The organism is Streptomyces sp. NBC_00076 (assembly GCF_045041235.1).
GTDB lineage: Bacteria > Actinomycetota > Actinomycetes > Streptomycetales > Streptomycetaceae > Streptomyces.
Genome location: NZ_CP108242.1, coordinates 6,902,501 through 7,016,869 on the forward strand (window position 1 = coordinate 6,902,501; position 114,369 = coordinate 7,016,869).

The following is a 114,369-nucleotide window of genomic DNA, read 5'->3' on the forward strand; positions in this document are numbered from 1 at the left end:
ACCCCTGGCAGAACTACGACCCCTGGGCCCCCGTGACCGGCCCGCTCCAGCAGAGCGGTGCCGCTGTCGCCAATAGGGACCAGCGGCGCAAGCGGGTCAGGAAGGTGCTCGTCGGGGCCGCCGTCCTGCTCGCTGTCGTGTCCGGAGGTGTGGGGGGCGTAGTAGGGACGTATCTGGAGCGCAACGGTGGGATCGGGGAGGTGGAGTTGCCGCAGGCCGCCGCCGAGCCCGCCGGGCGGGCTCCGGACAGCGTGGCCGGGATCGCCGCGCGGGCCCTGCCGGGTGTGGTGACGCTGCATGTGAAGGGCTCCACGGAGCAGGGCACCGGTACCGGGTTCGTGCTCGACGCCCGCGGCTACATCCTCACCAACAACCACGTCGTGGAGCCCGCCGGGTCCGACGGCGAGATATCCGTGACCTTCAACAGCGGGGACACCGCCGAGGCCACCGTCGTCGGCCGGGACAGCGGCTACGACCTCGCCGTCGTCAGGGTCCGAGGGGTCAGCGGTCTCAAGCCGGTGCCCCTGGGCAACTCCGACAACGTCCAGGTCGGCGACCCGGTCGTCGCCATCGGCGCCCCGTTCGACCTGGAGGGCACGGTCACCTCCGGCATCATCAGCGCGAAGGAACGGCCCATCACCGCGGGCGGTGAAGGCGGCAAGGGGAGCGACGTGTCCTACGTGGACGCCCTGCAGACCGACGCGCCGATAAACCCCGGCAACTCCGGCGGCCCCCTCCTCGACGCCCGGGCCCGTGTCATCGGCATCAACTCCGCCATCCGCTCCGCCGACAGCGGCTCCGTCCCCGACGGCGGCCAGTCCGGCTCCATCGGCATCGGTTTCGCCATACCGGTCAACCAGGGCAAGCGCGTCGCCGAGGAGCTGATCAACACCGGCCGGGCGACCCATCCGGTCATCGGAGTCACCCTCGACATGGACTACACCGGCGACGGCGCCCGCGTCGACACCAGGAGCGCCGACGGCGGCCCCGCGGTCACCGTCGGCGGCCCCGGTGCCCGGGCCGGGATCAAGGCCGGCGACGTCATCACCGAGGTCGACGGCCGGCGCGTCCACTCCGGCGAGGAGCTCATCGTCAAGACCCGCGCCCACCGGCCGGGCGACCGGTTGGAACTCACCCTGGAGCGCGCCGGCGAGGAGAGGACCCTGTCGCTGGTTCTCGGATCCTCCGCCGATTGACAGAAACCACACAGATGACGGGTCCAGGCACCGCCCCGCAAGGCAAACAACCCGGAAAACCGCCCATCCGGTCGCAGTCGGAACCCCCGGGACAGTACCGGTCGTACAGGATCGCCGGGTACCGTGGACCCGGCCCGGACCACGGAAGACCCGCACTGACCACCGAGGGCCGAGGACCGAGGACATCGCAAGGAGCTTCAGGTGTTCAATGACATAGGACCGCTCGAGGTGGTGACGCTCGTTGTCCTCGCCGTGCTCGTCTTCGGTCCGGACAAGCTCCCGAAGGTCATCCAGGACGTCATGCGGACCGTGCGCAAGATCCGGGAGTTCTCGGAGAGCGCCAAGGAGGACATCCGCAGCGAACTGGGCCCGGAGTTCAAGGACTTCGACTTCGAGGACCTCAACCCCAAGACGTTCATCCGCAAGCAGCTGGACAACGACGATCTGGGGCTCAAGGAGATCCGCAACGGCTTCGACCTGAAGAAGGAGATGGCCGAGGTCACGGACGCGGTCCACGGCCGCGAGTCGGACTCCTCCTCGTCCGGGTCGTCCTCGCCCGAAATCTCCGGTGGCACCGTCGACATGACGAAGAAGCCCGAGAAGCCGGACGACCGCCCGCCCTTCGACGCGGACGCCACCTGAGCCCCAGCGGCCTCCCGCGTGGCCGTACGTGACGCGTTTCATACTCCGTCCTGCCGCTGTACGGCCTGATCGCGCCCTCTGAACGCCCCCCGCGCCGGGTGCTTTCCCGGCTGCTCGGAGCGGGGTGGCTATGCTGCCGAGTTGTTGTGCGGGCCGTACGCGAACCAGCAACGCCGCCCGAAGGGGGGCGGGTCGTTCGGTCCGACGAGAACGAGGAGGCGTCCGGGCACATGGAGACGACGAGTCGGGCAGTCGCGCAGACGCCGGATGCGGAGGGCGGACAACCGGCCCCCTCCGCCCGGCGTACGGTCGACGGCTACCTGCTGGCGCCTTTCCCGTGGTACGGCCTCGACGAGGCCTTCACGGGGCAGCGCTGGCTGATGCAGGTCGGAACGGCGGCCGACGGGGCCGTCGAGCACGGGTCGATCGGACACGGCGACGAGCCCTCGGTACGGAACGAGGCGTCGGAGGACAAGGACAGGTTCGCGGTGGTGGTGACCGTCGCGGCGAATCCCTCCCGGAAGAGCGCCGACGGCACCGGGCTTCTGGAGGCCACGTCGGTGTCCTCGGCGGCCTGGCTCGCGGGGGTGGGCCTGCTGTCCTTCACCTGGCCCGGGCACATGGACCACACGCTGCGGGACGACTGGCTGGAGCAGCAGACCGAGACGGCGTGGGCGCTGGCCGACGACCTGGACGGCTCGGACTGGTCGACGCTGTCCCTGCCGGTGGACGGAGTGCCCACCCCCTTCCACTACCGGGAGTCCGAGTTCGGCTGGGTTCTGGCCGGGCCGACCCAGGAGGGCGTGCACGTCGGCGCCTACGGGAGAGGCATGAGCGCGTACGGTCTCGGCTTCGCCGTGGTCAAGGACATCAACACCTACGCATGACGTGTGATGCATGAAGCATGACGTGCCACGCGTGACACGCGAGGCATGACAAAGGGGCGCCGTCGGTATGCGGCGCCCCTTCGACGTCGGTCGTCTAGAACTTGTTCCGGGGAGTGATCCCCAGCGACAGTCCCGAAAGGCCGCGCTGGCGGCCCCCCAGCTTCCCCGCGATCGCGCGCAGCGCGGAGCCCGCCGGCGAGTCCGGGTCGGTCAGGACCACGGGCTTGCCCTCGTCGCCGCCCTCGCGGAGGCGGACGTCGATGGGGATGGAGCCGAGGACCGGGACGGTGGCTCCGGTCGTGCGGGTCAGGCCGTCCGCGACCGACTGGCCGCCACCGGTGCCGAAGACGTCGACCATCTCGTCGCAGTGCGGGCACGGCAGGCCGGACATGTTCTCGACCACGCCGACGATCTTCTGGTGGGTCTGCACGGCGATGGAACCCGCCCGCTCGGCCACCTCGGCCGCCGCCTGCTGGGGCGTCGTCACGACCAGGATCTCGGCGTTCGGGACCAGCTGGGCCACGGAGATCGCGATGTCGCCGGTGCCCGGCGGCAGGTCGAGCAGGAGGACGTCCAGGTCGCCCCAGTACACGTCCGACAGGAACTGCTGGAGGGCGCGGTGGAGCATCGGGCCGCGCCAGACGACCGGGGCGTTGCCCGGGGTGAACATGCCGATCGAGATGACCTTCACGCCGTTCGCGGACGGCGGCATGATCATGTTCTCGACCTGGGTGGGAGTGCCGTCGGCGCCCAGCATGCGCGGCACGGAGTGGCCGTAGATGTCGGCGTCGACCACGCCCACCTTCAGGCCGTCCGCGGCCATCGCCGCCGCCAGGTTCACAGTGACCGACGACTTGCCGACGCCGCCCTTGCCGGAGGCGACCGCGTACACGCGCGTGAGTGAGCTGGGCTTGGCGAACGGGACCTCGCGCTCGGTCTGGCCGCCGCGCAGGGCAGTCGCCAGCTCCTTGCGCTGCTCGTCGCTCATCACGTCCAGCGTGACGTCGACCCGGGTGACGCCCTCGAGCGCGGCGACCGCGTCCGTCACCCGCTGTGTGATCGTCTCGCGCATCGGGCAGCCGGAGACCGTCAGGTACACGGTGACCGCGACCGCTCCGTCCGCACCGATGTCCACCGACTTGACCATCCCGAGTTCGGTGATGGGTCGGTTGATCTCGGGGTCGTTCACCGTCGCCAGTGCTTCACGCACCGCGTCTTCCGTAGCCATACGACGATGGTACGGCGCCGCACACCGGCCCCGGAAAGCCCGTCAGCGGTCGTCTGCGTCACGTCCCCGCGGCGGTTCTGCCGGAACTGCGTGGAATGCGCTGTGCTGCTGGGGGTGGTGGCCGTCGCGCCGTGCCTCCAGCTCCTTCACCATGTCCTGCAGCTCGGAGCGGATCCAGTCCCGGGTCGCGACCTCCCCCAGACCGATACGCAGGCTGGCGATCTCCCGGGTCAGGTACTCGGTGTCCGCGATGGACCGCTCGTTCTGCGCACGGTCCTGTTCGAGGTTGACCCGGTCGCGGTCGTCCTGCCGGTTCTGCGCGAGCAGGATCAGGGGGGCCGCGTAGGAGGCCTGGAGCGACAGCATCAGGGTGAGGAAGATGAACGGGTAGTTGTCGAAGCGCAGGTCCCGGGGCGCGAAGATGTTCCACAGCACCCACGCGATGATGACGACCGTCATCCAGACGATGAACCGTCCGGTGCCCAGGAAGCGCGCGATGCGCTCCGAGAGCCGTCCGAAGGCCTCCGGGTCCCACTCGGGCAGGAACCGGCGCCGGGGCTGCCGCGGCTGGTCCAGGCGGGGCGTACGGGGGCGTGTGGAGGCGGTGGCACCCGTCGGTGTGCGCTCACGGGTGCCGGAGTCGCGCTCAGGAGTCATGCGGGGCCACCTCCTCGTCCTTGTCGTCGTCCGCTTCGTCGTCCGCCTCGGCCTCCGCGGCCGCGGCCTCGTCCTCGTCGAGGTGGAACTCGGTCTCCCGCCAGTCCTCCGGCAGCATGTGGTCCAGGACGTCGTCCACGGTCACCGCGCCCAGCAGCGACCCGGCCTCGTCCACGACGGGCGCCGCGACCATGTCGTACGTCGCGAAGAATCCAGCGACGAGGGGCAGCGCCGCGTCCGGGTCGAGGGGCTGCAGGTCGTCGTCGATGATCGAGCTGACCAGGGTGTACGGCGGGTCGCGCAGCAGCCGCTGGAAGTGGACCGTGCCCAGGTACTTGCCGGTCGGGGTCTCGTCGGGCGGCCGGCAGACGTAGACCTGCGCGGCGAGGGCGGGGGAGAGGTCGGCGTTGCGGACCCGGGCGAGCGCGTCGGCGACGGTGGCGTCGGGCCGCAGCACGATCGGCTCGGTCGTCATCAGCCCGCCCGCGGTGTGCTCCTCGTACGACATCAGGCGTCGCATGTCGGCCGCGTCGGCGGGCTTCATCAGGCTCAGCAGCCGTTCCTGGTCGTTCGTCGGCAGCTCGGCGAGCAGGTCGGCCGCGTCGTCCGGGTCCATGGCCTCCAGGACGTCCGCGGCACGGTCCTCCTTCAGCTTGCCGAGGATCTCGATCTGGTCGTCCTCCGGGAGCTCCTCGAGTACGTCGGCGAGGCGGTCGTCGTCAAGAGCGGCGGCGACCTCAACGCGCCGCTTGGGGGACAGATGGTGCAGCACGTTGGCGAGGTCGGCCGGGCGCAGCTGCTCGAAGGTGGCCAGGAGGCTCTCGGCGCCCTGTCCGTGCTCCTCCAGGGCGAAGCCGGTGACGGCGGACCACTCGACCGTGAGCGCCTCGCCCTTGCGCCGGAAGGCGCCGCCCTTGCCGCCCTTGCGGACGAACACCCGGTCGATCTCCCAGTCCCGGCGGGCCGGAAGCTGCTGCACCGACACGTCAAGGACGGTGACCTCCTGGCCGGTCTCGACGAGCGTGACGCGCCGGTCGAGGAGTTCCCCGAGCACCAGCCGCTCGGTGGGCCGCTGCTCGAAGCGGCGGACGTTGACCACGCCGGTGGTGATGACCTGGCCGGACACGATGCCGGTGACTCTCGTGATGGGCAGGAAGATACGGCGGCGCGTGGCGAGTTCGACGACCAGTCCGAGCAGACGCGGCGGACGGCGTCCGACGCGCAGCATGACGACGAGGTCGCGCACGCGGCCGACCTGGTCGCCGGTCGGGTCGAAGACGGCGACGCCGGCGAGGTGCGAGACGAAGATCCGGGGGGCGCCCGCTGCCATGGCTGTGCTTCCTTTTCGTGCGGGGTTCGTGAGAAGTCGGGTCCTGGGTCGCCTGGTGGGTCCGTTATCCGAATTGCCCGCTCGGGTGGGCTTCAGGCTAGCCCGTCCGTATCGGATACGCCCTGGTGAGCGGTGCGGACGATCCGGCTCAACCGGGGCCGCCGAGCCCCGGTACGCTGCCGTACGCCGCTGAAGGACCTTTGTCAGAAAGGCAGCCCCACCTGTGACTGCGATTCCCCGGCGCCGTACCCCCAGGGCCGCACTGGTGGGCGCCGTGTGCGCCCTGGCCGCGACGGGGACGGTCCTGACGGGATGCGGCGAGGACCCGGACGAGGGCACCAACGGGGTCGGCAAGCTGTCCGCCGCCCAGATCCAGGCCCGGTCCCGTTCCGCCGCCGAGTCCGCCGACACCGTGCGTCTGGCCGGCAACGTGGTCGCCGGCGGCCGTACGTACAAGCTCGACATGCGTCTGAAGGCGGACGGCGCCTCCGGGGCGGTGACCGCGGAGGGGACGACCTTCCAGCTGCTGCGGGTGGGCGAGGAGCTCTTCCTGAAGGCGGACGCGGCCTTCTGGACCGGTGCGGACGGCAAGAGCGAGGGTTCCGGCGCGGACACGGCGGCGGGTGACAAGCTCGACGGCAAGTACGTGAAGGTGCCCCAGGGCGACCCCTCGTACAAGAAGTTCAGCGGCTTCACGGACATGGACGTCCTCCTCGACGGTCTGCTGACCCTGCACGGCACGCTGGAGACGGACGGCCGCCATGAGCAGGCGGGCCTGCGCACCGTCCGTGTCACCGGTGACGACGGCTCCGGCGGCACCCTGGACGTCTCCCTGGAGGGGAAGCCCTACCCCTTGCGCCTGGTCCGTGCGGGAGGCGCGGGCACCCTGACCTTCTCGGCCTGGGGCAAGGACTTCGCTCTGGCCGAACCGGAGGAGGACGAAACGGTGGACTACGGCAAGCAGTTGCCGACGTCGTAGGCCCTTCGCTACTTCCGTTTGCGTTTCTTCACGAGCAGCCGCGGCAGACCGGCCGGCATCGGGCTGCGGGTGGTCGCCGGTGTCGGCAGCGGAGCCGCGGCCAGGTCACCGTCGGGCAGCGGTGCCCTCGCGCCGGTCGGCTCCAGGCGCAGCACCCGGCACTCGCGGGCCCAGCGCTCCGTCATCGCCTCACCGTCGGGCGCGTTCAGTCGCTTGCCCTTGAGTTCGGCGACCGTCGCCTCCCACTCGGGGGACCCGGGCGCCAACTCCGCGACCTTCGCCGTCCAGGAGACCAGCCGGCCACCCTTGTCCTTGCTGCGGACCGTGACCTCGGCGTCGGCCCCGTCGGCCAGCCCCGGCAGGGGCTGCTCACCGGGCCCGTCGCCGACCAGACAGGCCGCGCCCTCGTGCCACACGTGCCACAGGGCACGGGCCGGGGAACCGGGACCCTGGGCCCAGATGAGGCCGGACTTCTTCGTGGCCTCCTCGACGAGGGCCCTCTCGAGCAGCTCGGTAGTCATGCGCCCACCCTAACCAGGTGCCCTCACAGCCAGCCGTTGCGCTTCAACGTGCGGTGGATGACCAGACAGAGGGCCACCGTGACGGACATGATCACCGGGTAGCCGTACTTCCAGTGCGTCTCCGGCATGTAGTCGAAGTTCATCCCGTACACCCCGCACACCATCGTCGGTACGGCGATGATCGCGGCCCACGAGGTGATCTTCCGCATGTCCTCGTTCTGCGCGACGGAGGCCTGCGCGAGGTTGGCCTGGAGGATCGAGTTGAGCAGTTCGTCGAAGCCGATGACCTGCTCCTGGACACGGGCGAGGTGGTCGGCGACGTCCCGGAAGTACTTCTGGATGTCCGGGTCGATCAGCCGCATCGGCCGCTCGCTGAGCAGCTGCATGGGCCGCAGCAGCGGCGACACCGCCCGCTTGAACTCCAGGACCTCACGCTTGAGTTGGTAGATCCGCGCCGAGTCCACACCCCGTGAGACCCCGCCGCGCCGGCCCGGCGAGAAGACCTCGGTCTCCACCTCGTCGATGTCGTCCTGCACCGCGTCGGCGACCGCGATGTAGCCGTCGACGACGTGGTCGGCGATCGAGTGCAGCACCGCCGAGGGGCCCTTGGCGAGCAGCTCGGGGTCGTCCTGGAGGCGGTGGCGCAGTGCCCGCAGCGAACCCTGGCCGCCGTGCCGGACGGTGATGAAGAAGTCCCGTCCGGTGAAGCACATGACCTCGCCGGTCTCGACGACCTCGCTGTTGGCGGTGAGCCGGTCGTGCTCGACGTAGTGGATGGTCTTGAAGACGGTGAAGAGGGAGTCGTCGTAGCGCTCCAGCTTGGGCCGCTGGTGGGCCTGGACGGCGTCCTCCACGGCCAGCGGGTGCAGTCCGAACTCCCTGGCGATACCGGCGAATTCGGCCTCGGTCGGCTCGTGCAGTCCGATCCACACGAAGCCGCCGTCGCGGCGCACCACGCGCATCGCCTCGTGCGGGGTCAGCGGCTTGTCCTGCTGGACACGGGCGCCGTCGCGGTAGACGGCGCAGTCGACGACGGCGGAGGGCGTCGAGGGGTCGCGGGTGGTGTCGTAGAGGCCGGTGTCCTTGCGCAGGGAGATGCGGGACGGGCGGACCACGGCACGCAGGTCGCGGATCATCGACATGGCTGGCTCCTTCGTGACAACGGCAACGAAAGGCCGCCGGCGACGGGTGGAACAACCCGGAATGGGGACGTCCTGAGACGAGGCCTCCCCGCCCTTCGAAGCGGGGGAAGGATGTTTGGCACGTCCACAAAGCGGGGAGCACCGCACCGTCGCGGTGGCGAGCTTCGCTACTGATACAGGTACTGATTCAGGCAGGCAGATCAGACAGATCAGGTAAAACGAAACGAAGCGCTCTTCCGCGGTGCAGTGAGTGCGAGAGGTGGCAGTCAGCCAGAGCCGGAGCAGCTACATCAGCGGCGGGAAGAGCGGGTGCTACTGCACGGTCGACTTCGGTCCATTGCAGCCCCACCTCCTCCGGCCGGTCCCTCGTAAGGGAGTCTCGTCGGCGTCGGGGCTTGACCGCGACGCTTCAGCGTGCTGCCCCGAACCACCGGGCAAGAGTAGCAGTCGACCGAACTGTCAAGGCGCTGCTTTGCCCGGTACTGACGAGTTCTATGCTCGCCGCATGGCTGATGTTCTTCCTCTGGTCGAGGCCCGGTTGCGCACCGCGCTCGGCACACCGGACGCCCGCGCGGCGGTCACCTTCCTCGGCACGGACCGCATCGAGGTGCTGCGTTTCCAGGACACCGGCCAGGAGGGCGGGGTGGTCCGTTACGCCACGCTCGGCATGTCCGCGCACCCCATGACCGACCCCACGGCGGCGCTCGCCGATCCGGTCAAGGGCCCGCGCGCCGAGCTGATCCTGTCGGTCCGTTCCGGTCTCGCCGACATCGACAAGGTGCTCCGTCCGCTCGCCGTTCTCGCCGCGTCCCCGCAGGTCGAGGGCCTGATCGTGGCTCCCGGCGCCTCCCTCGACGTCGGCGGTCCGCTGTGGCCCGACGCCCCGTTCACCTCGGTACTGGTCGCCGAGCCCGGCGGTCTGGTGGAGGACCTGGAGCTCGATGAGCCCCTTGACCCCGTACGGTTCCTGCCGCTGCTCCCGATGACCCCGAACGAGGCCGCCTGGAAGCGCGTGCACGGCGCCCAGGCGCTCCAGGAGCGCTGGCTGACGAACGGGACGGACCTCCGGGACCCGTCCCGTAAGTCCGTCCCGCTGGCGTGACCCTCCAGGTGAGGAAGGTCACCAACCGGTGGCCGAAAAATGTCAGTTGACGAAGACGGCGACACCGTCCTCGGCAGCCTGCCGCGGCTCCAGCTCCTCAGCCTCGTGATTGAGCGCCTCCCGGCGTACGACCACCACGAGCGCACCCAGAAGGGCCGTCACCGCCGCGACCACGAACGGGATGTGGATGTCGGTCCACTCCTCGATCTTCGGCGCGAAGTAGGGCGCGGCGGCCGCCGCGAACCAGCGCACGAAGTTGTAGCCCGCGCTGGCCACGGGGCGCGGCGCGTCCGAGACGCCCAGGGCCAGCTCCGTGTACACCGTGTTGTTCACGCCGATGAAGGCACCGGACAGGATCGTGCAGACGACGGCCGCGGTGTGGCTGCCGTACCCGAGGACGAGCACGTCGGCCGCGAGCAGCACCAGCGAGCCGCCGAGCACCCGCAGCGAGCCGAACCGCTCCTGCAGACGCGGCGCCACGATCACCGAGAAGACGGCGAGCAGCACACCCCAGGCGAAGAACACGGCCCCCGACTTGTACGGGGTCATGTCGAGCACGAACGGTGTGAAGGCCAGCACGGTGAAGAACGTGTAGTTGTAGAAGAACGCCGAGCCCGCGGCCGAGGCGAGGCCGCCGTGGCCGAGCGCCTTGATCGGGTCCAGCAGCGAGGTCTTCCTGGCCGGCTTCGGCTGTTCCTTCAGGAACACGGTGATGCACAGGAAGCCGATGGCCATCAGGAACGCGGTGCCGAAGAAGGGGTAGCGCCAGCTGGCGTCACCGAGCAGCGCGCCCAGCAGGGGCCCGCACGCCATGCCGAGGCCGAGGGCGGACTCGTACAGCAGGATCGCGGCCGCGCTCCCGCCGGCCGCGGCGCCGACGATGACCGCGAGGGCGGTCGAGACGAACAACGCGTTGCCCAGGCCCCAGCCGGCCCGGAAGCCGACGAGTTCGTCGACCGAGCCCGAGGTGCCCGCGAGGCCCGCGAAGACCACGACCAGGGTGAGACCGAGCAGCAGGGTCTTCTTGCCGCCGATCCGGCTGGAGACGAAGCCGGTGACCAGCATCGCGATCGCGGTGATGAGGAAGTAGGAGGTGAAGAGCAGGGAGACCTGGCTGGCGGTGGCGTTCAGGCCCGAGGCGATGGACGGCAGGATCGGGTCGACGAGTCCGATGCCCATGAAGGCGACGACGGACGCGCCGGCGGTGGCCCACACCGCCTTGGGCTGGCGCAGGATGCTGCCGGCTCCCGCGTCGAAAGGATCCTGGCTTGCGGGGTCCTGGCGTGCTCCCATCGTGTGCTCCCATCCCGAGTGGTGATAGTTGGTATATGCACACAGTAGGTTAGGGCGGCTAATTAATGCAAGCTGCACATAGTTTTTCCTGGTGCTTCCGCTCGGACGGGTGATCGTCCCTTGACGTGGCGGGTCGGGGGTAGGACCGTGGGGCGCTATGAGGGGCGAACCCAGTTGCCCGAAGTGTGGTGGCCGGGTCAGGGCTCCCGGACTCTTCGCCGATACCTGGCAGTGCGATGCGCACGGCGCCGTGCATCCGGTGCAGCCCGTGATCCCGCCCAGCGTCGAGGCCCTCGGAGTAGTGGTGCACCGCACCAAGGTGCCGGTGTGGATGCCTTGGCCGCTGCCGGTCGGCTGGCTGTTCACGGGCGTGGCCGCTGCGGGCGACGACCGCAGCGGCGGCCGGGCCACGGCGGTGGCCTGTTCGGGGCCCGGACCGCTCGGCGGCATGGGCGAGCTGATCCTGGTGGCCGAGGAACTCGGCGTCGGCCTCGGCGCGCGGTACGCGGGCATCGACGGCCCGGACCCGGGTCCGTACATGAGCGTGGAGAAGCCGCCCCAGGCCAAGGTGCTGGCCGCCGGCCGGCCGACCCCGCTCTGGCATGTCGCCGGCGCCCCGGACGACCGCGCCGTCTTCGCGGGCGAGGCGCTGGGACTGTGGGTGTGGGCGGTGGTGTGGCCCGAGCAGTCCGGACTGCTGATGTACGACGAGTTGGTGCTGACGGATCTGCGGGACGCGGGGGCGGAGGTGGAGTTGGTGCCGTGCGGCGCGTTGTCGCCGCGCTTGCTCAAGCCGTAGCGCTCCGCCGGGTGGGGCGGCTCGAGGGCGAGGCGGGGTGCATGCGGGCCGCGGGCGTCTGCGGGTCGTCGGGGCCCGGTCGCGCCCACGCGGCAGGGCCGCATGGGGTTGCGACCCCGCGCCCCTGGGTGGATGCAGGTGTAGGGGGTGCTCCTGGAGTGCGGGTGTGACAGGGGAGCTGGAAAATCTGGTTATCCTTGAGCGTCCCCGTCAGTCCAGTCCGGTCCGTTCAGGCCGCCCCGTCATCGTCTGGAGTCCGCGTCGTGCGCGTCGATCTGCACACCCACTCCACCGCTTCCGACGGTACGGACAGCCCGGCCGAGCTGGTGCGCAACGCCGCCGCGGCCGGTCTGGACGTCGTCGCCCTGACCGATCACGACACCACCCGTGGCCACGCCGAGGCGAGGGCCGCGTTGCCGGAGGGGCTCACGCTGGTCGCCGGCGCAGAGCTGTCCTGCCGTATCGACGGCGTCTCCATGCACATGCTGGCCTACCTCTTCGACCCCGAGGAGCCGGCGCTGCTCGCCGAGCGGGAGCTGGTGCGTGACGACCGGGTGCCGCGGGCGCGGGGGATGGTCGCCAAGCTCAACGAGCTGGGTGTGCCCGTCACTTGGGAGCAGGTCGCGCGGATCGCGGGCGACGGCTCGGTGGGGCGGCCGCATGTCGCGACCGCGCTGGTCGAGCTCGGCGTCGTGCCCACCGTGAGCGACGCGTTCACCGAGCAGTGGCTGGCCGACGGCGGCCGAGCCCACGTGGCGAAGCACGAGACCGACCCCTTCGAGTCGATCCGGTTGGTCAAGGACGCGGGCGGGGTCACCGTGTTCGCGCATCCGGCCGCCGCCAAGCGGGGCCGTACGGTGCCGGACTCCGCGATCGCCGAGATGGCCGCGGCCGGCCTGGACGGCATCGAGGTCGACCATATGGACCATGACGTGGACGCGCGGACGCGACTGCGGGGGCTGGCCAAGGAATTGGGCTTGCTGGTGACGGGCTCCTCCGACTACCACGGCAGCCGCAAGACCGTCTCGCTCGGCGAGTACACGACCGACCCCGAGGTGTACGGGGAGATCACGCGGCGGGCGACGGGCGCGTTCCCGGTGCCGGGGACCGGCGGGGTCTGAGGCTCACCTCCCTCACGTCCACGTCCCTTCACCGCTCTGCAAGGCCCTCATGTTCGACGTCGCCGTCTTCGGCTCCCTCTTCCTGACCCTCTTCGTCATCATGGATCCCCCCGGGATCACCCCGATCTTCCTCGCGCTGACCGCCGGCCGCCCGGCCAAGGTGCAGAAGCGGATGGCCTTCCAGGCCGTCTGTGTGGCCGGTGGTGTGATCACCGTCTTCGGGCTCCTCGGACACCAGATCCTCGACTACCTGCATGTCTCCGTGCCCGCACTGATGATCGCGGGCGGGTTGCTGCTCCTGCTGATCGCGCTGGACCTGCTCACCGGCAAGACGGACGAGCCGAAGCAGACCAAGGACGTCAACGTGGCGCTCGTACCGCTGGGCATGCCACTGCTGGCCGGTCCGGGTGCGATCGTGTCCGTCATCCTGGCGGTCCAGAAGACCGACGGTGCCGTGTCGCAGGTGTCGGTGTGGTCGGCGATCCTCGCCATCCATGTCGTCCTGTGGGTGGTGATGCGGTACTCGCTGCTGATCATCCGGGTCATCAAGGACGGCGGTGTGGTCCTGGTGACGCGCCTTGCGGGCATGATGCTCTCCGCGATCGCCGTACAGCAGATCATCAACGGGGTCACTCAGGTGGTCCGGGCGAGTTAGGAGATCCGGCCGAGCCCGGTGACTGCACCGGGTCTGTGGACACGCGCAGAGCCCCCGTCGGCGTCGGTGCCGAACGGGGGCTCTGAAACTGTAGAGGGACCCGGGATTATGAGGCCGAGGTGTCGGCCGGGCGGATCCACAGCCGCTGCCCGATCGAGGCAGCCTGCTGAACGATACGGTTGACGGAGGCGGCGTCTACGACGGTGCTGTCCACGGGCGTTCCGTCGACATCGTCGAGTCGCATGATTTCGAAGCGCAAGGGCTTCTCCCTTCGTCTGGTCATCCTCCTGAGGAGAACTACTAGGCGGACGGAACAAGAGGCATCGGTGCTCCTGCTTCCGTAGTAGCCAACGCGATGCGTGTTACAAACATTCCCTACGCTAAAGAAATTTTTCGAACGGCTAATTACTGACCGGTAAGCGGTGTGGAAGGGGCCGGTGGGAGACTGACCGGGACCAGTTGTGTTCGCAGCGTGACCGCCGGAACAATGGTGCCGATGAACGACGACCTCGGGGCCCTCAGTGCCCGCATCGACCGCACCAACGAGCTGCTCCAGCGCATGCTCGCCGAGGTGGCGAAGACGCCCTCGACGCACGCCATCTTCGTCGACGCGGGTTACCTGTACGCGGCCGCGGGACGACTCGTGGCCGGTACGGAGGACCGCCGCTCCTTCGACCTCGACACCGAGGGGCTGATCGAGGCGCTCATCGACCGGGCCCGCACGATCTTCGCGGACAGCCGGCTGCTGCGGGTCTACTGGTACGACGGCGCGAGACGCCGCATCCACACGGCGGAGCAACAGTCCATCGCCGAACTCCCGGACGTCAAGGTCCGACTGGGCAACCTGAACGCGAACAACCAGCAGAAGGGCGTCGACTCGCTCATCCGCTCCGACCTGGAGTCCCTCGCCCGGCACCGCGCCATCAGCGACGCCGCGCTGCTCGGCGGCGACGAGGACCTGGTCTCGGCGGTGGAGGCGGCGCAGGGGTACGGCGCCCGTGTGCACCTCTGGGGCATCGAGGCACCCGAGGGCCGCAACCAGGCCGAGCCGCTGCTCTGGGAGGTCGACAGCCAGCGCACCTTCGACCTCGACTTCTTCAAACCGTACGTGTCCCGGCGCGTGGCCCCCGCCTACGAGGCGGCGGCGTCCCGTCCAACCCGCGAGGACGTCCGTTTCGTGGGCGCGCAGATCGCGGCGAAGTGGCTGGCCGCGCGGGGGCGCGAGTCACTCGTCGGGCTGCTGCCCGGCCACCCCTATCTCCCCGGGTCGGTGGACCAGGAACTCCTGGTGGAGGCGGAAGGGCTGCTCCAGTACTCGCTGCGCGGCCAGGCGGACCTGCGCCGGTCCCTGCGGGACGGCTTCTGGGAGCATCTGCAGACGTTGTATTAGCCGGGCGTCGTACCAGCCGGACTCTGTGCTGGGGTGCCGTCCCAGAAGTCGGCGAGGGCCCGTGCGGTCGGCTGGGGCTGGTCCGCGTTCGGGGAGTGCTCGGCGCCGGGGACGACCGTCCGGCGCGCCCGCAGTCGTACGGCCATGTCGTCGAGGAGCGTCACGGGCCAGGTGTCGTCGGCGGCGCCCGACAGCACGTGGAACGGCAGCGGGACGGCGGCGAGTTCGGTGACCCGGTCCGGCTCGGTACACAACTGGCGTCCCGTGGCGAGGAGTTGGGCGCGCTTGGTGCCCAACCAGCGGCGGCGCAACTGGTCCTGGTCACCGATGCCGACGGCGGGCCCGCCGACCTCCTCCGGCGGCCCCATCGCCTGGATGGCCCCCCACACCTCGGCCATGTCCATCACGGCGAGCGCGTCCCGCAGCAGCTTCACGCGCTGCTGCTGGGAGTCGGAGATCTGCGCCGGGCCGGAGGACATGAGGGTGAGCGAGCGGAAGGGGGAGTGGTCGAGCAGTACGGCCGCCCGGGCGATCTGCCCGCCGAGGGAGTGCCCCAGCAGATGCACGGGCGTCCCGACGGCCTCGGCCTGCGCGAGCACGTCCCGCGCCAGCCGTTCCCGCGCGTAGGCGGACTCGTCGTCCTCGGGGCCGTCCGACTCGAACTGTCCCCGGCCGTCCACGGCCACGATCCGGTACCCGCGCGCCGTGAGCGGCTCGTGCAGCAGCGTGAAGTCCTCCTTGCTGCCGGTGAACCCGGGCAGCATCAGCACGGTCCCCTTCGCCTCGTCGCCGGCCACCGGGCTGTCCACGACGGCGAATTCACCGCGTGCGGTGCGCAGAGGGTAGGCGCGGGCGCCGGAGGGCGGGGTGAAGGAGACGCGACGGCTCACGGGGGGAGGCTATCGGGTGGGTCTCCTGCCGACCGGGGCGGGAGTCGGGGCACGCAGGTCGCCGGTGGGCCGGGGCGGGAAACGCCGACGGCCCGGTTCACATGGCGTGAACCGGGCCGTCGAGCGCGGGATCAGCTCTCCGCGGGCTCCGTGGCTTCCGCGGCCTTACGGGGCCGCCGTACCCTCGGCGTGGCCTCGGCGGACTGGGCCGGGATGTCGGCGGACGCGGCGGGCTCCGCGGCAGCCGTGGCCTTGCGGGCCCGGCGCGCCTTGGGCTTCGCCTCGGCACCTTCCGCCGTGTCCACGGCAGCCTCGGCCGACGCCGCGGTCTTGCGCGTACGACGCGGCTTGGCCTCCGTGCCCTCGGCGCTGTCCACGGCCGCTTCCGCGGCTGCGGCGGTCTTGCGGGTGCGGCGCGGCTTGGTCTCCGCGGCGTCCGCAGTGTCCGTGCCCACGGTGGGCTCGGCTGCCTTACGGGTACGGCGGCGGGGTGCCGCTTCCGTGCCCTCGGCGGTGTCCACGGCCGTCTCCGCGGCTGCGGCGGTCTTGCGGGTGCGGCGCGGCTTGGTCTCCGCGGCGTCCGCAGTGTCCGTGCTCACGGTGGGCTCGGCTGCCTTACGGGTACGGCGGCGGGGTGCCGCTTCCGTGCCCTCGGCGGTGTCCACGGCCGCTTCCGCGGCTGCGGCGGTCTTGCGGGTACGGCGCGGCTTGGTCTCCGTGCCCTCGGCCGTGTCCACGGCGGCCTCGGCCGACGCCGCGGTCTTGCGTGTACGGCGCGGCTTGGCCTCGGTGGGCTCCGGCTCCTGGGCCGTCTGAGCCGGGATCTCGGCGGTGACGGCCGCTACGGGCTCGGCGGCCTTGCGGGTACGACGACGCGGCTTGGCCTCCGTGGCCTCGACGGTGTCGAGGGCCGCCTCGGCGGGAGCCGCGGTGGCTGCGGCGGTCTTGCGGGTACGACGGCGGGGCTTGGTCTCCGCGACCTCCACAGCGTCAGCAGCCGCTTCAGCGCTGCCTTCCGCGGCCTCGGCCACAGCCTCAGTCGTCGTCTTGCGGGTACGACGCCGGGGCTGGGCGGCGGGAGCCTCGGGCTCCGACACCGTCGTCGCCTCGGACACCCGCACCGCGTCCGTGACGGCCTCCGGGCTCACCGGCGCGGCCGGCTCGGTTGCCGCCGCCGCCGTCGTCGGCTCGGCCGATGTGAGCGCCGTCTCCGCGGACTTGCGAGTACGGCGGCGACGCGACTTCGCCGGGGCCTCAACGGAATCCGGGGCAACCGTGCCCTCGGCCGTCGCGACGGCCGACTCCGCGCTCGCCTCGGGCGCAAGCGCCTCGACGGCCGTGGCCGCCGGTACGGCATCGCCCTGAGCGCCGTTACGGGTCCGACGGCGACGACGCGGGGTACGCGTCGTCGCGGACGTGTCCTCCGCGGGAACGGTCGTTGCGGAGGAGACCGCCGTGGCACTCTCCTCCGGCGCGATCGCCTGAGCCGCCCCGGAGGACGCCGTGGCGTCCAGCGGCGTACCACTGCGGGTACGGCGGCGGCGACGCGGTGTACGGGCCGAGCGCTCGCTGTCGGCGGACCGGGACTCGTCCCGGTCGCTCCGCTCACTCCGGCCACCTCGGCCGCCCTGGCCACTGCGGCCGCCCTGGCCACCGCGACCGTTCCGGTCGCCGCGACCGCGCGGACCGCGCCCGCCCGGCTCGCCCAGGTCCTCGAGCTCCTCCGCGTCGAGCCCGGCACGCGTCCGCTCGGTGCGCGGCAGGACGCCCTTCGTGCCCGCGGGAATGCCGAGTTCCTCGTAGAAGTGCGGGGAGGTGGAGTACGTCTCCGGCGGGTCGCTGAAGTTGAGCTCCAGCGCCTTGTTGATGAGCTGCCAGCGCGGGATGTCGTCCCAGTCGACGAGCGTGACCGCGATGCCCTTGGCGCCCGCGCGGCCGGTACGGCCGATGCGGTGCAAGTAGGTCTTCTCGTCCTCGGGGGACTGGTAGTTGATGACGTGGGTGACGCCCTCGACGTCGATGCCGCGGGCGGCGACGTCGGTGCAGACGAGCACGTCGACCTTGCCGTTGCGGAAGGCGCGCAAGGCCTGCTCGCGGGCGCCCTGGCCGAGGTCGCCGTGGACCGCGCCGGACGCGAAGCCGCGCTGCTGGAGCTGGTCGGCGAGGTCGGCCGCCGTGCGCTTGGTACGGCAGAACACCATGACCAGGCCGCGGCCCTCGGCTTGGAGGATGCGCGAGACCATCTCGGGCTTGTCCATGTTGTGCGCGCGGTACACGTGCTGCTTGGTGTTCGCGACGGTCCTGCCCGCGTCGTCCGGCGACGTGGCGTTGATGTGCGTGGGCTGCGACATGTACCGGCGGGCGAGGCCGATGACCGCGCCCGGCATGGTCGCCGAGAACAGCATGGTCTGGCGCTTGACCGGAAGCATGTTGATGATCTTCTCGACGTCGGGCAGGAAGCCCAGGTCGAGCATCTCGTCGGCCTCGTCGAGGACGAGGGACTTGATGTGCTTGAGGTTGAGCTTCTTCTGGCCCGCGAGGTCCAGCAGGCGGCCCGGAGTGCCGACGACGACGTCGATGCCCTTCTTGAGGGCCTCCACCTGGGGCTCGTAGGCCCGGCCGCCGTAGATCGCGAGAACCCGCACGTTGCGCACCTTGCCCGCGGTCAGCAGGTCGTTGGTGACCTGCGTGCACAGCTCGCGGGTGGGGACGACCACGAGCGCCTGCGGTGCGTCGGTGAGGGCCTCGGGCTGGGCGCGCCCGGCCTCCACGTCGGCGGGGACGGTGACGCGCTCGAGGAGCGGGAGGCCGAAGCCCAGCGTCTTGCCGGTGCCGGTCTTGGCCTGGCCGATGACGTCCGTGCCGGAGAGGGCGACGGGGAGGGTCATCTCCTGGATGGGGAAGGGGGTGATGATGCCGACGGCTTCGAGGGCCTCGGCGGTCTCGGGAAGAATCCCGAGCTCCCGGAAGGTCGTAGTCAGGGTGCTGCCTCTTCTGTGTGGGCGGTGCGAGGCGAGCTCGGGGGTCGTCCAAGACCGTGCTGGGGACGTCGACTGCCTTACGGGCAAGCCGTATGGCACGGGACCACTGCCGACGCTCTAGCGCTCGTACCGCTGAGGGTCCCCCTCCGGATTCCGTACGCATCGCGCCGTACGGACGAGGAGGGCTGTCGGGTCGGAGCCGATCGGGCCACCGACCGGGCATCCTCATGCGTGCAGCCCGTCAAGATACGTCAGAGACCTCAGCGGGCGCATTACCACCATACCCCGGAATCGCGCACATGCGATGGCCGATTTGGTCACGTAGTCGTCGTCACACTGATTGACCAGGGACTTCCGTCGTGCGACGGGCCAGCTATTGTGCGCTACATGACGACGCCTGACAACACCTCCGACGCAACCGCAGACGTTTCCCCCGAGGTCACCGGAGTCGCTGCCCAGGACTGGTCCCGGGCCTGCGTGGACCCGCAATACCGCGCGGCGGTCGTGGACCTGCTCGGCGCTCTCGCATACGGGGAACTGGCGGCCTTCGAGCGGCTCGCGGAGGACGCCAAGCTGGCGCCGACGCTGGCGGACAAGGCGGAGCTCGCGAAGATGGCGTCCGCCGAGTTCCACCACTACGAGAAGCTGCGCGACCGGCTCACGGAGATCGGTGAGGAGCCGACCCTGGCGATGGAGCCGTTCGTCGCCGCGCTCGACGGCTTCCACAAGCAGACGGCACCGTCCGACTGGCTGGAGGGTCTGGTCAAGGCGTACGTCGGCGACTCGATCGCCAGCGACTTCTACCGCGAGGTCGCCGCTCGCCTCGACGCGGACAGCCGGGAACTCGTCCTCGCCGTCCTCGACGACACCGGTCACGCCGGCTTCGCCGTGGAGAAGGTGCGCGCCGCGATCGACGCGGAGCCGCGCGTCGGGGGACGACTCGCGCTGTGGGCGCGGCGGCTGATGGGCGAGGCGCTGTCGCAGTCCCAGCGCGTGGTGGCCGACCGGGACGCCCTGTCGACGATGCTCGTGGGCGGGGTCGCGGACGGTTTCGACCTCGCCGAGGTGGGCCGGATGTTCTCCCGCATCACCGAGGCCCACACCAAGCGGATGGCGGCGCTGGGGCTGGCGGCCTAGGTTCCGTCCCTGCCCCGGCTGTTCCCGGGGCCTGTCCCGTGGCGCGCTGTGGGGTGCCGGGATCGGAAAGGACGCCGCGATCGGCGACGGGTCAGGCGGTCGCCGATCGGCGGCGGAGTCTTCCCGCGGGGCGCAGCAGCAGCGAGAGCGAAGCCGCGGAGACGACCGCCGCGCCGGCCAGGGGCAGCAGAACGCCTCCGGCGTCCAGCGCGCTGTGGGTGACGAAGGCGCCGAACAGGGCTCCGGCGACACCGGTCGCGAGGACCAGGGAGCGGGTCGGCAGGCGATGGGACAGGCGGTGGATCGCCGCCCCCGCCAGCAGCAGACCGAGCAGAGCGGAGCCGAGCGCTTCCAACATCATCATGGGGTCCCTCCCACACGCCGCACTGCGCGTCACGTTCGTAGCCCGTCATACCCGTGACCTGCGGAATGCAATCCTCCTCTGTGTGCTGCTTGTGCTCCATATGTGGAGGAAAAAAATTCGGGAGGGGCCCGGCGACACATGGTCGCCGGGCCCCTCCCGTCGCGCGGGACGCGCGAATGTCTCGCGCGTGACTACAGCGCGCCGAATCCCACCTTGCGGGGGGCCGGTTCGCCGAGTTCGACGTAGGCGAGACGGTCGGCCGGCACGAGGACCTTGCGGCCGTGCTCGTCCACGAGGCTCAGCAGCTGAGACTTGCCCGCCAGCGCCTCGGCCACCGCTCGCTCGACGTCCTCGGCACTCTGACCGCTCTCCAGAACGATCTCGCGGGGTGCGTGCTGCACGCCGATCTTGACCTCCACGGCTATGTCCCTCCGACGGTCAGTGAAGTGCGCGACCTTCCGCGCCGTACCAGCACACATTAGCCCGGCGGGAGGACGTGCATGCTCCGCCCTAGAACGCCAGGAGCGAACATCGGGCGGGAACAAACACGCCGCACGCGCGCGTGCGACTCAGTGGTGGTCGATGCCGTGCAGCGGGAAGCCCGCGATGCCCCGCCAGGCCAGGGACGTCAGCAGCTGGACCGCCTGGTCGCGTGGGACGCTGCGGTCGCTGTGCAGCCAGGAACGGGCCACCACCTGGGCGAGACCGCCCAGACCCGACGCCAGCAGCATCGACTCCGCGCGCGACAGGCCGGTGTCCTCCGCGATGACCTCGCAGATCGCCTCGGCGCACTCGTTCGTGACCTTGTCGACGCGCTCACGCACCGCGGGCTCGTTCGTCAGGTCCGACTCGAAGACCAGGCGGAAGGCGCCGCCGTCGTCCTCGACGTACGCGAAGTAGGCGTCCATGGTCGCCCGGACGCGCTGCTTGTTGTCGCTCGTCGACGCGAGCGCGTTCCGGACGGACTGGATCAGGGACTCGCAGTGCTGGTCCAGCAGCGCGAGGTAGAGGTCGAGCTTGCCCGGGAAGTGCTGGTAGAGCACCGGCTTGCTGACGCCGGCGCGCTCGGCGATGTCGTCCATCGCGGCGGAGTGGTAGCCCTGCGCCACGAAAACCTCCTGGGCGGCGCCCAGCAGTTGGTTCCGTCGGGCACGGCGCGGCAGGCGCGTGCCTCGCGGGCGTGCTGCCTCTGTCTGCTCGATGGCTGTCACGCCGCCTCCCAATGTCGTCCACTTGCGGTGTGCGCCGCGCGGCCATCGTACTTTTCGGTAACCCTGGTGTGCGCGGTGCGAGCGCAGAATTTCACGGACCGGACGGTGGCGATAGCCGGGCAGAAGGTTTCAAGACGTGATTTACCGGGCAACAGGGCGCACCACTCCTGTTCAGCGGCGAGCCATCCCAGGCATTATCGGTAGTCGTCCTCGTCGAGGGAGACGACCCGGGCCTGTTCGATGAGGTCGGCCTCGTCGCCGCGGGCCGGGTCCACACCTGTCAGTGGGTCGTCCCGGTCGGGCACCACGGCCTTGTGCTGTTCGGCCGCGTCGCCTTCTGGGGCCTCGACGTCGATTTCCTCGTCGTTCTCGATACCCTCGGCCGCGAACGTCTCGGGGTCGGTGGGGTCGACGGTCATGGGGGGCTCCCTTCCTAGAACGTCCCTGATGTACACAGGGGGCTACATGCGGGTGCCCTGCGTACGAGGGTAGGAGACACACGATCTGTACGCCATTGATCCGGTGGTGGTCCGAGCGCTTGTCTGTGAACATGTCATCTTGTGACGGCGAACACACGAATCACTGCGTGATCGTCTCGTAACATTGCCGCATGTCTTCGACCGAGCTGCCGTTCGTGCCGCCCGCCAATGTGCTCCCCAAGGTGGCGCCCGTCCGGGTCGCGGAAGGTGAACGCCTGAGGTCGGTCGGGCTGCCCGGGATCACGCTGTCGATCCGGTCGAGACCGCCGGCGCGTGCGGGTCTGCCGCCCGCCCTGTGCGTCCACGGACTGGGCGGTTCCTCGCAGAACTGGTCCGCGTTGATGGAGCAGGTGCAGGCCACCGTCGACAGCGAGGCCGTCGATCTGCCGGGCTTCGGCGACTCCCCGCCGCCGGACGACGGTGACTACTCGATCAGCGGGCACGCGCGCGCGGTCATCCGCTACCTCGACGCGTCCGGGCGCGGCCCCGTGCACCTCTTCGGGAACTCGCTCGGCGGCGCGGTCTGCACGCGTGTGGCCGCGGTGCGTCCCGATCTCGTCCGCACGCTCACGCTCGTCTCGCCGGCGCTGCCGGAGATCCGCGTCCAGCGCACCGCCGTGCCGACGGGACTGCTCGCGGTGCCCGGCGTGGCCGGACTCTTCACCAGGTTCACCAAGGAGTGGACGGCCGAGCAGCGGGTCCGCGGGGTCACGGCCCTGTGCTACGGCGACCCCGGACGGGTGACGCCCGAGGGCTTCCGGTACGCGGTGGAGGAGATGGAGCGGCGGCTGCGGCTGCCGTACTTCTGGGACGCGATGACGCGCTCCGCGCGCGGGCTGGTGAACGCGTACACCCTGGGCGGCCAGCACGCGCTGTGGCGCCAGGCGGAACGTGTCCTCGCCCCGACGCTCCTCGTCTACGGTGGCCGGGACCAACTCGTGGGCTTCCGCATGGCCCAGAAAGCGGCCCGCGCGTTCCGCGACTCCCGCCTGCTCACCCTGCCCGAGGCGGGGCACGTGGCGATGATGGAGTACCCCGAAACGGTGGCGGGCGCGTTCCGTGACCTCCTCACGGACGCGGAGGCCGCCGGGGGAAGGACGGGTGCCCCCGACGGGGTCGCCGGGATGTCGAGCACTACTGGCGCGGGGAGCTGAGGCGCGGCGTGGGACGCCACAGTCGACGTGGACCTGCCCCCGAGAGTGCCCCCAGGCGCGACAGCGGTGACAGCGACATCAACAACGACAACGACAACAGCGACAGCGACAGGGGTGTGACGGGCGGCCGGGACCGGACGTCGAACCGGACGCCCGCTCGCGGGATGCCGCGTCTTCCCGACGGGACGCCCGCGCACGGTGTTCCCAGGCTTGCGGACGGCACCCCGGCCCGAGGTGTGCCCCAGGTGCGTGGTGGACATCCCGAGCAGCGGGAAACCGGCGGTGGCTGGGGCGGGTCGAGCGGGCGGGCCGGTGTCGGGCAGGGCGGGCCCGGGCCGGTGATACCGCGTCAGCGTCCGGCACCACGGACGGGGCCGGGCCCGCGGACAGGGCCGGGCCCGCGTCAGGACTACCTCGACGCCTTCGAGGCGGACGACGACGTCTTCGTCCCCCGTGCGGCCGCCTCCGGGCCTCGCACGGGCTCCGCGCCCTCGTCCCGGACCGCCGTGCACGCCTCCGACCCCTACGGCTCGGTCACCGCGTGGCCGGACGAGGCGGCCGTCGACGCGGGCGAGGACGACGACGCGCCGCCGACGGGCGAGCCCACCACGGTCAAGGGGACCAAGGGGCGGACGTTCACCGGCATCGCGGCCGCCGCCGTCACGACCGTGCTGGCCATCGTGGTGGCCGGCCAGGTCGCGGACGGGCGGGGCAGTGGTGACCTGCGGGACCAGGCCGCCACCGATCAGGCACGGGACGCCCGCGGCTCGGACTCGCAGGACGGCGTGACGCCGTCGCCCGAGGCGACGCCGCTGACGTACGAGCAGAAGATGGGCAGGACGTACGCGCTCGGCGCCACCCTCAAGGCCTCGGGGAAGTTCGACGCGATCCCCGGGGTCGACAAGGCGCCCGGCAAGGGGCAGAAGTACACCTACCGAGTGGATGTGGAGCAGGGACTCGGACTCGACGGCGAACTGTTCGCCGAAGCCGTCCAGAAGACGCTCAACGACGGCCGGAGCTGGGCCCACAACGGCTCCCGTACCTTCGAGCGGGTCTACTCCGGCAAGACCGACTTCGTGATCACGCTCGCCAGCCCCGGCACGACCGCCGAGTGGTGTGCCAAGTCCGGCCTGGACACCACCGAGGACAACGTGTCGTGCGACTCGGCCGCCACCGAGCGCGTGATGATCAACGCGTATCGATGGGCACAGGGATCAACGACATACGGTGATCGGATCCATCCGTACCGGCAGATGTTGATCAACCATGAGGTCGGTCACCGGCTCGGCTACGGCCACGTCAGCTGCGACAAGGACGGGGAGCTCGCGCCGGTCATGCAACAGCAGACCAAGTTCCTCGACCACGACGGAATCCACTGCAAGGCCAATCCCTGGCCGTTTCCGGGGAGTTGACAGGCGCCGCTGACGTCACGTTGACATGCGCAGAAAAGTCATACATATTGCTGCGCATGTCGTTCCGTCACGCCTCCTCCCGCGCAGCCATCGAGCTTGCGCTGATCGGTGTGACCCCCCTGTGCGTGGCCGACATTCTCTGTCGCTGACGTCCGCCCCAGGCGTGCGCGTCGCGAACTCTCTTCCCTCCCGTGGCTCGGCCACGGTTTTTCCGACGACCTGACGCCGGGGCAGACGTCTGTGCACTTCTGTCTCACTCCTCGTCAATCCGTCTCGTGATCCGAGACTCATCCTCGAGAGGTCGTCTCCGATGCGTCCACCGTCCCTTACAGCGCGCCGTGTGGCCGCGGCATCCGTAGGCCTGGTTCTGGCAGCGGGCGCCGCGGCCTGCGGGCCCGAGGACAACGATGCCAAGGCGTCCGCCGGCGACTCCACGCCCCACAAGGGCGGCACACTCACGGTCCTGAACTCCGCCCCGCAGCAGGACTTCGATCCGGCCCGCCTGTACACCTCCGGCGGCGGAAACGTCCCCTCCCTGGTGTTCCGTACGCTCACCACCCGCAACCGCGAGAACGGCGCGGCCGGCACCGAGGTCGTCCCGGACCTCGCCACCGACACCGGGCGCCCCAACAAGGACGCGACCGTCTGGACGTACACCTTGAAGAAGGGGCTGAAGTACGAGGACGGCACCGCGATCACCTCGGCCGACATCAAGTACGGCATCGAGCGCTCCTTCGCCCCCGAGCTCTCCGGCGGCGCCCCCTACCTGAGGGACTGGCTGGTCGGCGCGGCCGGCTACCAGGGCCCTTACAAGGACAAAAAGGGGCTCTCGGCGATCGAGACGCCGGACGAGCGGACCATCGTCTTCCATCTGAACAAGCCCGAGGGCGAGTTCCCGTACCTGGCCACGCAGACGCAGACGACGCCCGTCCCGAAGAGCAAGGACACGGGAACGAAGTACGAGGAACACCCGGTCTCGTCCGGCCCGTACAAGGTCGTCACGAACGAGAACGACGGCGAGCACCTCGTCCTGGCGCGCAACACGAACTGGTCCGCCTCGACGGACGCCGAGCGCAAGGCGTACCCGGACAAGATCGACGTACGGTCCGGGCTGGACTCGTCCGTGATCAACCAGCGGCTGTCGGCGTCCCAGGGGGCGGACGCGGCCGCGGTCACCACGGACACCAACCTGGGCCCGGCCGAACTCGCGAAGGTGACCGGTGACAAGAAGCTGGCCGCACGCGTCGGCACCGGCCACTTCGGTTACACGAACTACCTCGCGTTCAACCCGAACGTGAAGCCGTTCGACAACCCCAAGGTGCGGCAGGCGATCTCGTACGCCATCGACCGCTCGTCCGTGATCAACGCTGCCGGTGGTTCCGCGCTCGCCGAGCCCGCCACCACCTTCCTGCCGGACCAGAAGTCCTTCGGGTACACGCCCTACGACGTGTTCCCGGCGGGTGAGACCGGCAACGCGGCGAAGGCCAAGGAGCTGCTGAAGGAGGCCGGTCACGCGAACGGGCTCACCATCACCCTGGCCCACTCCAACAGCAAGGACTTCGAGACCAGCCCCGAGATCGCGACCGCGGTCCAGGACGCGCTGAAGAAGGCCGGCATCACCGTCAAGCTCCAGGGTCTGGAGGACAACGACTACTCCGACAAGATCCACAACGTGAAGACCGAGCCGGGCTTCTTCCTCGCCCACTGGGGTGCCGACTGGCCCTCGGGCGGTCCCTTCCTCGCCCCGATCTTCGACGGTCGGCAGATCGTCAGGGACGGCGCGAACTTCAACACGGGCTTCCTCGACGACAAGTCGGTCAATGCCGAGATTGACGCGATCAACAAGTTGACTGATCTTGACGCTGCCGCCAAGAGGTGGGGAGCACTGGACAAGAAGATCGGCGAGCAGGCGTTGACCGTGCCGCTGTTCCACCCCGTCTACAAGCGGCTGTACGGGGAGGACATCAGGAACGTCGTGATCAGCGACTGGACCGGTGTTCTGGACATCTCGCAGGTCGCGGTCAAGTAACGCCATGAGTGAGGCACTTGTCGCCTCCCAGGCCCCCGGGACGGACATCGTCGTCCCGGGGGCCTCCGGGGCTCGTCAGTTCTGGCGGCGGCTGCGCGCGCAGCGAGCCGCCCTCGTCGCGGCGGTCGTCGTCGCGCTGCTCGTCCTGGTCGCTCTCGCCGCGCCGCTGCTCACGGCGATCGAGGGCCAGGACCCGACCACTTATCACCCGTCATTGGTGGATTCGGCGCGCGGCGGCGTGCCTGTCGGATCCCTCGGCGGCGTCAGCGGCGACCACTGGCTCGGCGTCGAGCCGCAGACCGGACGCGACCTGTTCGCGCGGCTGGTGTACGGCGCGCGGGTCTCCCTTGGGGTCGCGCTGGCGGCGACCCTGGTACAGGTCGCCATCGGTGTCGCGGTGGGCGTCGCGGCCGCGCTCGGCAACCGATGGATTGATCAACTGTTGAGCCGGGTCGCCGACATCATCGTCGCCATGCCACTGGTGATCATGGCGTTGGCGCTGCTGGCCATCGTGCCCAGCAGCTTCCCTAGGCCGGTGCTGGTCTCACTCATCATCGGCTTTGTCGCCTGGGGCACCATCGCCAAGATCACACGCGCCCAGACACTCAGCCTCAAGCAACTCGACTACGTCGCCGCCGCACGGCTCAGCGGCTGGGGCACCGTCAGGATCGCCCGCCGGGAGTTGCTGCCCGGCCTGGCCGGGCCTGTCATCACCTATGCCGCGCTCATGGTGCCGGCCAACATCTCCATCGAGGCCGCCCTGTCCTTCCTCGGCGTCGGCGTGCGGCCGCCCACTCCGTCCTGGGGGCAGATGCTCACCTCGGCCAACGTCTGGTACCAGGCGGCCCCGCAGTACCTGCTGCTGCCCGCGGGCGCCCTGTTCGTGACCGTGCTCGCGCTCACCGTCCTCGGTGACGGTGTCCGCACCGCCCTCGACCCGCGCGCGGCCTCGCGCCTGCGCGTCGGCACCGGTCGCAGGCGGGAGGCGAAGGCATGAACGGCTTCACCGGTTTCGTCCTGCGCCGTGGCGTCGGCGCCATGGCCACCCTCCTCGCGATCTCGGTGATCGTCTACGTGGTCTTCTACGCCACCCCTGGCAACGTCGCCCAGATCACCTGCGGTCCACGCTGTTCGCCGGAGCAGGTGCACCAGGTCGCCCAGCAGCTCAAGCTCGACGATCCGCTCTACCTGCGCTACTGGCACTTCCTGGAGGGCGTCTTCGTCGGTCAGGACTACTCGACCGGCACGTCCGTCGGGCACTGTTCGGCGCCCTGCCTGGGGCTCTCGTACCAGAGCGATCAGCAGGTCACCCGGATCATCCTCGGGAAGCTGCCGGTCAGCCTGTCACTGGTGTTCGGGGCGATGGCGCTCTGGCTGCTGCTGGGCGTGGGCACCGGCGTGCTCTCCGCCTGGCGGCGCGGCCGGTTCACCGAGCGGGCCCTGACCGGTGTCACCCTCGCCGGTGTCGCGACGCCCCCCTTCGTCATCGGCCTGGTCCTGATGATCGTGGTCTGCGGACAACTGGGGCTGCTGCCTTTCCCGGAGTACGTCCCCTTCTCCGACGACCCGGAGCAGTGGGCGTGGAACCTGCTGCTGCCGTGGCTCACCCTCGCCCTTGGTGAGGCGGCCTACTTCGCCAGGCTGACCCGGGCGTCGATGCTCGAGACGCTCAGCGAGGACCACATCCGCACCTTCCGGTCCTACGGCGTCGGCGAGCGCTCGATCGTCGGCCGACACGCGCTGCGGGGCGCCCTGGCGCCGATCATCGCGCTGAACGCCAACGACTTCGGCTCCGCGGTCGGGGGCGCCGTTCTCATCGAGACCCTCTTCGGCCTGCCCGGTATCGGACAGGAACTGGTCCATGCCGTCAACGTGGTCGACCTGCCGGTGGTCGTCGGCATGGTCCTGGTCATCGGCTTCTTCGTGGTCGTCGCCAACGCCGTCGCGGACGTGCTGTACGCGGTGGCCGACCGACGGGTGGTACTGACGTGAGCGACTCCCAGAAGGCTCCTTCCCGCAACCTCGTCGACGTACGGGACCTGTCCGTCGAGTTCGGCGAGCTGCGTGCCGTCGACGGGCTCTCCTTCCGGCTGGAGCGGGGCGCCGCCCTCGCCCTGGTCGGCGAGTCCGGCTCCGGCAAGTCCACGGTCGCCTCGGCCCTGCTGGGCCTGCACCGCGGCACCGGCGCGCGCGTCGGCGGCTCGGTCACGGTCGCCGGTGTCGACGTACGACAGGCGTCGGACGACGCGTTGCGGCAGCTGCGGGGCGCGAAGGCCGCGATGGTCTTCCAGGACCCGCTGTCGTCCCTCGACCCGTACTACGCGATCGGGGACCAGATCGCCGAGGTGTACCGCGTGCACACGCGGGCGTCGCGCCGGGCGGCACGCGCGCGTGCGGTGGAGGTACTGGACCGGGTGGGAATCCCGGACGCACCGAGGCGGTCACGTTCCCGTCCGCACGAGTTCAGCGGCGGCATGCGACAGCGTGCCCTCATCGCGATGGCGCTGGCCTGCGAACCCGAACTGCTGATCGCCGACGAGCCGACGACCGCGCTCGACGTCACCGTCCAGGCCCAGATCCTCGACCTGCTGCACACGCTGCGCGAGGAGACCGGCATGGGGTTGCTGCTCGTCACGCACGACGTGGGTGTCGCCGCCGAGAGCGTCGACGAGGTCCTCGTCATGCGGCACGGGAGGGTTGTCGAGCACGGGCCTGTCGCAGCAGTGCTGAGGGCGCCCGCGCAGCCGTACACCCGCGAGCTGCTGGACGCGGTCCCGCGCGTGGACGCGCCCCGCGCACCCTCCCGGGCGTCCGACGAGGTCGTTCTGGAGGCGACCGGTCTGCGGCGCGAATTCGGGCGCGGGAAGCGGGCGTTCGCGGCCGTGGACGATGTGTCGGTGACGATCCGACGCGGCGAGACCCTCGGCATCGTGGGCGAGAGCGGCAGCGGCAAGACGACCCTGGGCCGGATGCTCGTCGGGCTCCTGGAGCCGACGGCGGGGGAGGTGCGATACGAGGGACACGCGCGCGTGGGAGTGCGTCCCGCCGTGCAGATGGTCTTCCAGGACCCGGTCTCCTCCCTCAACCCGCGCCGCAGTGTGGGCGAGTCGATCGCCGACCCGTTGCGGGCGCGCGGAGCGGGGGGCCTCCCGCTCGGGCGAAGCCGAGAGCGGGGGAAGGACGAGGGGCGCATCCGGGGGCGTGTGGCGGAACTGCTGGAGCGCGTGGGGCTCGAAGCCGCGCACTACGACCGCTACCCGCACGAGTTCAGCGGCGGACAGCGCCAGCGCGTGGGCATCGCGCGGGCGCTCGCGGCCGACCCGCGCGTCATCGTCTGCGACGAGCCCGTGTCCGCGCTGGACGTCACCACCCAGGCCCAGGTGGTCGCCCTGCTCGGCGAGTTGCAGCGGGAACTCGGACTCGCCCTCGTGTTCGTCGCGCACGACCTCGCCGTCGTGCGTCAGGTCAGCGACCGGGTCGCGGTGATGCGCCGCGGGCGGCTCGTCGAGTCCGGCCCGTCCGACGAGGTGTACGACAACCCGCAGGACCCGTACACCAAGCAACTCCTGGCCGCCGTGCCCGCACTCGACCCGGAGGTCGCGGCACGGCGCAGGGCGACCCGGCACGAGCCGGCGGTGACGACCGAACGTCTGTGACGACCGAACGTCTGTGGCGACCGAGCGTCTGTGATGACCGAGCGTCTGTGACGACTGCCCACCTGTGACGATACGTGCGCGAATGATCTCTTAGCGCGATCGAACGCCACCCGCACGGGAAAGTTACGACCGTTCACCCCTTTTGGTGGCGCGACGGACAACCGTCCGTCGCGCCACCGCCTTGTCCGCATACGTTCGTCCCGCTGCGAGCCGCCGGGCCAACGGCGGCTCTCCATACGGGAGATCGGGGGTGCGCTCGTGCGCATCGGACTGCTTACGGAGGGTGGCTATCCGTATGTGAGCGGTGACGCCAGGCTCTGGTGCGACCGGCTCGTGCGCGGGCTTGAGCAGCACGAGTTCGACATCTACGCGCTCAGTCGCAGCGAACGCCAGGAGGACGAGGGCTGGGTCCCGCTGCCGCCGCAGGTCAGCAGGGTGCGTACGGCACCGCTGTGGACCGCGGAGGACGACGGGGTGGTGTACGGACGGCGTGCACGCCGGCGGTTCGCCGAGTGTTACGGCGAGTTGGCGGCCTCGTTGTGTCACGGGGGAAGGTCAGACGCTTCCGGGGGGCCGTCCACCTCAGAGGCGGACCGTTTCGCCAGCGCGCTGTACGGGCTCGCCGAACTTGCCCGCGACGAAGGCGGGCTGGTGGGGGCGCTCCGTTCCGAGGTCGCCGTGCGTGCCCTCGAACGCGCCTGTCGTGCGCCCGGCGCGCCTCGCGCGGCGCGCCAGGCGCGCGTACCCGAACTGCTCGCCGTCGCCGGGCATCTGGAGCGTGCCCTGCGCCCCCTTTCGCTCGACTGGTACGAGGACGAAGGGCTCGGCTCCGTCGACCTGTGCCACGCCGCGTCCGGCGGCCCCGCGGTCCTGCCCGGGCTGCTCGCGCGCCACTTCACCGGTGTGCCCCTGCTGGTGACCGAGTACGGCGTGCGGCTGCGCACCCACTACCTGACCGCGACGGAGGCCGCACCCGCCGTGCGGGTCCTGCTCACCGCCTTCCACGGCAGGCTCGCCGCCGAGGCCTACGGGCGGGCTGCGATCGTCACGCCCGGTAACGCGCACGCCCGTCGCTGGCAGGAGCGCTGCGGCGCGGACCACGACAAGCTCCGCACGGTCTACCCGGGCATGGACGCCTCGGACTTCACGGAGGTCGGAGAGGCGCCGGAGTGCGCCGACCCCGACACCCTCGTCTGGGTGGGCCGGGTGGAACCGGCCAAGGACCTGGTGTCCTTGCTGCACGCCTTCGCCGATATCCGCAAGGGGGAGCCCAAGACCCGGCTGCGCATCGTCGGCGCCCCCGTGGGCCCCGAGGGCGCCGCCTACCTCGGGCACTGCAAGGCGCTGGCCGCGCAGCTCTTCCCGGACGAGGCCGACGGGCCGCACGCAGTCGGCGACAACCCGGTGTCCTTCGAGGAGCGAGGCGGCCCTGACCTGCCGACCCTCGCCGACGTGTACGCCGCGGGCTCCGTGGCCGTCCTGTCCAGTGTGGTCGAGGGTTTCCCCATCAGCCTGATCGAGGCCATGTTCTGCGGCCGCGCGACGGTCTCCACCGATGTCGGCGCGGTCGTGGAGGTCATCGGCGGCACCGGACTGGTCGTGCCCCCGCGCAATCCGCGGGCGCTCGCCGATGCGTGCCTGGCGCTGCTGCGCGACCCCGAGCGCCGTGCGCGCCTGGGAGCCGCCGCACGCGCCCGTGCGCTCGAACTGTTCACCGTCGAGCAGAACATCTCGGCATTTCACGGCATTTACCTGGAGATCGTCTCGCGTAATCCGGTCCGCCACATCGTCCTCGACCACACCGGAGAGCCTCTGCCGTTCGCCGCGCCCGCCGAGTCCCACGTACCCGGCAGCTGGACCGAGCGCGGCGGGCGGGTCGTGGCTCGCGGCGGACCCGGCTGGGCGGCGGAGCCGCAGGGCCGGGCCACGGCACCGATCGCCGCGGCGGAGGGAGCGTCATGAGCGGACTGGGCGAGTTGGACCGCCCCGGAAGCCCGAGTGGCGCCGGGCCGTGGGACCCGCGGTCGCAGGAGTGGCGCACGGCGGAGACGGACTCGGGGAAACCGGCCGTACACGAACCGGGGGCACACGAGCCGGCCGCACACGAGACGGCTGACCCCGACCCTCATGCCGATGCCGATGCCGATGCCGATGCCGAGGTCGAGGTAGGGGCCGTCGTCGGGGCCACCGGCGGCATCGGCGGTGCCGAGGCTCCCGGAGCCCGCGAGACCGTCCCCACCGCCCGCCGCGCCGGCGCTGACCCGGTGAAAGCGCTGATGCACCGTCACCACGAACTGTGCGAACGTGCCGTGGACCCCCTGGAGATCGCGGCGGGCCTGGAGGCCCACGGCGTCACCGACCGCACCGCGGCCCGCTTCCGACACCGTGACGTCTTCTCCCTCGCCGAGGAGATGTACGCCCGCGTCCCGCGCGACGGCGAAACGGCCCCGAGCCCCGCCCCGCAGGAGGCCCAGCGGGCGGGCGCCGGCCGGGTCGTGCTCGCCCTCCTGCCCGGAGTCCTCTGTACGGGCATGGTGGTCGGCCTGCACCTCACCCATGGACGAGCCCGCCTGGCCATCGCCGCCGGGGGCGTTATCGCCGTGGCCCTCGGCGTGCGTGCCGCGCTCCCCCGAGGCCCGCTCGGCACCCGGGCCCGCACCCACCCGAACGCCACCGGCGTTTGGGCGTGCTGGCTTTTGGCCTACGCCCTCCTCGGTGACGGGCTGCTCGGCGCGGCCCTGGTCGGCGGCCCCGACGGCCTCCCCGACGGCACCGCGAACGCCCCCTGGCCCGTCGCCACGGCCCCCGCCCTGGCCCTCGCCTGGGCCTGTGCGCCCGCCGCCTGGATCAGCCACCTCTTCGCCGTCCGCGCCGACCACAGACTGACCGCCAGCCGAGGCCTGGAGGACTTCGCCGCCTTCGTACGCCCTCTCCTGCTGGGCTCGTTCGCCCTGTTCCTCGTCGCCCTCACCGTCCTCCTGGCCGCAACCGGCCTGGCCCTCGACGCATCGCCCCCCTACGCCCCGACCCTCACCCTGGGCGCCCTCCTGCTCCTCGCCCGCCTCCTCACCGTCCACCGCTTCATCCACGCCCCTAAGGCCGTCCTGGCGGCCACCGCGACCTCTCAGGCGGTGGCCCTGGCCACCGTCTTCGCGGCCCGCCTCCCCGGCTGCGGCCTCCTGGCGGTCCCCGTCCAGACGATCACCGACGCCTGGGGCCCGGGCGCCATCCCGACCCTCACCTGCGGTCTGGGCGCCCTGACCCTCCTGGTCCACGCGATGCGCACGCTGACCCGGGCGTCGGCTCACGCCCGCCCCGGTGAGCAGCCATGACCGCCGTACCGCAAGGCGCCGACTGCCGACTGCCGACGCCCCGCACACCCGCCCGGGAGAACCAGCACCAGCACTCACACGCACAGCACGTCACAGGAACCCCGGCCCCGCGCCACAGGCACCCGCGACAGCGACCGCGCCCGGGTGTGCGGGCCGCTGCACGCACCCGGCCCCGGAAGCGCAGGCACCTGCACCCGCACCCGCACCACCTCTGCTCGAAGGAGACCACCAAATGATCACCTCCCGACCCGACGCCTCGGCCCCGGGAGCAGCCCGATGAGAGTTCTGCTGATCGGAGCCAACGGCTACCTCGGCCGCTTCGTCGCCGACCGACTGCTCGCCGACCCGGCCGTCCAGCTCACCGCTCTCGGCCGCGGCGACGACGCCGACGTCCGCTTCGACCTCGCGTCCGGCAGCCCCGGCGCGCTCACCCGATTCCTCGACGCGGTCCACCCCGGAGTCGTCATCAACTGCGCCGGCGCCACCCGGGGTGGCGCGCGCGACCTCACCCGCCACAACACCGTCGCCGTCGCCACCGTCTGCGAGGCGCTGCGGCGCAGCGGCTGCGGTGCCCGTCTCGTGCAGATCGGCTGCGGCGCCGAATACGGCCCCAGCCAGCCCGGTTCCTCCACGGCCGAGGACGCCGTCCCCCGCCCTGGTGGGCCGTACGGCGTCAGCAAGCTCGCCGCCACCGAACTCGTCCTCGGCTCAGGCCTGGACGCCGTGGTCCTGCGTGTGTTCTCCCCGGCCGGCCCCGGCACCCCCGCCGGCTCCCCACTCGGCCGCCTCGCCGAGGCCATGCGGCGCGCCATGCAGTCCGGCGACGGCGAGCTCAAACTCGGCGGCCTCGGCGCCCAGCGGGACTTCGTCGACGTACGCGACGTCGCCCGCGCCGTGCACGCCGCCTCGCTGTCCGCCGCGCAGGGCGCCATCAACATCGGCTCGGGCCGCGCCGTCCGGCTCCGCGACGCCGCCGCGATCCTCGCGCGCGTTGCCGGATACGGCGGTTCCCTCCAGGAACTCGACGGCACTCCCGGCACCCACCTCAGGGCGACCATCGGCCACCCCCGCACCGACTCGGACCACGCGGCCCCGGTCGCGTACCCGTACCCGGACGGCTGCGGCAACTGGCAGCAGGCCGATGTGCGCACCGCACGCGACCGGCTCGGCTGGCGCCCGCGGATCAACCTGGAGGAATCCCTGGCCGACATCTGGATGGAGGCGGCATGCCGCATCTGACCAGCGCGACCCCCGGCACGGCGGGCACCGACCTGCGCACCGGCTTCGGCATCCCCGGCTTCGCCCACCCCCTCGTCGCCCCGGCCGAATGGGCCGAACTCACCCGCCCCGGCATCCCGTTGCACTGGGTCGTCCTGAACATCACGGGCAACGGGCCCGGCAGTCGTCCCGACCAGCACTGCCTGGAGGCGGCCGGCCGTCTGCGCAACGCGGGGATCCGGGTCCTCGGCCACCTCGACGCCACGTACGGGGCCCGTGCCTTCGGGGAGATGATCGCCGACGCACACCGCTACATCGACTGGTACCGGGTCGACGGCTTCCTCCTGGGCCGCTGCCCGACCGAACCTGTCGCCCTTCCCGAGGTCCGCCGGACGGTCACCACACTGCGCGCGATCAGTGACGACGCCCACATCGTTCTCGGCCACGGCACTCACCCGTACCCCGGCTACGCCGAGATCGCCGACCAACTGGTCACGTTCTCCGGCTCGTGGAGCGACTACCGCTGGTCGCAGGTGGCCGAGTGGACCGCGGACCACTCGCCCGAGCGCTTCTGCCACTTCGTCCACGGTGTCCCACGGGGCCACCTGGACGAGGCGCTGCGCATCGCCCGCTGGCAGGGCGCGGCGACCATCTACCTCACCGACCGCACGGACCGCTTCGGCCGCAGCGACCCCTGGGAGACCATGCCCGGCTACTGGGACGACGTCGTCTCGCGGATCGGAACAGGTGTCTCGGAATGAAGAAGCCCGTGGCAGTGTTACGGGGAGAACAACTGTAGTGATTGACCGACCAACGGAGTCCCCGTGTCGCTGCCACCCCTGGTCGAGCCCGCTTCCGAGCTCACCGTAGACGAGGTCCGCAGGTACTCCCGCCACCTGATCATCCCCGACGTCGGGATGGACGGGCAGAAGCGGCTGAAGAACGCCAAGGTGCTCTGTGTGGGCGCCGGCGGCCTGGGCTCGCCGGCGCTGATGTACCTGGCCGCCGCTGGCGTGGGCACGCTCGGCATCGTGGAGTTCGACGAGGTCGACGAGTCGAACCTGCAGCGCCAGATCATCCACAGTCAGGCCGACATCGGCCGCTCCAAGGCCGAGTCCGCGCGTGACTCCGTCCTCGGCATCAACCCCTATGTGAACGTGATCCTTCACGAAGAGCGGCTCGAGGCCGAGAACGTGATGGACATCTTCAGTCAGTACGACCTGATCGTCGACGGCACGGACAACTTCGCGACCCGCTACCTGGTCAACGACGCCTGTGTGCTGCTCAACAAGCCGTACGTGTGGGGCTCGATCTACCGCTTCGACGGCCAGGCCTCCGTCTTCTGGTCCGAGCACGGCCCCTGCTACCGCTGCCTCTACCCCGAGCCCCCGCCGCCCGGCATGGTCCCCTCCTGCGCCGAGGGCGGCGTCCTGGGCGTGCTGTGCGCGTCCATCGGCTCCATCCAGGTCAACGAGGCCATCAAGCTCCTGGCCGGCATCGGTGAGCCGCTGGTCGGCCGCCTGATGATCTACGACGCCCTGGAGATGCAGTACCGCCAGGTCAAGGTCCGCAAGGACCCCGACTGCGCGGTGTGCGGTGAGAACCCGACCGTCACCGAACTCATCGACTACGAGGCCTTCTGCGGCGTCGTCTCCGAGGAGGCCCAGGAGGCGGCCGCCGGCTCCACGATCACTCCCAAGCAGCTCAAGGAGTGGATCGACGACGGCGAGAACATCGAGATCATCGACGTCCGCGAGATCAACGAGTACGAGATCGTCTCCATTCCGGGCGCCAAGCTGATCCCGAAGAACGAGTTCCTCATGGGCACCGCCCTGGAGACCCTCCCGCAGGACAAGAAGATCGTCCTGCACTGCAAGACGGGTGTCCGCAGTGCGGAAGTCCTCGCGGTCCTGAAGTCCGCGGGCTTCTCCGACGCCGTACACGTCGGCGGCGGTGTGATCGGTTGGGTCAACCAGATCGAGCCCGACAAGCCGGTGTACTGAGCTTCGGCTCGTCCCAGTCGGATGACGGCGGGGGCTTCGGGTGCCACGGGTGCCCGGAGCCCCCGCCGTCATGAGCAGACCTTGCCGTCCCTCGGCACAGTGCCGGCCAGCAGATACGCGTTCACCGTGGAGTCCACGCAGTCGCTTCCGCTGCCGTACGACCCGTGGCCCTCGCCCTTCCAGGTGAGCACCACGCCCACGTCCCTGCCCAGTTCGGCGGCCATCTTCCCGGTGCCCTCGTACGGCGTCGCCGGGTCGCCGGTGTTGCCGACCACCAGAATCGGCGCCGCACCGGGCGCGCTCACCTCCGGCGTCTGGTACTGCCCGGCCACCGGCCAGTCGTGGCACCAGCCGACCGTGTCCCACCCCAGGAAGGGCCCGAAAACGGGAGAGATCCTCTCGAACTCCGGCAGCAGCTTCCTGGTCTCCTCGACCGTCAGCCGCTGCTTGTCGTCCAAGCACGATATGACTCGTTGCGAATGGGCCCCCGTGCCGTAGCGGCCCGACGGGTCACGCTCGTTGTACTCGTCGGCGAGCGCCAAAAGCTCGGAACCGTCTCCCCGCTGCGCCGTGGCCAGCGCGCTGGTCAGGGTCGGCCAGCTGTCCTCGCTGTACAGCGGCAGGATGATGCCGATGTAGGCGAGTGCCTGCGTCAGCTGCCGCCCCGACGCCGCCGGCAGCGGGTTCGCGTCGAGCCGCTTCAACAGGTCCGCGATCTTCCGCGAGCCCTGTTCGGGGTCCTGGCCGGTGGACTTGAGGTAGGCGTTCAGCGCCCGTTGGAAGCCTCGCGCCTGGTTCTTCCTGTGGCCCACCATGTCGGCGCTCGGGTCCGAGACCGCGTCGAGGACCAGCCGGCCCACGTTCTGCGGGAAGAGGTGCGCGTACACCCCGCCGAGTGCGGTGCCGTAGGAGATGCCGAAGTAGTGCGTCTTCCTGTCGCCGAGGACCTGCCTCATCAGGTCCATGTCGCGGGCGCTGTCGGTGGTCGAGACGTGCGCCATCAGCTCGCCGGCGTCCTTCTCGCAGCCTTTCCCGAAGTCGGTGGAGTCCCGCAGGTACGCCTTCTCCTCGGCGGGGGTGTCCGGCGTGATGTCCACCGTCTCGGCCGCCTGGATCTGCTTGTCGCCGCGGCAGCGGACGCCCTCGCTGGCGGCCACCCCGCGCGGGTCCCAGCTGACCAGGTCGTATCGCTCGCGGAGCAGGGAGACGGCGGCGGCGTACGCCGGCATCGTGGACACGCCGGAGCTGCCGGGGCCGCCGAAGTTGAACACCAGCGAGCCGATGCGGTGCTCCTCGCGGGCCTTGGTGCGGATGAGGGCGAGCCCGATCGTGTCGCCGTCCGGCTTCGACCAGTCCAGCGGCGCCTTGAGCGTCGCGCACTGCCAGTCGCTGCCCGGCGCGGTGGAGTCCGCGGTGGCCTTGCAGCGTCCCCAGTCGAGTCTCTGCGAGGTCAGAGCGGAGGGCAGATCTCCGGCCGAGGCGGACGGGCCGGCCGTCGGCTGGGCTTGGTCGGTCTTCCCGCCGCCCCTGTCGCTCCCCGACGAGTCGCCGCATCCCGTCACCAGCAGTGCGGCAGCGGCGCCCAGAGCCGTCCACCGTGCGAAACTCCTCATCACGGTCCCCCCTCGCAGGCCTTCCGCTCTGTGCCGCGGATGGCTTTCCCGCCATGGTAGGCGGATCAGGAGACGGCCGCCGGGGCCTGTGGATAACGCTCTGGCCTGCGAGTTCTCTCTGATTTCGAGAGACTGTCCCTAAGCGCCGTCCGACCCGTCGTCCGATGCGGCGTCTGATGTGTCGGCCGTCGCGGTGCTCCGGTCGGGAAGCGGAGACGGAGCGGGCGACGTCAGGAGCAGACGGTTCCCGCCGCCGGCACCTTCCCGTCCAGCAGATAGCCGTTCACCGCGTCCTGCACGCACTTGTTCTTGCTGTCGTACGCCCCGTGCCCCTGCCCCCGGTACGTCAGCTCGACGCCGACGCCCTTGCCGAGGGCCGTCACCATCTTCCGCGCACCTTCGTACGGCGTGGCCGGGTCGCCCGTGTTGCCCACGACGAGGATCGGCGCGGACCCGGGCGCGCTCACGTCGGGATGGTCGGCGGCGCCCGGCACGGCCCAGTCGGTGCAGCTGACCATGCCCCAGGCGAGGAAGTCGCCGAACAGCGCCGAGGCGGCCCGGAACTCGGGCAGCTTCTGCCCGACGTAGTCCGGGGTGTAGCGCGCTCGGTCGTCCGCGCAGTTGATGGAGATGTTGGCGGCGGCGAGGTTGCTGTACTCGCCGTTCTGGTTGCGGCCGTTCAACGAGTCGGACAGCGTCATCAGGGTCTGGCCGTTCCCGTCGTACGCCTGTTCAAGCCCTTCGGTGAGGTACGCCCAGAAGTCCTTCGAGTACAACGCCTGCGCGATGCCGTTCGTCGCGTCGGTCTGGGTCAGCTCACGCGGGAGGATGCCGGGGATCGGCTTGCTGTCGAGGTCCTTGAGCAGCTTGGCGATGCGGTCCTTGACGTTCTGCGCGCTGTCGCCGATCGGGCAGTCCTCGGTCTTCGACGTGCAGTCCTCGGCGAAGTTGTCGAGGGCGAGCTGGAAGCCCCTGGCCTGCCCGAGCGAGCCCTGCTCGGCGTTCTGGGTGGGGTCGACGACCGCGTCGAAGACCGCGCGGCCGACGCTTTTGGGGAACAGGTGCGCAAAGACGCCGCCGAGTTCGGTGCCGTAGGAGATGCCGAAGTAGTACAGCTTGTCGTCGCCGAGAACCTGGCGCATGAGGTTCATGTCGCGGGCCGCGTCGGTGGTGCGCACGTGCGGCAGCACCTTCTTGGAGTTCTCCTCGCAGGCCGCGTTGAACTCCTTGGTGTTCTCCAGCAGATCCGTGCGTTCGGCCGCGTCGTCGGGGGTGGCGTCCTGCTGGAAGTACGCGTCGAGCTGGGCGTCGTTCTCGCACTCCACGGGGGCGCTGCGGCCGACGCCGCGCGGATCGAAGCTCACCAGGTCGTACCGGGTGCGCAGTTTCGTGTAGTCCTCACCGAAGGCGGGCAGGGCGGTGACGCCCGAGCCGCCGGGGCCGCCGAAGTTGAAGACGAGCGAGCCGATCCGCTCGCCCCCGGCGCCGCTCGCCTTCGCCCGGATCAGCGCGAGGTCGATCGTGTCCCCCTTGGGCTGGTCCCAGTCCAGGGGGGCCTTCATGGTGGCGCACTGCCACGGGTCGCCGTTCGGCAGCGGGGTCGGGGCGTCACCGCCGCCCTCCGCCGCGGACGGCGCCGGGCAGTCCTCCCAGCTCAGCTTCTGCGCCGAGAGGTCCGCGTCCTGGGAGTCGTCGCCGCAGCCGGCCAGCACGGAGGCCAGCAGCAGGGCGGTAGCGGTCAGGGCGGTGGCGCGCAGCCGGGAGGAAGCGGGCATGGTCCCATAGTGGCGCCGTCGCCCGGCGGCCGCTCGGGGCACGGGCTGTACGAGGTACCGCGGCGCTTCCCTACAGCGCCCCCTTGCGTGTCAGATGGTTGAAGGCGAGCCAGCCCGGCAGCACCGGCAGCCACAGGGTCAGCAGCCGGAACAGCAGCACCGCCGGCGCGGCGACCTCCTTGGGGAGACCGATGGCGATCAGACCGACCGTCAGGGTCGCCTCCACCGCACCCACGCCGCCTGGGGTCGGCGCGGCGGACCCCAAGGCGTTGCCCGCGAGGAAGACGACCGCGACGCTGGCGATGCTCAGCGAGGTCGTCTGGTCACCGAACGCGCGGATCGAGGCGTCAAGGCACATCACGAAGCAGGCCGTCAGCAGCAGCATGCCGCCGATGCCGGTGATCAGCTTCTGCGGCCGCTGGAGCACGTCGAGCATGCGCGGCACCACACCCGCGAACAGTGACCTCACGCGCGTTGCCACGAATTTCCGCAGGAACGGAACCGAGGTCACGACCAGCACGAGCACCGCGACCGTCAGCAGACCCGCGATGACCGTCCGGGACGGTGACAGCGACGGCGTCTTCTCGGTCCCGGTCAGATAGCCGAAGGACAGCAGCATCAGGATGTGGCAGCCGAGCCCGAACAGCTGTGACGCGCCGACACTCGCCACCGCGAGCCCCGGCCTCACCCCCGCGCGCTGCAGGAAGCGCGTGTTCAGGGCGACACCGCCTACCGCGGCCGGTGCGACGATCTTGACGAACGACCCCGCGACCTGCGCCGCGACGGTCCGCAGGAACGTCACCCGCTCCGGCACGAAGCCCAGCAGGGCCATCGCCGCCGCGAAGTAGCTCGCCGCGGAGAACAGCACGGCCGCGGCGACCCAGCCCCACTCGGCGTTGGCCACCAGTGGACCGAACTCGATGTGGGTGAGCTGCGTCAGCAGGAAGTACGCGCCGATCGCGCCTGCCATGAAACTGATCAGCGTGCGCGGCCGCACCCGCTCCAGTCGGGCCGGTTCGACCGGTGCCTGCGGCCGGATCAGCAGTACCTGGTGGCGGATCTGGGTGAGCAGATCCTCCTCCCGCGCCTCTTCCACGGCCTCGTCGATGGCCCGCTTCTCGGCCCGGGCCTCCGCACGCACGGCCTTCTTGTCGGGCTTCTCGAGTACGGGTGCGGTGTGGTCCGCCGCTGACTCCAGACGGGCCTGCTTGGCCTGCCGGGACGCGTCGAGGACCGCCTCGCGTTCGCGCTCGGCCCGCTCCCGGGCCTTTCTTCGCAGCGTCGCGCGCGTGGAGCGGCTCAATGCGATGGGCTGCAGCATGGGCAGACAGTCGGCCACGGCGTCGGGCCCGAGAACGCTCAGCGCGGCGGCCACAGCGCGCTCGGCGCCGACCCGCAGGCCGAGCGTCACCAGCAGCTGGGAGATGTCCATACGCAGCAGCAGGTCGCCCGCCGCGATCTCGCCGACGCGCAGGTCGGTGAGGATCACCGTGCCGGAACGATCCACCAGGATCGCGTCACCCACGAGCCTGCGATGGGCGATACGCCGGGACTGCAGCGCTTGCACCTGGAGCCAGGTGTCGCGCAGCAGGTCGTCGGTGATCTCCTCGTCCGCGAGCGAGTCGAGGGTGCGCCCGCCGGTGTGCTCGTAGACGAGGATGACCGCGTCGGGGCCCAGTTCGGAGGTGGCGATCAGCTTGGGCGCGTTGGCGCCGGCCGCGATGGCCGCGTACGCGAGCAGCGCCTCCTGCTCAAGTGCCTGTCTCAGCGACGGCAGGCTGCTGCGGGTGGCGAAGCCGCGCAGTGTCAGGTTGCGCCAGGCGCGGTAGAAGAAGCCCTGGGCCTGCTGTTCCCGGTCGACCACCGTCACGTCCAGTGGCGGGCCGTCCTCCAGAGTGACGAAGTAGCGCCGGCCGCGGTCGCCGGTCTCCGGGGTGTCCGCGACCTCCTCGCGTGCCGCGCTCACCGGGTGGAAGCCGACGGTCCTGAGGCCCGCCATCAGGGTCCGTCCCGTCGGGCGCACGTTGGGGGAGCCGACCGCGTACAGCGTTCCGTAGGCCACGGTCCAGCCGATCAGCACCGTCAGGATGATCGAGAACGGCGTGGTGTAGCCGGTGACGAGCATCGAGAACGCGTCGAGCATCAGCACGATCCACAGCACGGCCCGCCAGCGCGGTCTGCGTGACATGCCGACCGCCGTCATGTATGCGATGACGGGCGCCAGATAGCCGTGCACGGGGTCGGTGAGGGCGTGGATGTCGCCGGGGGAGGGCTGGGTGAGCGCTTCCTGGATGGAGTCGGGGGCGGCTTTGGCGACCCATAGGTCCGTGGCGAGTGTCACCCCGTGTGCCAGGACCGCCGCGAGCACGCCGTCGGCGATCCGCAGCCCGTCGCGCTTGATCAGCCGCTCGATCGCGAACGCGACCGGCACCAGGAGGATCGCGATGCTGGAGGCGAGTCCCGCGATCTTGATGAGCAGGTCGGGCGCCCGTCCGGTGCCCTTGTTGATGTCTTGTTCGAGGCCTGAGGTGGTGCCGTGCGCGAACGCGGCGATGGCCAGCAGCATGACGACGGCCAGCACGCCGATCAGGAGCCGCATGAGGTCGGAGGGGCGGTGCACGCGCGCGGGGAGCAGCGGTTCGTCGCCCTCGACCTCGTCGGCACGCACCTCGTCAGGCTCCTCGACGTCGGGCTCGGGCTGCCCCGCCGCCTTTTTTCCGGTGTCCTTCGTGGCCGCCTCGCCGGTGTCCGGGCGCGACGACGTGTCAGAGGTGCTGTCCGCTTCGTCGGGATGCACGCCCTGCTGCCTCATCGCCTCTTCTTGGTCTCGTATCACCAGTCACCGCCCGCACGATGGTGGCATGCCCCACCGACAGTCAGGGGCGTCAGGGTGCAGATGCGGGGGCGCACAGTCTGCCCGAAGGGCTGCCCCGGAGCGAGGGATACGCACGGTCACGAGCGCGTCACGTTGTCGGTGGGGTGGGGCAGGATGGGACGGATGAGCGAGCAGAGCCTTCCGCACGACATCCGCGCGGAGCACGCGGACGCGCTGCCGGAGTACGCCGAGCGGGTCCTCGACGTGGCCGAACGGATCCCGCCCGGGCACGTGATGACCTACGGCGATGTCGCCGAGTGGCTGGAGGCGGGCGGCCCCCGCCAGGTCGGCCGCGTCATGTCCCTCTACGGAGGAGCCGTTCCGTGGTGGCGTGTCGTCCGCGCGGACGGCGTCCTGCTCCCGGGCCACGAAGTGGAGGCGCTCGGCCGGTACCGCGAGGAGGGCACCCCCCTGAAGCACGCGAGCCGAGCCGCCGAGGGCCATCTGCCACGGATCGACATGAGACGGGCGCGATGGGACGGCGGTGAACGCGCGGAGGGTCACACCTGACAGCTTCCGCCATCGGACCGGCCCAGGGACACCCTGAGGTCCGTACGGGGGAAGCGGGGCACGCGCGTGGGATGCCGTACGTTCGTGGGACGAAGGGCGCACGTGCCGCGAGTTCCCCGAGGGAAGAAGCGGAAGCCCTGCTTCCGCACCGCTCGTCGGCGTAGCGTCGGCTGCGCGCGCACCCCTCACCCCCAGGCCTACCGCCCGCCGCGCGCGGCGGTCCTTCCCACAGCACACCCACCAGGACCGGCGAACCACGTGAGCTCCTCTTCCTCCACCAGGCGCCTGTCGCACACCCAGGTGCGACAGGGGAACCGTGGTGCTTACCGACTTGTCCGTACCCCGCCGGCCCGGGTCGATCCCCCTCGTCTTGACGCCGCACAGCGCTCCGTGGTTGACCACCGAACCGGCCCGCTGCTCGTCCTCGCAGGTCCGGGCACCGGCAAGACCACCACGCTCGTCGAGTCGGTGGCGGCGCGGATCGCCCGAGGAGGGGACCCCGCGCGCGTCCTGGTGCTGACGTTCAGCCGCAAGGCCGCCGTCGAACTGCGCGACCGCATGGCGTTGCGCATCGGAGCCGCCCGCGCGCCACAGGCGACCACGTTCCACTCGTTCTGCTACGCCCTGGTCCGCGCCCACCAGGACACCGACCTGTTCGTCGAGCCCCTGCGCCTGTTGTCCGGCCCCGAGCAGGACGTCGCCGTCCGGGAACTCCTGGCCGGCCAGCCCGACCTGGAGCGGCTCGGCCTCGCGCACGTGCGCTGGCCGGACGAACTGCGCGCCTGTCTGACCACCCGTGGCTTCGCCGACGAGGTCCGCGCGGTCCTCGCCCGCAGCCGCGAACTGGGCCTGGACCCCGGTGCGCTGGACGCCTTCGCCCGCCGAATCGGCCGCCCCGACTGGCGCGCCGCGGCCGCCTTCCTCGCCGAGTACCTCGACGTGCTCGACCTCCAGGGCGTGCTCGACTATGCCGAACTGGTGCACCGCGCGGTGCTCCTCGCCCGCCGCCCCGAGGTCGCCGTACGGCTCGCCGCCCAGTACGACGCCGTCTTCGTCGACGAGTACCAGGACACCGACCCGGCGCAGGTTCGGCTGCTGCACGCCCTGGCCGGCGGCGGTCGCACCCTGGTCGCCTTCGGCGACCCCGACCAGTCGATCTACGCCTTCAGGGGCGCGGACGTGAACGGCATCCTGGAGTTCCCCCGGGACTTCCCGCGCGCGGACGGCCGGCTCGCGCCGGTGGAAGTGCTGCGCACCTCCCGCCGCTCAGGTGCCAGCCTGCTGACCGCGACCCGGCTGCTGACGCAGCGCATGCCGCTGACCCGACTTCCGGCCGACAAGGTGCGCGCCCACCGGGAGCTCACTGCGGTACGGGAAGGCGGCAGCGTCGAGGTCCACACGTACCCGACGCCCGGCACCGAACTGGACAACGTCGCCGACATCCTCCGCAGGGCGCACCTGGAGGACGGTGTCCCGTGGAGCGAGATGGCCGTCCTGGTGCGCGCCGGCGCCCGCACACTCCCCACGGTCCGCCGTGCCCTGACCGCGGCCGGCGTCCCCCTGGACATCGACGGCGACGACGTCCCGCTGCGGCACGAACCGGCGGTGGCGCCGCTGCTGACGGCACTGCGGGCGGTGGCCACGGCGGAGGCGGCGGAGACGCCGGACACGGTGGAAAGCAGTGGGCTGCCACGTTCCGCTGAACCGGGGGCGGACGCCTGCTGGCTCGGTACCGAGACCGCCCTGACGCTGCTCACGTCCCCTCTCGCGAGCATGGACGCCGCCGATCTGCGCCGGCTCGGGCGTGCCCTGCGCGACGAGGAGCGGGTCGCGGGCAACGCTTTGCCACCGCCGTCGGACGAACTGCTCGCGCGAGCGCTCGCCGAACCTGAGCGACTGGCCGTGCACGACCCCGCGTACGCGCGCGGTGCCCAGCGACTCGGCGCGCTGCTGAGGAAGGCCCGCGAGCGCCTCGCGGGCGGCGGTACGGCCGAGGAGGCGCTGTGGGACCTGTGGGAGGGCACGCCGTGGCCCACGCGCCTGGAGCGGGCCGCCCGCCGGGGTGGCGCCGCCGGCCGCAACGCCGACCGGGACCTGGACGCCGTGTGCGCGCTGTTCGCGACCGCGGCCCGCGCGGAGGAGCGCACCGGCGGCCGGGGTGCCCTGAACTTCCTCGAGGAGACCGACGCCGAGGACATCGCCGCCGACACCCTCACGCGACGTGCCGTACGCCCGGACGCCGTCCGCCTGATGACCGCGCACCGCTCCAAGGGCCTGGAGTGGCGCCTGGTGGTCGTAGCGGGCGTCCAGGAGGGCCTGTGGCCGGACCTGCGCCGCCGCGGCTCCCTCCTGGAGGCCGACCGCATCGGCCGCGACGGTCTCGCCGAACCCCTCACCCCCGGGGCGCTGCTCGCCGAGGAGCGACGCCTGTTCTACGTGGCCGCCACGCGCGCGCGTGAGCGACTCGTCGTCACGGCGGTGAAGGCGCCCGCGGACGACGGAGACCAGCCCTCCCGCTTCCTGACCGAACTCGGCGTCGAACCCAGGGACGTCACGGGCCGCCCGCGCCGTCCGCTGTCCGTCGCGGCGCTCGTCGCCGAACTGCGCGCCACCACGGTCGACCCGCGCGTGTCCGACAGCCTCAGGGAGGCCGCAGCACGCCGCCTGGCCCGGCTCGCGGCGCTGTCCGACGAGGACGGCCGCCCGTTGGTGCCGTCCGCCCATCCCTACCGCTGGTGGGGCATGTTCGAGCCGACCGAGAACAAGGTGCCACTGCGTAACCGCGACCAGCCCGTGGTGCTCTCCGGCAGCGCCCTGGACCAGCTCGCCAACACCTGCGCCCTGCAGTGGTTCCTGGGCCGCGAGGTGAAGGCCGACGCACCCGCGACGGCCGCCCAGGGTTTCGGCAACGTCGTGCACGTCCTTGCCGACGAGGTCGCCTCCGGGCGCACCCCGGCCGACCTCACCGTCCTCATGGAACGCCTCGACTCCGTGTGGAACGCGCTCGCCTTCGACGCGCCGTGGAAGTCGGCCCAGGAGAAGGACAACGCGCGCGTGGCACTCGAACGTTTCCTGCAATGGCACGTCATGGACCGCACCGGGCGGACGCCGGTGGCGAGCGAGCACGACTTCGACGTCACCCTCGAAGCGGGCGACTACGAGGTCCGTATCCGCGGCCAGTTGGACCGTGTGGAGGCCGACGGCGACGGCCGCGCCTATGTCGTCGACTTCAAGACCGGAAAGCACACACCCAGCGCCAAGGAAGTGGAGCGGCACCCCCAGCTCGCCGTCTACCAACTCGCCGTCCGCGAGGGCGCCGTGGACGAGGCCTTCGGCGGCCTGCGTCCCGAACCGGGCGGGGCCGAACTCGTCCAGCTTCGCCAGGCCGCCGCCAAACGGGACGGCGGCGAGACCCTGCCCAAGGTGCAGGCCCAGGAACCCCTTGAAGGGGCGGCGGGGGAGTGGGTCGGCGACCTGCTGGCCACGGCAGCCGGCAAGGTCCTTGACGAACAGTTCACTCCGAGCGCGGGCCAGCACTGCACGCACTGCGCGTTCCGGGCATCGTGCAGCGCGCGGCCCGAGGGGCGCCACGTGGTCGAGTGACGCAGGCACGTACGCGAGTTCGTTGTGATCGACCGCACCACATGTGCTGACCTGCGCCTCTGTCCGCCCCGACGGGGACGTGGTCTCCACTGTCAGTGGCCGCCACTAGCCTCTGAGTCATGCCCGCCCGTATCACCGATCCCGATCAGCTCAAGGAGCTCCTCGGCATCCCGTTCACCCCGGAGCAGACGGCCTGCATCATCGCGCCGCCCGCCCCGCAGGTGATCGTGGCCGGTGCCGGCTCGGGCAAGACCACCGTGATGGCGGCACGCGTGGTGTGGCTGGTCGGAACCGGCCAAGTGGCCCCCGAACAGGTGCTCGGCCTCACCTTCACCAACAAGGCCGCCGGTGAACTCGCCGAACGGGTCCGCAAGGCACTGGTCAGGGCCGGTGTCACCGATCCCGACGTCATCGACCCGGACAACCCGCCGGGCGAGCCGGTGATCTCGACGTACCACGCCTTCGCGGGCCGCCTGCTGACCGACCACGGCCTGCGCATCGGGCTGGAACCCACCTCCCGCCTGCTCGCCGACGCCACCCGCTACCAACTCGCCGCGCGGGTGCTGCGCGAAGCCCCGGGCCCCTACCCCGCGCTCACCCGCTCCTTCGCCGACCTGGTCAGCGACCTCCTCGCACTGGACGCCGAACTCGCGGAACACCTCGTACGACCCGAGGACCTGCGCGCGTACGACGCCGACCTGTTGCGCACCCTGGAGGGCGTCAAGCTCACCAACGCCGATCTGCGCAAGGTGCCCGAGACTGCCGCCGCCCGCCGTGAACTCGCCGACCTGGTGGTCCGCTACCGCGCCGCCAAGCGAGAACGCGACCTGCTGGACTTCGGCGACCAGATCGCCCTGTCGGCCGGGCTCGCCCGGATCCCCGAAGTGGGACGCGTCCTGCGCGACGAGTTCCGGGTGGTGCTCCTCGACGAGTACCAGGACACATCCGTGGCCCAGCGCATCCTGCTCGCAGGCCTGTTCGGCAGCGGCACCGGCCACCCCGTCACCGCGGTCGGCGACCCCTGCCAGGCCATCTACGGCTGGCGCGGGGCCTCCGTCGCCAACCTCGACGACTTTCCCGAGCACTTCGCCCACACCGACGGCCGCCCGGCAGCCCGACAGGCGCTCAGCGAGAACCGCCGCAGCGGCGGGCGCCTACTGGACCTCGCCAACGGCCTCGCTACGCCCCTGCGCGCCATGCACGCGGGCGTGGAGGCACTACGCCCGGCCCCCGGCGCCGAACGTGACGGCATCGTCCGCTGCGCCCTGCTGCCCACCCACGCCGAGGAGATCGGCTGGATCGCAGACTCGATCGCGCACCTGGTGAACACCGGCAAGGCTCCCGGAGAGATCGCAGTCCTGTGCCGTACGGCCACCGACTTCGCCGAGATCCAGGGCGCGCTCGTCGCCCGGGACGTCCCCGTCGAGGTGGTCGGCCTGTCCGGGCTGTTGCACCTGCCCGAGATCGCCGACCTGGTCGCCGTCTGCGAGGTCCTCCAGGACCCCGGCGCCAACGCATCCCTCGTGCGTCTGCTGACCGGCCCCCGCTGGCGTATCGGCCCACGCGACCTCGCCCTCCTGGGGCGGCGCGCCCGGCTCCTCGTGTCCCACGCGCGCGTGGCCGGCGACGACGACCCGGACCGTCGACTCGTCGAAGCCGTCGAGGGGGTGGACCCGTCCGAGGTGATCTCGCTCGCGGATGCCCTCGACACGTTCGTGGAGACCCCGTTCGACGGGGACGGCGACGACGACGGCCTGCCCTTCTCCCCGGACGCGCGCGTGCGGTTCGCGCGCCTGGCCACAGAGCTGCGCGACCTGCGCCGATCCCTGGCCGACCCCCTCATGGACGTCCTGCACCGGGTCCTGGCCGTCACCGGCCTGGAGGTCGAACTGTCGGCGTCCCCGCATGCCCTGGCGGCCCGACGACGCGAGACTCTGTCGAACTTCCTGGACGTCGCCGCGTCGTTCGCCGTCGGCGACGGCGAGGCGACCCTGCTGGCCTTCCTCGGCTTCCTGCGTACCGCCGCGCAGTACGAAAAGGGCCTCGACAACGCGCTGCCCGGCGGCGAGAACACCGTCAAGGTGCTCACCGCACACAAGTCCAAGGGCCTGGAGTGGGACGTCGTCGCCGTCCCGGGCCTGGTCACCGGCACTTTCCCCAGCAGCCAGGGCCGTGAGAAGTGGACCTCCCAGGGCAAAGTGCTGCCGCACGAACTGCGCGGCGACGCCGACACCCTTCCCGACGTTCCGTCCTGGGACTCGCGGGGACTGAAGGCCTTCCAGGAGGCCATGAAGGAGCACCAGCACACCGAGGAACTCCGCCTCGGCTATGTCACCTTCACCCGCCCCCGCTCCCTCCTGCTCGGCTCCGGCCACTGGTGGGGCCCGACCCAGAAGAAGCCGCGCGGCCCCTCCGACTTCCTGAGGGCCCTGTACGAGCACTGTGCGGACGGACACGGCGAGATCGAGGTCTGGGCGGAGGAACCCGCGGAGGACGAGGAGAACCCCGTCCTGCACCAGGTGTCCGCCGACCAGGTGTGGCCCCTGCCCCTGGACCAGGCGGCCCTGACCAGGCGTCGGGCGGCCGCCGAGACAGTACTGGCGCACCTGGAGCACCTCGCCTCCCACCCGGACGGCCACCCGGGGGCCACGCATGACCCGGACATCTACGACGACCCGGACTGGCCCGCACCACCGGACGACGAGGCTTCTCCCGAGGAAGACCTCTTCGAGGAGGGCCCTTACGTCGAGGAGGATTCCTACGACGAAGAAGGCTGGTTCGGCGAGGGGAACCCGGCCGAATGGGACTCCTGGACGGCCGACCGCCCGACCGTCCCGCACCAGGCGGCCGCCCCGGACACCCCGCACGGCCCACGCCCGGAACCCGCGCGCCCCCACCCCCGATCCGCGCACCCCCACTCCGAGTCCGCGCGCCCCCACCCCCCGGAACCGGAGACAGAGCACCCACGCCTCACTCCGGACGAAGCCCGCACCATCGCCTCCTGGGACCGCGACCTCGGCGCCCTCACCGGCGAACTCCTGCATGCCCGGCACAGCATCACCGACGTCCCCCTGCCCGCGTCGCTCACCGCGTCCCAGGTGCTGCGCCTGGCAGCCGATCCGGACGGCTTCGCACAGGAGCTGGCCCGTCCCATGCCCCGCCCGCCACAGCCCGCCGCCCGCCGCGGTACCCGCTTCCACGCCTGGGTCGAGTCCCGTTTCGAAGCGCTCACGCTGCCCATGCTGGAACCGGAGGAGCTGCCCGGAAGCGAGGCCGAGATCGCCGACGAGTACGACCTGGAAAACCTCAAGGACGCCTTCGAGCGCACCGACTACGCCCAGCGCACGCCCTACCGCGTGGAGGCACCCTTCCAGCTCACGATCGCCGGCCGCGTGGTCCGGGGCCGGATCGACGCCGTCTACAAGGAAGGCGACGGCGATGGGACGACGTACGACATCGTCGACTGGAAGACCAACCGCAGCCGCACGGCCGACCCGCTCCAGCTCGCGGTGTACCGGCTCGCCTGGGCCGAGCAGCAGGGCATCCCCCTGGAGTCGGTCACGGCGGCCTTCCTTTACGTGCGCAGCGGGGAGGTCGTACGACCTGACGGGCTGCCCGACCGCGCGGCACTGGAACGGCTCCTTCTGGAGGAGCCCGGGGGTGAGGAACCGCACGACGAGGATGTCACTGCGGGCCGATAGGCTCGTGACCATGAGCCAGCCCGTTGACAGTGCCGTCAGCGCCGTCCGTACGTACATCGAGCAGCACCGCGCCGTCTTCCTCGACGACCTGGCCGAGTGGCTGCGCATCCCGTCCGTGTCGGCCCAGCCCGACCACGCGCCCGATGTACGCCGCAGCGCCGACTGGCTCGCCGCCAAGCTGAAGGAGACCGGCTTTCCGACCGCTGAGGTCTGGGAGACGCCGGGAGCCCCGGCCGTCTTCGCCGAGTGGCCCTCCGCCGACCCCGGCGCGCCCACGGTCCTGGTCTACGGCCACCACGACGTACAGCCCGCCGCCCGTGAGGACGGCTGGGACAGCGAGCCCTTCGAGCCCGTCGTCCGCGACAACCGCCTCTACGCGCGCGGGGCGGCAGACGACAAGGGCCAAGTGTTCTTCCACACACTGGGCGTCCGCGCCCACCTCGCCGACACCGGCCGCACCACCCCCGCCGTGCACCTCAAGCTGCTCATCGAGGGCGAGGAGGAGTCCGGCTCCCCGCACTTCCGCGCCCTCGTCGAGGACCACGTGGACCGGCTCGCCGCGGACGCCGTGATCGTCTCCGACACCGGCATGTGGTCCGAGGACACCCCGACCGTGTGCACCGGCATGCGCGGCCTCGCCGAGTGTGAGATCCACCTGCACGGCCCCGACCAGGACATCCACTCCGGCTCCTTCGGCGGCGCCGTCCCCAACCCGGCCACGGCCGCCGCCCGCCTCGTCGCCGCCCTGCACGACGAGCACGCGCGCGTGGCGGTCCCCGGCTTCTACGACGGCATCGTCGAACTCACCGACCGCGAGCGCGAACTCTTCGCCGAGCTGCCCTTCGACGAGCGGCAGTGGCTGCGCACGGCCAGGTCGTACGCCACACACGGCGAGGCCGGACACACCACCCTGGAGCGCATGTGGGCCCGCCCCACCGCGGAGGTCAACGGCATCGGCGGCGGCTACCAGGGCCCGGGCAGCAAGACGATCATCCCGTCCTCCGCCATGGTGAAACTCTCCTTCCGGCTGGTCGCGGGCCAGGACCCCGACCACATCGAGAAGATCGTCCGCGCCTGGGCCGAGGAACAGGTTCCGGCCGGGATCCGCAGCGAGATCACGTTCCTGGCCGCCACGCGCCCGTGCCTGACGCCGCTCGACCACCCCGCCCTGCAGTCCGTCGTGCGCGCCATGGGCCGCGCCTTCGAACAGCCGGTCCGCTTCACCCGCGAAGGCGGTTCGGGACCGGCCGCCGACCTCCAGGAGGTGCTTGGAGCCCCCGTGCTCTTCCTCGGCATCTCCGTCCCGTCCGACGGCTGGCACGCACCGAACGAGAAGGTTGAGCTGGACCTGCTCCTCAAGGGCGTCGAAACCTCCGCGTACTTGTGGGCCGACCTCGCGGAGCACTGGAGCCATGCGCCCTGACCGCCCCGAGCCGTCAGACGCGGCAGAGCGGACGCGGCACACTGGAAGAGCTGTCCCGTACCGCCACGCCCTGCCGGACCCGGTCGCCTCCCGCCGTACGTCCCGCTGAACCGCCCACGAAACACCCTTTCCACCGGGGGAGTTGGAAGCACTCGTGACCACCTGGACCGACCACACCGCCGACCGCCCCATCTCGCTCACCGCCCCGAGCGGCATCGACCGCGCCGCCCATCACCGGCTCGACGAGGCCTGGCTCGCGGCGGCGTGGAGCCACCCCACGACCCGTTGCTTCGTGGTCTCCGGCGGCCAGGTCCTCATCGACGAGACGGCGGACGGCCGCACCGAACTCGTGATGACCCCGTCCTTCGAGGCGCCCCTCACCGAGGCGCACCGCTACTTCCTCGGCATCGACGAGGACGGCGTGCGCTACTTCGCCCTCCAGAAGGACGCGCTCCCCGGCCGTATCGACCAGTCCGCGCGCCCGGCGGGCCTGCGCGAGGCCGGTCTGCTCCTGTCGCCCCGTGAGGTCGGCCTGATGGTGCACGCGGTCGGCCTGGAGAGCTGGCAGCGCACGCATCGCTTCTGCTCACGTTGTGGCGAGCGCACGGTCATCGCCGCGGCCGGTCACATCCGCCGTTGCCAGGCTTGTGGCGCCGAGCACTACCCGCGCACCGACCCCGCCGTGATCATGGCGGTCACGGACGAGGACGACCGCATCCTGCTGGGCCGCCAGGTCCACTGGCCCGAGGGCCGCTTCTCGACGCTCGCCGGCTTCGTCGAGCCCGGCGAGTCCATAGAGCAGTCGGTGCGCCGCGAGGTCTTCGAGGAGGCCGGCATCACCATCGGCCCTGTCGAGTACGTCGCCAGCCAGCCCTGGCCGTTCCCGTCCAGCCTGATGCTGGGCTTCATGGCCCGCGCCACCTCGACCGACATCGACGTCGACGGCGACGAGATCCACGAAGCACGCTGGTTCTCCCGCGACGAGCTGCGCGCCGCCTTCGAATCCGGCGAGGTACTGCCGCCCTACGGCATCTCGATCGCGGCCCGCCTGATCGAGCTCTGGTACGGCAAGCCGCTGCCGACGAGGAGCTTCGCGTGAGGCACGACCCATCACTGGTGTAGCCACGACAGAGCAAGGGCGGTCCCCTGGGGAATTCCCCGGAGGACCGCCCTTCTCACACCACGGGAGCGGTTACGCGCCGACCTTCTGCTTGACCTGGGCCAGCGAGGGATTGGTGAGCGTCGAGCCGTCCGGGAACAGCACGGTGGGAACCGTCTGGTTTCCGCCATTCGCCTTCTCGACGAACGCGGCGGATTCCGGGTCCTGCTCGATGTTGATCTCGTTGTACGCGATGCCCTCGCGGTCCATCTGGCCCTTCAGCCGGCGGCAGTAGCCGCACCACGTGGTGCTGTACATCGTCACAGTGCCCGGCATGTCTCTCGCGCTCCTTCGGCGGCTCGGGGATGCGTGCTCGCAGTGAGGGAACGCAACTGAAAGGGCCACCATTCCCGTCGGTGAGGTCAACCCGTTGCGAATCCCGCCGCATGGCCCGGACGCGACGCCTCCCGCATTAGTACGACTGCGAGTGCTCACCTGTGGACAACCGACTCGTCCGTCTCCGGCGACCTGGCAGCATGGCCGTGTGACAGCAGCAACGCACTCCACCCTGTTCCCGCAAACACCGGACTCGGCCGACGCGGTGCTCGAAGGGCTCGACCCCGAGCAGCGCGAGGTCGCCACCGCCCTGCACGGTCCGGTGTGCGTGCTGGCGGGCGCCGGCACGGGCAAGACACGGGCGATCACCCATCGCATCGCATACGGCGTACGCGCGGGCATCCTCCAGCCGTCCAGCGTGCTGGCCGTCACCTTCACCAACCGCGCTGCCGGCGAGATGCGCGGCCGGCTCCGGCAACTCGGCGCGGGTGGCGTCCAGGCCCGCACCTTCCACTCCGCCGCCCTGCGTCAGCTCCAGTACTTCTGGCCGAAAGTCATCGGTGGCTCCATGCCCCGGCTCGTCGACCGCAAGATCCAGCTCGTCGCCGACGCGGCCGCCGCCTGCCGCATCCGCCTCGACCGGGGCGAACTGCGGGACGTCACCGGCGAGATCGAGTGGTCCAAGGTCACCCAGACCGTCCCCGCCGACTACCCGCTCGCCGCCGCCAAGGCAGGGCGCGAGGCCCCCCGCGGCCCGGCCGAGATCGCCCAGCTCTACTCCGCGTACGAGGACCTCAAGCGCGACCGCGCCCTCATCGACTTCGAGGACGTCCTGCTGCTGACCGTGGCCGTCCTCCAGGACCGGCACGATGTCGCCGAGCAGGTCCGTTCGCAGTACCAGCACTTCGTGGTCGACGAATACCAGGACGTCAGCCCCCTCCAGCAGCGCCTGCTGGAACTGTGGCTGGGCGACCGGGACAACCTCTGCGTGGTCGGAGACGCCAGCCAGACGATCTACTCGTTCACCGGGGCAACTCCCGATCACCTGCTCGACTTCCGCACTCGCCACCCCGGGGCAACGGTCGTCAAGCTGGTCCGCGACTACCGTTCCACTCCCCAGGTCGTCCACCTCGCCAACGGCCTTCTCGCCCAGGCCCACGGCCGCGCCGCCGACCATCGGCTGGAGCTGGTCTCCCAGCGTGCCCCGGGCCAAGAGCCCGTCTACAGCGAGTACCCGGACGAGCCCGCCGAGGCCGAGGGCGCCGCCCGGCGGATACGCGAGCTCATGGACGCGGGCGTCCGGGCCAGCGAGATCGCCATCCTGTTCCGCACCAACTCCCAGTCCGAGACCTACGAACAGGCCCTCGCCGACGCCGGAGTCCCCTACCAGCTGCGGGGCGCAGAGCGCTTCTTCGACCGCCCCGAGGTCCGCAAGGCCGGTGTCGCCCTGCGCGGAGCGGCCCGCTTCGGCGGCAACGACTCCCTCCTGGACGACGTCATCGATCTGCCCTCCCAGGTGCGTGCGGTGCTCTCCGGTGAGGGTTGGACCACCGAGCCCCCGGCCGGCTCCGGAGCCGTCAGAGAGCGCTGGGAGTCCCTCGCGGCCTTCGTGAACCTCGCGCAGGACTTCGCCGTCGCCAGACCCGGCGCCACCCTCGGCGACCTCGTGGCCGAACTCGACGAGCGGGCGGCCGCCCAGCACGCCCCGACCGTGGAAGGCGTCACGCTCGCCTCCCTGCACTCGGCCAAGGGCCTGGAGTGGGACGTCGTCTTCCTGGTCGGCGTAGCCGAGGGCATGATGCCGATCACCTACGCAAAGACCGCCGAGCAGATCGAGGAGGAGCGCCGACTCCTCTACGTCGGCGTCACCCGCGCCCGGGAACTCCTTCATGTCTCCTGGGCGCTCTCCCGCTCGCCCGGCGGCCGCCCGAGCCGCCGACCCAGCCGCTTCCTCGACGGGCTGCGCCCCGGCTCGGCCGCCGCCGCGGGGACCCGGGCCGCGGCAGGCGGCCCCGGAGGCGTCGAGCGGGGCTTCACGAGCAGACCGGGCGCCACCCCGCGACGCAGGCAGCGCACTCCCGCGCGCTGCCGCGTGTGCGGGCGCACGCTGACCGACGCGGGTGAGATGAAACTGATGCGCTGCGAGGACTGCCCGTCCGACATGGACGAGGGTCTCTACGAGCGACTGCGCGAGTGGCGGGCGGTCCAGGCGCAGCGCAGCGGACAGCCCGCCTTCTGCGTCTTCACCGACAAGACGCTGATGGCGATCGCCGAGGCCGCCCCCGACGACGACGGGAAGTTGGCCCGGATCCCCGGGGTCGGCATGCGCAAACTCAAGCGCTACGGAGCCGATGTCCTCGCCCTCTGCGCAGGCCAGGAGCCTGAGGGAGAAGAAGACCGGGATTGATGCGAACTCGTCGAAAAAATAGTTTGCGCATGCCCCAGGAATCCCCATAGGTTCTTAGCCACGGGGACGGAGGCCTTCTCGGGGGCCCCGATTCCGTGCTGTACTTGCATACCCGTCGGACTGGTTCACCCCAGTCCCCAAGACGCCGAGAGGAGGCGATTCCAGTGATCAGCATCAACAGCCGCTCCATCAGCACCGCCAAAATGACCGATCGCTCGGTCGTCTCCACGTGCATGCTCGGCGCCTCTGCCCCGGGCAGCGGTCTGTCCGGCATCCGTGCCGTGCGTCCGGTGTCCTCCGTGTCTCTGGCGGGTCTTCCCGTCCGGGAGCGCAATGAGCGACCGATCAAGGCACTGGAAGCGGTAGGGGCACAGGCGCAGGCCTATGCCTTTGCGGCGGCCGGTGCCGGTAGCCGGAAGCAGACGCAGCACCACCTGATGTGGGCCTTCCGTGGGCCAGAACCCTGGAGTGATCCAGCCTGATCGTCGATCAGGCCGGCGCCTTCAGGGCCGCGGAACCCCACCCGGGATCCGCGGCCCTTCTGTTTGTCCTCGAACGGGGATGACGGGACGAAGGGGCCTCGGGACAAGAAAAGACCCGGTACCAGCCGACAACCGGTCCAACAGGGCCGGAACGACCAGACGAGGAAGACGAACCGTGCAACTCGAAGCGCACGCCCCGTCCGTACCGCCTTCCGAAACGATCCCCCCGCCCGGCCTCACGGAGGACTCCACCTTGTTGACCCCGCTCACTGCGCTCACCGCGCTCGACGACGCCATCGAGAACCTCGGCGTACCCGTCCCCTGCCGCTCTTACGACCCGGAGGTCTTCTTCGCCGAGTCGCCGGCGGACGTCGAGTACGCCAAGTCCCTCTGCCGCACCTGCCCGCTGGTCGAGGCCTGCCTCGCCGGCGCCAAGGAGCGGCGTGAGCCCTGGGGCGTCTGGGGTGGCGAGCTGTTCGTGCAGGGTGTCGTCGTCGCCCGGAAGCGGCCGCGTGGTCGCCCGCGCAAGAACCCGGTCACGGCATGAACACCAACATCGCAGGAACGATCGACCGTCCCCTCACGCACGACCCCAAGAAGCAGGCCCCGATGAAGCCGTCCACCAACGAGCCCGCAGGCGCGACGCCTGAAGACTTCACCATGAGCGGCGCGATGGACTCGCGCCAGAACAGGACCCGAGAGATGCAACTCATCCCAGAAGCTCTGGCTCGTGCGCATATGCACGAGCTCCTGCATGAGGCCGAGCGAGACCGTCAGGCCGTGCGTCTGGCGTCCGCCCGTCGGATGCAGCGCCGGGCCGAGCGCGCCTCGCGGCGCGCCCGCCGCGCGCTCGCCATGGCCGTCATGCAGTAGTCCCGAACACACCTGAAGCGGTGGCCTCCCGGCCAGGGGAGGCGGAGCTCTCCCCGTGGGGGCCGGTCCGACCGAACGGACCGGCCCCCACGGTGCGTTGTGCCGGTCCTCCGCAGACCGCGGCGATATCGTCCCCGGGTGACGAGTCCTCCCGGAGACAGCGATCACGGCAGCGGCTCCGCCAGGGAGCCGGAGCCACTCGTATGCGCCCGCTGTGGCGCCCGCGCCGAGGCACCTCAGCCCACCTGGGCCTGTTCCGTGGAGAACGGCACCCGCTACTACTTCTGCGACCGCTGCTCCCGGGAGAGCCTCACGGCGATCGAGGGGCGGTTGGACTCGGCCTGGTGGTAGGCAGGGTCCGGCCTGGTGGTGAGCCGGGTCGGCGCTCTCACGCCTCCGCCACCGACTCCTCCTCGTCAGTGTCCACGGTCATGCCGGCATCGTCGTTCGTCTCCAGGTTCGCCTCGGGGACGAATCCCGGCAGCCACTCCTCCAGTTCCTCGCGCAGACGCACCGTCGAACCCAGCTGGCAGAGCACACCGATGGTGCTCAGGGTCACACGGTGGATGAGGAGGTAGGCCGGAGGCAGGTTGAGTTGCTTGCCCAGCTGATGGGCGGGGGAGCGAGGATCGGCGATGCGGGCCGCCTGGCTGCGCATCCAACTGCGGGTGAAGGTGAACTCGTCGGCCTGCGCTGGTTCGATGATCGGCAGGAGGTAGTCGAGGACCGCGTCGGGGTCCAGCTCTATGGATTCCTTGACGAAGCCCTCGGCACACAGGAGCTCGTAGACGGCCTCCGCCTCGCCGTCGATCGTCATACGCAGGGAAGTGCCGATCGGGGTGGGCAGACCACCCGGGAGGCGGTCGACCGTGCCGAAGTCGAGGACGCCCAGACGCCAGTCCTCCTCGCCGTCCGGACCACCGGGCAGGAGCCGGAAGTTGCCCGGGTGCGGATCGGCGTGAAGCAGGCCGGTGCGGGCCGGGCCGGAGAAGAGGAAGCGGGCCAGGAGTTGACCGGCGCGGTCGCGCTGCTCCTGGGTGCCGTCGGCGATCACCTCCGACAGTGGGACACCGTCCATCCACTCCGTTACCAGAACCTGCTCGCACTGATGGACCACACCTGGCACCGCCACATCCGGATCGTCCGCGAACTCCTCGGCGTGGGCGCGCTGGGCCTGCGCCTCCAGGCCGTAGTCCAGTTCCTCGGAGACCCGGTCCTTGAGCTCCGTGATCAACGGCTTGACGTCCACGCCGGGGATGAGAGGACCCAGCAGGCGGGCGAACCGGCTCAGTTGGGTCAGGTCGGACAGCAGCGCCTCGCCGGCGCCCGGGTACTGCACCTTGACCGCCACTTCCCGGCCGTCGTGCCACACCCCGCGATGAACCTGGCCGATCGAGGCTGCCGCCGAGGGCTTGTCCTCGAACTCCAGGAACAGACCCTTCCAGCCCTCGCCGAGGCGCTCCGCCAACACCGTGTGCACGGTGCGGGTCGGCATCGGGGGCGCCGCCTCCTGGAGCTTCGTCAGCGCCGCCCGGTAGGGGCCGGCGACCTCCTCGGGGAGCGCCGACTCGAAAACCGACAGGGCCTGGCCGAACTTCATCGCACCGCCCTTGAGCTCGCCGAGCACCTTGAACAGCTGGTCCGCCGTGCGCTGTTGCAGCTCGCGGCCGACCAGCTCGGCGGACTCGCCCACGATCCTCTTGCCGAGCCCCCAGGTCGCCCGTCCGGCGAAACCGAGCGGGAGTGCGGCGAGCTTGGCGGTACGGGTGACCGCCTTGCGGGGAAGATCAGACATGCGCCCTCCAGGTGCCAGCCAGCCGCGCCGCGTCAGCCCTACGGCGTAACTCCTTCGACGGTTGTTGCTCCGCCATTGTCTCGTGTCGATCCTCGCCCTTGGAGGTGTGTTCCTTCTTACCTTTCTCCGCTGCCCCGCAGGGACATGCGGAGTGCGCCCAGACCGGCCGAGCATGCCAGTTGAGGGCGGGCAGGGCGACCTCCCAGCGTGCGCCGACACTCGACGGGGTCCGGCCGTCCAGGAAAGCGAGCGCGTGCGCTGCCGCCAGACCCGCGACCGTCGTGGCCAGCGCCAGGTCGCAGGGGAGCGCCTGTCGTGCCTGGCGTGGCGTGCCGGAGCGCCACTGGGCGACCAGGCGGGGCCAGGTCCCGTCACGGTCGACGCGTGCCTCGTGCAGACATCCGGCGCAGCCCGTCTCGCCGGGCAGGACGAGCGGGCCCACCACTCCGGTTCCCTCCACGACCCCGGCGTACAGATAGGGGGTGCCGGAGGCGATCAGGGGACCGGCGGCGGAGGGATCGGGAGCGTGCACGTCCACGTCGTCCCGCGGGGCGAGGATCACCAGGGACAGGCCGGCGTTGTCGTCCTCGGCCGGGGTGCGGGGCCCGCGGCGCCGTGGGCCTTCCGGGGCAGCTCGGCGCACGGCCCGCCGGGCAGCCTCGTCCCTGCGGTCGCCGACCGACTCCGCTGACAGCCCGCCCGGCGCGACATCCCCGGGCTCGACGCGACCGACGTCGCGCACCTCGACCTCGCCAATACCCGCGCCCGACAGCAGCGACGCCAGGACCGCGCCCACCCGGCCCGCACCTCTCACCTGGACGCGAAGGGAACGGCGGGCGGCCAGTAGACCGATCGCCTCGCCCGGCTCGGATGCGGTCAGCGACAGCGAGGCCAGATCGGGACGCAATCGGTCGAGGACCTCCGTCTTCTCCCGCAGGGCCTCGGCGCCCGGCCCGCCTCCTCTCGCGTCGTCGACGAGTCCGGCCCGCGCCAGCCGCTCGACCAGGGCGTCGACATGCCCCTCGGGCAGTTCCATCCGACGGGCCTCCTCCCGCAGGAGCGGAAGCCCACGGGTGCCGTTGAGCAGATCGAGGAAACTGCCCGTCGCCGTGTCCATCGGACCCAATGTCATCGCGTGCGCCGGAGTCATCCCGAACTGCACGGTGTTGAGGTCGCGCCAGCCGCGCCTGAGCGCGGGTTTCACGATCGGAACCATCGACCGTGACTTCGTCGCCTGCGAAACCGTCGGCTGCATGACAGACCCCCGTGGTCCTCGTAGAACATCCCCGTTCGGCCGTCGGATTCAGCGTTGACGTCGGGTAGTCGGTCCGGACACCCGTCGCACCTCCGCCGGCGAGTCCCAGCATGCCCCGGGCCGGGTGCCGGGCGCCGAAAGTTGTCCACAGGCGGGGGTGTTCGTCGTACAAGCCGGTCGTATGAATCAAATGCATGTGGGGGATCGGAGTCCAACCGTCCCGGAGTCGGGACTTCCCCCATGTGCAGCGGGTAACGTCGGGGCGTGTCCGCCGACCCCCTGCACCGCGCAGGAACGCCACAGCGCAGTACGACGAGCCAGCCGCCGAGCGGCTCGGGGGCGAGCGCGATCGAGGTGCGCAGGAGTGCCCGGCGTCGCCGGACGGTCTCCGCCTACCGCGAGGGCGATCGCACCATCGTGCTCATCCCTGCCCGGATGTCCGAGGCGGAGGAGCAGCGCTGGGTGGGTGTCATGCTCGACAAGCTGGCCGCCCAGGAGAGCAAGCGGGTCCTGGGGGACGTCGAGCTTGGCGAGCGGGCCGAGCGGCTGTCCGCCCAGTACTTCGACGGCCGGGCCAGGCCCAACTCGGTGCGCTGGGTCACCAACCAGAACACGCGCTGGGGTTCGTGCACCCCCGCCGAGGGCAGCATCCGTCTGTCGCACCGCCTTCAGGGCATGCCCGAGTACGTCGTCGACTACGTCCTCCTCCACGAGCTCGCGCATCTGCTCGTGCCCGGACACGGTCCGCGCTTCTGGCGGTTGCTGGAGGCGTACCCACGCACGGAGCGGGCAAGGGGCTATCTCGAGGGCGTGGTCGCCGTCGAGCGGTTGCCGCACCTGCCGGTCGCCCGCGAAGAGTGAGGCGCCCGCGAAGAGCGAGGCGCCCGCGAAGAGCGAGGCGCCCGCGAAGAGCGAGGCGCCCGCGGAGAGCGACGACCGACCCGCAGCGCTGGCTCCCGGCTCACCGAGCTGGATTTTGTACCGGATCTGTACCGACTTCCGTCGGTGTCCGAGTTTGCCGTTAGCCTGTCGCGACGTACTCGTATTCGGGATGGGGGACGGTCGTTACGCATGGCCAGGGAATTCCAACGAGGCCACAAGGCCAAGATCAGTGACCTGACCGCGGGTACGGATCTGTATGTGGGTGTACAGATCTCCGGCCCCGGACTGACCTTCGACATCAGCTGCTTCGGTCTCGACGCCGACGAACGGCTTTCGGACGACCGGTACTTCATCTTCTTCAACCAGCCGAAGTCACCCGAGGACTCCATCCAGCTCCTCGGCACGCAGGCGGGCGACACCGAGTCCTTCCGGGTCACGCTCGATCAGATCCCGCCGCAGATCCAGAAGCTGTCGTTCACCGCGACGCTCGACGGCGCCGGCCAGATGTCGCAGATCGCCCCCGGATACGTCCGGATCGTCGCCGGTGGGGAGGAGGTCGCCCGGTACTCCTTCGACGGTGGTGAGTTCTCCACCGAGCGCGCCGTGATGCTGGGGGACTTCTACCTGAAGGACGTGTGGCGTTTCGCGGCCGTCGGACAGGGCTTCGACGGGGGCCTGGACGCGCTGTTGAAGAACTTCGGCGGCGAGGTCGCCGAGGAGGAGCCCGCGCCCGAGCCGACCGCCCCGGCACAGACCCAGGCGCCGGCCTTCGCACCGCCGCCGCAGCAGGCCGCCGCGCCGCAGGCCCCCGCGCCCACGTTCGGAGCGCCTGCCTCCGCGCCCGCCCCGGCTCCGCCTGCCCCGCCCGCGCTGGCCCCGTCCGTCCACACGGCCCCGACGATCGTCGGAATCACGCCGCCCGGCGGAGTGGGCACGCCTCCCGGCACCCCGCCCAACACGCCTCCCGGCGTCCCGCCGCAGGCGCCCGCCGCGCCGACGAGCCCGCAGATGTTCACGCCACCCGGAGCGGGCCCGCAGGCGTTCACGCCCCCGGGCGCCCCTGCGGTCTTCCCCGGCCAGGGGCAGCCGTTCGCCGGAGCCACGGCGCTCGCGCCGGTGCCGCCAGAGGCCAACGTGCGGGTCGTTCTGACGAAGTACGCGGAAGCCCCGGTCGGCGACCGTTGGACGGAGCAGAACCCGCAGCTCGTGCGCGCCACGCTCACCAAGGGCGCCCCGATCCTCGCCAAGCAGGGCAGCATGGTCGCCTACCAGGGCGACATCGACTTCGCCCACAAGGGCTCCGGCCTGCTCGGCAAGCTCACCGGAGCGCTCACCGGCCAGGGCATGTCCCTGATGCGCTGTTCCGGCGACGGCGAGGTCTTCCTCGCGGACGAGGCGAGCCGCGTGTTCGTCATCCGCCTCCAGGGCGAACAGCTCTACACCAGCGCCCAGGGTGTGCTCGCGTTCGACGAGGCCCTGGACACCGAGGTCCGCCGGATCGAGGGCGCGGGACTGCCCGGCGGTGGCCTGTTCAGCATGCTGTTCTCGGGTACGGGCGCGGTCGCCGTGAAGACGCGCGGCGTGCCGGTCGTCATCCCCGTCGGCCCGGCCACCTACGTCGACGGAAACGCCGTCATCGCCTGGTCCGCCGGCGCGCAGGCGGTCACCACGACCGCGCTCAGGCTGCGCCGGTCCGGGTACGCCCGGCAGGCCTCCGAGGCCGTGAACCTCCAGTTCCGCGGCGCCCCCGGCAACTTCGTCGTCGTACAGCCCTTCGAGGTGTGAGACCCATGGACACTCAGACTCTCAGCGCGCACAGCGCCGCTTCGACCGGCGTCCGGATGACTGTGCACAGTTCCAAGACGCTCAAGGTCACCATGGCCACCGGGCACGATCTGCTGGCCAAGGCCGGCTCCATGATCGCGTACGAGGGCTATGTGCAGTTCGACGGGCCGCCGGCCACCCTCCGTCGTTCCGCGGAGGAGATGGTCACCGGTGAGGGCGGCAGGCTGATGCTCTGCCGCGGTGACGGCGACCTCTATCTGGCCGACTACGGCGGCGACATCCTCGTCCTCCACCTCAACGGCGAGGCGCTCTCGGTCAACGGCGCCACGTTGTTGGCCTGCGACGCCTCGCTGGAACTGACCGTCGAACCGGTCAAGGGGTTCGCCAAGCTGTCCGGCTCCGGCCTGACCAACCTGGTCGTCCGGGGCACGGGCTGGGTCGCGCTGGTCAGCCGGGGCGTTCCGATGGCCCTGGACTGCGCCGAGCGTGAGACGTACGTCGACCCGGACGCGCTCATCGCCTGGACGACCGGCATGGACATGAAGGCCCGCCGGACGGTCAAGGCGAGCGCCCTGATCGGCCGGGGCAGTGGTGAGGCCTTCCAGATCGGTTTCAAGGGGCAGGGCTTCGTAGTGGTCCAGCCGAGCGAGGACACCGGCGACCGATTCAAGGTCCGGGGCTGAGGGGAGCACCAGGCACATCATGCACAGCACACTCTTCGCACACATTCCGGTGGAGTCCACCGGTCGCTACACCCTCCAGAACCCGCAGCTCCTCAAGACCGACGTCACCCAGGGCAGCAGCCCCGTGCTCGCGCGCCAGGGGGCCATGGTGGCCTTCGAGGGGCAGGTGGAGTTCGACAGCCAGTACCGCAACCGCAGCTGGCGCAACGTCGAGCGGATGACCGGCGAGCGTCTGGAGCTCATGCGCTGCAAGGGCAACGGTGTCGTCTACCTCGCCAACCTGGCCCAGCACCTGCACATCATGGAGGTCGGCCGCGGTCTCACCGTCGACAGTTCCTACGTGCTCGCCTTCGACGGCTCCCTCGGGGTCGGCATCGTCGCGGTCGACAGTGCCGTGGAGGTGGCCTCGGCGGGCGCCTACAACCTGGAACTGTCCGGCTCGGGGCAGATCGTCCTCATGACCTCGGGCGAGCCGCTGGTGCTTGAGGTCACCCCCGAGAAGAACGTCTGCTGCGACGCGGACGCCGTGGTCGCCTGGTCGACGTCCCTGCGGACCCAGCTCCAGGCTCCGACCTCCACGTCCGCGGTGTGGCGCCGCCGGGGCTCCAGCGGTGAGGGCTGGGAAATGCAGTTCTCCGGGACGGGTCATGTCCTGGTGCAGCCCAGTGAGCTGCTGCCGCCGCAGCATCTGCGGACATCGGGCGTGCTCGGCCAGTTCGGCATGGGCAGCGGCGGCCTGCGTGGCAACTCCCTCGGGGGCAGCAACAGCTGACACCGTCCGCATCCGTCTCCGCATCAAGGGCGAACGTAAGGGGCGACCGCCAAGGCGTGCGCCCCTTACGTTCGCCCTTGATGCCTCAGAGTCTCGCGCGGGCCGCTTCCACCAGACGTACGACCGACTCGTCGGCGACCTCGGTGACCTCGTCGTACGTGAACCAGCGCAGGTCCAGGGACTCGTCGCTGATCGCTTCGACGGCACCGGACGGAGCGAGCGCCGCGTACTGGACGTCGAGGTGCCAGGCGCAGGGCGTGCGATGGCGGTCCAGGCGCACCGGGCCGCCCGGCAGCAGGCGCAGCCCTGAGATGCCCGACTCCTCGGTGCCCTCGCGCAGTGCCGCCGCGGCCAGGGTCTCGTCCGCCGGTTCGCAGTGGCCGCCCATCTGCAGCCACATGCGGAGCTTCCTGTGCAGGGTGAGCAGCACTCGTCCGTGCTCCGGGTCGATCACCATGGCGCTCGCCGTGATGTGCCCGTCCTCGCAGGCTTTCCACATGCCGTCCGGGTGCTCCGCGAGGTGGTCCAGGTAGGCCTGGCGCAGCACTTCCTGGTCCTCGTCATTCTTCAAGTTCTTCAGAACGAGGACCGCGTCGTCGTACAGGCTCACTCGGTGTCGTCGTCCTTGGTCTCGTCCTTGGTCTCGCCCTTGGCGTTCCCCTCGTCCGTGGAGCCGTCCTGCTTGGGGCCCCCGTCCTTCTTCCTGAGGTCGGGCTTGTCCGCCGCTTCGCCGAGCATCTTGTCCAGCTCGGAGAAGTCCAGCTGCTCGCGGTGCACGAAACCGTCCGGGTCGTCCAGATCGGAGGCGGTCGGCAGCATGTCCGGGTGAGCCCACAGGGCGTCCCGGCCGTCGACACCGCGCGCGTCCGTGAGCGAGGCCCACAGACGGGACGCGTCTCGCAGGCGGCGCGGGCGCAGCTCCAGGCCGATCAGCGTGGCGAACGTCTGCTCGGCCGGGCCGCCGGAGGCGCGACGGCGGCGCAGGGTCTCGCGCAGCGCGTCCGCGCCCGACAGACGGGGCTTCGCGGCCGCGTGCACCACCGCGTCGACCCAACCCTCGACGAGCGCCAGTGCCGTCTCCAGACGGGCCAGGGCCGCCTTCTGCTCCGGCGTGTCCTCCGGCTGGAACATGCCCTGCTGGAGAGCGTCCTGCAACTGCTCCGGGTTCTGCGGATCGAACTGGCCGACCACGTCCTCCAGCTTCGCGGTGTCGACCTTGATCCCGCGCGCGTAGCCCTCGACGGCGCCGAACAGGTGCGAGCGCAGCCACGGCACATGCGCGAAGAGACGCTGGTGGGCGGCCTCGCGCAGGGCCAGGTACAGCCGCACCTCGTCCTTCGACACGCCGAGGTCCCTGCCGAACGCGTCCATGTTCACGGGCAGCAGCGCGGCCTTGCCGGCCGGGCCGAGCGGCAGGCCGATATCGGTGGAACCGACGACCTCGCCCGCGAGCACACCGACGGCCTGCCCGATCTGCGTGCCGAACATGGCGCCGCCCATCGAGCGCATCATGCCGATGAGCGGGCCGGCCATGGCCTGCATCTCCTCCGGCAGGACGTCACCCATGGCGGCGCCGACACGCTCGGCGACCGGGTCCACCAGCTCCTTCCACGCGGGCAAAGTCGCCTCGACCCACTCCGCGCGGCTCCACGCCACCGCGGAGGCCGCGCCGGACGGCAGGGACGTCGCGTCGTCCAGCCACAGGTCCGCCAGGCGGACGGCCTCCTCCACGGCGGTGCGCTCGGCAGGGCCGACGCTCTTGTCCTTGGTGCCGTCCGCCGTGCCCTGCGAGACCGTCTGGCGGGCGATCTGTTTGGCCATGTCCCAGTTCACCGGGCCGCCCTCGTAGGAGAGCATCTGGCCCAGCTGCTGGAAGGCGGCGCCCAGGTCGTTGGGGTTCAGCGAACCGAACATGGCAGCGAGCGGATTGTCCGCGCCCGGGCCGCCGAAGCCGCCGGCGCCCGGCATCTCGCCGAAACCGAACGGGTTGGCCGGTCCCTGACCACCGCCGCTCTGCGGGTCCTTCTTCTTGCCCTCGTCGCCGTCGTCCGGCTCCTCCGGCGGAAGGCCGAATCCGAATGGGGTGTCACTCACGGGATTCCTCGGCTGGTAAGGCCACCGGTTCTTTCCGGCGGCGCGGCTGCCCGACAACACCACCCAGCGTAGACACCATGGGCGGTTCGGGCCTCGGTGCTTCGCCGACTCGCGGCCTGCGGCAGGATGGATGCCACCTGGTACGTACGCTTCACGCGCGCTCGTACTGAAGACAACCGCTGGAGACGCCCGGTGAGTTCCCCAGATCCACAGGTTCGCGCAGCGCGAAACCAGTCAACCAGTTCCGCCAAGCGCGGGCCCGTCGTCGCGGTCACCGGCGCAGCGTCCGGTGTCGGCGCGCTGCTCACCGAGCGGCTCGCCGCTTCGGAGGAGATCAAGCAGGTCATCGGCATCGACGAGCGGCGGGGGGAGTGCGCCGGCGCGCAGTGGCACATCCTGGACGTGCGGGATCCGGCCATCGCGGAGAAGCTGCGCGGGGCCGATGTCGTGGTGCATCTGGCTCTCGACCTCGACCTGGAGACCGATGCCGCCGCCCGGACGGCGTACAACGTGCGGGGTACGCAGACCGTGCTGACCGCGGCCGCCGCGGCCGGGGTCCATCGGGCCGTGCTGTGCACGTCCTCCATGGTCTACGGGGCCCTGGACGACAACGAGCTGCCCTTGTCGGAGGACGCGGAGCTGCGGGCCACGGCGGAGGCGACCGGGGTCGGGGACCTGCTGGAGATCGAGCGACTGGCTCGCAGGGCTCCCCGGGCGCATCCGGGGCTCAATGTCACCGTGGTACGGCCGGCTGTGCTCGTCGGCGGTACCGACACCGCGCTGACCAGGTATTTCGAGTCACCTCGACTGCTCGTTGTGGCTGGGTCCCGGCCCGCCTGGCAGTTCTGTCACGTCGAGGATCTGTGCAGCGCTCTGGAGTACGCCGTCCTGGAGAAGGTCGAGGGGGAGCTGGCCGTCGGATGCGACGGGTGGCTGGAGCAGGAGGAGGTCGAGGAGCTGAGCGGGATCCGGCGGATGGAGCTGCCCTCGGCTGTCGCGCTGGGGGCGGCGGCTCGGCTGCATCGGATCGGGCTCACGCCGTCTCCGGCAGGGGATCTGGCGTACACCATGTACCCCTGGGTGGTGAGCGGGAGCCGACTGCATGACGCGGGGTGGCGGCCGCAGTGGACCAACGAGGAGGTCCTCGCGGAGCTTCTAGAGGAGGTTTCCGGGAGACATACGGTGGCCGGGCGGCGGCTTGGACGGAAGGACGCGACGGCTGCGGGGGCCGCGGGGGCGACGGTGGCGCTGCTGGGAGCGGCGGCCGTGGTGCGGCGGGCTCGGAAGGCGCGTCGGCGGATCTGACCCGAAGAGGGTGTCCTGGTCGTGTGCCGAGGGCCCTGTCTTCGCATGGCGCCATGAGCGAGGGACGGGCCGGGAACAGCGGGCCGGTGCCCAGGAAGGTGCCGTCCAGCTCTGACCCAGGAGGCTGCGAACGACTACGCGCGCGTGCCGGGCGATGACGCTGTTCCCCGGGGTCCCGGCTGTGCGGCACGATGGGGGTATGGCACCCACACACGAGCATCCCGGTGAGCAGGCGGCTCAGGATCCGATCAAGCTGCTTGCCGTTCGGGAGACGGCCCTCTCCCTGGACGAGGTGTTCCGGGCCGTCGGGGACGACGCGGCCGGTGGCACCGCGTTGTTCGTGGGCACGGTGCGGAACCACGACGGGGGCGCCGATGTCGAGGCGCTCGGGTATTCGTGTCATCCCAGTGCCGAGGCCGAGATGCGGCGGATCGCCGAGAAGGTGGTCGCGGAGTATCCGGTGCGGGCGCTCGCCGCGGTGCACCGGGTGGGAGAGCTCCGGGTCGGGGACCTCGCCGTCGTCGTCGCCGTTTCCTGCCCCCACCGGGGTGAGGCCTTCGAGGCCTGTCGGAAGCTGATCGACGATCTCAAGCACGAAGTGCCCATCTGGAAGCACCAGAAGTTCTCCGACGGGACCGAGGAGTGGGTCGGGGCGTGTTGACCCCGGCCATGCGGGAACCCGGCGCCTGACACCCCGGCGGGTCGATCGGCTCCTCGGGGAAGCTGGGACGGTGGGAAAGGGTGACCTCTTCCTTCACCTCTCCGGTTGCGTAACCGCACCCCTGGCGTGAGCGTTGTCAGTGCGGAAGGCTAATCTGCTGATCAGTCAGTTGTGGTGGTTCAGGTGGGGTTGGAGGTCGTCATGGGGGCGCTCGTCTGGTTGCTGATTCCGCTGCTGGCCGCGATCGGCGCCGGCCTGTGGGGCAGCTGGGCCAACCGGACCCGCAAGGCTCGTCGTGACGGTCCCGAGCTTGACGGATATGCCCGGTTCCGGGCGGCCATGGAGAAGCCCGGTCCGGCACGTGACCCGGATGCGGCCCTGACGATGCGCTGACAGGACCGTCCCGTACTGTCGTGCCATGCCACGCCGCACCGCGACGATGCTCGCCTCCACCCTGATGCTGATCGCGCTCCTGTGCGCGGGAGTCTTCATCAACGTGCCGTATTCGGAGATGTCACCGGGGCCGACGGTGAACACACTCGGGGACCACGACGGCGAGCCGGTACTTCAGATCTCCGGGCGCAAGACGTACGCGGCGAGCGGGCATCTGAACATGACCACGGTGCGGGTCACCAGCGCCGACTACAAGATGAACCTGGTCGAGGCCGTCTACGGGTGGCTCGCGCACGACAACAAGGTCGTGCCGCACGACACCCTCTACCCCGACGGCAAGACCGAGGAGCAGTCCACCCAGGAGAACGCCGAGGAGTTCAGCCAGTCCCAGGAGAGCGCCAAGGTGGCTGCCCTGAAGGAGCTGGACGTTCCGGTGCGGTCATGGGTGATCGTCTCGACGGTCGTCAAGGACTCCCCGGCCGAGGGCCGACTGCACGCCGGAGACGTGATCAAAGCCGTCGACGGTACGGCGGTGAAGGAGCCGGCCGACGTCGCCAAGCTGGTGACCAAGCACAAGCCGGGCGACAAGGTCGTCTTCACGATCGTGCCCGCCAAGGAGCAGGCCGCCGCCGAGAAGAAGAACCGGACGGCGACGAAGACGCAGGACGTGACCATCACGACCAGGACCTCCGACGACAGTGGTGAGAAGCGCGCCATCGTCGGGATCTCCGCCGGGACCGATCACACGTTCCCGTTCACCATCGACATCAAGCTCGCCGACGTCGGCGGCCCGAGCGCCGGTCTCATGTTCTCGCTGGGCATCTACGACAAGCTCACGCCCGGCGACCTCACCGGCGGGAAGTTCGTCGCCGGCACCGGGACCATCGACGACGCCGGCAAGGTCGGGCCGATCGGCGGCATCGAGATGAAGACCGTCGGCGCGCGGGACAGGGGCGCCCAGTACTTCCTCACGCCCGCCGACAACTGCGCCGCCGCCGCGAGCGACACCCCGGAGGGCCTCACCCTCGTCAAGGTGAACACCATCGACGACGCACTGGGCGCCCTCAAGGACATTCGCTCCGGCGACACCGCCGACCTGCCGAAGTGCACGACGAAGTAGCCCGGAGGGCTACTCCTCGAACGTCGCCTTCAGCGCCTCCGCCAGCCCCGGTACCAGTTCGGAACCCGTGAGGACCTCCGTCGGGGAGTCCTTCGCGCGCAGCCGCAGGGCGGAGTCGCGGGCGCCGTCCCGCAGGACCGCGACCGTCATACGGACCTCTTGGCGGTCCGGGTGCTCGGCCACCCACTGGGCGAGCTTCTTCTCGCCGAGTCCCTCCGGGACGGACGCCTCGGCGGACGGCGGCAGCATCAGACGTTCCACGGTCAGCGCGCAGCCGACCACGGCGTCGGGCCAGGCGATGGTGCCGAGGAACTCGTCGAGCGGCTTGCCCGTTGGAATCTCGTCCTGCTCGATCGGGGTGAGGCCGGTGATCTCCTGCTCCGCCTCAAGGCCGAGCTGGGCCGCGAGCGCGGGTTCCTGGGTCCGCAGCCGGGCGGTGTCTACGAGGGCGAAGAGGCGGGCGGGCTGGTCCCAGCCGAGGCCGGAGGCGTACTCGTCGATCTCGAGTACCGCCCGGGTGAGCGGGCTGGCCGCCATGGGAGTGTTGGACATAATCACAATCCTGCCTCGTTCCCGGCCCGAATCGGGAACCGAGTAAAGCGTGAGTAAGTTGCATAGATGAGGGCCTACGATCACGTGGCCCATGGACGGCCCGTGACGACGCGGGTCTGACGGACCAACAGCGAACTTCGAGGTGCGCACCTTGGCTTTCCAGATGCCGGACCGCGGCGGAGGCCCGACGGGGCCACGGATCAGAGTGGGCCGCCCGTCCCGGCGAGTCCGGACCCTGCTCATGACGCTGGGCGTCCTTGCCGTTCTCGGCATGGCGTTCACCATGTTCGCGGGGTTCTGGACGGACTGGCTCTGGTACCGGTCGGTGAACTACTCGTCCGTGTTCACGACAACCCTGTGGACCAAGATCGGGCTGTTCTTCGTCTTCGGTCTGCTGATGGCCCTCGCGGTCGGCTTCAACATCTGGCTGGCCCACCGGCTGCGTCCGCCGCTGAGCGCCATGTCGATGGAGCAGCAGAACCTCGACCGCTACCGGATGGGTATCGCGCCGTACAAGAAGTGGCTGCTGCTCGGGGTCACTTCCCTGGTGGGCCTGATCGCGGGTGCCTCCGCCTCCGGCCAGTGGCGGACCTGGCTGATGTGGGTCAACGGCGTGCCCTTCCACCAGAAGGATCCGCAGTTCCACCTCGACGTCTCCTTCTACGCCTTCGACCTGCCGTGGTACCGGTTCCTGCTCGGCTTCGGCTTCGCCGCCGCGATCCTCTCCGTGATCGCGGCCGCGCTCACCCACTACCTGTACGGCGGGCTGAGGGTCACCTCTCCGGGAGCGCGCGCCACGGCCGCCGCGACCGGACACCTGTCGGTACTGCTGGGGATCTTCGTCGCCCTGAAGGCAGTCGCGTATTGGCTCGACCGGTACGGCCTGGCGGTGAAGTCCAGCGACTTCAAGGCCACCGACAACTGGACGGGCCTCAGGTACGTCGACGCCAACGCCTATCTGCCGGCCAAGACGATCCTGTTCTGCATCGCGGTGATCTGCGCGCTGTTGTTCTTCGCCACCCTGTGGCGGCGCACCTGGCAGCTGCCCGTCATCGGCTTCGGCCTGATGGTGCTGTCGGCGATCCTCATCGGCGGCCTGTACCCGGCGATCGTCCAGAAGTTCCAGGTCCAGCCGAACGAGCAGGCCAAGGAAGCGCCGTACGTCGAGAAGAACCTCAAGGCGACGCGTGATGCGTACGGCATCGACGACGCCAAGGTCGACGAGTACGCGGGCAAGTCCAACACCACGGACAAGACCAAGCTGCGCGACGACGCCAACGACGCGGCCAGCATCCGCCTGATGGACCCGAACGTCGTCTCGCCGACGTTCCAGCAGCTTCAGCAGATCAGGAACTACTACGCGTTTCCCACAAACCTGGACGTCGACCGGTACGGCAAGGACGGCAAGGACGGCAAGGACCAGGACACGGTCATCGGTCTGCGTGAACTGAACCTCAACGGCATTCCGAAGAACAACTGGATCAACGACCACTTCCGCTACACCCACGGGTACGGCGTGGTCGCCGCAAAGGGGACCGAGGTCGACTCCCAGGGCCGCCCTGTCTTCACCGAGTCCGACCTGCCGTCCAAGGGCGACCTCGGGACGTACCAGCAGCGGGTCTACTACGGCGAGAAGACCACCGCGTACTCGATCGTCGGCGGTCCCCAGAAGGAGATCGACTACTCCGACGACACCGGCGAGAAGACCTTCAGCTACACGGGCAAGAGCGGGGTCAACCTCTCCAACCCGATCAACCGGGCCGCGTACGCGGTGGCGTTCAACGAGCCGCAGATCCTCTACTCGGGTGCCATCGGCGAGGGTTCGCGGATCCTCTACAACCGCACTCCGAAGCAGCGCGTAGAGGCGGTCGCTCCGTGGCTGACCATCGACGGTGACGCCTATCCGGCGGTCGTGGGCGGCAAGATCCAGTGGATCGTCGACGCGTACACGACGACCAACGGTTATCCGTACGCCTCCCGTACGACCCTGGGGGACACGACGGCCGACTCGCTGACCGCGACCAACAACTCGCGTGCGGTGGTGGCCCAGCAGAACCAGGTCAACTACATCCGCAACTCGGTGAAGGCGACCGTCGACGCCTATACCGGTGAGGTCAAGCTCTACCAGTGGGACACCAAGGACCCGGTCCTGAAAACCTGGATGAAGGCGTTCCCGGGCACGGTCGAGTCCAAGGCCGACATCTCCGACGACCTCATGGCTCATCTGCGGTACCCACAGGACCTGTTCAAGGTCCAGCGTGAGCTGCTCAGCCGCTACCACGTCGAGGACGCGCAGACGTTCCTCAGCGGCAGCGAGGTGTGGCAGGTGCCGGACGACCCGACCAACAAGTCGGGCAACGCGGTACCGCCGTACTACCTGAGCATGAAGATGCCCGATCAGTCCTCGCAGGTGTTCTCCTTGACGACGACGTTCACGCCCAACGGCCGGGACAACCTCAGTGCGTTCATGACGGTCGACGCCGAGGCGGGCACCGGAGACTACGGCAAGATCAGAATCCTGAAACTGCCGACGAACACCACCGTCAACGGGCCCAAACAGGTGCAGAGCCAGTTCAACTCCAAACCGGACATCGCCGAGACCATCAGCCTGCTGAGCCGAGGCGACTCCGAGGTCGAGTACGGCAACCTGCTGGCGGTACCACTCGACGGCGAACTGCTCTATGTGGAACCGGTCTACGTCCGTGGTGGCGGCCTGAAGTACCCGCTGCTGAGAAAGGTGTTGGTGACCTACGGCGGCACCAGTGCCTTCGAGGACACCCTGGGTGCGGCCCTCAACAAGGTCTTCGGAGCGGACGGGGCGACCACCAAGCCGCCATCGGACGAAGGCGACACGACCACCCCGCCTCCGACGTCCACCAACCCAACGGTCCAGGCGGCGTTGAATGACGCCCAGAAGGCCTTCGACGCCGGCCAGGAGGCGCTGAACAAGCAGCCGATCGACTGGGAGGCGTACGGCAAGGCGCAGAAGGACCTCGAGGCCGCGCTGAAGCGGGCCGAGGACGCGCAGGCGGCGGCCGACAAGAGCGGAGGCAGCGGCGACAAGGCCGGCGACAAGGCCAGGAGCAGCCCGAGTCCGAGCAGCAGCCCCAGCGGCTGATCAAAGCCCACCCCGTGCCGTGATACGGTTGCAGAACAACGGCGCGGGGTGGAGCAGCTCGGTAGCTCGCTGGGCTCATAACCCAGAGGTCGCAGGTTCAAATCCTGTCCCCGCTACTGAAGTCGGCGACGCGAGTCGTACGCCGACGAAGGCCCGGATCCTGAAAAGGATCCGGGCCTTCGTCGTGTGCGAACGCATGTGCCGGGAAGGGGCACGGCGATGCTGTGGAGGGGAGTTGGGGGATCTGTGTTTGACTTGTCTCTCTGTGGGCAAGTCGACAAAACGCTGTAGTGACCTCAATGGCTGCGGTATACCAGGTGTACCCAGGTTGCAGGTGGTGCGACGATGGACGTTATGGGGGACAAGGCAACTCTGTTCGAGACAGGGCGTTTTGTGCATCCTTCCGGGCGGGACGAGGCCGGGGAGGTGGCTGAGGATGCTGCCGAGGAGGTTCGTCAGCGACTCGCCGCCGAATCCGGCGACGCCGAGGCGATGAGCGTCCTCGGCGCCATGTTGCTGCGCCGCGGTGATCTCGACGGAGCCGAACCCCATCTGCGCGCCGCCACCGCGGCCGGTGACCGGGCCGCCGCCAACAACCTGGGAGTCCTTCTCCATCAGCGTGGGTACGCCGACGAGGCCGCCGGGTGGTGGCGGATCGCCGCCGTCGCCGGATCCGCGGCGGCTGCGCACGCGCTGGGCCGGCACCACCGCGAACGGGGCGACGAGCCCGCCGCGGAGTACTGGCTGCGCCAGGCCGCCGAGCAGGGGCATGCGCTCGGCGCGTACGCCCTCGCCGATCTGCTGGAGCACCGCGGGGACGCCGGGGCCGAGCGGTGGATGCGGTCGGCGGCCGAGCGGGGGCACCGGGAGGCGGCGTACCGGCTGGCTCGCGCGCTCGATCGCAAGGCCGTGCCCGAGGGGGAAACCGGGGTCGACGACGGCGTCGTCGCGACGGAGGAGGCCGAGCAGTGGTACCGGCAGGCCGCCGCGCGCGGACACCGGCGGGCCGCGCTGCACCTCGGGGCGATCCTGGAGAAGCGCGGTGAGCTCAAGGAGGCCGGCCGCTGGTATCTGACGTCCGCCAAGGACGGTGAGGCGCGGGCCGCCTGCGCTCTCGGGTTCCTGCTGCGGGACGCCGGGGACACCGAGAGCGCCGCCGTGTGGTGGCTGCGGGCCGCGCAGGAGGGCGACGGCAACGCGGCGAACGCGCTGGGCGCGCTGCATGCCGAGCGAGGTGAGCCGCAGACCGCCGAGCGGTGGTACCGGGCCGCGATGGACGCCGGGGACGACAACGGGGCGTACAACCTCGGGCTGCTCTGCGCCGAGCAGGGGCGGACCGCGCAGGCCGAGCAGTGGTATCGGCGGGCCGCGTACGCAGGGCACCGGGAGGCGGCCAACGCGCTGGCGATCCTCCTGTTGCAGAGCGGGGACCCGGCCGGGGCGGAGCCGTGGTTCTCCAAGGCCGCGGAGGCGGGAAGTGTGGACGCCGCGTTCAACCTGGGGATCCTGTTCGCCGGGCGGACGGAGGAGTCGGTCGCGCTGCGGTGGTACGAGCGGGCGGCGGCGGCCGGGCACACCGAGGCGGCGTTGCAGGTCGGGATCGCGCGGCTGCGGGACGGGGACGAACAGGAGGCCGAGCGGCATTTGCGGTGTGCGGCGGGGCGAGGGAGCGCCGAGGCCGCGTATCGGCTGGCCACCGTGCTGGACGCGCGGCGGCCGCCGGAGCCCGCGCATGAGCTGGGTGAGTCGGCGCACGAGAAGAGCGAGTGCGAGGAGTGGTACGAGCGGGCCGCGTCGCAGGGGCACCGGCGGGCGCAGGTGCGGGTCGGGATGCTGGCGGCGGCTCGGGGTGACGTGGTCGAGGCGGCCCGGTGGTACCGGGAGGCGGCCGAGGCCGGGTCTCGTAACGGGGCGTTCAATCTGGGACTGCTGCTTGCCCGGGAGGGGAGTGAGCCGGAGGCGGCGGTGTGGTGGACTCGGGCGGCTGACGCGGGGCATGGGCGGGCCGCGTTGCGGCTTGCGCTGGTCTACGCGCGTCGGGGAGAGCTGGCGGAGGGGCAGCGGTGGGCCGACCGGGCGGTGTCGCTCGGGCCGGAGGAGGTTGCGGAGCGGGCGGCTCGGCTGCGGGATGCGTTGCGGCAGGAGCTGTCGGCGTGACGCTGCGGTGAGCTGGTGCGGGGTGGGTCTGGCTCGGCCTGTGCCGTCGTTGCCGTGGGGTTGTTTCGCCCCCGCCGCCCCTACCCGTCCCATCCCCAGGGGCTCCGCCCCTTCGACCCCACCAGGGGCTCCGCCCTTGGACCCCGGCGGGGACTTCGTCCCCTGCACCCCTGGTGGGGGTGCCGCTCTGCGCCCCGGCGCGCTCTTCGGCCCGGGTGGGGCCGCCTCGGTCGCCCGTGGGATCGGTGGGGGAGGGGCCTCCGTGGGTGGCGGCTGACCTGCGTTGATGCGTGGAGGTTATTGGATTTGCCTCTGTGTGTGTCCTTGACGTATTGTTCCATTCATCGACGCGGGGTGGAGCAGCTCGGTAGCTCGCTGGGCTCATAACCCAGAGGTCGCAGGTTCAAATCCTGTCCCCGCTACTGAAGGCCGAGGGCCGGAATCCGAAAGGGTTCCGGCCCTCGGTTTGTGTTCGGGGTGGGGTGGGCCGGCCGTCAGGGTCGGTGGCCCACTGCCTCCTCGTAGAGAGCTCTGTTCACGGTTTTCGGCTCGGGGAGTGTGTCGCCCTCCGTCACGCCCTGGGCGCGGTAGGCCGCCTGAAGGCGGTCGGTGGTGCCGGTGCGGATCTCCCAGTCCATGCGGAGGGGCGGGGTGGAGCGGAGGATCGCCTCGTCCGACTTCAGGAGCTTGGCCAGGTAGGTGACGAAGGTCTCGTTCTTCTTGTAGTCCGTGGCGAAGTACGTGTTGATCGTGCGGACGTACCCGCGGAGGAGGGCCACCCCCGCGTCCACGTCGTCGTCCAGCAGGCTCGGGCCGTACAGCATGCCGCCCAGGGGCTCACCCAGGGGCTGGCCACCGAGGAAGGCGTAGCCCGGTTCGCCGTCGACACGGCGCCAGACCGGGTCGAGGAGCCAGGCCGAGTCGACGCCTCCGTTCTGCAGGGCCGTGAGCACGTCCGCCGAGCCCAGTTGTTGGTACTGGATACGGTCGAGGCCGCCGCCATGGGCCTCCAGCGCCTTCTCCATCGGATAGGCGATCACCGAACCCTTGCCGATCATCGTGCCCATACGACGCCCCGCCATCGCCACCCGGTCCGGACTCTCACCGTCCCCCAGGCGCACCCACAGGCCGCTCTTCGACTTCGGGTCGGGGGAGAAGTTCCCCGCCACCCACCTGATGTCGAAGCCACCCCGGACGCCGTTCATGACCGCGGCCTCCGGGGCCGCCCACAGCGCGTCGATGTCTCCCTTGGCCAGCAGCGGGAGCGCGTCCGGCGTCGGCAGGACCTTCAGCGTGACGTCGAGGCCTTCCTGCTTGAACTCGCCCTTGTCGATGGCCACTTGGAGTGGGGCCACGTACTCGGCGCTCAAGGTGCCCGTCGCGATCGTCAGCTTCCGGGGCTCGGGTAGTGGTTGTGGGGCGGGGGCGCCGGGGCGACAGCGGGCCGGCCCGCGGGTCGGTGAGCGGTCCGCGGGGTCCGTCCAGGACGTGTCGCCGCAGCCGTCCACCGGGCGGACCGTGCGGGTCGCCAGGTCCGCCTTCGGCTGCGTGCTGTCGGCCGACGGCGAGGAACAGGCCGAAGACGCGAGCAGTACGCCGACGGCGACCACGGCACCGTAGGCGTGTCCTCTCAGGTGTCGCTTCACGGGTCTCCTCATGACTGCCCCCGTCCTCGGTCCCTCGGTGCCCATGGGGTGAGCAACCTGCCCACCAGCCGGATCAGTTCGGAGAAGAGCACACCCAGCGCGGCCACGCAGACGATGCCGACGAACATCACGTCGTTCTGGAACAGCGCGCGGGAGTCGAAGATCAGATGGCCCAGACCGTTCGTGGCGGCGATCTGTTCCGAGGCGACGATCACCAGGACCGCCACGCCCGCCGCTATCCGGGCGCCCACGAGAACCTGCGGCAACGACGCCGGCAGCAGGACGTGACGGAACATCTGCCACGGGGAGGCGCCGAAGACCCGGCCCGCGTCCTGGTGCCCGGCCGGGACCGCGATCACCGCCGACATCGTCGATATCCATACGAAGAAGAAGACCGTCGCCGCCACCAGGGCCACCTGGGGGCCCTCACCCAGGCCGAACATGTTCAGGAAGATCGGGAGCAGGGCGAGCTTCGGTACGACGTACAGGGCGTCCAGGAGAGGCTCGAGGGCGGATCGGACCAGGGGGAGGGAACCCATCAGCAGGCCGAGCGCGTAGCCCGCCGCCGTGCCGATCCCGTAGCCCGCCAGGACGCGCTTGAGTGTCGCCCACACGTCCGGCCACAGATCACCGGCCGCCGCCCGGTCCCAGCCGTCGGAGAGGATCGTCGACGGGGCCGGGTAGACGCGGTCGTCGATCCAGGCCTGGGTGGCGGCCAGTTGCCAGATGAGGACCAGGAGGAGCGGGACGGCCGCCGCGAGGGACAGTTCCAGGGCACGGCGGCGGCGGTGGGTGCGTACGGGGTGGAGTTCCCGGGGGCCGGGGCGGCGGACGATGAGCGAGTCCCGGCGCGGAGTGATCGTCGTCATGCCGGCACCGCCTCCTTCCGCAGGAGGTCCCACAGCTCGCCCCTGAGGGCCGTGAACTCGGGTGTGGAGCGGATGTCGCCGGTACGCGGACGCGGGAAGGGCGGACGGTGTTCGGCGATGATCCGGCCCGGGCGGGCGGACATCACCAGGACGCGGTCGCCGAGGACGATCGCCTCCTCCAGGCTGTGGGTGACGAAGAGCGTGGTGGTGCGGGTGGTCTGGGTGAGCTCCAGCAGCTCCTCCTGGAGGATCATGCGGAGTTGGGCGTCGAGGGCGGCGAACGGCTCGTCCATGAGGAGAAGTTCGGGTTCGACCGCGAGCGCGCGGGCGATCGCCACACGCTGACGCATGCCGCCGGAGAGGGTCGCCGGGTAGGCGTGCGCGAAGTCGGCGAGGCCCATGCGGGTCAGCCACTCGTCGGCGCGTGCGTTCGCCGCGCGGCGTGGGACACGCTGGATGTCGAGGCCGAAGCGGACGTTCGCGCGGACCGTCTTCCAGTCGTAGATGCCGTAGTCCTGGAAGATCATGGCGGCCGGGCGGGCGCTGGACGTGCGGATCTCCAGGCGGCCCGTGCTCGGGCGGAGCAGGCCCGCGGCGATCCGCAGGAGCGTGGACTTGCCGCAGCCGGAGGGGCCGACCAGGCAGACGAACTCGCCGGGGGCGACGGTGACATCGACGGGGCCCAGGGCCTCGACGGCGCGGGGTGTGCGGCCGAAGGTGCGGGTCAGTTCGGTGGCGTGGAGTTTTGGGTGCGGGTCTCCCACGATTGCTCCTTGCGGAGTTCGGTACGGGGTGGGGCGTGCCGCACGACGATATGACGACCCGTCAGATACGGGAAGGGTGCTGAAGGTGGTACGCGGCCGAAAGCCCCGGCACCCATGGGTGCCGGGGCTTTCGGGAGAGGGAGTGCTAAGCCGCCGCGCAGTTCGGGCACACGCCTCGGTACGTCACCTCGACGTCCGAGACCGTGAAGCCGAAGCGCTCCGTGTCGGGGAGGTCGGCCAGCGGGTTGCCGATGGGGTGTACGTCCCGGATGGCGCCGCACTGGCCGCAGACCAGGTGGTGGTGCGGCTGGTGGGCGTTCGGGTCGTACCGCTTGGCGCGCTTGTCAGTGGCGACCTCGAGCACCTCGCCCAGGGAGACCAGCTCGCCCAGCGTGTTGTAGACGGTCGCCCGGGAGATCTCGGGCAGCTTGACGACAGCTCTGGAGTGGACCTCGTCGGCCGTCAGGTGGACGTGTTCGCCGTCGAGGACCTCGGCCACGACGCGCCGCTGCGCGGTCATCCGCCATCCGCGTCCGCGCAGCCGTTCCAGAAGGTCACTCATACGGCACAGCCTAACAGCAGGGTGGACCAGATTCCGAATGAGTGTGACTTTGGAGTAATATTTGACTTAGACATTGTCCATTCTGAGATCGAGACCGCAGATGCCGCACTGCCTGCGGTGGGCGGACGGACCAGGCTCTCCAGGAGAGCCTGGTCCGTCCGCGCGGTCAGGCCGGGGCGTGCTGCCGGGCCGGAGCCCAGCAGCGGATGATGTCGCGCACCGACACGATGCCGACGGGCTCGTCGCGGTCGAGGACGATCAGGTGACGGAAGCCGCCGTGCGCCATGGCGCGGGCCGCCTCCTCCAGGGTCCAGGCCGGGGAGGCGAAGACGACGTCGGTGGTGGTGTGGGAGTGGACGTGCTCCGTGTCCGGGCTCTGGCCGAGCCCCACGGAGTTGAGGACGTCGCGTTCGGTCAGGATGCCGATGCCGCCGGCGTCGGGATCGAGGACGATCGCGGCGCCGACGCGGCGTGCGGACATCAGGGCGGCCGCTCTGCGGAGGGTGTGGGCGGGGCCGATGGTGAGAACCACCGTGCTCATGGCGTCGCGGACCAGCATGGGTTCCGAGTCACCTCCTTGAACCGCCGGGTTTGTTCAGCGGTTCACAAGTTCACAAATGAGGGTGCTCTCAGAGTGGCAGGTAAAGCGGAGGTCAACAAGAGGGCGCGCGCGGCCAATTGAGGGCGCGCGCGCTCATCTGCGCCTGGCGTGGGCGCCCTTTGCTTCTCGCCGGTAGCTCCGCCGCCGGTCAGTAGCGCTCGTTGAGGTAACCCAGGAACTCGTCGTGCAGAAGCCCGTTGGAGGCCGCCGCGTTGCCGCTGTGCGGGCCCGGGCGGCCGTCGAGACCGGTGAACGTGCCGCCGGCCTCCGTCACGATGATCGCGTTCGCGGCCATGTCCCAGAGGGAGAGCTCCGGTTCGGCGCAGAGGTCCACCGAGCCCTCGGCGACCATCATGTAGGGCCAGAAGTCGCCGTACGCGCGCGTGCGCCACACCTCGCGGGTCAGGTCCAGGAACCCGCCCAGGCGGCCCTGGTCCTCCCAGCCGGTGAGCGAGGAGTACGCGAAGGAGGCGTCGGAGAGCTTCGACACACGGGAGACGCGCAGCCGGGAGGCGGAGGAGAGGCTGCGGCCGGAGAAGGCGCCGTGCCCCTTCGCGGCCCACCAACGGCGGCCGAGGGCGGGAGCGGAGACCACGCCCACGACGGGCTGGAAACCGCCTTCCGCCGCCTCCATCAGGGAGATGAGGGTGGCCCAGACGGGCACCCCCCGTACGTAGTTCTTCGTGCCGTCGATCGGATCGATGACCCAGCGGCGGGGGCCCGTGCCCTCGATGCCGTACTCCTCGCCGAGGACCGCGTCGCGTGGCCGGGCGCGTTGGAGGTGGCCGCGGATGAGTTCCTCCGCGGACTTGTCCGCTTCGCTGACCGGGGTCATGTCCGGCTTCGTCTCGACCTTGAGGTCGAGGGCCTTGAAGCGGTCCATGGTTGCCGCGTCCGCCGCATCCGCGAGGACGTGGGCGAGGCGGAGGTCATCGTGGTAATCGGGCATGTAGGGAACGGTATCTGCCCAGGTGGGTACCGGCTACAGGGGGCCTTCGTGGTCGGGGTGCCCGGGACGGCAGCTTGTGCGCGCCGACCGTGCGCCTCCGCACGCCCTCGCGAACCCTTGACAGTGACTCTGTGCGCGTCAAATCTGGGCGCAGAGCCGATCGCCCCGGGAGGCGACGATGCCTGCAGCGCGGGAAACCTTGCTGGATGCCGCTCACACGGCGCTGGCGCGCCGGCCGTGGTCCGCGGTACGGATGGTGGACGTGGCCGCGGCGGCCGGAGTGTCCCGGCAGACCCTGTACAACGAGTTCGGCAGCAAGGAAGGCCTGGCTCGCGCGCTCGTCCGCCGAGAGGCGGACGGGTATCTCACGGGAGTCGAGCGGGCGCTGACCGGGCACGGCGACGTCCTGGAGCGGCTGACCGCGACCGCCGAGTGGACGGCCTCCACCGCCCGGGAGAACGCGCTCGTACGGGCCATGCTCACCGGCTGCTGGAGCGAGCGGCTGCCCTCCCCGACGTTGACGGCCGTGCGGTCCTCCTCGGCCATACCGGCGCAGCGCCGGGCGGACGGCCCGCTGCCCTCACCCGGCGACTTCGTGGCCCTCGTCCGTGACCGGGCCGTCACCGTGCTCGCCGGGCCTCACACGCCCAAGTCGCAGTCCGCCGATCTGGCCCGCTCCTGCGAACTCGTCGTCCGGCTCGCGCTGTCCTGTGCGGCCGCGCCGCCCGGCGAGGGTGGAGTGGCGGGCCTCGTACGGAGCGCGCTGCCACGCCAGTTGACGCCGTAGCGCCCGGGCCCGGCCGAGCCGGAATGTCTCAGCGGGGTGGTTGTCGGCGCAGCAACCGTCTCAGTGCAGCAACCGTCTCGGCGCAGCAACCGTCTCAGCGCAGCGCCCGTCCAAACGCGGCGGCGCTTTCGGTGCGGCGGAGCTCTCAGTGCGCCGATCCCGACAGCTGCAGTCCGATCACGCCGATGATCACCAGGCTGATCGAGACGATCTTCAGAACCGACACCAGGTCGCCGAGGAATATCATCCCGTAGATCGCCGTGCCCGCCGCGCCGATGCCCGTCCACACGGCGTAGGCCGGGCCCACGTCGAGCTTCCTCAGGGCCAGGGTCAGCAGACCGAAGCTGCCGAGTGCGAAGACGCAGAACGCGATCGTCGGCCAGAGTCTGGTGAAGCCGTGCGACAGCTTCAGACAGACGGCGAAACCGGTCTCCAGGAACCCGGCCACGATGACCAGCAGCCACGCCATGTGCTGTCCTCCCATTGGTCCACGTGCCACAGCGTCGGTGACCGCTTCGTCTGGCTTTGGTCAGGCTTGGATCCGGCTCGGTGCGATTATGCCCTTACCGGCGCTGGGGGAAGACAAACAACGCGGAGGTCAGTCGCCGTCCGTGCGTTCCCTCGTGGACAGCAGCCGGCGCAGTGAATACAGGCGGGCCGGGTCCGCGTGGCCGTCGGCCACCCACTGGTCCAGCGCGCAGTCCGGCTCGTCGTGACTGCACGCGCGCGGGCAGCCCTCGGTGCCCGGCTCCAGGTCGGGGAAGGCGTTGATCACCCGGGACGGGTCCACGTGGTGCAGGCCGAACGACCGCAGGCCCGGGGTGTCGATCACCCAGCCGTCGTCGTCTCCCAGCGGCAGCGCGAGCGCCGAGGTGGTGGTGTGACGGCCGCGCCCCGTCACCGCGTTCACATGGCCGGTGAGGCGGCGGCGGTCCTCCGGGACCAGCGCGTTCACCAGGGTCGTCTTGCCCACACCCGAGTGCCCGATGAACGCTGTGATCCTGCCGTCGAGTTCCTCGCGCACTCGGTGCACCGCTTTGCCGTTCTCCAGTTCCTCGCGGCTGGTGACGACGTAGGGGATGTCGAGGTCGCCGTAGAGCTCCAGGAGTGTGTCAGGCGGCACCAGGTCCGACTTCGTCATCACCAGCAACGGCTCCAGACCGGCGTCGAACGCGGCCACCAGGCAGCGGTCGATGAGGCGCGGGCGGGGCTCCGGATCGGCCAGCGCCGTGACGATGGCCAGTTGGTCGGCGTTGGCGACGACCACCCGCTCGTAGGGATCGTCGTCGTCGGCCGTGCGCCGCAGCACCGATGTGCGCTCCTCGATGCGGACGATGCGCGCGAGGGTGTCCTTCTTGCCGGTCAGGTCACCGATGATGGCGACCCGGTCGCCGACCACCGCGGCCTTGCGGCCCAGTTCGCGGGCCTTCATCGCCATGACGATCCGGCCGTCGACGAGGCAGGTCAGCCGGCCGCGGTCGACGGTGAGGACCATGCCCTCGACGGCGTCCTCGTGCTTGGGCCGGATATGCGTCCGGGGCCGGTTGCCCTTGCGGTTCGGGCGGGAGCGGATGTCGTCCTCGTCGGTGTGCTTGCCGTAGCGACGCATGCGAAGCCCCTATGCCTCGAGCATCCCGGACCACAGGTCGGGGAAGTCCGGCAGCGTCTTCGCCGTCGTCGCCACGTTCTCGATCCGCACCCCCTCGACCGCCAGGCCGATGATCGCGCCGGCCGTCGCCATGCGGTGGTCCTCGTACGTGTGGAATGTGCCGCCGTGCAGCGGGCGCGGGCGGATGTGCAGACCGTCGGCGGTCTCGGTGACGTCACCGCCGAGTTCGTTGATCTCCTTGGTCAGCGCGGCCAGCCTGTCCGTCTCGTGCAGACGGAGATGGGCCACGCCCCGGAGGGTGGAGGGGGAGTCCGCGAGGGCCGCGACCGCCGCGATGCCCGGGGTCAGCTCGCCGACCTCGCCCAGGTCGACGTCGATGCCGTGGACAGCACCCGATCCGGTGAACTGCAGTCCGTACTCGGTCAGTTCGCAGGTGCCGCCCATTTCGGTGAAGATCTCACGCAGCCGGTCGCCGGGCTGGGTGGTGCGGGCGGGCCAGTCCGGGACCACGACCTTGCCGCCGGTCACCAGGGCCGCCGCCAGGAACGGCTGGGCGTTGGAGAGGTCCGGCTCGATGGTCAGGTCACGGCCGAGCAGGGCGCCCGGGGTGACCCGCCAGACGTTCGGCTCGCCGCCCGACTCCGGGGTGTCCACCTGGGCGCCGACCGCGCGCAGCATGTCGACGGTCATCCGGATGTGCGGCATGGAGGGCAGCGTGGAACCGGTGTGGCGGACCTCCACACCCTGGTTGAAGCGCGGGGCGGACAGCAGGAGGGCGCTCACGAACTGGGACGACGAGGACGCGTCGATCTCCACCGGGCCGCCGTCCAGGGCACCCCCGCCGTGCACCGTCAGCGGCAACGCGCCGCGGCCGTCGTCGTCGATACGGGCACCGAGGACCCGCAGCGCGTCGATCACGCCGTGCAGGGGACGTTCGTACGACCTCGGGTCGCCGTCGAAGTGGATGGGGCCGTCGGCGAGCGTCGCGATCGGCGGCAGGAAGCGCATCACCGTGCCGGCGTTGCCGACGTCGACGGTGGCCGGGCCGAACAGGCCGGCCGGCAGCACCCGCCAGGTCTCACCGGTGCCGTCGGGGCCGACGCCCTCCTCGATGCCGACGCCCATCGTGCGCAGCGCACCGGCCATCAGCAGGGTGTCGCGGGAGCGGAGGGGGCGGCGCAGCCAGCCCGGTTCGGAGGCCAGGGCCGCGAGCACCAGGGCGCGGTTGGTGACCGACTTGGACCCGGGTACGTGGACCGTTGCGTCGACGGCGCCGCTCGCGTGCGGGGCGGGCCAGAGGGCGGTGTCTGCGGGGTTCGGGGCCATGGGGCCACTCTATAAGGAGGCGGTGAGTCGAGTGCGGGAGCGTTGTGGCTGGTCGCACCCACGGGACGGAGCCGCATCGGGGCACCACCCCGCGCCCCTGTCCCGCCCCGTCGGATGCCGCGTCACACCTCCAGCAGCCAGCGCCCCCCACCCATCACCGAGCACAGCGAAACCGCGTGGAACAGGAACAGCCACAACCCCGCCGGTACGTGCGTCAGCCGCGACAACTGATCCGCGTCCGAGTCACCCGCGCCGCCGCGCGCCCGCTTCGCCTGGAGTTCGAACGCCGGGCGCACCCCGCCGATCAGCAGGAACCAGACCACCGCGTACGCGAACGCGGCCTGAACCTGGGGGCCGGACAGCCAGGACACCGCCACGAAGGTCCCGCCGGTGACGAGCACGGTGAGCGCGCCGTAGGCGTTGCGGATCATCACGAGCATCGCGATCAGCAGGGCGGTCGCCAGCCACAGCAGGGCCGTGATGTGTCCGCTGGCGAGCAGCGCGGCGCCGCCGAGGCCGAGCAGCGGGGGAGCGGTGTAGCCGGCGGCGGCCGTGAGGATCATGCCGAGACCGTGCGGCTTGCCGCGACTGACGGTCAGCCCACTCGTGTCCGAGTGCAGCCGTATGCCGGTGAGGGTGCGACCGGTGAGCAGCGCGATCAGGCCGTGCCCGCCCTCGTGCGCGATGGTGACGGCGTTGCGCGATATGCGCCACAGGGGGTGCGGGACGACCACGGCGAGCGAGGCGCCCAACGTCGCGAGCACCACCCACAGGTCGGGGTCGGGCTGGCTGCCGAAGATCTCGTCCCAGAGGGAGGCGAGCGATTCGGATGCGGTGGTGTGCATGGTCGGCGGTGGCTCCGGTGGGTGTCGGTCAACAGGGTCTGGTGCGCGCCGCGATCGGCGGCGAGTGGTGGTCGGGCGACGGGTGGGCCTGGCAGTGTGGCACGTATGTGCGGACGGTATGCAGCGAGTCGTGGACCCGAGGATCTCGCAGGAACCTTTGAGGTCGAGAAGTGGGAGCCCGAGGAGACCCTGGCCCCCGACTACAACGTGGCCCCGACCAAGGAGGTCTACGTGGTCCTCGACCGCCCTCTCAAGGACGCGGACGACCCGCGACCGGTTCGCCAGCTGCGGAAGCTGAAGTGGGGGCTGGTCCCGAGCTGGTCCAAGACCCCCGAGGGCGCGGCCCGGATGATCAACGCGCGCGCTGAGACCGTCCACGAGAAGCCGTCGTACCGGCGCGCCTTCGCCGCCCGGCGCTGCGTCATCCCCGCCGACGGCTACTACGAGTGGGTCACCGGGGCGCAGGAGCGGGACCTGGAGGTCGAGGGGAAGAAGAAGCGGCCGCGCAAACAGCCCTACTTCGTGCTCCCCGCCGACGGGTCCGTGTTCGCGATGGCCGGGCTGTACGAGTTCTGGCGGGACAAGACGCTGCCCGACGACCACCCGCGGGCCTGGTGGGTGACCTGCTCGGTGATCACCACGGAGGCCGAGACGAGCCCGCTCGCGGTGGCGCCCGAGCCGGGGCCGCACTCGCTGGCGGAGATCCACCCCCGGATGCCGCTGATGCTGACCCCGGACCGCTGGGACGCGTGGCTGGACCCGTCCCGCACGGACCCCGACGATCTGCGCGCGCTGCTGGCGCCGCCGCCCGAGGGGCTGATGCGGGCGTACCCGGTGACCACCGCGGTCAGCAACGTCCGCAACAACGGACCGGAGCTGCTGAAGGAGCTGGAAGGGCCCGAAGAGGGCACACTCTTCTGACGTGACAGAGATCATTGACACCGATGCCGGTGCCGCCCGCATCACCTGGCACGAGGCGAAGAAGGCCCGGCTGGTGCTGGCCGTCGGCCATGGCGCCGGAGGTGGCATCGAGGCACGCGACCTGCGGGCACTCGCCCAGACACTCCCGGCGCACGGCGTGACGGTGGCCCTCGTCGAACAGCCCTGGCGGGTGGCCGGGAAGAAGCTGGCGCCCGCGCCCAGGACGCTGGACGTGGGGTGGCGGGGCGTCTGGCCCGCCCTCGCCGAGCCCGGACTGCCCGTGATCTCCGGCGGACGCAGCGCCGGGGCCCGCGTCGCCTGCCGTACCGCCACCGAACTGGGCGCACACGCCGTGCTCGCCCTCAGCTTCCCGCTGCACCCTCCGGGCAAGCCCGAGAAGTCCCGCGCCGGGGAACTGCTCGGGGCCGGGGTGCCCACCCTCGTAGTACAAGGGGGGAACGACCCGTTCGGGAAGCCGGAGGAGTTCCCCGAAGGGGCGTACGAACTGGTCGAGGTTCCGCACGGCGATCACGGCTTCGCGGTGCCGAAGCGGGCGGAGATCACCGAGGAGCAGGCAGTGAGGCTCATCACTGCAGGTGTCCTCGCGTGGGCCGCGTCACTGGAGTAATGGCTCGGGAATGTTGCGGACCGGGCCCGGCGTTGTGGCGGACAGAAGTGCTGAAGTACCGGCACCGACGTCGAAGGAGAGGAAGTCCGCCGCATGGGTTCGACCACCTGCCCGAGCCGCAGCGCCCGCGCCGACCTGGACTGGACGGTGCTGCACGCGGCGAAGACCGCCCCTATTCGGGCGGCGGGCGGACCGGATCGTCGTCTATCCTCCGATTCTGGCGCGACCGGTCTCGGTCACGTCCGGAATCTTGAGGAGGTGGGTCCGGTCACCGGTACCGACGCAGGGACCGATCACGGCCAGGCGGAGCAGCCCGAGGGCCAGGGCGGCAAGGGCGCCGAGTCTGCCGCGGAGCGCAGTGCGCGCTTCGAGCGGGACGCGCTCGAGTTCCTCGACCAGATGTACTCGGCCGCTCTGCGTATGACGCGCAACCCGGCCGACGCCGAGGACCTGGTGCAGGAGACGTACGCCAAGGCGTACGCGTCCTTCCACCAGTTCCGCGAGGGCACCAACCTCAAGGCGTGGCTGTACCGGATCCTCACCAACACCTTCATCAACTCGTACCGCAAGAAGCAGCGCGAACCCCAGCGCTCCGCGGCCGAGGAGATCGAGGACTGGCAGCTCGCCCGCGCCGAGTCGCACATGTCGACCGGTCTGCGCTCAGCCGAGTCGCAGGCGCTCGACCACCTGCCCGACTCGGACGTGAAGGAAGCACTTCAGACGATCCCTGAGGAATTCCGCATCGCCGTCTATCTCGCGGACGTCGAGGGCTTTGCGTACAAGGAGATCGCGGACATCATGGGGACACCCATCGGAACGGTGATGTCCCGGCTGCACCGGGGCCGCCGTCAACTGCGCGGCATGCTCGAGGACTACGCCCGTGAGCGCGGGCTGGTCCCGGCCGGTGCCGGAGAGTCGAACGAAGCGAAAGGTTCGGGCTCATGAGCTGCGGAGAGCCGCACGAGACGGACTGCAGTGAGGTACTCGATCATCTCTACGAGTTCCTCGACAGTGAGATGCCGGACGTCGACCGCGACAAGTTCAAGCAGCACTTCACCGAGTGCTCGCCGTGCCTGGAGAAGTACGGCCTGGAAGAGGCCGTGAAGAAGCTGGTCAAGCGGTGCTGCGGCCATGACGACGTGCCGACCGACCTGCGCTCCAAGGTCCTGGGGCGGCTCGACCTGATCCGCTCCGGCCAGGCCGTGCCCGACCACGACATCACCGCGAGCCCGCAGGAGTCCTGAACTCCCGTCCGGGCACGCCTCGATCGGGTCGCCGGCGCACGCGCAACGGCCAGTCACCACCCGAACGTGCTAATGCGGGCCATAAGCCCGCGCTTCCCCTCCCGCCGCCTTAGGCTCCAAACCCGGAGCAGGCATGGCCGGGGAGGGGCGCGATGGACGCGGTACCGGCACGGGCACGTGCGTATGTCGTCTGTGTCGTCGTCCTCGCGCTGATCTGTCTGGCCCCGCTGCCGACCGTGCGGACACCCTGGTGGACGATCGCCCTGCTCGCCGCGCTGTACGCCGGCTGCGAGCGGGCCGCCGCCCGATGGCGGTTCGCCGGAACGTTCCACCCTGTGCTGCTCGCCGGGGCCTTTCTGCTCGCACCCGCTGCCGCGGCGCTGGTCGCGCTGCCGGGGGCACTGCTGTCCCGCGTCGAGCAGCGGTCGCGATGGCTGCGGCGGGTGTGGCGGGCGGCTCAGCTCGGCGTCGGTGTGTGGGTGGCCGCGCGGGTGTACTGGGCGTTCGGCGGACAGGACGCCGTCGGCGCCCCCGACTTCCCGTACGCGCTCGCCCCGGCCGGTGCCGCCGTGCTCGCGTTCTGCCTGGTGCTGAGCGTGCTGGAGGCGGGAATCCTGGTCGTCGCCGAACGCGTTCCGCCACGACGGGCCTGCCGGGGGCTGTTTCTGCGGTCCCTCGCGCCGGTCGCCGTGCACGGTCTCGCCGGGCTGATGATGGCCGTGCTGTGGCGCAGCCCGTACGGGCCCGTCGCCGCGCTGCTGGTCCTGCTGCCGATGTGCGTGTCCTGGTGGGTGTTCGCGCAGTACCACCGGGAGCGGGCCGCCCACCAGGCGACGATCCGAGCGCTCGTGCAGGCCGTGGACATCAAGGACGGCTACACGCGCGGGCACAGCGAGCGGGTCGGGCAGGCCTCGATGATGATCGCCCGCGAACTGGGAATGCCCGAAGAGCGGGTGGAGGTGCTCCGGTTCGCCGGGATCCTGCACGACGTGGGGAAGCTGGGCGTGCCCACGCGGCTGCTGCGCAAGGACGGCCCGCTGACCCCCGAGGAGCGGCGGGTGATCGAGCTGCATCCCGAGTACGGGCACGAGATGGTGCGAGGAATCTCCTTCCTCGGGGAGGCCCGGGCGGCCGTTCTGCACCACCACGAGCGGCTGGACGGAAGCGGCTACCCGTACGGACTGGCGGGCGGTCAGATCCCGGAGTCCGCACGGGTGGTGGCCGTCGCCGACGCGTTCGACGCGATGACGTCCACCCGGTCCTACCGGCGTGCGCGGCCCCTGCACGCGGCCCTGGAGGAACTGGACCGCTGTGCCGGAACCCAGTTCGACCCCCGGATGGTGACGGCCCTCGTGCGAGCACTGGGCCGATGGGGGTACCCCCGCCCGAGCGAGGCCGAGAGCGGGGGAGGCTGGTACCCCGCCGTCACCGCGGACGAGGCGCCACACCCGCCCCGGCCCCGCTCCTCGGCCGCCCGCCTGCCGGGAGCACACCGATGAACGGCCGTCGGCCTCCCCTTCTCCTCACCCTCGTCCACACCTGTGCCGCCCTCCTCGCCTCGCTCTCTCTCGCCGTCACCTTCTGGACCGGCCTCGAAGAACGCGGTGTCGCCCTCGCCTTCGGAGTGCTGGTCACCGTCGGTGAGCTCACCCGGTGGACCGGCGCCCAGGGCAGGGAGGCCGCTCCGTTAGCGGCCGCGGGGGCGCTGTCGTACGCCCTGCAAGGGGCGGACGCCGGGCAGCCGACGCGGCACGGAGCCCTCCAGGTCGTCAGCGTCGTACTCGCCGCGGCCCTCCTCGGCAGCGTGCCGCACATCGCGCGCGGGCACGGTCCGACCCTGGACCATCTGGCCCGGCGGGTGCTCACCGTCGGGTTCGCCGCCGCGTGCTTCCAACCCCTGTATCACCAGGGGACGTTCGGGAAGTGGGGCGGCCCGGCGTACGCCCTGCTGGTGCTCGCGCTGCTCTCGCTCACCGCGCTGTGCGACGCCGTGCTGGCCGCGGCGCTGGCCCACTCCCGCAGTCGCTGGCCCTTCGGCCCGTTGCTGCGGGACGAGTTGCGGGCGCTGCTCGGGATCGGGTCCGCCGTCTGCGCGACCGGGGCCGTGATGGCGCTCGCGGTGGCCGTCGTCGGACTGTGGGCGGTGCCCGTGTTCTCGCTGCCGCTGCTGCTCACCCAGCTGTCCCTGCGGCGCTACGCCGCCGTCCGGGCCACCTACCGGCAGACCATCGCCTCCCTCGCCCGGGCCACCGAGATTGCCGGCTACACCCCCGCCGGGCACGCCCGCCGGGTCGCCACGCTCAGCCTCGCGGTCGGCCGGGACCTCGGGCTGTCCGGATCCGAGCTCACCGTTCTGGAGTACGCGGCCCTCATGCACGACATCGGACAGCTGAGCCTCGTCGACCCCGTACCGGCGGGTGCCACCGCCACGCTGCCCCAGTCGGAGCAGCGGCGCATCGCCCTGCTGGGCGGCGCCGTGGTCCGGCAGACCGGGGTGAACGCGCAGGTGGCGGCGGTGGTGGAGCGGCAGGCCGACCCCTGCGCGGAGCAGCCGCTCGGCGCGCGGATCGTGCGGGCCGTCAACGCCTACGAGGAGAAGGCACGGGAGGCCGGGCCCGGCGGGCCCCTGGCGGCGCTGGAGGAGCTGCGCCTGGGCGGTGCCGGGGCGTACGCGCCCGAGGTGGTCGCGGCGCTGGCCAGAGTCCTGGCAAGGGACTGTCTGACCCCCGCCCAGGCTGGGTAACCCATGGGTAATGAGCGCCCTTCCAGCCGTACGTGGTTGGATGCGATGGAGAGGGTGTCCGGGGGCACAGCCAGCCCACTGAACGGAACTGGCAGGCGGGAATCGTGAGGATCTTCGGCAAGGGACGGCACCGGCCCTCCGCCTCCTGGCGGCAGGCCACAGACCGCGCGTTCACGCTGATCGGCGACGGTCGGTACGAGGACGCAGGCGCACTGCTGACGCGGGCCGCCGATCTGGAGCCCTGGCTGTCGGAGTCCTGGTTCAACCTCGCTCTCCTCCACAAGTTCCGGCACGACTGGGAGCAGGCCCGGGCGGCGGGGCTGCGTGCCGTGGCCCTGCTCGACCGGGAGACCGGGGCACCCGACTGGTGGAACGTCGGCATCGCCGCCACCGCCCTCCAGGACTGGCCGCTGGCGCGGCGGTCCTGGCAGGCGTACGGGCTGCGGGTGCCCGGCGGCGCCACGGCGAACGGCGAACCGCTCGGCATGGACCTCGGCAGCGCGGCCGTACGCCTGTCCCCGGAAGGGGAGGCCGAGGTGGTGTGGGGGCGGCGGCTGGATCCCGCCCGCATCGAGGTGCTGTCCATTCCGCTGCCGTCGTCCGGGCGTCGCTGGGGCGAGGTCGTCCTGCACGACGGGGTGCCGCACGGGGAGCGGACCACCACGGCCGGGCACTCCTATCCGGTGTTCGACGAGATCGAGCTGTGGGCGCCGTCGCCGGTGCCCACCTGGGTGGTGCTGCTGGAGGCCGCGAGCGAGGCCGACCGGGACGCGCTGGAGCAGTTGGCCGCCGACGCGGGCTTCGCGGCGGAGGACTGGTCCTCGTCCGTGCGTCTGCTGTGCCGGATGTGCTCCGAGTCGCGGATGCCGTCCGACGAGGGCGACGGGGAGCATCTCGACCCGCATGATCACAGTGAGCCGGGGCATCCCGGGCCGCTTCAGCACCGGACCGACGGGCAGCTGTGGGTGCCGGAGCGGGAGTGCGGGGTGGCCGCGCCGGCGTCGCTGGTCCGGGGATTGCTGGACGGGTGGGTCGCGGACAGCCCCGAGTCCAGGGACTGGCGGGATCTGGAAGAGGTCTGCTGAACGGATCCTGCGCTTCGGGGCTGCCTTTAGGCTGTACTCGCAGAATTTCCCCAGGCTTGCAGGAAGGCATACGTCGGTCATGGCGCAGCAGGACACCGATCAGCAGCACGCGGGCGTGCTCCCCGTGGACGACGAGGGCTTCGTCAACGACACCGAGGACACCGAGGAGCGTGAGAGCGCCTGGCGTGAGCGTGGCGCCTCGCGGCCGATCACGGTGGTCGGGAACCCGGTGCTGCACAAGGAGTGCAAGGACGTCACCGAGTTCGGCGACGAGCTGGACCAGCTCGTCGCGGACATGTTCGCCTCGCAGCGCACCGCCGAGGGCGTGGGGCTCGCCGCCAACCAGATCGGTGTCGACCTGAAGGTCTTCGTGTACGACTGCATGGACGACGAGGGCAAGCGCCACGTCGGAGTGGTCTGCAACCCCAAGGTCGTCGACCTGCCCGCCGACAAGCGCCGGCTGGACGACAGCAACGAGGGCTGCCTGTCGGTGCCGACCGCGTACGCGCCGCTGGCCCGCCCGGACTACGCCGAGGTGACCGGTCAGGACGAGAAGGGCAACCCGATCAAGGTGCGCGGCACCGGCTACTTCGCTCGGTGTTTGCAGCATGAGACCGACCACCTGTACGGGTACCTCTACATCGACCGGCTCTCCAAGCGCGAGCGCAAGGACGCGCTGCGGCAGATGGCCGAGAACGAGCCCCGCTACCCCGTGGTCGCCAACGACTGACGCCCCCCGGGCCTCACATCTCCCTTCCGTACGGCGTCTGTCCAGGGGTTTCCTCCTCCGGACAGGCGCCGTACGTCCGTCCCTCGCACGTTCGATCGCCTGTGCTCCTCCAGCGATCCGGACCGGTCGCGCAAGGGGGAGAATCCCAGCCCTGTGGGATAGCGAATGCAGCAAATCCGTTCCCAGAACGGTCAGTTGTGGTGCTGAATGGGAAGTGCGGGGATTCGCAACGGCGCACGCCCGGCACGGCGGGAGGGGTGTGCGTCAACTGGCGGCTGGAAGGGGTCTGTTCGTGCCTGCTTTCCCACACAGCACCACATCGACACCGACGGCGATCGCGGTTCCACCGGCACTTGCTCTTCCGGTGATCGAAGCAGCGTTTCCCAGGCAACTCCACCCGTATTGGCCCAGGCTCCAGGAGAAGACCCGAACCTGGCTGACGGAAAAACGGCTCATGCCGGCCGACAAGGTGAGCGAATATGCCGATGGCCTGTGCTATACCGACCTCATGGCGGGCTACTACCTGGGCGCCCCCGACGAGGTCCTCCAGGCGATAGCGGACTACAGCGCCTGGTTCTTCGTCTGGGACGACCGCCACGACCGCGACATCGTGCACGGCCGCCCGGCCGCCTGGCGGCAGCTCAGGTTCCGCTTGCACCGGGCCGTCGACTCCCCCCGGGACCATCTGCACCACGAGGATCCCCTGGTCGCCGGGTTCGCCGACAGCGTGGTGCGGTTGTACTCGTTCCTGCCCCGGACGTGGAACGTCCGCTTCGCCCGCCACTTCCACGAGGTGATCGAGGCGTACGACCGTGAATTCCGCAACCGCACCGAGGGGATCGTCCCGACGGTCGAGGAATACCTGGCGCTGCGGCGGCTCACCTTCGCGCACTGGATCTGGACCGATCTGCTGGAGCCGAGCGTCGGCCGTGAACTCCCGGCGCAGGTAATAAATCACCCCGCATATCGGCGGGCGGCACTGCTGAGTCAGGAATTCGCCGCCTGGTACAACGACCTCTGCTCACTTCCCAAGGAATTGGCGGGCGACGAGGTGCACAATCTCGGGATCAGTCTCATAAAACACGACGGGCTGACCCTGGAAGAGGCGATAGCGGAAGTCAGGCGGCGCGTGGAGGAATGCGTGACGGAATTCATCGTCGCCGAACGGGATGCCCTGCGGCTTTCCGACGATCTGGCCGACGGCACCGTGCGCGGAAAGGAACTGAGTGCCGCCGTCGAGGCCTGCGTCAGCAATATGCGGAACTGGTTCAGCACCGTCTACTGGTTCCACCACGAGTCCGGCCGGTACCGGGTCGACAGCTGGGACGACCCGTCCACACCCCCGTACGTCAACAACGAAGCGGCAGGTAAGTGATGACCGTCGAGTCTGTGAAGCCGGAGGCCTCTTCGGCTCCGGGGTTGCCTGAAGCACCCCTCGCGGGCGGAGGCGCCCTGGGCCTCGGCCACGGCTGGAAGCTGGTCCGCGACCCCCTGGGATTCCTGGCCCGGCTGCGCGACGACGGCGACCTGGTCCGGCTGCGGCTCGGACCGAAGACGGTGTACGCCGTCACCGCTCCGCATCTCGTCGGCGACATGCTGACCAGCCCCGGCTACGAGATCGGCGGACCGCTCTGGGACACCCTGGACGTGCTCCTGGGCAAGGGGGTCGCGACCAGCAACGGGCCGCTGCACCGGCGCCAACGGCAGACCATCCAGCCCTCGTTCCGCAAGGACGTCATCCACGAGTACGAGCGGGTCATGGTCGAGGAGTCGCTCGCCTTCGCCGCGCGCTGGCAGGCGGGGGACACCGTCGATGTCACCTCGGAGGCGTTCCGGGTGGGCGTGCGCATGACGGCCCGGTGCTTTCTGCAGATCGAGCACATCGACGATCTGGCCGAGCGGCTGAGCACCGCCCTCGCCACCGTGTTCGGCGGTATGTACCGGCGGATGATCCTCTCCTTCGGCCCCTTCTACCGGCTCCCGCTGCCCTCGCACCGGGAATTCGACCGGGCCTTGGCCGAATTGCATCTGCTGGCCGACGAGGTCATCGCGGAACGCCGGGCAGCCCCCGAGAAGCCCGACGATTTGCTCACCGCATTGCTGGAGGCAAAGGACGAGAACGGTGAACCGGTCAACGATCGGGAGGTGCACGATCAGGTCATAGCGATACTCACCCCGGGCAGCGAAACCGTGGGGTCCCAGTTGATGTGGATCTTGCAGTTGCTGGCGGAGCATCCGGAACACGCGGACCGGATGAGTGAGGAGGTGAAATCGGTCGTGGGCGACCGCGTGATCACATTCGGCGATCTCCACAAGCTCACCCACACGAACAATGTCGTCACCGAGGCGCTGCGCTTACGCCCCGCCGTCTGGATTCTGACCCGGAGGGCCATGGCCGAAACCGAGCTCGGCGGGTATCGCATTCCGGCCGGGGCGGACATCGTGTACAGCCCGCTCGCTCTCCAGCGAGACCCGCGGTCGTACGAGCAGCACCTCGACTTCGACCCCGACCGCTGGCTCCCGGGACACTCCGACGAGGTGCCGAAGTACGCCATGAGTCCCTTCAGCGCGGGCAACCGCAAATGCCCCGCGGACCACTTCTCGGTGGCCGAACTCGGCATCATCCTGGCGACCGTCATCCCCCGCTGGCGCTTCGAACGGCTCCCGGAGGCCGACGAGTCGACCCGGGTGGGCATCACCCTGCGGCCGAAGAGACTGCTGCTGAAGGCGGTGCCGCGGTGACCTCCGGGCCTTTGAAGGTGCGCCGGTAGGCGTTCGGGGTGGTCCCCACCGCCCGGACGAACTGGTGACGCAGCGCGGCCGCGTTGCCGAACCCTGTTCGACCGGCGATCGCGTCCACCGTCTCGTCCGTCGCCTCCAGCAACCGCTGGGCCAGCAGCACGCGTTGCCGCAGAATCCAGCGGTAGGGAGTCGTCCCCGTCTCCTGCTGGAAGCGGCGGGCGAAGGTGCGCGGTGACATGTGCGCGCGCTCGGCGAGCTGCTCGACGGTGACCTCCTCGTCGAGGTGCCGCTCCATCCACACCAGCACCTCGCCGACGGTGTCGCACTGCGACCGCGGCAACGGGCGCTCGATGTACTGGGCCTGCCCGCCCTCCCGGTGCGGCGGTACGACCATCCGCCGGGCGATCTTGTTGGCGACCTCGGGGCCCTGCTCCTTGCGCACGATGTGCAGACAGGCGTCGATCCCGGCGGCGGTGCCGGCCGAGGTGATCACCGGGTCGGCGTCCACGTACAGCACGTCGGGCTCGACGGTCAGCCGTGGGTAGGCCCGTGCCAGCCCGTCCGCGTGATACCAGTGCACGGCGCAGCTCCGGCCGTCGAGCAGTCCGGCCGCGGCGAGCACGAAGACGCCGGAGCAGACGCTGAGCACCCGCGCCCCGCGTTCCACAGCGCGCCGCAGGGCGTCCAGCATCTCCGGCGGGAAGGTCCGGGTCTCGTAGTGAGCCCCGGCCGGCACGGCGATCAGGTCGGCCGACTCCAGGCGCTCCAGGCCGTGCTCGAGCCGCATGGAGAAGCCCGCACGCGCGCTGAGCGTGGGGCCTTCGGCCGAGGCGACCGCGAAGTCGTACACGGGCAGGCCGTCGTCGCTTCGGTCGGTGCCGAAGACCTCGCAGATGACACCTAGTTCGAAAGGGTTCACGCCGTCGAGGACGACGGCGGCCACGTTGCTCAGCATGGTGCCAGTGTGTCGCGGAAGTGGCAGCAAGTCGAGGGTGTGCGGCAGTCCTGCCACTGTCGGTAAGGAGTCTCGGGCACGACAGTGGTGTCATGACTACCGCACCGACAGAAGGACTGATCGCCATGCTCACCGTCCTCGGAATCCTCGCCCTCCTGGTCCTCCCGTCAGCGGTCGGGATCCTGCGTGACAGGCGCATCGACCGTCAGATCAGGGAGGCCCAGGAGGCCCGCGAGGCGTACGAGGATCAGAAGTCCTCGTCCAGGTCCACGGTGCCCTCCACCGCGACCTGGTACGCCGACGGACGCCGCTCGAAGAAGTTGGTCAACTCCTGAACCCCTTGCAGCTCCATGAAGGAGAAGGGGTTCTCCGAGCCGTACAGCGGGGCGAAGCCGAGGCGCGTCAGGCGCTGGTCGGCGACGCACTCCAGGTACTGCCGCATCGAGTCGGTGTTCATGCCCGGGAGGCCGTCACCACACAGGTCGCGCGCGAACTGCAGCTCGGCCTCGACGGCCTCCCTCAGCATGTCGGTGACCTGCTGCTGAAGCTCGTCGTCGAACAGCTCCGGCTCCTCCTTGCGGACGGTGTCCACCACGTCGAAGGCGAAGCTCATGTGCATCGTCTCGTCGCGGAACACCCAGTTGGTGCCGGTGGCCAGGCCGTGCAGCAGGCCGCGGCTGCGGAACCAGTAGACGTACGCGAAGGCGCCGTAGAAGAACAGGCCCTCGATGCACGCGGCGAAGCAGATGAGGTTGAGCAGGAAGCGGCGCCGGTCGGCCTGGGTCTCCAGCCGGTCCAGCTTCTCGACCTCGTTGATCCACTTGAAGCAGAACCCGGCCTTCTCGCGGATGGACGGGATGTTCTCCACCGCGTCGAAGGCGGCGGCCCTGTCCTCCGGGTCGGGGAGGTAGGTGTCCAGCAGGGTCAGATAGAACTGGACGTGGACCGCTTCCTCGAACAGCTGCCGGGAGAGATACAGGCGCGCCTCGGGGGAGTTGATGTGCTTGTAGAGCGTCAGCACCAGGTTGTTCGCGACGATCGAGTCGCCCGTCGCGAAGAACGCGACCAGGCGGCCGATCAGGTGCTGCTCGGCCGGCGTCATCTTCGCGAGGTCGGCGACGTCCGAGTGGAGGTCCACCTCCTCGACGGTCCAGGTGTTCTTGATGGCGTCCCGGTAGCGCTCGTAGAAGTCGGGGTAGCGCATGGGGCGCAGGGTCAGCTCGAAGCCCGGGTCGAGCAGGTTCTTGAAAGCCGCGGCTTTGGAAGGTGCGGCCTCGGCAGGTGCGGCCTTGGTTTCGCTGGTCATTACTGGCAGGCCTCGCAGGACTCGGGGTTTTCCAGGGAGCAGGCGACGGCCTCGGGGTCGGCGGCCTGCTGTACGGGCACGGTGGCCCGGGCGGCGCGGGCGATCCGGGTCGCCGGACGCGAGCGCAGGTAGTACGTCGTCTTCAGGCCCGACTTCCAGGCGTACGCGTACATCGAGGAGAGCTTGCCGATGGTCGGCGTCTCCAGGAAGAGGTTCAGGGACTGGGACTGGTCCAGGAACGGGGTCCGGGCGGCGGCCATGTCGATCAGGCCGCGCTGCGGGATCTCCCACGCCGTGCGGTACAGCGCCCGTACGTCCTCGGGGATCCAGGTGAAGGCCTGCACCGAGCCGTTCTCCTCGCGCAGGGCCTCCCGGGTGCGCGCGTCCCAGACGCCGAGCTGCTTCAGGTCGTTCACCAGGTACGAGTTGACCTGGAGGAACTCACCGGACAGCGTCTCCCGCTTGAACAGGTTGGAGACCTGCGGCTCGATGCACTCGTACACGCCGGCGATCGACGCGATGGTGGCGGTGGGCGCGATGGCCAGCAGCAGGGAGTTGCGCAGGCCGGTGGCGGCGATCCGGGCGCGTAGGGCCGCCCAGCGCTCCGGCCAGGTGAGCTCGGTGTCGTAGTGGTCGGGGTGAAGGACACCCTTGGCGGTGCGGGTCTTCTCCCAGGCCGGCAGCGGGCCGTTGCGCTCGGCGAGGTCGGCTGAGGCCTCGTACGCGGCGAGCATGACGCGCTCGGCGAGACGGGTGGAGAGCGCCTTCGCCTCGGGCGAGTCGAAGGGCAGGCGCAGTTGGAAGAAGACGTCCTGCAGGCCCATCGCGCCGAGGCCTACCGGACGCCACTTGGCGTTGGAGCGGCCCGCCTGCTCGGTCGGGTAGAAGTTGATGTCGACGACCCGGTCCAGGAAGGTCACGGCGGTGCGGACGGTCTCGTCCAGCCGCTCCCAGTCGATGTCACCGTCCATGACGAAGGCGCCGAGATTGACCGAGCCCAGGTTGCAGACCGCCGTCTCGCCGTCGTCCGTGACCTCCAGGATCTCCGTGCAGAGGTTGGAGGAGTGGACCACATGACCCGGCTCGGCCGTCTGGTTGGCGGTGCGGTTGGCGGCGTCCTTGAAGGTCATCCAGCCGTTGCCGGTCTGGGCGAGGGTGCGCATCATGCGGCCGTACAGATCACGGGCGGGGATGGTCTTCTTCGCCAGGCCGTTCGCTTCCGCCCCGCGGTAGGCGGCGTCGAACTCCTCGCCCCACAGGTCGACCAGTTCGGGCACGTCGGCGGGGGAGAACAGCGACCACTGCGCGTCGGCGTTCACGCGGCGCATGAACTCGTCCGGGATCCAGTGCGCGAGGTTCAGGTTGTGCGTCCGGCGGGCGTCCTCGCCGGTGTTGTCCCGCAGCTCCAGGAACTCCTCGATGTCCGAGTGCCAGGTCTCCAGGTAGACCGCGGCCGCGCCCTTGCGCCGGCCGCCCTGGTTCACGGCGGCGACCGAGGCGTCGAGGGTCTTCAGGAACGGGACGATGCCGTTGGAGTGCCCGTTCGTGCCGCGGATCAGTGAACCCCGGGAGCGGATGCGGGAGTACGCGATGCCGATGCCGCCCGCGTGCTTCGAGAGCCGGGCCACCTGGTGGTAGCGGTCGTAGATGGAGTCCAGCTCGTCCTTGGGGGAGTCGAGGAGGTAGCAGGACGACATCTGGGGGTGCCGGGTGCCGGAGTTGAAGAGGGTGGGGGAGGAGGGGAGGTAGTCGAGGCGGCTCATGAGCTTGTAGAGCGCGGCTACTTCGTCGACGGCACGGTGGGTGTCGTCCTCGGCGAGGCCGGAGGCCACCCGGAGCATGAAGTGCTGGGGAGTCTCGATCACGCGGCGGGTGATCGGGTGCCTCAGGAGGTAGCGGCTGTGCAGGGTGCGCAGGCCGAAGTAGCCGAAGCGGTCGTCCCCTTGAGTGTCGACGAGGGTGTCGAGGCGGTCCGCGTGCAGGCGTACGAACTCGGCCGTACGGTCGGCGATCAGGCCTTCCCGGTGTCCGACGGCGACCGAGCCGGTGAAGGACGTGACGCCCTGGGACGCGGCCTCGGCGCGGATGCTGATCGCGAGCAGACGGGCGGCCAGCCGCGAGTAGACGGGGTCCTCGGAGATGAGGCCGGCGGCCGCCTCGGTGGCCAGCTCACGCAGCTCCGACTCGTCAGCCCGCGCGGAGCGCCCGCGCAGCGCGGCGGCGGCGACCCTGCCGGGGTCGGCGTCGGGGAGGTCGGCGGTCAGCTCGGCCAGGGTCCGCAGCAACGCGGTTCCGGGGCCGTCGGGTTCCACAGGAGCTGTCGCTGATACCGGATCGGCTGGCGCGATGGTCACGTGGGGGCTCTCCCTCGCTCGGCAGGGGGGCCTCACGGCGGGCAGGCGGGAGCACACGAGCGCACACGGCGTCGCGTCCACCGGCCCATTCCACGAGGCCCGGACGTCAAGCACCCGGGCCGGATGGCCGGGCGCACTGTCGGCAGGTCCTCGGACTGACTCTCATGAGCGCATTTGCACGCATGAGTACACCGTTGCGGGACAGTTCCGGATTCGCACCGGATTCCCCTGCGGCGACAGCGAGCATGAGCATACATCTTGTGCCGGGTGGAGACAGCACCCCCATATGTTGTGTCGCGTCCACTTCGGAGCGTGGCAGAGTGTCAACTCACAGCGTCAACTCGAAGGGTCGACTCACAGCGACAATTCGTAAGTGAGCAGCATGATGTCGTCCAGTTCCGGGATCGGGTTCCAGTCGCGCTCGGGGACCCGGACGAAGCCCAGACGTTCGTAGATGCGGTGGGCGGAGCGCATCGTCCGCTGGGTCGACAGGACTACTCGTACGCAGCCTTCCGTGGCCCTCGCCCGGTCTACGCAGGCCCGCACGAGCGCCTCACCGGCTCCGCGTCCGCGCGCCTCCCGGGCGACCGCGAGCATCCGTATCTCGGCCTCTCCGGGGCGGGCGATGTCGGCCATGGGCCCGCCGGACGGTACGAAGGTGACGCCGCCGAGGATCTGTTCGCCCTGTGTGGCCACCAGCACGTCCGCGGCGGCGGCGCGCTTGGCCACGTCTCTCAGTTCACCGAGGTACAGGTCGCTCTCGCCGAAGTCGAGGAGACCGTCCAGGAGGTAGGCGCGGGCGGTGATTTCACCGAGGGTGTCGTATTCGTCAGGGGCTGCTTGCCGGATCACGAGGTCCATGCCGGGAGTGTGCACCAAGGGCACGGCGAAGGGCCGCCGGGTTTCCTCCGGCGGCCCTTCAACGCGGCCCAGCCGCGGGCGGCGAAACCCCCCACCCTCAGCGCGCTGTTGCGGCGGCCCGGCAGGTGCGCGTACGCGAAAAGGGCCTGCCCGGCGGATCGCGCCGGACAGGCCCTTGTCGCGGTCGTCGCGTCAGTGCGCGGAGCCCGCCGTCGCCGGCGGCAGTTCCGTCTGGACGCCCCGGTCGCCCGCGTCGGCCGTGTAGTCCTGCGGGGACGTCTCGTCGATGCCGTCGGGGGCCTTGAGGGCCTTCAGGACGAAGGTGAGGACCACCGTGACCACGACGTTCAGGACGAACGCCGTCAGGCCGATGTAGCCGATCTCCCCGATGCCGGGGATCTCCTTCGCCGAGCCGCCGAAGTGCTTCTGCGTCGGCGAGGCGACCCCGTACGCGGCGACCGTGCCGTACACCATGCCGACCGCCCAGCCGGCCAGCAGTGCCCAGCGGTGGAACCAGCGGGTGAACAGGCCGCCGACCAGGGCCGGGAAGGTCTGCAGGATCCAGATGCCGCCGAGGAGCTGGAAGTTGATCGCGACCGTCTTGTCCATGGTCAGGACGAAGGCCAGGGCGCCCACCTTCACGAGCAGCGAGACCAGCTTGGAGACCCGCGTCTCCTCCTTCGGTGTCGCGTCCGGCTTGATGAAGTCCTTGTAGATGTTGCGGGTGAAGAGGTTCGCCGCGGCGATCGACATGATCGCCGCCGGGACCAGTGCGCCGATGCCGATCGCCGCGAAGGCCACGCCCGCGAACCAGTCCGGGAACATGTTCTCGAAGAGCTGCGGGATCGCCAGCTGGCCGTTGGTGACCTTGACCCCGGCCGCGATCGCCATGAAGCCCAGCAGCGCGAGCAGGCCCAGCATCAGCGAGTAAAGCGGCAGGATCGTGGTGTTGCGGCGGATCACCTCACGGCTGCGCGAGGACAGCGTCGCCGTGATCGAGTGCGGGTACATGAAGAGCGCCAGCGCGGAGCCCAACGCGAGCGTGGCGTACGTCCATTGGCCGGCCTCGGCCGGGACCAGGGCGCCGCGTGGCTTGCCCGTCGCCGGGTTGGTCTGGCTGAACGCCTCGCCCGCCTTGGCGAAGATGTCGTCGAAGCCGCCCAGCTTGATCGGGATGTAGATGATCGCCACCGCGATGACGATGTAGATCAGCGTGTCCTTGACGAAGGCGATGAGGGCGGGGGCGCGCAGGCCCGACGAGTACGTGTACGCCGCCAGCACACCGAACGCGATCAGCAGCGGCAGGTCCTTGACGAACCAGTTGGTGTCCTCGCCGCCGCCGACGCCCATCACGTCCAGCACCGCCTGGATGCCGACCAGTTGGAGCGCGATGTACGGCATCGTGGCGAGGATGCCGGTCACGGCCACCGCCAGCGAGAGCCCCTTCGAGCCGAAGCGACCGCGCACGAAGTCCGACGTGGTCACGTACCCGTGCTTGTGGGACACCGACCACAGGCGGGGCAGGAAGGTGAAGATCAGCGGGTACACCAGGATCGTGTAGGGCACCGCGAAGAAGCCGGCCGCGCCCGCCGCGTAGATCGCCGCCGGGACCGCCACGAAGGTGTAGGCCGTGTACAGGTCACCGCCGAGCAGGAACCAGGTGACCCAGGTGCCGAAGGAGCGTCCGCCCAGACCCCACTCGTCGAGGCTGTGCTCGTCGTCGGCCCTGCGCCAGCGCGCGGCGAGGAAGCCCATGACCGTGACGGCCAGGAAGAAGAAGATGAAGACGCCGAGTGCGACGCCGTTCACGCCGTCGTTCACTTCGACGCACCGCCCTGCTGGGTCGAGCGGGCGCGCTGGTCACGCTGCCACAGCTTGTAGGCGGTCACCGTCAGCGCGGTGGAGATCAGCACCCACGCCATCTGGTACCAGTAGAAGAACGGGATGCCGATGAACGCGGGGTCCGTCTTGGCGTACGAGCCCACCCACAGCATCGCCACGAAGGGCGCGACGAGGCAGACGGCGATGGCCACCCGTGCGGGTGTCACCACCGTTCTGCTCACTTCCGGATCGTTCGACATCGGGTGACTCCGTCCCCTCGCTGATCACCTGTGATCACCTGTGTAATGCGCAGGCAATCTAGGTCACGGTGTCGCAGATATGGAACCCCTCGTCCGCATACCGGTATGTGTCGGTTCCGTGTGGGCCGTCAACAGTGCGGGGCAACAGCGCAGCCGTCCGTAACGGCTGCCACCCAGGGGCGGTTGCGGTGCACCGCGTGTACTGCCGCGTTGTCAGTCCTGCGGGCGCTTCAGCCGTGCCACGAACTTGTAGCGGTCCCCGCGGTAGACGGACCGCACCCACTCCACCGGCTGGCTCGTCCGGTCCAGCGAGTGCCGGGACAGCATCAGCATGGGCAGGCCCACGTCGGTGCCCAGCAGGCCGGCCTCGCGCGGAGTGGCCAGCGAGGTCTCGATGGTCTCCTCGGCCTCGGCGAGATGGACGTCGTACACCTCGGCGAGCGCGGTGTAGAGGGACGTGTACTTGACGAGTGACCTGCGCAGGGCGGGGAAGCGCTTCGCGCTCAGGTGGGTCGTCTCGATGGCCATCGGCTCGCCGTTGGCCATGCGCAGGCGCTCGATGCGCAGCACCCGCCCGCCGGCCGTGATGTCGAGCAGACCGGCGAGCCGGTCGTCGGCGGTGATGTAGCCGATGTCCAGCAGCTGGGAGGTGGGTTCGAGGCCCTGGGCTCGCATGTCCTCGGTGTACGAGGTGAGTTGGAGGGCCTGCGAGACCTTCGGCTTGGCCACGAACGTGCCCTTGCCCTGGATGCGCTCCAGGCGTCCCTCGACGACCAGTTCCTGAAGGGCCTGGCGCACGGTGGTGCGCGAGGTGTCGAACTCGGCGGCCAGCGTGCGCTCGGGCGGCACGGGCGTGCCGGGCGACTGCGTCTCCGTCATGTCGAGCAGATGCTTCTTCAGGCGGTAGTACTTGGGCACGCGCGCGGTACGGACGGTAGCCCCACCCTCGTTCTCCGCACTGCTGACGTCGGTGCTCATGTTCTGCCTTCCCGGCTCCTGGTGGCCCACATCGTGGCACGGCCACGTGCGCGCGTTCTCCGCGCGCTCCGTGATCCCTTCTGTATACCTGCACGGACCCTGCTGGTCTAGTCCACCGCGCAGGCTCGTGGGGTACGCGAAGTGGTCTACCCGATTCGCCCGCTCAGCGGGCCGGTTTTCGAGGGCTTCTTACTTAAAGGTTCCTGCATATGTAGGTCGCATAACGGCTGGTGAGAGCGGACTCGTACACCCTTGACAGCCCTATTGGTCTGAGCCAAGCTCTGCCCACTGGTCTACACCACTGGTCCAGGTCCTGGCCCATGGGCTACGTGGGAGCAGGGGGGTTTGTGGGCATCCCTGAGGAGGGTGGCGTGAAGCGCAAGCTGATAGCCGCGATCGGTATCGCGGGCATGATGGTCTCCATCGCGGCGTGCGGGGACGACAGTGGCAGCGGGAGCTCGGACAAGAGCGGCGCGGACGCCAAGGAACTGACCGTCTGGCTCACCGTCGACGCGCAGAACAACTGGCCGCAGCTGGTCAAGTCCGCCGACGCCGCGGTCACGAAGGCGCACCCCGGCATCAAGATCAACCACGAGTACTACGGCTGGCCCGACAAGAACACCAAGCTCGACGCCGTTCTCGCCACCGACAAGGCCCCCGACGTCGTCGAGATGGGCAACACCGAGATGCTCGGTTACATGGTCAAGGGCGCCTTCGCCCCCCTCGACCCGGCCAAGTTCGACAAGTCCTCCGCCTGGCTGGACGGCCTCAAGGCCTCGGTGACGTACCAGGACAAGACGTACGGCGTTCCCTACTACGCCGGCGGCCGCGTCGCCAACTGGCGCAAGGACCTGTTCGCTTCGGTCGGCGTCAAGTCCACCCCGAAGACGTACGCCGAGCTGACCTCCGCCCTGAACAAGGTGCAGAAGAAGGAGGGCGACAAGTTCAGCGCCTGGTACCAGCCCACCCGTGACTGGTATGCGGCCATGTCCTTCGTCTACGACGCCGGCGGCTCCATCGCCGCCGAGTCGGGCGGCCAGTGGAAGGGCACCCTGTCCTCGCCGGAGTCCGTCAAGGGCCTCACCGAGTTCAAGAACGTCGTCGACAAGTACATGCACGGCGACAAGACCAAGGACGAGTCCGACCGTTACATCGTCTACGGCCAGGGCAAGTCCGGCATGATCTTCGGCGCGGCCTGGGAGGGCGCGACCTCCGAGACGCCGGAGAACGACAAGACCGGCAAGCTCAAGGGCAACCTCCAGAACTTCGTGATGCCGGGCCCGTCCGGCAAGAACCTCCCCGTCTTCCTGGGCGGTTCGGACCTCGCCGTCCCGGTGAAGTCGAAGGCGCAGGCCGTCGCCGCCGAGTGGATCAACGCGTTCACCGGTCCCGCCGGCCAGAAGGGCCTGATCGCCAAGGGCAACCTGCCCAACAACAAGACCGACCTCGCCACGCTCAAGAAGGACCCGGCGACGGCGGTTCCGGCCACAGCGGCCGAGTCCAACTGGTTCGTCCCGATGGCACCGGGCTGGGGCCAGGTCGAGAAGGCCCAGATCCTGCAGACCATGCTGCAGGAGATCGGCACCGGCAAGAAGTCGGTCGAGGCGGCCGCGAAGGAAGCGGACGCCGCGATCGACAAGGTCATCAACACCAAATGACCGCTGGTGGGGCCCCGTCGCAACCGGCGGGGCCCCACCTCTCGTACGGCTCCGCGGGCCTGGTCCTCGCGCGAGCGTGCGGGACTTCCCTTCGTACGACCTGAGGGACCGCTGAGGAGCGCACGATGAGTGCCGACACGACCACCCCTGCCAAGGCGCCGCCGCGGAAGGCACCGCCACCGCCGTCCGAGGCGACCAAGCCACCCAGAGCACGGCCTTCCGGCGGAGCGGGTACCCCCTGGCTGCTGCTCGCCCCCTGCCTGCTGATCCTGGGGCTGGTCCTCGGCTATCCGCTGGTCCGCCTGGTCACCCTCTCCTTCCAGAAGTTCGGGCAGTCCCAGCTGTGGGGCTTCCAGCCGGCCGAGTCGGTCGGTTTCGACAACTTCACCAAGGTGCTGGGGGACGGGGAGTTCTGGGCGGTCGTCGTCCGGACGATCGTCTTCGCGGCCGGCTCCGTCATCTTCACCATGGCCGCCGGCATGCTCATCGCCCTGCTGCTCCAGCGGGTCTCCGGCTGGGTGAAGACGCTGGTCAACATCGCGCTGGTGGCCAGCTGGGGCATGCCGATCATCGTGGCCACCACGGTCTTCAAATGGCTGTTCGACGCGGACTACGGCATCCTCAACGCGCTGCTCAGCAAGCTGCCCGGTGTGGAGATGATCGGCCACAACTGGTTCGCCAGCGGGCCTCAGGGCCTGGCCGTGATCATGCTGCTGGTGGTCTGGGGGGCCATCCCCTTCGTCGTGATCACGTTGAGTGCGGGACTCACCCAGGTCCCGAAGGAACTGGAGGAGGCGGCCCGTCTGGACGGTGCGGGCGCCTGGGGCGTCTTCCGCCATGTCACCCTGCCCATCCTCAAGCCGATCATCGTGATGCTCACGACCCTGTCGGTCATCTGGGACATGGGCGTCTTCCCACAGGTCTTCGTGATGCGCAACGGCCACCCGGAGGCCGAGTTCCAACTCCTCACCACCTATTCGTACGACCGCGCCTTCGTGGTCAACGACTACGGCCAGGGCTCGGCGATCGCCCTGCTCACCGTGCTGTTGCTGCTCGGTGTCGTCGCCGTCTACATGCGCCAGATGCTGAAGATCGGAGAGGTCGAATGAGTACGCTGACGACTCCTGGGCCCGCTCCCGTGCGCCGGAAGTCGAAGGCCGGCTGGAACCTCCTCGGCCTCCTCGTCTTCGTCACCGCGGGCTTCCCCGTCTACTGGATGCTGAACACGGCGTTCAAGCCGGCCAAGGACGCCATCGACCCGGACCCGAGCCTGCTGCCGACAGGACTGACCCTGTCCAACTTCAGCCGCGCGCTCGACATCGCGGACTTCTGGGGCCCGGTCGGCCGCAGCCTGATCGTGTCGCTCGCCGTGGTCGCGATCGGCATGGTTGTCGGCATGCTGGCCGCTCTCGCCATCTCCCGGTTCGCCTTCCGCGGCCGCAAGATCGTGATCGTGGGCATCCTCGCGGTCCAGATGGTCCCGCTGGTCGCCATGATCATCCCGGTGTTCCTGCTGCTCAACGACCTGGACCAGTACGACAAGCTCTCCGGCCTGATCATCACCTACCTGACCTTCATCCTCCCCTTCACGGTGTGGACGCTGCGCGGCTTCATCGTCAACATCCCGCGGGAACTGGAGGAGGCGGCGATGGTCGACGGCTGCTCCCGCACCGGCGCCTTCGTCCGGATCGTCCTTCCGCTGCTGGCCCCCGGCATGGTCGCCACATCCGTGTACGGCTTCGTCCTGTCATGGAACGAGTACATCTACGCCCTCATGCTGCTCAGCCAGAAGAACCAGACCGCGACCGTCTGGCTCGGCAACTTCACCACCAAGCACGGCACCGAATACGCTCCGATGATGGCCGGATCCACCATGATGGCCGTGCCGATCGTGGTCCTCTTCCTCCTCGTTCAGCGCAAGATGGCCGCGGGTCTGACCGCCGGCGCCGTGAAGGGATGACGCCCCGATGACGACTATCGCGAGCGGTACGGACACCCTGACGCGAGATGCCCTCACCGTCCTCCAGCCAGGCTTCACGGGCACCACAGCCCCCGACTGGCTGCTGCGTCGCCTCGGCGAGGGCCTCGCCTCGGTCGGCCTGTTCGGACGCAACATCGCCTCCCCCGATCAACTGGCCGCCCTCACCGCCCAGTTGCGCGCCGAACGCGACGACGTGCTGGTCGCGATCGACGAGGAGGGCGGAGACGTCACGCGCCTGGAGGTGCGCACGGGCTCCAGCTTCCCCGGCAACCACGCGCTGGGTGCGGTGGACGACGTGGAGCTGACCCGGGAGGTGGCTCTCGAACTCGGCCGTCGCCTCGCGGCCTGCGGCGTGAACTTCAACTGGGCACCCTCGGCCGACGTGAACTCGAACCCGGGCAACCCGGTGATCGGCGTGCGTTCCTTCGGCGCCGCCCCCGACCTGGTCGCCCGGCACACCGCCGCCTATGTCACCGGCCTCCAGTCCGCCGGAGTCGCCGCCTGCACCAAGCACTTCCCGGGGCACGGCGACACGGCGATCGACTCCCACCACGCGCTGCCGCGCATCGACGCGGACGGTTCCGTGCTGCACGACCGTGAACTCACCCCGTTCCGCGCGGCGATCGCCGCCGGCACCCGGGCGGTGATGACCGCTCACATCCTGGTCCCGGCCCTGGACCCGGAACGTCCCGCCACCTTGTCCCGGCGGGTCCTCACCGGCCTGCTGCGCGGCGAACTCGGCTACGACGGCCTGATCGTCACCGACGGCATGGAGATGCGGGCCATCGCCGGCACCTACGGCATCGAACGCGGCAGTGTTCTCGCCCTCGCGGCCGGCGTCGACGCCATCTGCGTGGGCGGCGGCCTGGCCGACGACGAGACGGTACGCCGCCTGCGCGACGCCCTCGTCACCGCAGTCCGCTCCGGCGAACTCCCCGAGGAGCGCCTGGCGGACGCGGCGGATCGCGTCCGGACCCTGGCCCGCTGGGCGGCGTCGACGAGGGGCCGGGGGAACGAGACGGGGGCCTCCCCGGTCGCGTGGTCCTCCCAGGCCTCCTGGACCTCCCCGGCCGCGTCGGCTCTTCCCTCTTCTCCTGTCTCGCAAGGCTCTCCGACCTCCCTTACCTCTTCTGCTTCTCCGGTCCCGGCGTCCCCCGCCGTCGACGACGTCGGTCTCCGCGCCGCCCGCCGTGCCCTGCGCCTCACCGGGGCTGAGAACTTCACCCCGCTCACCGAGCCCCCGTATGTCGCCGCGCTCACTCCGGTGGCCAACATCGCCGTGGGCGACGAGACCCCCTGGGGCGTTGCCGCGGAGCTGGCCCGTCTGCTCCCAGGCACGCAGACGGGAACCTTCACCGACGAGCACGCCGGTCCGGCCGCCCTGGAGGCGGCGGGCGGACGCCGCATCGTGGCCGTCGTCCGCGACGAACACCGTCATCCCTGGATGGCCGCCGCCCTCGGCACCCTGCTGGCCGCCCGCCCCGACACGATCGTCGTCGAGATGGGTCTGCCTCAGGCAGCCCCCCGAGGCGCCCTCCACATCGCCACCCACGGCGCGGCCCGCGTCTGCGGCCGAGCGGCGGCGGAGGTCGTCGCAGGGGTGTAGCCGCACATGTCACGCTCACCGTGGCCATCGGGGGACTGATCACCCACTTCAGCCTCGCGAAGGCGGAGCAGATGTGGACCGTCGTCGTGATGGCCGTGCTGATGCTGCCCTGGATGGTGGCGACGGGAGCGGTCAACGGTGCCACCCGAGGCCCGCTGGAACTGCGCGAACGTGCCTTGGACGAGCGGCAGTCGGCCGAACGCAGCCGGGTTCTTGCCCGGGCCCACCGGATCGCCATCCTGCTGCTGGTCCTGGCCGCCGCAGGCCTCCTCGCGGCGAGTGCCGCCGAGGGCGACGCACCCAGGGCCTACGCGTCGCCCGTCCTCATGGCCGTCCTTGTCGTCCACTGGCTGATGCCGCTGTGGGTGGCCGGCCTGACCGCTCAGGACGACCCGACCGAGGACGACGGACCTGCGGCGCCCTGAGGACGTGTGGGACGAGACTCCCGCGGGTCCAAGGTCCGGTGATGTGACGTGCCGGGTCCAGGACCTCCGATCCGCCTAGATCCCCTGCCAGTCCGGCTTGTTGGCGAACGTGTGCCGGAAGTAGTCCGCCAGCTTCAACTTGGACGCGGCGGCGTCGTCGACCACGACCGTGGCGTGCGGGTGGAGCTGGAGTGCGGAGGCGGGGCACACCGCCGCGACCGGCCCCTCCACGGTCGCCGCGACCGCGTCGGCCTTGCCCTCGCCGGTCGCGAGAAGCACCAGGTGCCGTGCCTCCAGTATGGTCCCGATGCCCTGGGTGATCACATGGTGCGGGACCTGTTCGATGTCGCCGTCGAAGAAGCGAGCGTTGTCCACCCGCGTCTGCTCGGTCAGCGTCTTGATCCGGGTCCGGGAGGCCAGCGACGAGCACGGCTCGTTGAACCCGATGTGACCGTCGGTCCCGATCCCCAGCAGCTGGAGGTCCACCCCGCCGGCCTCGGCCAGAGCCCTGTCATACGCCTCGCACGCCCCCTGCACATCCTCCGCGGTGCCGTCGGGCCCCATGAACGCGCCCATCCCGACCCCGAGCGGCTCCAGAACCTCGCGCCGCAGCACGGACCGGTACGACTCCGGATGCTCGGCGGGCAGCCCCACGTATTCGTCGAGCTGAGCGATCCGGGCCCGCGAGGCGTCCACGGCGCCGGAGTGCACCTTTGCCGCCAGCGCCTCGTAGATGGGCAGCGGTGTCGAACCGGTGGCCACGCCGAGCAGGGCGGCGGGCTTGTTCCGGAGCAGCTGTGCCATGGCCTCGGCGATGAGCTCGCCGCCTGACTTGCCGTCGGGGACGATGACAACTTCCACGCTGGGCCTGCCGATCTGAAGAGACGGTCTGAACAGAGGGGACTCGACGGGGGCCCGGGAGGGGCCTGTGTGGTTTAGACCAATCTAACAGAGTCGATCCCTCCGGCCCAGGGCGGCGGAGAGCGGCCCGCGGAGCCTCGCATCGGGGGCCGCTGCCCGTGGAGCCCCAGCCCGGCTAGGTCAGTGAACCCCCGGTCGCATCCACCCAGCTGCCCGTGACCCACCGGCCTCCGTCCGACGCCAGGAACGCCACCACCTCCGCGACGTCGACCGCCTCTCCCACCCTGCCCAGTGCCGATATAGCCGCCGCCTCGGCCCAGGCGTCCTCGCTGCTGTGCAGCAACTCGTAGGTGTTGTCGGTGGCGATGATCCCCGGCGCCACCGAGTTCACCGTGATGTTCCGGGGGCCCAGCACCTTGGAGAGGTCGCGGGAGAGGACATCCAGCGCGCCCTTCGTCATCGCGTACGCCATGTTGTTCGGCATCACCGCGGTCCGGGAGAGCCCGGACGAGATATTGATGACCCGCCCGCCGTCGCGCAGGCGGCTCATGCCGTGCTTGACGAGGAAGAACGGCGCCTTCACATTGACCGCGAAGACTCGGTCGTACTCCTCCTCCCCGATCTCCTCGATCGGCGGGGTATTCCCGATGCCGGCGTTGTTCACCAGGATGTCCAGCCCGTCCGCGTGCCGGTCGAACTCCTCCCACAGTGCCTCCGCGTCACCCGGCAGCCCCAGTTCCGCGCCGAGCGCGAAGGCCGAGCCGCCCGCCGCCTCGATGGCGTCGACTGTCTCCTTCGCCGCCGTCTCGTTCCTCCCGTAGTGCACCGCGACCCGGGCACCCTCGCGCCCCAGCCGCTCGGCGATCCCCCGTCCGATACCCCTGCTCGCCCCGGTGGCCAGAGCCGTCCTGCCCGCAAGCACGCCCATGTCGGCGCCCCCTTCATTTCTCTAGCGGTCGCTACAGAAAAACCGTACAACACCCGCCGGTTATTTCTCTAGCACCCGCTATACAATTCACTCCATGGTGAGCAGCGAGGACACGAAGCCGAAGGTCGGACCGGCATCGAAGCCGCGTGGCCGCCCCCGCTCCTTCGATCGCGAGACCGCGCTGGAGAAGGCGCTCCTGGCCTTCTGGGAGCACGGCTACGAGGCCACGTCCGTCTCCGACCTCACCCGCGTGATGGACATCGGCGCCCCGAGCCTCTACGCGGCCTTCGGCGACAAGCGCTCGCTGTTCGAGGAGGTCGTCCGGGAGTACGGCACCAGGTACGGCTCCTTCGGTGACCGCGCCCTCGCCGAGGAGCCGTCGGCCCGCGCCGCAGTCGAGCGCACCCTGCGCGAGGCCGCCGCCGAGTACACCGACCCCGCCCATCCTTTTGGCTGCCTCGTCATCCACGCGGCCACGAACTGCACGACCCGCGAGGTGGAGGAGCCCCTGCGCGAGCGGCGCAACGCCAACATCGCCGCGTTCGAGAGCCGCGTCAGAGCCGACATCGACGCGGGCGCCCTGCCGGCCGGAACGGACGCCGCCGCCCTCGCCCGGCACATCGGCGCGATGATCCAGGGCATGTCCCAGCAGGCACGGGACGGCGCGAGCCGGGCGGAGTTGGAAGCGCTGGTGGAAATTGCCATGACTGTCTGGCCCCGCACATGAACCCACGCGCGTTAGGCTGCGTGGTGGTTGCCAGACGTCCGAACCGGTTCCGACTGGTGCGGACCCGGCAGGGAAAAGTCCCAACAACAAACAGCCTCCAACGCATGGACACACGTAGTGGTCTAGTCCACAATGCGTAGAGACAACTGAAAACGAACAGACTTCCGTCCTCCCCGCACAGGAGGACGGGACCGAGGAACCGGAGCTCTCTGCCCTGACTGCCCCGGATCCTCATCCTTCGGCCGACCGGGACCGCACACCCCACGGCCGATATTGCTCCGGGCTGCGGTGCCGGGAGGGCTGAGGGTCCCTCCCAGGCGCCGCGGCCCGCGGGTGTTTCCGGGGCCTGCGACGGCTGCTTCCAGGGCATGTCCGTACCGCCAGGTACGCTCGCACACGTGCCCTCCATGAACGAACTCGTACGCCAGCACACGGCCCTCGACGACTCCGACCTCGAGTGGCTCCACCTGCTGGTCTCGGAGTGGCAGCTGCTCTCCGACCTCTCCTTCGCCGACCTGGTCCTGTGGGTGCCCACCCGCGACGGCACGCGCTACGTGTCGGTCGCCCAGATGCGGCCCAACACCGGCCCTACCTCGTACCAGGACGACATGGTCGGCCACCTCGTCCCGCGCGGCCGTCGACCGATGCTGGACCTCGCCCTCGACGAGGGCAGGATTGTCCGCGAGGGCGATCCGGAGTGGCGCGAAGAGGTCCCCGTCCGGATCGAGTCCATCCCGGTGCGGCGGGAGGGGCGCGTCCTCGGGGTCATCGCACGCAACACCAACCTCCTGACCGTGCGCACCCCGAGCCGTCTGGAGCTGACGTATCTCCAGAGCGCCTCGGACCTCGCGCAGATGATCGCCGCCGGCGCCTTCCCGTTCGCGAACCAGCAGGTCGACATGGACGCCTCACCCCGCGTGGGTGACGGCCTGATCCGCCTCGACGCGGACGGCCTGGTCCAGTACGCCTCGCCGAACGCGCTGTCCGCCTACCACCGCCTCGGTCTCGCCTCCGACCTGGTCGGTCACCACCTCGGCAAGACCACCGCCGAACTCGCCCCGACCCATGGGCCGGTGGACGAGGCACTCGCCAAGGTGGCGAGCGGCTGGGCGCCGCGGGAGTTCGAGATCGAGTCCGACGACGGAGTGATCCAGTTCCGGGCGATCCCGCTCAAGCCCAAGGGCACGCGCATCGGTTCGCTGGTCCTGCTCCGTGACGTCACCGAACTGCGCCGCCGCGAGCGTGAGTTGATCACCAAGGACGCGACCATCCGGGAGATCCACCACCGGGTGAAGAACAACCTCCAGACGGTGGCCGCGCTGCTGCGGCTCCAGGCCCGGCGCATCGAGTCCGACCGCGGCCGCGAAGCCCTCGAAGAGGCGGTACGTCGGGTCGGTTCGATCGCGATCGTGCATGAGACGCTGTCCCAGAACCTGGACGAGCGCGTGGAGTTCGACGAGATCGCCGACCGGGTCCTCGCGATGGTGGCCGAGATCTCCCCGGGCAAGGTGACCGGTCGG

Annotated in this window: 102 protein-coding genes, 2 tRNA genes and 1 riboswitch (2 of these 105 only partly in view); of the genes, 63 read left to right on the forward strand and 41 right to left on the reverse strand. The window is 70.3% G+C overall.

Translation table 11 applies throughout. From position 1 onward, the window contains the following. The 3 genes from OHA64_RS31555 to OHA64_RS31565 all read left to right on the forward strand — a co-directional run. On the forward strand, positions 1–1,196 hold the 3' portion of the coding sequence (locus OHA64_RS31555; RefSeq protein WP_405618842.1) for a S1C family serine protease. It extends 613 nt beyond the left edge of the window; the window shows 1,196 of its 1,809 coding nt (coding positions 614–1,809); the start codon falls outside the window, past its left edge; its stop codon occupies positions 1,194–1,196. A gap of 201 nt (positions 1,197–1,397) precedes the next feature. Then, a complete protein-coding gene (locus OHA64_RS31560; protein ID WP_405618844.1) occupies positions 1,398–1,838 on the forward strand; it encodes a sec-independent translocase in 441 nt (146 codons plus the stop codon). 230 nt (positions 1,839–2,068) lie between these two features. Continuing rightward, the gene (locus tag OHA64_RS31565) at positions 2,069–2,725 is read left to right on the forward strand and encodes a hypothetical protein (RefSeq protein WP_405618846.1); all 657 of its coding nucleotides are present in this window, start codon (positions 2,069–2,071) and stop codon (positions 2,723–2,725) included. 94 nt (positions 2,726–2,819) lie between these two features. On the opposite strand, the gene OHA64_RS31570 is transcribed toward OHA64_RS31565, so the two are convergent. The 3 genes from OHA64_RS31570 to OHA64_RS31580 are packed head-to-tail and all read right to left on the reverse strand — an operon-like array spanning position 2,820 to position 5,940. Then, entirely contained in the window at positions 2,820–3,953 is a 1,134-nt protein-coding gene (locus OHA64_RS31570) for an Mrp/NBP35 family ATP-binding protein (RefSeq protein ID WP_405618848.1), read from the reverse strand. A gap of 42 nt (positions 3,954–3,995) precedes the next feature. Then, positions 3,996–4,610 carry a DUF1003 domain-containing protein gene (locus tag OHA64_RS31575; protein WP_405618850.1) on the reverse strand — a complete coding sequence of 205 codons (615 nt, stop codon included), beginning with the start codon at positions 4,608–4,610 and terminating at the stop codon, positions 3,996–3,998. Further along, positions 4,600–5,940, reverse strand: coding sequence for a magnesium transporter MgtE N-terminal domain-containing protein (locus OHA64_RS31580; RefSeq protein ID WP_405618852.1), 1,341 nt, complete (start codon positions 5,938–5,940; stop codon positions 4,600–4,602). The genes OHA64_RS31575 and OHA64_RS31580 overlap by 11 nt, the downstream gene beginning before the upstream one ends. A 223-nt stretch (positions 5,941–6,163) precedes the next feature. Here OHA64_RS31580 and OHA64_RS31585 point away from each other — a divergent pair, with 223 nt between their 5' ends. Further along, positions 6,164–6,919, forward strand: a complete 756-nt coding sequence (locus OHA64_RS31585; protein ID WP_405618854.1) for a hypothetical protein — start codon at positions 6,164–6,166, stop codon at positions 6,917–6,919. A gap of 8 nt (positions 6,920–6,927) precedes the next feature. Here the strand turns inward: OHA64_RS31585 and OHA64_RS31590 are convergent, their stop codons facing one another. Beyond that, complete coding sequence (locus tag OHA64_RS31590) at positions 6,928–7,440, reverse strand: hypothetical protein (protein WP_405618856.1); 513 nt, start codon at positions 7,438–7,440, stop codon at positions 6,928–6,930. A gap of 23 nt (positions 7,441–7,463) precedes the next feature. After that, the gene (locus OHA64_RS31595; protein WP_405618858.1) at positions 7,464–8,582 is read right to left on the reverse strand and encodes a magnesium and cobalt transport protein CorA; all 1,119 of its coding nucleotides are present in this window, start codon (positions 8,580–8,582) and stop codon (positions 7,464–7,466) included. A gap of 505 nt (positions 8,583–9,087) precedes the next feature. Here OHA64_RS31595 and OHA64_RS31600 point away from each other — a divergent pair. Beyond that, positions 9,088–9,684, forward strand: coding sequence for a suppressor of fused domain protein (locus tag OHA64_RS31600; RefSeq protein WP_405618860.1), 597 nt, complete (start codon positions 9,088–9,090; stop codon positions 9,682–9,684). 42 nt (positions 9,685–9,726) lie between these two features. On the opposite strand, the gene OHA64_RS31605 is transcribed toward OHA64_RS31600, so the two are convergent. After that, the gene (locus OHA64_RS31605; protein ID WP_405618862.1) at positions 9,727–10,977 is read right to left on the reverse strand and encodes an MFS transporter; all 1,251 of its coding nucleotides are present in this window, start codon (positions 10,975–10,977) and stop codon (positions 9,727–9,729) included. Between the two features lie 157 nt (positions 10,978–11,134). Here OHA64_RS31605 and OHA64_RS31610 point away from each other — a divergent pair, with 157 nt between their 5' ends. The 3 genes from OHA64_RS31610 to OHA64_RS31620 all read left to right on the forward strand — a co-directional run bounded on the left by OHA64_RS31610 (position 11,135) and on the right by OHA64_RS31620 (position 13,552). Next, positions 11,135–11,776, forward strand: a complete 642-nt coding sequence (locus OHA64_RS31610; RefSeq protein ID WP_405618864.1) for a DUF6758 family protein — start codon at positions 11,135–11,137, stop codon at positions 11,774–11,776. Positions 11,777–12,039: 263 nt separating this feature from the next. Beyond that, on the forward strand, positions 12,040–12,897 hold the full coding sequence (locus OHA64_RS31615; protein WP_405618866.1) for a PHP domain-containing protein: 858 nt from the start codon (positions 12,040–12,042) through the stop codon (positions 12,895–12,897). Between the two features lie 49 nt (positions 12,898–12,946). Beyond that, positions 12,947–13,552, forward strand: coding sequence for a MarC family protein (locus OHA64_RS31620; protein WP_405618868.1), 606 nt, complete (start codon positions 12,947–12,949; stop codon positions 13,550–13,552). Between the two features lie 106 nt (positions 13,553–13,658). Here OHA64_RS31620 and OHA64_RS31625 read toward each other — a convergent pair whose 3' ends face one another. Continuing rightward, positions 13,659–13,811 carry a hypothetical protein gene (locus tag OHA64_RS31625; RefSeq protein ID WP_006374340.1) on the reverse strand — a complete coding sequence of 51 codons (153 nt, stop codon included), beginning with the start codon at positions 13,809–13,811 and terminating at the stop codon, positions 13,659–13,661. Positions 13,812–14,048: 237 nt separating this feature from the next. Between OHA64_RS31625 and OHA64_RS31630 the strand changes: the two genes are divergently transcribed. Continuing rightward, positions 14,049–14,942, forward strand: coding sequence for an NYN domain-containing protein (locus OHA64_RS31630; RefSeq protein WP_405618870.1), 894 nt, complete (start codon positions 14,049–14,051; stop codon positions 14,940–14,942). Here OHA64_RS31630 and OHA64_RS31635 read toward each other — a convergent pair. Together OHA64_RS31635 and OHA64_RS31640 are read right to left on the reverse strand one after the other, a co-directional pair. Further along, positions 14,939–15,832 (reverse strand): alpha/beta fold hydrolase, encoded by an 894-nt coding sequence (locus OHA64_RS31635; protein WP_405618872.1) that lies wholly within the window; start codon positions 15,830–15,832, stop codon positions 14,939–14,941. The two genes, OHA64_RS31630 and OHA64_RS31635, sit on opposite strands and share 4 nt — an antisense overlap. 131 nt (positions 15,833–15,963) lie before the next feature. Further along, positions 15,964–18,720 carry a DEAD/DEAH box helicase gene (locus OHA64_RS31640; RefSeq protein ID WP_405618874.1) on the reverse strand — a complete coding sequence of 919 codons (2,757 nt, stop codon included), beginning with the start codon at positions 18,718–18,720 and terminating at the stop codon, positions 15,964–15,966. A 480-nt stretch (positions 18,721–19,200) separates the two neighbouring features. Here OHA64_RS31640 and OHA64_RS31645 point away from each other — a divergent pair, with 480 nt between their 5' ends. After that, positions 19,201–19,950, forward strand: a complete 750-nt coding sequence (locus OHA64_RS31645) for a ferritin-like fold-containing protein (RefSeq protein ID WP_405618876.1) — start codon at positions 19,201–19,203, stop codon at positions 19,948–19,950. A gap of 91 nt (positions 19,951–20,041) precedes the next feature. On the opposite strand, the gene OHA64_RS31650 is transcribed toward OHA64_RS31645, so the two are convergent. The 4 genes from OHA64_RS31650 to OHA64_RS31665 form a co-directional block, all read right to left on the reverse strand. Beyond that, positions 20,042–20,311, reverse strand: a complete 270-nt coding sequence (locus OHA64_RS31650) for a hypothetical protein (protein WP_405624204.1) — start codon at positions 20,309–20,311, stop codon at positions 20,042–20,044. A gap of 194 nt (positions 20,312–20,505) precedes the next feature. Further along, a complete protein-coding gene (locus OHA64_RS31655) occupies positions 20,506–20,733 on the reverse strand; it encodes a DUF3107 domain-containing protein (RefSeq protein WP_123762915.1) in 228 nt (75 codons plus the stop codon). Positions 20,734–20,883: 150 nt separating this feature from the next. Continuing rightward, positions 20,884–21,525: a TetR/AcrR family transcriptional regulator gene (locus OHA64_RS31660; protein ID WP_405618878.1), complete on the reverse strand. Its 642-nt coding sequence runs from the start codon at positions 21,523–21,525 to the stop codon at positions 20,884–20,886. A 194-nt stretch (positions 21,526–21,719) separates the two neighbouring features. Next, positions 21,720–21,944, reverse strand: coding sequence for a hypothetical protein (locus OHA64_RS31665; RefSeq protein WP_405618880.1), 225 nt, complete (start codon positions 21,942–21,944; stop codon positions 21,720–21,722). Between the two features lie 191 nt (positions 21,945–22,135). Here OHA64_RS31665 and OHA64_RS31670 point away from each other — a divergent pair, with 191 nt between their 5' ends. From OHA64_RS31670 to moeZ, 12 genes are all read left to right on the forward strand, one after another. Further along, on the forward strand, positions 22,136–23,158 hold the full coding sequence (locus OHA64_RS31670) for an alpha/beta fold hydrolase (protein ID WP_405618882.1): 1,023 nt from the start codon (positions 22,136–22,138) through the stop codon (positions 23,156–23,158). An 8-nt stretch (positions 23,159–23,166) separates the two neighbouring features. Beyond that, positions 23,167–24,570 (forward strand): DUF3152 domain-containing protein, encoded by a 1,404-nt coding sequence (locus OHA64_RS31675; RefSeq protein WP_405618884.1) that lies wholly within the window; start codon positions 23,167–23,169, stop codon positions 24,568–24,570. A gap of 56 nt (positions 24,571–24,626) precedes the next feature. Further along, positions 24,627–24,719 (forward strand): Ms4533A family Cys-rich leader peptide, encoded by a 93-nt coding sequence (locus OHA64_RS31680; RefSeq protein WP_405618886.1) that lies wholly within the window; start codon positions 24,627–24,629, stop codon positions 24,717–24,719. Positions 24,720–24,880: 161 nt separating this feature from the next. Further along, positions 24,881–26,599 carry an ABC transporter substrate-binding protein gene (locus OHA64_RS31685; RefSeq protein WP_405618888.1) on the forward strand — a complete coding sequence of 573 codons (1,719 nt, stop codon included), beginning with the start codon at positions 24,881–24,883 and terminating at the stop codon, positions 26,597–26,599. Positions 26,600–26,603: 4 nt separating this feature from the next. Further along, complete coding sequence (locus OHA64_RS31690; protein WP_405618892.1) at positions 26,604–27,596, forward strand: ABC transporter permease; 993 nt, start codon at positions 26,604–26,606, stop codon at positions 27,594–27,596. After that, positions 27,593–28,591, forward strand: a complete 999-nt coding sequence (locus tag OHA64_RS31695) for an ABC transporter permease (RefSeq protein WP_405618894.1) — start codon at positions 27,593–27,595, stop codon at positions 28,589–28,591. Before OHA64_RS31690 ends, OHA64_RS31695 begins: the two co-directional genes overlap by 4 nt. Further along, positions 28,588–30,255, forward strand: coding sequence for a dipeptide ABC transporter ATP-binding protein (locus tag OHA64_RS31700; protein ID WP_405618896.1), 1,668 nt, complete (start codon positions 28,588–28,590; stop codon positions 30,253–30,255). Before OHA64_RS31695 ends, OHA64_RS31700 begins: the two co-directional genes overlap by 4 nt. Positions 30,256–30,513: 258 nt before the next feature. Next, positions 30,514–32,217: a DUF3492 domain-containing protein gene (locus OHA64_RS31705; protein WP_405618898.1), complete on the forward strand. Its 1,704-nt coding sequence runs from the start codon at positions 30,514–30,516 to the stop codon at positions 32,215–32,217. Then, positions 32,214–33,587 carry a hypothetical protein gene (locus OHA64_RS31710; RefSeq protein ID WP_405618900.1) on the forward strand — a complete coding sequence of 458 codons (1,374 nt, stop codon included), beginning with the start codon at positions 32,214–32,216 and terminating at the stop codon, positions 33,585–33,587. Before OHA64_RS31705 ends, OHA64_RS31710 begins: the two co-directional genes overlap by 4 nt. Positions 33,588–33,863: 276 nt before the next feature. Further along, complete coding sequence (locus tag OHA64_RS31715; RefSeq protein ID WP_405618902.1) at positions 33,864–34,826, forward strand: NAD-dependent epimerase/dehydratase family protein; 963 nt, start codon at positions 33,864–33,866, stop codon at positions 34,824–34,826. Then, a complete protein-coding gene (locus OHA64_RS31720) occupies positions 34,814–35,566 on the forward strand; it encodes a spherulation-specific family 4 protein (RefSeq protein ID WP_405618904.1) in 753 nt (250 codons plus the stop codon). Before OHA64_RS31715 ends, OHA64_RS31720 begins: the two co-directional genes overlap by 13 nt. Positions 35,567–35,629: 63 nt before the next feature. Continuing rightward, a complete protein-coding gene (gene moeZ, locus OHA64_RS31725; RefSeq protein WP_405618906.1) occupies positions 35,630–36,808 on the forward strand; it encodes an adenylyltransferase/sulfurtransferase MoeZ in 1,179 nt (392 codons plus the stop codon). Positions 36,809–36,876: 68 nt separating this feature from the next. Here the strand turns inward: moeZ and OHA64_RS31730 are convergent, their stop codons facing one another. The 3 genes from OHA64_RS31730 to OHA64_RS31740 all read right to left on the reverse strand — a co-directional run bounded on the left by OHA64_RS31730 (position 36,877) and on the right by OHA64_RS31740 (position 43,008). After that, a complete protein-coding gene (locus tag OHA64_RS31730; RefSeq protein WP_405618908.1) occupies positions 36,877–38,421 on the reverse strand; it encodes an alpha/beta hydrolase in 1,545 nt (514 codons plus the stop codon). A gap of 230 nt (positions 38,422–38,651) precedes the next feature. Next, positions 38,652–40,196, reverse strand: a complete 1,545-nt coding sequence (locus OHA64_RS31735) for an alpha/beta hydrolase (RefSeq protein ID WP_405618910.1) — start codon at positions 40,194–40,196, stop codon at positions 38,652–38,654. 70 nt (positions 40,197–40,266) lie between these two features. Further along, positions 40,267–43,008, reverse strand: coding sequence for a lysylphosphatidylglycerol synthase domain-containing protein (locus OHA64_RS31740; protein ID WP_405618912.1), 2,742 nt, complete (start codon positions 43,006–43,008; stop codon positions 40,267–40,269). Between the two features lie 186 nt (positions 43,009–43,194). Here OHA64_RS31740 and OHA64_RS31745 point away from each other — a divergent pair, with 186 nt between their 5' ends. From OHA64_RS31745 to nudC, 5 genes are all read left to right on the forward strand, one after another. After that, positions 43,195–43,581: an MGMT family protein gene (locus OHA64_RS31745; protein ID WP_405618914.1), complete on the forward strand. Its 387-nt coding sequence runs from the start codon at positions 43,195–43,197 to the stop codon at positions 43,579–43,581. 258 nt (positions 43,582–43,839) lie between these two features. Then, a complete protein-coding gene (locus OHA64_RS31750) occupies positions 43,840–47,184 on the forward strand; it encodes an ATP-dependent helicase (protein ID WP_405618916.1) in 3,345 nt (1,114 codons plus the stop codon). Between the two features lie 119 nt (positions 47,185–47,303). Continuing rightward, complete coding sequence (locus OHA64_RS31755; protein ID WP_405618918.1) at positions 47,304–50,885, forward strand: UvrD-helicase domain-containing protein; 3,582 nt, start codon at positions 47,304–47,306, stop codon at positions 50,883–50,885. A gap of 10 nt (positions 50,886–50,895) precedes the next feature. Then, complete coding sequence (locus OHA64_RS31760; protein WP_405618920.1) at positions 50,896–52,308, forward strand: dipeptidase; 1,413 nt, start codon at positions 50,896–50,898, stop codon at positions 52,306–52,308. Between the two features lie 154 nt (positions 52,309–52,462). After that, positions 52,463–53,407: an NAD(+) diphosphatase gene (nudC, locus tag OHA64_RS31765; protein WP_405618922.1), complete on the forward strand. Its 945-nt coding sequence runs from the start codon at positions 52,463–52,465 to the stop codon at positions 53,405–53,407. Positions 53,408–53,500: 93 nt separating this feature from the next. Here nudC and OHA64_RS31770 read toward each other — a convergent pair whose 3' ends face one another. Continuing rightward, a complete protein-coding gene (locus OHA64_RS31770) occupies positions 53,501–53,743 on the reverse strand; it encodes a mycoredoxin (protein ID WP_362438247.1) in 243 nt (80 codons plus the stop codon). 208 nt (positions 53,744–53,951) lie between these two features. Between OHA64_RS31770 and OHA64_RS31775 the strand changes: the two genes are divergently transcribed. The 5 genes from OHA64_RS31775 to OHA64_RS31795 all read left to right on the forward strand — a co-directional run bounded on the left by OHA64_RS31775 (position 53,952) and on the right by OHA64_RS31795 (position 57,856). Further along, positions 53,952–56,150, forward strand: a complete 2,199-nt coding sequence (locus OHA64_RS31775) for an ATP-dependent DNA helicase UvrD2 (protein ID WP_405618924.1) — start codon at positions 53,952–53,954, stop codon at positions 56,148–56,150. Positions 56,151–56,314: 164 nt separating this feature from the next. Beyond that, on the forward strand, positions 56,315–56,632 hold the full coding sequence (locus OHA64_RS31780; protein WP_405618926.1) for a hypothetical protein: 318 nt from the start codon (positions 56,315–56,317) through the stop codon (positions 56,630–56,632). Positions 56,633–56,807: 175 nt separating this feature from the next. Further along, positions 56,808–57,179: a WhiB family transcriptional regulator gene (locus tag OHA64_RS31785; protein WP_356763496.1), complete on the forward strand. Its 372-nt coding sequence runs from the start codon at positions 56,808–56,810 to the stop codon at positions 57,177–57,179. After that, positions 57,176–57,505 carry a hypothetical protein gene (locus tag OHA64_RS31790; protein WP_405618928.1) on the forward strand — a complete coding sequence of 110 codons (330 nt, stop codon included), beginning with the start codon at positions 57,176–57,178 and terminating at the stop codon, positions 57,503–57,505. Before OHA64_RS31785 ends, OHA64_RS31790 begins: the two co-directional genes overlap by 4 nt. Positions 57,506–57,643: 138 nt before the next feature. Next, positions 57,644–57,856: a hypothetical protein gene (locus OHA64_RS31795; RefSeq protein ID WP_405618930.1), complete on the forward strand. Its 213-nt coding sequence runs from the start codon at positions 57,644–57,646 to the stop codon at positions 57,854–57,856. A 37-nt stretch (positions 57,857–57,893) separates the two neighbouring features. On the opposite strand, the gene OHA64_RS31800 is transcribed toward OHA64_RS31795, so the two are convergent. Both OHA64_RS31800 and OHA64_RS31805 read right to left on the reverse strand, forming a co-directional pair. Further along, positions 57,894–59,300, reverse strand: coding sequence for an ABC1 kinase family protein (locus OHA64_RS31800; RefSeq protein WP_405618932.1), 1,407 nt, complete (start codon positions 59,298–59,300; stop codon positions 57,894–57,896). Further along, positions 59,293–60,516, reverse strand: a complete 1,224-nt coding sequence (locus OHA64_RS31805) for a TOMM precursor leader peptide-binding protein (RefSeq protein ID WP_405618934.1) — start codon at positions 60,514–60,516, stop codon at positions 59,293–59,295. The genes OHA64_RS31800 and OHA64_RS31805 overlap by 8 nt, the downstream gene beginning before the upstream one ends. Before the next feature lie 303 nt (positions 60,517–60,819). On the opposite strand from OHA64_RS31805, the gene OHA64_RS31810 reads away from it, so the two are divergent. The 4 genes from OHA64_RS31810 (at position 60,820) to OHA64_RS31825 (ending at position 64,677) form a co-directional block, all read left to right on the forward strand. Further along, the gene (locus OHA64_RS31810; protein ID WP_405618936.1) at positions 60,820–61,416 is read left to right on the forward strand and encodes a M48 family metallopeptidase; all 597 of its coding nucleotides are present in this window, start codon (positions 60,820–60,822) and stop codon (positions 61,414–61,416) included. 210 nt (positions 61,417–61,626) lie between these two features. Beyond that, positions 61,627–63,222, forward strand: coding sequence for a TerD family protein (locus tag OHA64_RS31815; protein ID WP_405618938.1), 1,596 nt, complete (start codon positions 61,627–61,629; stop codon positions 63,220–63,222). A gap of 5 nt (positions 63,223–63,227) precedes the next feature. Further along, on the forward strand, positions 63,228–63,905 hold the full coding sequence (locus OHA64_RS31820) for an AIM24 family protein (RefSeq protein WP_405618940.1): 678 nt from the start codon (positions 63,228–63,230) through the stop codon (positions 63,903–63,905). A 19-nt stretch (positions 63,906–63,924) separates the two neighbouring features. Then, positions 63,925–64,677 carry an AIM24 family protein gene (locus tag OHA64_RS31825; protein WP_405618942.1) on the forward strand — a complete coding sequence of 251 codons (753 nt, stop codon included), beginning with the start codon at positions 63,925–63,927 and terminating at the stop codon, positions 64,675–64,677. A gap of 85 nt (positions 64,678–64,762) precedes the next feature. Here the strand turns inward: OHA64_RS31825 and OHA64_RS31830 are convergent, their stop codons facing one another. After that, positions 64,763–65,287 carry an NUDIX hydrolase gene (locus tag OHA64_RS31830; protein ID WP_405618944.1) on the reverse strand — a complete coding sequence of 175 codons (525 nt, stop codon included), beginning with the start codon at positions 65,285–65,287 and terminating at the stop codon, positions 64,763–64,765. After that, positions 65,284–66,771, reverse strand: coding sequence for a zinc-dependent metalloprotease (locus OHA64_RS31835; RefSeq protein WP_405618946.1), 1,488 nt, complete (start codon positions 66,769–66,771; stop codon positions 65,284–65,286). The genes OHA64_RS31830 and OHA64_RS31835 overlap by 4 nt, the downstream gene beginning before the upstream one ends. Positions 66,772–66,963: 192 nt before the next feature. On the opposite strand from OHA64_RS31835, the gene OHA64_RS31840 reads away from it, so the two are divergent. From OHA64_RS31840 to OHA64_RS31855, 4 genes are all read left to right on the forward strand, one after another. Next, complete coding sequence (locus OHA64_RS31840; protein ID WP_405618948.1) at positions 66,964–68,076, forward strand: SDR family oxidoreductase; 1,113 nt, start codon at positions 66,964–66,966, stop codon at positions 68,074–68,076. 199 nt (positions 68,077–68,275) lie between these two features. After that, the gene (locus OHA64_RS31845) at positions 68,276–68,737 is read left to right on the forward strand and encodes a molybdenum cofactor biosynthesis protein MoaE (RefSeq protein ID WP_405618950.1); all 462 of its coding nucleotides are present in this window, start codon (positions 68,276–68,278) and stop codon (positions 68,735–68,737) included. Positions 68,738–68,938: 201 nt separating this feature from the next. Next, positions 68,939–69,130: a hypothetical protein gene (locus OHA64_RS31850; protein ID WP_405624206.1), complete on the forward strand. Its 192-nt coding sequence runs from the start codon at positions 68,939–68,941 to the stop codon at positions 69,128–69,130. A gap of 25 nt (positions 69,131–69,155) precedes the next feature. After that, positions 69,156–70,250: a PDZ domain-containing protein gene (locus tag OHA64_RS31855; protein WP_405618952.1), complete on the forward strand. Its 1,095-nt coding sequence runs from the start codon at positions 69,156–69,158 to the stop codon at positions 70,248–70,250. Positions 70,251–70,259: 9 nt separating this feature from the next. On the opposite strand, the gene OHA64_RS31860 is transcribed toward OHA64_RS31855, so the two are convergent. Continuing rightward, positions 70,260–70,802 carry a PPA1309 family protein gene (locus tag OHA64_RS31860; protein WP_405618954.1) on the reverse strand — a complete coding sequence of 181 codons (543 nt, stop codon included), beginning with the start codon at positions 70,800–70,802 and terminating at the stop codon, positions 70,260–70,262. Between the two features lie 163 nt (positions 70,803–70,965). On the opposite strand from OHA64_RS31860, the gene OHA64_RS31865 reads away from it, so the two are divergent. The 4 genes from OHA64_RS31865 to OHA64_RS31880 all read left to right on the forward strand — a co-directional run bounded on the left by OHA64_RS31865 (position 70,966) and on the right by OHA64_RS31880 (position 76,499). Further along, entirely contained in the window at positions 70,966–73,920 is a 2,955-nt protein-coding gene (locus tag OHA64_RS31865; RefSeq protein WP_405624207.1) for a UPF0182 family protein, read from the forward strand. A gap of 42 nt (positions 73,921–73,962) precedes the next feature. Next, positions 73,963–74,036: transfer RNA gene (locus OHA64_RS31870), tRNA-Met, on the forward strand. 229 nt (positions 74,037–74,265) lie between these two features. Further along, on the forward strand, positions 74,266–76,077 hold the full coding sequence (locus tag OHA64_RS31875) for a tetratricopeptide repeat protein (RefSeq protein ID WP_405618956.1): 1,812 nt from the start codon (positions 74,266–74,268) through the stop codon (positions 76,075–76,077). A gap of 348 nt (positions 76,078–76,425) precedes the next feature. Then, positions 76,426–76,499: transfer RNA gene (locus tag OHA64_RS31880), tRNA-Met, on the forward strand. 72 nt (positions 76,500–76,571) lie between these two features. Here OHA64_RS31880 and OHA64_RS31885 read toward each other — a convergent pair. The 6 genes from OHA64_RS31885 to hisN all read right to left on the reverse strand — a co-directional run bounded on the left by OHA64_RS31885 (position 76,572) and on the right by hisN (position 81,468). After that, positions 76,572–77,723, reverse strand: a complete 1,152-nt coding sequence (locus OHA64_RS31885) for an ABC transporter substrate-binding protein (RefSeq protein ID WP_405618958.1) — start codon at positions 77,721–77,723, stop codon at positions 76,572–76,574. 8 nt (positions 77,724–77,731) lie between these two features. Continuing rightward, complete coding sequence (locus OHA64_RS31890; RefSeq protein WP_405618960.1) at positions 77,732–78,592, reverse strand: ABC transporter permease; 861 nt, start codon at positions 78,590–78,592, stop codon at positions 77,732–77,734. Continuing rightward, entirely contained in the window at positions 78,589–79,356 is a 768-nt protein-coding gene (locus OHA64_RS31895) for an ABC transporter ATP-binding protein (protein WP_405618962.1), read from the reverse strand. Before OHA64_RS31895 ends, OHA64_RS31890 begins: the two co-directional genes overlap by 4 nt. A gap of 145 nt (positions 79,357–79,501) precedes the next feature. After that, complete coding sequence (locus tag OHA64_RS31900; RefSeq protein WP_405618964.1) at positions 79,502–79,918, reverse strand: Fur family transcriptional regulator; 417 nt, start codon at positions 79,916–79,918, stop codon at positions 79,502–79,504. A 166-nt stretch (positions 79,919–80,084) separates the two neighbouring features. Then, complete coding sequence (locus OHA64_RS31905) at positions 80,085–80,477, reverse strand: cyclic nucleotide-binding/CBS domain-containing protein (RefSeq protein ID WP_405618966.1); 393 nt, start codon at positions 80,475–80,477, stop codon at positions 80,085–80,087. Between the two features lie 190 nt (positions 80,478–80,667). Further along, a complete protein-coding gene (gene hisN / locus OHA64_RS31910; protein WP_405618968.1) occupies positions 80,668–81,468 on the reverse strand; it encodes a histidinol-phosphatase in 801 nt (266 codons plus the stop codon). 178 nt (positions 81,469–81,646) lie between these two features. On the opposite strand from hisN, the gene OHA64_RS31915 reads away from it, so the two are divergent. Then, the gene (locus OHA64_RS31915; protein WP_405618970.1) at positions 81,647–82,255 is read left to right on the forward strand and encodes a TetR/AcrR family transcriptional regulator; all 609 of its coding nucleotides are present in this window, start codon (positions 81,647–81,649) and stop codon (positions 82,253–82,255) included. 145 nt (positions 82,256–82,400) lie between these two features. Here OHA64_RS31915 and OHA64_RS31920 read toward each other — a convergent pair whose 3' ends face one another. The 4 genes from OHA64_RS31920 to OHA64_RS31935 all read right to left on the reverse strand — a co-directional run bounded on the left by OHA64_RS31920 (position 82,401) and on the right by OHA64_RS31935 (position 86,035). Beyond that, positions 82,401–82,724: a DMT family transporter gene (locus OHA64_RS31920; RefSeq protein ID WP_405618972.1), complete on the reverse strand. Its 324-nt coding sequence runs from the start codon at positions 82,722–82,724 to the stop codon at positions 82,401–82,403. Between the two features lie 129 nt (positions 82,725–82,853). Continuing rightward, positions 82,854–83,864 carry a ribosome small subunit-dependent GTPase A gene (gene rsgA, locus OHA64_RS31925; RefSeq protein WP_405618974.1) on the reverse strand — a complete coding sequence of 337 codons (1,011 nt, stop codon included), beginning with the start codon at positions 83,862–83,864 and terminating at the stop codon, positions 82,854–82,856. Between the two features lie 9 nt (positions 83,865–83,873). Then, on the reverse strand, positions 83,874–85,190 hold the full coding sequence (gene aroA / locus OHA64_RS31930) for a 3-phosphoshikimate 1-carboxyvinyltransferase (RefSeq protein WP_405618976.1): 1,317 nt from the start codon (positions 85,188–85,190) through the stop codon (positions 83,874–83,876). 122 nt (positions 85,191–85,312) lie between these two features. Further along, positions 85,313–86,035: a M50 family metallopeptidase gene (locus tag OHA64_RS31935; RefSeq protein ID WP_405618978.1), complete on the reverse strand. Its 723-nt coding sequence runs from the start codon at positions 86,033–86,035 to the stop codon at positions 85,313–85,315. A gap of 105 nt (positions 86,036–86,140) precedes the next feature. Here OHA64_RS31935 and OHA64_RS31940 point away from each other — a divergent pair, with 105 nt between their 5' ends. From OHA64_RS31940 to OHA64_RS31985, 10 genes are all read left to right on the forward strand, one after another. Then, positions 86,141–86,956: an SOS response-associated peptidase gene (locus OHA64_RS31940; protein WP_405618980.1), complete on the forward strand. Its 816-nt coding sequence runs from the start codon at positions 86,141–86,143 to the stop codon at positions 86,954–86,956. Between the two features lies 1 nt (position 86,957). Further along, the gene (locus OHA64_RS31945; RefSeq protein WP_405618982.1) at positions 86,958–87,584 is read left to right on the forward strand and encodes an alpha/beta family hydrolase; all 627 of its coding nucleotides are present in this window, start codon (positions 86,958–86,960) and stop codon (positions 87,582–87,584) included. Positions 87,585–87,842: 258 nt separating this feature from the next. Beyond that, on the forward strand, positions 87,843–88,529 hold the full coding sequence (sigR, locus tag OHA64_RS31950; RefSeq protein ID WP_405624208.1) for an RNA polymerase sigma factor SigR: 687 nt from the start codon (positions 87,843–87,845) through the stop codon (positions 88,527–88,529). Continuing rightward, positions 88,526–88,828, forward strand: coding sequence for a mycothiol system anti-sigma-R factor (gene rsrA / locus OHA64_RS31955; protein WP_405618984.1), 303 nt, complete (start codon positions 88,526–88,528; stop codon positions 88,826–88,828). The genes sigR and rsrA overlap by 4 nt, the downstream gene beginning before the upstream one ends. Positions 88,829–88,980: 152 nt before the next feature. After that, on the forward strand, positions 88,981–90,327 hold the full coding sequence (locus tag OHA64_RS31960) for an HD-GYP domain-containing protein (protein ID WP_405618986.1): 1,347 nt from the start codon (positions 88,981–88,983) through the stop codon (positions 90,325–90,327). Further along, positions 90,324–91,571, forward strand: coding sequence for an HD-GYP domain-containing protein (locus OHA64_RS31965; RefSeq protein WP_405618988.1), 1,248 nt, complete (start codon positions 90,324–90,326; stop codon positions 91,569–91,571). The genes OHA64_RS31960 and OHA64_RS31965 overlap by 4 nt, the downstream gene beginning before the upstream one ends. Before the next feature lie 104 nt (positions 91,572–91,675). Further along, positions 91,676–92,656: a tetratricopeptide repeat protein gene (locus tag OHA64_RS31970; protein WP_405618990.1), complete on the forward strand. Its 981-nt coding sequence runs from the start codon at positions 91,676–91,678 to the stop codon at positions 92,654–92,656. Between the two features lie 79 nt (positions 92,657–92,735). Continuing rightward, positions 92,736–93,386 (forward strand): peptide deformylase, encoded by a 651-nt coding sequence (gene def, locus OHA64_RS31975; RefSeq protein ID WP_405618992.1) that lies wholly within the window; start codon positions 92,736–92,738, stop codon positions 93,384–93,386. Positions 93,387–93,678: 292 nt separating this feature from the next. After that, the gene (gene cyc1, locus OHA64_RS31980; RefSeq protein WP_405618994.1) at positions 93,679–94,761 is read left to right on the forward strand and encodes an epi-isozizaene synthase; all 1,083 of its coding nucleotides are present in this window, start codon (positions 93,679–93,681) and stop codon (positions 94,759–94,761) included. Next, positions 94,761–96,128: a cytochrome P450 gene (locus OHA64_RS31985; RefSeq protein ID WP_405618996.1), complete on the forward strand. Its 1,368-nt coding sequence runs from the start codon at positions 94,761–94,763 to the stop codon at positions 96,126–96,128. Before cyc1 ends, OHA64_RS31985 begins: the two co-directional genes overlap by 1 nt. Here OHA64_RS31985 and OHA64_RS31990 read toward each other — a convergent pair. Next, a complete protein-coding gene (locus OHA64_RS31990) occupies positions 96,082–97,083 on the reverse strand; it encodes a GlxA family transcriptional regulator (protein ID WP_405618998.1) in 1,002 nt (333 codons plus the stop codon). The two genes, OHA64_RS31985 and OHA64_RS31990, sit on opposite strands and share 47 nt — an antisense overlap. Before the next feature lie 92 nt (positions 97,084–97,175). Between OHA64_RS31990 and OHA64_RS31995 the strand changes: the two genes are divergently transcribed. Further along, positions 97,176–97,418: a hypothetical protein gene (locus OHA64_RS31995; protein WP_405619000.1), complete on the forward strand. Its 243-nt coding sequence runs from the start codon at positions 97,176–97,178 to the stop codon at positions 97,416–97,418. On the opposite strand, the gene OHA64_RS32000 is transcribed toward OHA64_RS31995, so the two are convergent. From OHA64_RS32000 to OHA64_RS32025, 6 genes are all read right to left on the reverse strand, one after another. After that, complete coding sequence (locus OHA64_RS32000) at positions 97,331–98,389, reverse strand: ribonucleotide-diphosphate reductase subunit beta (RefSeq protein ID WP_405619001.1); 1,059 nt, start codon at positions 98,387–98,389, stop codon at positions 97,331–97,333. The genes OHA64_RS31995 and OHA64_RS32000 overlap by 88 nt on opposite strands. Then, positions 98,389–100,743 carry a ribonucleoside-diphosphate reductase subunit alpha gene (locus OHA64_RS32005; protein WP_405619003.1) on the reverse strand — a complete coding sequence of 785 codons (2,355 nt, stop codon included), beginning with the start codon at positions 100,741–100,743 and terminating at the stop codon, positions 98,389–98,391. Before OHA64_RS32005 ends, OHA64_RS32000 begins: the two co-directional genes overlap by 1 nt. 145 nt (positions 100,744–100,888) lie before the next feature. Next, positions 100,889–100,971, reverse strand: a riboswitch (cobalamin riboswitch). 126 nt (positions 100,972–101,097) lie between these two features. Beyond that, entirely contained in the window at positions 101,098–101,604 is a 507-nt protein-coding gene (locus OHA64_RS32010; RefSeq protein ID WP_405619005.1) for a GNAT family N-acetyltransferase, read from the reverse strand. 192 nt (positions 101,605–101,796) lie between these two features. Beyond that, a complete protein-coding gene (gene mctP / locus OHA64_RS32015; protein ID WP_405619007.1) occupies positions 101,797–103,425 on the reverse strand; it encodes a monocarboxylate uptake permease MctP in 1,629 nt (542 codons plus the stop codon). Then, positions 103,422–103,685, reverse strand: a complete 264-nt coding sequence (locus OHA64_RS32020; RefSeq protein ID WP_405619009.1) for a DUF3311 domain-containing protein — start codon at positions 103,683–103,685, stop codon at positions 103,422–103,424. Before OHA64_RS32020 ends, mctP begins: the two co-directional genes overlap by 4 nt. 213 nt (positions 103,686–103,898) lie before the next feature. Beyond that, entirely contained in the window at positions 103,899–104,663 is a 765-nt protein-coding gene (locus OHA64_RS32025; RefSeq protein WP_405619011.1) for a GntR family transcriptional regulator, read from the reverse strand. Positions 104,664–105,034: 371 nt separating this feature from the next. Between OHA64_RS32025 and OHA64_RS32030 the strand changes: the two genes are divergently transcribed. The 5 genes from OHA64_RS32030 to OHA64_RS32050 all read left to right on the forward strand — a co-directional run bounded on the left by OHA64_RS32030 (position 105,035) and on the right by OHA64_RS32050 (position 110,333). Beyond that, on the forward strand, positions 105,035–106,321 hold the full coding sequence (locus tag OHA64_RS32030; RefSeq protein WP_405619013.1) for an extracellular solute-binding protein: 1,287 nt from the start codon (positions 105,035–105,037) through the stop codon (positions 106,319–106,321). A 125-nt stretch (positions 106,322–106,446) separates the two neighbouring features. Beyond that, positions 106,447–107,430, forward strand: a complete 984-nt coding sequence (locus OHA64_RS32035) for a carbohydrate ABC transporter permease (protein WP_405619015.1) — start codon at positions 106,447–106,449, stop codon at positions 107,428–107,430. After that, positions 107,427–108,281, forward strand: coding sequence for a carbohydrate ABC transporter permease (locus tag OHA64_RS32040; RefSeq protein ID WP_405619017.1), 855 nt, complete (start codon positions 107,427–107,429; stop codon positions 108,279–108,281). The genes OHA64_RS32035 and OHA64_RS32040 overlap by 4 nt, the downstream gene beginning before the upstream one ends. 7 nt (positions 108,282–108,288) lie before the next feature. Continuing rightward, positions 108,289–109,908 carry a glycoside hydrolase family 3 protein gene (locus tag OHA64_RS32045; RefSeq protein ID WP_405619019.1) on the forward strand — a complete coding sequence of 540 codons (1,620 nt, stop codon included), beginning with the start codon at positions 108,289–108,291 and terminating at the stop codon, positions 109,906–109,908. A gap of 20 nt (positions 109,909–109,928) precedes the next feature. Next, the gene (locus OHA64_RS32050) at positions 109,929–110,333 is read left to right on the forward strand and encodes a hypothetical protein (protein ID WP_405619021.1); all 405 of its coding nucleotides are present in this window, start codon (positions 109,929–109,931) and stop codon (positions 110,331–110,333) included. Between the two features lie 75 nt (positions 110,334–110,408). Here OHA64_RS32050 and nagB read toward each other — a convergent pair whose 3' ends face one another. Continuing rightward, the gene (gene nagB / locus OHA64_RS32055) at positions 110,409–111,194 is read right to left on the reverse strand and encodes a glucosamine-6-phosphate deaminase (protein ID WP_405619023.1); all 786 of its coding nucleotides are present in this window, start codon (positions 111,192–111,194) and stop codon (positions 110,409–110,411) included. Positions 111,195–111,369: 175 nt separating this feature from the next. Then, on the reverse strand, positions 111,370–112,122 hold the full coding sequence (locus tag OHA64_RS32060; RefSeq protein WP_405619025.1) for an SDR family oxidoreductase: 753 nt from the start codon (positions 112,120–112,122) through the stop codon (positions 111,370–111,372). Positions 112,123–112,216: 94 nt separating this feature from the next. On the opposite strand from OHA64_RS32060, the gene OHA64_RS32065 reads away from it, so the two are divergent. Both OHA64_RS32065 and OHA64_RS32070 read left to right on the forward strand, forming a co-directional pair. Next, positions 112,217–112,849: a TetR/AcrR family transcriptional regulator gene (locus OHA64_RS32065; protein WP_405619027.1), complete on the forward strand. Its 633-nt coding sequence runs from the start codon at positions 112,217–112,219 to the stop codon at positions 112,847–112,849. A gap of 407 nt (positions 112,850–113,256) precedes the next feature. Further along, positions 113,257–114,369: the 5' portion of a sensor histidine kinase gene (locus OHA64_RS32070; RefSeq protein WP_405624209.1), read on the forward strand. The gene runs 354 nt beyond the window's last position; 1,113 of the gene's 1,467 nt are visible here — the first part of the coding sequence; it begins with the start codon at positions 113,257–113,259; the stop codon falls past the right edge of the window.

Excerpts from the sequence above, each read along its gene's own strand:
- OHA64_RS31565 (WP_405618846.1), top strand. The coding sequence starts at position 2,069 with ATGGAGACGACGAGTCGGGCAGTCGCGCAGACGCCGGATGCGGAGGGC.
- OHA64_RS31570 (WP_405618848.1), bottom strand. The coding sequence starts at position 3,953 with ATGGCTACGGAAGACGCGGTGCGTGAAGCACTGGCGACGGTGAACGAC.
- OHA64_RS31575 (WP_405618850.1), bottom strand. The coding sequence starts at position 4,610 with ATGACTCCTGAGCGCGACTCCGGCACCCGTGAGCGCACACCGACGGGT.
- OHA64_RS31580 (WP_405618852.1), bottom strand. The coding sequence starts at position 5,940 with ATGGCAGCGGGCGCCCCCCGGATCTTCGTCTCGCACCTCGCCGGCGTC.
- OHA64_RS31590 (WP_405618856.1), bottom strand. The coding sequence starts at position 7,440 with ATGACTACCGAGCTGCTCGAGAGGGCCCTCGTCGAGGAGGCCACGAAG.
- OHA64_RS31595 (WP_405618858.1), bottom strand. The coding sequence starts at position 8,582 with ATGTCGATGATCCGCGACCTGCGTGCCGTGGTCCGCCCGTCCCGCATC.
- OHA64_RS31600 (WP_405618860.1), top strand. The coding sequence starts at position 9,088 with ATGGCTGATGTTCTTCCTCTGGTCGAGGCCCGGTTGCGCACCGCGCTC.
- OHA64_RS31605 (WP_405618862.1), bottom strand. The coding sequence starts at position 10,977 with ATGGGAGCACGCCAGGACCCCGCAAGCCAGGATCCTTTCGACGCGGGA.
- OHA64_RS31610 (WP_405618864.1), top strand. The coding sequence starts at position 11,135 with ATGAGGGGCGAACCCAGTTGCCCGAAGTGTGGTGGCCGGGTCAGGGCT.
- OHA64_RS31620 (WP_405618868.1), top strand. The coding sequence starts at position 12,947 with ATGTTCGACGTCGCCGTCTTCGGCTCCCTCTTCCTGACCCTCTTCGTC.
- OHA64_RS31630 (WP_405618870.1), top strand. The coding sequence starts at position 14,049 with ATGAACGACGACCTCGGGGCCCTCAGTGCCCGCATCGACCGCACCAAC.
- OHA64_RS31640 (WP_405618874.1), bottom strand. The coding sequence starts at position 18,720 with ATGACCCTCCCCGTCGCCCTCTCCGGCACGGACGTCATCGGCCAGGCC.
- OHA64_RS31645 (WP_405618876.1), top strand. The coding sequence starts at position 19,201 with ATGACGACGCCTGACAACACCTCCGACGCAACCGCAGACGTTTCCCCC.
- OHA64_RS31650 (WP_405624204.1), bottom strand. The coding sequence starts at position 20,311 with ATGATGTTGGAAGCGCTCGGCTCCGCTCTGCTCGGTCTGCTGCTGGCG.
- OHA64_RS31665 (WP_405618880.1), bottom strand. The coding sequence starts at position 21,944 with ATGACCGTCGACCCCACCGACCCCGAGACGTTCGCGGCCGAGGGTATC.
- OHA64_RS31670 (WP_405618882.1), top strand. The coding sequence starts at position 22,136 with ATGTCTTCGACCGAGCTGCCGTTCGTGCCGCCCGCCAATGTGCTCCCC.
- OHA64_RS31680 (WP_405618886.1), top strand. The coding sequence starts at position 24,627 with ATGTCGTTCCGTCACGCCTCCTCCCGCGCAGCCATCGAGCTTGCGCTG.
- OHA64_RS31685 (WP_405618888.1), top strand. The coding sequence starts at position 24,881 with ATGCGTCCACCGTCCCTTACAGCGCGCCGTGTGGCCGCGGCATCCGTA.
- OHA64_RS31690 (WP_405618892.1), top strand. The coding sequence starts at position 26,604 with ATGAGTGAGGCACTTGTCGCCTCCCAGGCCCCCGGGACGGACATCGTC.
- OHA64_RS31695 (WP_405618894.1), top strand. The coding sequence starts at position 27,593 with ATGAACGGCTTCACCGGTTTCGTCCTGCGCCGTGGCGTCGGCGCCATG.
- OHA64_RS31710 (WP_405618900.1), top strand. The coding sequence starts at position 32,214 with ATGAGCGGACTGGGCGAGTTGGACCGCCCCGGAAGCCCGAGTGGCGCC.
- OHA64_RS31715 (WP_405618902.1), top strand. The coding sequence starts at position 33,864 with ATGAGAGTTCTGCTGATCGGAGCCAACGGCTACCTCGGCCGCTTCGTC.
- OHA64_RS31720 (WP_405618904.1), top strand. The coding sequence starts at position 34,814 with ATGCCGCATCTGACCAGCGCGACCCCCGGCACGGCGGGCACCGACCTG.
- OHA64_RS31730 (WP_405618908.1), bottom strand. The coding sequence starts at position 38,421 with ATGAGGAGTTTCGCACGGTGGACGGCTCTGGGCGCCGCTGCCGCACTG.
- OHA64_RS31735 (WP_405618910.1), bottom strand. The coding sequence starts at position 40,196 with ATGCCCGCTTCCTCCCGGCTGCGCGCCACCGCCCTGACCGCTACCGCC.
- OHA64_RS31740 (WP_405618912.1), bottom strand. The coding sequence starts at position 43,008 with ATGAGGCAGCAGGGCGTGCATCCCGACGAAGCGGACAGCACCTCTGAC.
- OHA64_RS31745 (WP_405618914.1), top strand. The coding sequence starts at position 43,195 with ATGAGCGAGCAGAGCCTTCCGCACGACATCCGCGCGGAGCACGCGGAC.
- OHA64_RS31755 (WP_405618918.1), top strand. The coding sequence starts at position 47,304 with ATGCCCGCCCGTATCACCGATCCCGATCAGCTCAAGGAGCTCCTCGGC.
- OHA64_RS31760 (WP_405618920.1), top strand. The coding sequence starts at position 50,896 with ATGAGCCAGCCCGTTGACAGTGCCGTCAGCGCCGTCCGTACGTACATC.
- OHA64_RS31770 (WP_362438247.1), bottom strand. The coding sequence starts at position 53,743 with ATGCCGGGCACTGTGACGATGTACAGCACCACGTGGTGCGGCTACTGC.
- OHA64_RS31790 (WP_405618928.1), top strand. The coding sequence starts at position 57,176 with ATGAACACCAACATCGCAGGAACGATCGACCGTCCCCTCACGCACGAC.
- OHA64_RS31800 (WP_405618932.1), bottom strand. The coding sequence starts at position 59,300 with ATGTCTGATCTTCCCCGCAAGGCGGTCACCCGTACCGCCAAGCTCGCC.
- OHA64_RS31805 (WP_405618934.1), bottom strand. The coding sequence starts at position 60,516 with ATGGTTCCGATCGTGAAACCCGCGCTCAGGCGCGGCTGGCGCGACCTC.
- OHA64_RS31815 (WP_405618938.1), top strand. The coding sequence starts at position 61,627 with ATGGCCAGGGAATTCCAACGAGGCCACAAGGCCAAGATCAGTGACCTG.
- OHA64_RS31820 (WP_405618940.1), top strand. The coding sequence starts at position 63,228 with ATGGACACTCAGACTCTCAGCGCGCACAGCGCCGCTTCGACCGGCGTC.
- OHA64_RS31825 (WP_405618942.1), top strand. The coding sequence starts at position 63,925 with ATGCACAGCACACTCTTCGCACACATTCCGGTGGAGTCCACCGGTCGC.
- OHA64_RS31845 (WP_405618950.1), top strand. The coding sequence starts at position 68,276 with ATGGCACCCACACACGAGCATCCCGGTGAGCAGGCGGCTCAGGATCCG.
- OHA64_RS31850 (WP_405624206.1), top strand. The coding sequence starts at position 68,939 with ATGGGGGCGCTCGTCTGGTTGCTGATTCCGCTGCTGGCCGCGATCGGC.
- OHA64_RS31855 (WP_405618952.1), top strand. The coding sequence starts at position 69,156 with ATGCCACGCCGCACCGCGACGATGCTCGCCTCCACCCTGATGCTGATC.
- OHA64_RS31860 (WP_405618954.1), bottom strand. The coding sequence starts at position 70,802 with ATGTCCAACACTCCCATGGCGGCCAGCCCGCTCACCCGGGCGGTACTC.
- OHA64_RS31865 (WP_405624207.1), top strand. The coding sequence starts at position 70,966 with ATGCCGGACCGCGGCGGAGGCCCGACGGGGCCACGGATCAGAGTGGGC.
- OHA64_RS31875 (WP_405618956.1), top strand. The coding sequence starts at position 74,266 with ATGGACGTTATGGGGGACAAGGCAACTCTGTTCGAGACAGGGCGTTTT.
- OHA64_RS31890 (WP_405618960.1), bottom strand. The coding sequence starts at position 78,592 with ATGACGACGATCACTCCGCGCCGGGACTCGCTCATCGTCCGCCGCCCC.
- OHA64_RS31900 (WP_405618964.1), bottom strand. The coding sequence starts at position 79,918 with ATGAGTGACCTTCTGGAACGGCTGCGCGGACGCGGATGGCGGATGACC.
- OHA64_RS31905 (WP_405618966.1), bottom strand. The coding sequence starts at position 80,477 with ATGCTGGTCCGCGACGCCATGAGCACGGTGGTTCTCACCATCGGCCCC.
- hisN (WP_405618968.1), bottom strand. The coding sequence starts at position 81,468 with ATGCCCGATTACCACGATGACCTCCGCCTCGCCCACGTCCTCGCGGAT.
- OHA64_RS31915 (WP_405618970.1), top strand. The coding sequence starts at position 81,647 with ATGCCTGCAGCGCGGGAAACCTTGCTGGATGCCGCTCACACGGCGCTG.
- OHA64_RS31920 (WP_405618972.1), bottom strand. The coding sequence starts at position 82,724 with ATGGCGTGGCTGCTGGTCATCGTGGCCGGGTTCCTGGAGACCGGTTTC.
- rsgA (WP_405618974.1), bottom strand. The coding sequence starts at position 83,864 with ATGCGTCGCTACGGCAAGCACACCGACGAGGACGACATCCGCTCCCGC.
- aroA (WP_405618976.1), bottom strand. The coding sequence starts at position 85,190 with ATGGCCCCGAACCCCGCAGACACCGCCCTCTGGCCCGCCCCGCACGCG.
- OHA64_RS31935 (WP_405618978.1), bottom strand. The coding sequence starts at position 86,035 with ATGCACACCACCGCATCCGAATCGCTCGCCTCCCTCTGGGACGAGATC.
- OHA64_RS31940 (WP_405618980.1), top strand. The coding sequence starts at position 86,141 with ATGTGCGGACGGTATGCAGCGAGTCGTGGACCCGAGGATCTCGCAGGA.
- rsrA (WP_405618984.1), top strand. The coding sequence starts at position 88,526 with ATGAGCTGCGGAGAGCCGCACGAGACGGACTGCAGTGAGGTACTCGAT.
- OHA64_RS31960 (WP_405618986.1), top strand. The coding sequence starts at position 88,981 with ATGGACGCGGTACCGGCACGGGCACGTGCGTATGTCGTCTGTGTCGTC.
- OHA64_RS31965 (WP_405618988.1), top strand. The coding sequence starts at position 90,324 with ATGAACGGCCGTCGGCCTCCCCTTCTCCTCACCCTCGTCCACACCTGT.
- def (WP_405618992.1), top strand. The coding sequence starts at position 92,736 with ATGGCGCAGCAGGACACCGATCAGCAGCACGCGGGCGTGCTCCCCGTG.
- OHA64_RS31985 (WP_405618996.1), top strand. The coding sequence starts at position 94,761 with ATGACCGTCGAGTCTGTGAAGCCGGAGGCCTCTTCGGCTCCGGGGTTG.
- OHA64_RS31990 (WP_405618998.1), bottom strand. The coding sequence starts at position 97,083 with ATGCTGAGCAACGTGGCCGCCGTCGTCCTCGACGGCGTGAACCCTTTC.
- OHA64_RS31995 (WP_405619000.1), top strand. The coding sequence starts at position 97,176 with ATGACTACCGCACCGACAGAAGGACTGATCGCCATGCTCACCGTCCTC.
- OHA64_RS32000 (WP_405619001.1), bottom strand. The coding sequence starts at position 98,389 with ATGACCAGCGAAACCAAGGCCGCACCTGCCGAGGCCGCACCTTCCAAA.
- OHA64_RS32010 (WP_405619005.1), bottom strand. The coding sequence starts at position 101,604 with ATGGACCTCGTGATCCGGCAAGCAGCCCCTGACGAATACGACACCCTC.
- OHA64_RS32020 (WP_405619009.1), bottom strand. The coding sequence starts at position 103,685 with ATGTCGAACGATCCGGAAGTGAGCAGAACGGTGGTGACACCCGCACGG.
- OHA64_RS32025 (WP_405619011.1), bottom strand. The coding sequence starts at position 104,663 with ATGAGCACCGACGTCAGCAGTGCGGAGAACGAGGGTGGGGCTACCGTC.
- OHA64_RS32035 (WP_405619015.1), top strand. The coding sequence starts at position 106,447 with ATGAGTGCCGACACGACCACCCCTGCCAAGGCGCCGCCGCGGAAGGCA.
- OHA64_RS32040 (WP_405619017.1), top strand. The coding sequence starts at position 107,427 with ATGAGTACGCTGACGACTCCTGGGCCCGCTCCCGTGCGCCGGAAGTCG.
- OHA64_RS32045 (WP_405619019.1), top strand. The coding sequence starts at position 108,289 with ATGACGACTATCGCGAGCGGTACGGACACCCTGACGCGAGATGCCCTC.
- OHA64_RS32060 (WP_405619025.1), bottom strand. The coding sequence starts at position 112,122 with ATGGGCGTGCTTGCGGGCAGGACGGCTCTGGCCACCGGGGCGAGCAGG.
- OHA64_RS32065 (WP_405619027.1), top strand. The coding sequence starts at position 112,217 with ATGGTGAGCAGCGAGGACACGAAGCCGAAGGTCGGACCGGCATCGAAG.